The following is a 115,343-nucleotide window of genomic DNA, read 5'->3' as shown; positions in this document are numbered from 1 at the left end:
AAGTCGGGTAAGGCTGCTTAGAAGAACGGCGGCAGTGTTGCGATGAATAGCGGCGGATGCAATCTGCGCGCCAATCGAGACGAGCGCAAACGGAAGCATGCCGTCGGCAATTTGTTCAAGCGGGACCATAACGGGCTCTGGCATCGGAAGGCGCAGCATATGCAAAGCTGTGCCAGCGATGATCGCGTACAATACGGGCATTTTGGCAAATTGGAGCAATGATTTCTTTAACCCTGCCGCCGCCTTGCTTGCATTGATTAACCCGAAAGTAAATGTCGCAAACAGTTCAAAAACGACGACCATCATCTGTATGCTCATGGCAAACGCATCATGCTTGAAAGCGAGCGCGTTGACGGGAATGCCGATATTGCCGTTGTTCGTCAGCGTTACGCTGTTCGCAAAGCTTGCCGCAAGCGGCTTGGAGTAACCCATGACTCGGCTGATCGCTTTGCCGATCAGCGCCATCGCAATAAATTGTACGATAAGGAAGCCGAATATCATGACAACGAGCTTAGCCGAAAGCTGCGCTTCCAATACTTTGACAAAGGCAAGCGCCGGAACATAGTAATAGAGGATGAGTTTGGAGAAGCTCCCTAAATCGAACTTGAATTTACGGTGCAGCAGCGCCCCGATGCCGATCGGAATCAGAATTGGAATAATAATATGATAGAACGTATAAATCATCGAAGCTCACCTCTCGCATCAGAATCTTTGCGTGGAATTCAAAATCATACTTTGCTCACGGCGGCAGACAGAGATCGTCTCGCCAGGCTCCATCGCTTTTCCGCGTATTCCCCGTTCCGCCAGCGACTCGACAAACTTATAGTTATCCTGTTTGATCACCGGGAACGTGTTGCTGTGAATCGGAATGACGAGCCGAGCTTGCAGCCATTCCGCCGCAATAAGCGCATCTTCAGGACCCATCGTGAACCGGCCTCCGATCGGCAGAAACGCTGCATCAATCCGATAGCGCTCGCCCAGCCACTTCATATCCTGAAACAACCCGGTATCGCCGGCATGATAGATCGTAACCCCATCGATTTCCAACAAAATGCCTGCGGCAGTACCCGCATAATGCAGCTGACCGCGCTCGTCGCGATAGGACGAAGCGTGCGTCGCCGGCGTGAACCGGACGCGGCCGAAACCGAAATCCCACTCCCCGCCGCAATGCATAGGCTCCGTTTGGACGCCCTGCTGAGCCAGATGATACGCTAATTCCTCAATCGCAATAATCGGAGCGTCATTAAGTTTTGCCAGATTGACCGCATCGGTGATATGATCGGAATGACCATGTGTTGCCAGAACATGACTTACTCGAATCTGGTTCGCAGTGACAACCGCAGACGGATTCTCCGTGATATAAGGATCGATGATGACCGAGTGGCCGTTAGCTGTCACTTGAATGCAGGAATGACCATGATACTGAATATGCATTACGCTTCGCCTCACTTTTATAATATAATTTATAACGATCGTTATATTTTGTATTATATTTAGAGCGGAGCTATTCTGTCAATCCTATCCATAAAAATTAAGGGAGGAGGGGTTTGTTTGCTGTCGATGGAGAAGCAAATCCTCTACTTGATCGCAAGCGCTCAAACGGTTGAAGCGAAAGAGCTGATTGCCATATACGAAACGCGCGGCGTGTCTGCTCAGGTTATTCGAAACAGCCTCGCTCGCTTGAAGAAGGCAGGCTACATCGAAGCTGCGGCGCGCTCTCTCTATGCGATTACACCGCTTGGCTCCGAATTTATTCGATACATCAACAGCAAAGCCGGCATTGCCGAGCAGCAATGGGACGGCAGCTGGCAGGTCGTTATGTTCGAAGTTCCCGAAACGGAACGCAGCAAGCGCGACGGCTTCCGCAGCGGGCTTCTGCAGCTAGGTTTTGTCTCTATTTATAAAGGCGTTTACATCTCGCCTTGGGAATATACGGGCCAGGTTGTCGCACTTGGCGAGCAGTACGAGCTGGGGGAGCGGCTCATGATTAGCAGCTCCCGCTTCACTGTGAACGAAATATCAGCCGCAAAGGCGGCAGACCTCTGGTCTCTTGCCGAGCTGCAGGAACTCTACAACGAGAAGCAGCAATGGCTCACGGCTTCATTTCAGCCGCATTTAGCTTCGCTGCTGACGAGTGAACGCCATGACGATAATGGCCTCGCCCTCATCATCAAGTTTTTGGAGCTTGGCGATGTCATCGCCGAGCTAAGCTTGCGCGATCCGATGCTGCCTGCGCAGCTATTGCCGCATGATTGGCCCGGCACGGCATGCTATGCCGAGCTGCAGCGGACGCTCCGCGCTATTGCGCTTGCCATTCCGGCTAACTCGCCGTACCGGAAATTTGTCACCCGTATTTTGAAGGTCTGACGCAAAACATAAAGAAGCCTGTCGGGACTTTATCCAGTCTCGGCAGGCTTTTTTCATTTTTAATTTCGTTATGCTTATCCTATCAAAACAAATCCAGCTGCTCGACCTCCGGCGGCTTTTCATCCTCTCGCGGCTCCAGCGGATCGCGTCCATCCGGTCTTCGCTGTTCCAGCATCGCCATCAATTGTTTCGCATTATCGGCTGCGTCGCCGCCGGAATTGTTGTTGAAAATGACGCATAGATGCTCGCTTTCCAATTGAAGCTGCCTCAGCATCTCCGCCCATTCCCGCAGCTCCGTCTCGTTGTACCGGTACAGGTATCGCACATCCCGCCAATTTGGCGCACCGCCTTGATTCCAACCCGCAGCATTGCGGCCGTGGAAACGGACCATCGTGACGCTTCGATCCGTCGCCTTCAGCACGGTCGGCACCGATCCGAGTCCCGCCTGCGGCTCATCGCAGACGCTATGGATCCATTGCTCCGCTTGCATAAAGGCCAGCGTCTTGTCGCGGTATTCCGGCGCAAACCAGCTCTGGTGCCGAAATTCAAGCGCGCACGGAATACCGTTCATGCGCAGCTTCGCTTCCCTGAGAATACGTACATTTTCACGCGTACAATCGAACCAAGGCGGGTATTGGAACAACGCCGCCTTTAGTCTGCCGGCTTCGACGGCAGGCTGCAGCGATTCCCGGAAGGCGGCGAACATCGCTTCCGGGTCATTGTCCCTGGCAGCCGGGCCGCGTTGATGGCCGGTCATGCCCTGGTACGCTTTTACGATAAAATGAAGCGTATCCGGCGTCTCCTCAACCCATTTCGCGAAACGCTCCTTCGGCTGGATCGCGTAAAAGCTGCTGTCCACCTCCACCAGCGGAAAATGTTTCGCGTATTCGTTCAATCTGTCCTTCGCCCTAATGCCCGGACCGTAAAGCCGGTCCTGATCGCCCCAACCGGCAAGCCCGATCTGAATCGGCATCGGCAGGCACCCCCGTTCCATCGCTCCATACTGTTATTCTTGTTATACTAAATTTGGCCTTGCGTCTCAAGAGATAGCCCAGATACTCTGCGTTCCGAACGCCCCACACATATATCCTGCATATTGCCCTAACCAACGCCCCACACTCGTAAAACTGCCTACTTTTACCTCTAAAACACCAGCTTATGACCTCCACATTGCCATTACCGATGCCCACACTCGCCATCACTGCATTTTGCAGAGCGAACCTGATTCGCTTTATAGCGAATGTAATTTCGCTATTTGGATATGCGTAATACGGTTTGCGGGGAACAGCGAAAGGAATTTCGCTATTGGAGCATACAAGTTCGCTATTAGCGAAGCTGCATTCGCAATTGGTTGAAACGTCTTACAGCAACCGTCCTATAGCGAATTTGCCTTCGCTAATTAGCGAGGCAGGTTCGCTAAAAGTACGGGGCAGAGGTGCATGCCTTGCAGCAGAGAACCGAACCAATCAACGCTAAGCCTCCTTCACTTCACGCAAAAAAAACGCCCCGCTCTGCGAATCCATTCGCAGAGCCGAGCGCGAGCGCTTCCTTATCCAAATCTTTATTTCATAACTGCCACAGCACCAGCCGCAGCAGGCTCGAGCGTCCTCAGCCAGCGCTCGATCCGCTCCAGCGCGCCTCGCAAATTCGCTTCGGAAGCGGCGTACGAGCAGCGCAGGAAGCCTTCGCCGCCCGGGCCGAACACGTCGCCCGGCACAGCGGCTACTCTCGCTTCTCGCAGCATGCGTTCAGCGAACTGCTGCGAGCTTAGTCCCGTCGAAGCGATCGACGGGAATGCGTAGAACGCGCCCTCGGGCTCGCGGCAGGCTAAGCCGATGCTGCGCAAGCCTTCTACAAACATTTTTCGCCGGTGGTTGTAGGACTTAACCATTTCGTCCTTATAGGCAAGACAATTGCGCAGCGACTCGAGCCCGGCAATCTGTCCCATCGTCGGCGCGGACAGCACCGTATACTGATGCACCTTGCGCATCGCTCCGATCAGCTCCGGATGTCCGCAAGCATAGCCTAGACGCCAGCCCGTCATCGCAAACGCCTTGGAAAAGCCGCTGATCAGTATCGTGCGGTCTCTCATTCCCGGCAGAGAGGCAAAGCTGACATGCGTACGGCCATAGGTCAGTTCTGCGTAAATTTCATCGGACAATACGATCAGGTCATTGTCCTCTACAAACTTAGCAATCGGCAGCCAATCCTCGTAAGTCATGACAGCGCCTGTCGGATTGCTCGGATAGCTAATTAGAAGCAGCTTCGACCTTGGCGTAATGGAAGCCTGCAGAGATTCGACCTTTAGCTTAAAGCCGTCCGCAGCATACGTCTGCACTTCAACCGCTTTGCCGCCGTTAAGGTTCGTAATCGGACCGTAAGCGATATAGTTTGGAACCGGAACGAGCACTTCATCCCCGGGTGAAAGAAGCACACGCAGCGCAAGGTCGATCGCCTCGCTGCCGCCTACCGTCACGAGCACCTCGTTCTGAGGCTCGTAGCCAATGCCAAAGCTGCGATACAAATAAGAAGCGATCTCCTCGCGAAGCTCCAGCATCCCTGCATTGTTCGTATATTTTGTCATTCCGCGGTCAAGCGCAACCGCGCAAGCGTCGCGAGCAGGCTTAGGGGTAACGAAATCGGGTTCGCCCACGCCAAGCGAAATAATATCCTTTCCGGCTTCCGCCGCATTGAAAAACTTTCTAATGCCCGATGGCGGAATCTCCCTTACCACCGGCGATACGTATTCGCTCATCGATTTCATACCGCTCTCCCCTTCGCTTTTGCTTATTTGGCCCGCCTTGCGCGTCGTCTTACTTGCTCTCCAGCTTCCGCTCTGCCAATGAATACTCAATAATCGAATCCAGCAGGCCGCCAAAAGAAATGCCCGCCGCCGCCGCCGCTTTCGGCAGCAAGCTGTTTTTCGTCAGTCCTGGCAGCGTGTTCGCTTCCAGCACATACGGAATACCGTCATTAATAATCATATCAATACGCGCATAAACGCTGCATTTCAATGCTTTATAGCATCCAAGCGCCGCCGCTTCGACACGCGCATGCACGTCCGCCGGCAGGTCGATAATTTGCTCGTCGGCGCCGCCGTCCTCGTATTTCGACGTATAATCGAAAAACTCGGCGTTCGCTTTGATCGACACGATCGGAAGCAGCTTGCCGTTCAGGACGGCGCAAGTAATTTCCTGTCCGCCGATAAACTGCTCGATCATAACCGAACGATCCCACTCCAGCGCGTCACGCACCGCTTCTTCAAGCAAATCTTTCGTTTTCACCAGCTTGGTCGCGATGCTGGAACCGCCGGAATTCGGCTTAACGACAACCGGGAAGCCAAGCGCTCCTTCGATGTCGGCCGCCTTCAGCTGCTCCATGCTCTCAACCTGAATCCAGTTGCCGGTCGAAATGCCCTCGAAACGGATTAGCTTTTTAGCCAAATCTTTATCCATGCTCACGCTGCTCGACAACACGCCGCAGCCTGTGTAAGGAATGCCAAGCGATTCCAGCGTCCCTTGCACCGTGCCGTCTTCGCCATATTTGCCATGAAGCGCGAGCAGCGCGATGTCAATCCCTTGCGCTTTGTCGATCAAGTCGCGTTTGCTGTTAATTTCAATCGGCACAACCTCGTACTTGCTGCGGTCCAGGTTGTTGATCATGCCTTGACCCGTTAACAACGAAATTTCTCTTTCGGAAGATACTCCGCCCATGATGACTCCGACTTTCATATGTGCACGCTCCTGTATGTTTATGTGTTATTCAGTACGGTTCAAAAAGTCCAGTTTTCAGCACACTAGCCACGCTTCCGAAGCTGCGTTTTTCCAAAACGCTGTAGAAGATTGGATAAAGCTAGGGAATGAGGATCCAGACCGTAGTGGGTTACTGCGTGAGAACAACCTCTTAGAGTAAAGCTTTGGCTATTTCGCCTATTATACGAATACCCTCGACGATTTGCTCATCGGCCACCCGCGAGAAGCCAAGCCGCATCGTATGCCGTCCTTGCCCTTCCCCAGTGTAAAAAATATCGCCCGGCGTAAACACGACTCCTCGGTCCGTACTCGCCGCAAGCAGCTCTCGCGCCGTAAGCGAATGCTCCAGCTCGAGGAACAAATGCAGGCCGCCGTCGCCCGAAAGACTGCGAAGCGGCATGTACTCCCGGCAGCACTTGATGGCAAGCTCGTATTTTCGCTTGTATTCCGTGCGGGCGCGCTTCATATATTTTTCAAAATTGCCGTTGTGCAAGTACTGGTACAGCAGCGATTGGTCCAGCGTTGACGTATGAATGGCGCGCGATCGTTTCACGCTTTCCAGATAGCCGATCAACTCTTTGTCGGCAAGCACCCATCCGACGCGCAGGCCGGGAAACAATATTTTTGAAAAGCTGCCGATGTAGATGACGTTATTGCTCTGTCCGGCCGTAGCGATCAGTGGCGCCACATGCGAGCCGGAATAGCGCAGCTCCTCGTTGAACCCGTCTTCGATAACGGGAACGCCGCTGCCGCACAGCAGCCTAAGCGCTTCGGCCCGCTTCTCCGGCGACATAACGATTCCAGTCGGATTGTGATAGGACGGTATGAGGTAGGCAAAATCGTAGGATTGCTCCTCCGACAGCCTTTGCTCCAGCTGCTTCACGCTTAATCCGTCCGCTTCCATATCAACGCCGGTTATGTCATAGCCGTGAAGCTTCATATTTTTGATCGCGGTGTTGTGGGTCGGATTTTCGCATAAGGCGCGGCCGTAACGACGTTCAAGCGCGGATAGAACAATATCGAAGCCTTCCGTAAAGCCGCTTGTAATAAGCATATCCTTGCCGGCCAAATCGACCCCTTTATTCTCCATATAGCGAAGCAGAAAATCGATCAGCGGCTTGTAGCCTTTTGCATAACCGTAGTTAAGCAGCACTTCGCCTTCGAGCGACATCCGATCCATAAAAGCGCGTTTGACGTTATGCAGGTCGAACAGCTTTTCATCGGGCGCGATGCTTGTAAAAGAAATCGAGCCTTTCACCGCGCGAATGCCGTGCTTCATCAAATCGAATTGTTCCGCTTGCTCGGCGTATGCGCTAATACGCTTGCCCCAATTCATCTTTTCGCCGCTTATTATCGGCTGAGAAGCTCCGCTTGCGCCTTCGCCGCCGGATACCGCCGCCGCTGTGTGGGCGACAAAGTTTCCTTTTCCTTGCACGGCGTATATATAACCTTCTTCGACCAACTCGCCGTATGCGGTAACGACCGTATTGCGGCTAATGCCCATGAGTTCGCTTAATTCCCGAGTGGATGGGAGCTTCTGATCAGCTTGCAGCGCGCCCTTCCGAATCAGCCTTTTCATGTAATCCTTCACCTGAATATAGACCGGTCGGTCGTCTGCAAGCTTAATATCCGAATACAACTCATTCACCTACTTAAATTCTCTGAAGAGATACTCCTCTTACATAATGGCATAATTACGGCAGTAAAAAAAGAACCACGATAGACGTTTTTAAAGCGTCCCGTGGTTCATACCTGTCTAGCTCAGCTCGCAAACTTCAAATTATAGAACCGTTCCGCATTGCGCAAACTAGCCCATATATCTTCGCTTTCACCGCCAATGTACCAATAGGCTGTTCCAGCGAGACTATTATCGGCTGCCGCCTTGTATTTCGCAGCAAGCGACCTGCCGTCTTCCAGCCATATTCGATGGATGGCGCCGTTTTCCTTGTAGCTTGCCGTATATTGACTGACCGAGCTGTCCCAAAGCGGTTTCATCGCATGCTCACTGACCAGCTCGTTTTGTGCGGGAACCGTAAGCACTTCCGAGTACGCCGCAGAGCCGTTCGCGTTCAGCGTCCAGTCGCGGTTGTAATAAGGCAGCGCGAGTATCGTTTTTTCGGCGGGAACCACTTTTAACAGCGTCGTCACCGCATTGCGGACAAAAGGGAGAGAGGCGACCGATCCGGCTTTTGGCGATCCGCCCCAATGCTCATCGTAACCCATCATAATGATGAAGTCGGCTTGCGCACCGAGCGCTTTGTAGTCAAAAGCCTCTGTCCAGTCCGTCCCGAGATCCGGCGACACGTTGACGGAAAGAATCGCGTTCAGCGAATCGAGTTTCGCATTTAATTCAGTAATGAAAGCGGTCATGTGGGACCGGTCTTGAGGCGCGACATTTTCAAAATCGATGTTAAGTCCGGCCAGCTTATATTTTTGCACCGCATTCGCCAAATTGGTCACCAGGTTCGTTCTAGCTGCAGCGCTGGACAACAGCTGGTGCGTCGTCTCCTGATCCGACCGGTTGCCGACCATCGCCCATATTGCCTTCTTGTTGGCGGCAGCCCATGTAATAAGAGACTGGTTCGTATTATCCGTTATATTGCCCGACTTATCTGCAAAATACCATCGCGGCGAAAGCGTATTGACCATTTTCGAAGCGGTAACCGACTGTTCAAATTGCGACGCCGTTTGCCCATACTGCCAGCCAAGCTGAATTTTTTGCTTCCCCGTTTGTTCGAGCGCCGACGCCCAGTTATCGTTTTGCAACGCGCGGTCAAGGATCGCCGCCGTCTCTTGCCGAGTCAGCGGGTCTGCTGGGCGAAAACGATCGTCCGTGTCGCCTTGCATCAGGCTGAGTTTGTTCACGCTAGCGATCGAATCCGCCGCCCAGTCGGCAATTTGTGCGCTATCTTTGAAAGCTGCTTTTTGCGCCGCCGTCGTGTTCGATAGCTTGAACGCGCGAACGAGAAGCACCGCAGCCTCTTGCCGCGTTACGGCTTTAGCCGGAGCGAAGGCGGTTGCGCTTGTCCCGTCCGCGAGCCCGAGCTGCACCGCCGCTTGAACCCAGCCGTAGTACCATGCGTTAGCCGCAACGTCGGAGAACGGCGATATCGGACTAATCGCTTGCTCCAGCCCCAGCGTCCGGCCGAGTATCGCGACAAACTCTGCGCGCGTGACCGGATTTTTGGGTGCAAACGTCGTCGCGGACGTTCCTGTTAAAATCTTTTTATTATATAAATTTATGATAGAGTCCATAGCAAAACTAGTCGCAATATCGTCAAAAGGAAGCTTGCTCTGTGCCGCTTCGGCCTTCGGCATGCCAGCCAGCTGTACGGTTAAGGCGATAAGTATAAGTAAATTAAACGCAGCCCCTGCGCCCAAACGTCGCTTCATAAAAAGATCCTCCTAAAAGTTTTGCGGAGCAAAACTTGCTTCGAAAGCTGTTGCTTAGTTTTGCGGAGCAAAACTTGCTTCGAAAGCTGTTGCTTAGTTTTGCGGCGCAAAACGCGCTCCGAGAGCATTGGCTTAGTTTTGCGCAGCAAAACTTGCTTCGAAAGCTGTTGCTTAGTTTTGCGGAGCAAAACTTGCTTCGAAAGCTGTTGCTTAGTTTTGCGGAGCAAAACTGCTTCGAAAGCTGTTAATTAGTTTTGCGGCGCAAAACGCGCTCCGAGAGCATTGGCTTAGTTTTGCGCAGCAAAACGCGCTCTGAAACTCTATTAGCTAGTTTACAGAGCGGCAATCTCTTTATCCTATCAAACGACTTTAGGCGCGGCACCGTTAAGTTATTGGCAGCGTTGTAAGACCGTTTCCTATAAAGGGGTAAATTGCTGGCCGAAGTGTAAAAAGCGATGTAAGGCTGTTTTCGGCCTTACATCGCACTGGCTCGCCCCATCCGCGCAATCTAAGGCCGTTTTCGGCCTTAGATCAGGCACTCCACGCTCGCCGACCCGCGCGGCCGCCCTTGTAAGGCCGTTTTCGGCCTTACATCGCACTGGCTCGCCCCGCTCGCGCAATCTAAGGCCATTTTCGGCCTTACATCAGGCACTCCACGCTCGCCGACCCGCGCGGCCGCCCTTGTAAGGCCGTTTCTGGCCTTACATCGCACTGGCTCGCACCGCTCGCGCAATCTAAGGCCGTTTTCGGCCTTAGATCAGGCATACCACGCTCGCCCCGCTTGCATCGCTTGCGGGCGTCACTTCGCCCCGCCGCCGCGCTTATTGCCGCGTATCCAGCGGCTTCAGTCGCGCCTCAATCTCATCGCGCCGCGGCTCGAGAAACGGCGGCAGCGCCAGCGACTCGCCCAGGCTGTCGATGTGCTCGTCGGTCGCAAAGCCCGGACCGTCCGTCGCCAGCTCGAACAAAATGCCGTTGGGCTCGCGGAAATAAAGCGAGTGGAAATAAAACCGGTCGACGTAACCGGAGCTGGCGATACGAGCGTCACGCAGCCGTTCGACCCAAGCGTGAAGCTCTTCGTCGTTGTCGACCCGAAACGCCACATGGTGCACACCGCCGCGCCCAAGCCGTTCATGCGGCAGATCATGGCGCAGCTCAATGTGAATTTCGGCGCCGCTGCCGCCTTCACCCGTTTCAAACACGATAATGTCCGGCTGTCCTGCTACGGTCGACGGATATTCGCCTTTTCGACGGAAGCCCATCAGCTCCGCCAGCACCTGCTCTGTCGGTTCAACATCGCTGACCGTCAACTGCACCGGACCAAGTCCGATTATGGCATACTCCGGCGGCACCGGGCTTTTCGCCCACGGTTTTCCTCCGGCGACGCCTTCGTTGTCTTCATCCGAAACGAGAATGAACCGCTGCCCCTCGAAATCCCGAAACGCTAGCGTTAGCCGACCTGCCCGCAAGGCGATCCCATCATGGGCAACTCCATGCTCGGAAAGCCGGGCCTCCCAATAGTCCAGAGCGTCATTATTCAACACGCGGAGCGAAAGTGCCGATATGCCGCTTACTCCTTCCAGCGTTCTTCCGGCCATCGGTATATCGAAAAAAGTCAGTTCCGTTCCGGGACTGCCCGACTCATCACCATAAAACAAATGGTAGGATGACGTATCGTCCTGATTCACCGTTTTTTTAATTAATCGAAGCCCCAGCACCTTCGTGTAAAAATCAAAGTTTTGCTTGGCGTTTGCCGTAATCGCGGATACATGGTGAATGCCTTTGAGCACCAATTTCATCCGAACCAACCTCCTTACATCAATGAATTCACAACCCCATCATAGCACAACGCATAAAACAAAATTAGGCTTAGGTCGGGGGTAAGCGTAAACCTTCTATGCTACACTGGTATGATAGAAGCTAGTTTAGGAGATTACTAGAAATATGAACTCACAAAATGATTGGCCTCAATTGGAGCGCAGTATCGGACAACGTCTAGCAAGACCGAAAGCGAAACGCAATCCGCTCATGACAACGGTCGTCCTTGCCATGATTGCCGCCCTGGTCTGGAGCGGTATCAGCGGGCTCGGCGCGCTGGAGGAACGGCTCTCCACGCCATCGGCTGACAAGACCGCTCCGAAAGCGCCGGCGGCGGAAAAGCCGCAGCTGCATCCCATCGTCGCAGCCAAAACAGATAAGCTCATCGCGCAAACGGCTAGCATCGGCATTACGATTCTCATTACGGATGACGCTCGATCGAACGAGGAGCAGGATGCCCTCTACGAGCAAGGCCGCACGACGGACGGACCAATCGTGACGAACGTTCGCGGCGGCGACTCTTATCACAACTATGGTCTGGCAGTCGATTTCGCGTTGCTTACAGTCGAAGACAACACGGTCGTATGGGATATGGAATACGACGGCAACGGCAACGGCAACGCGGATTGGATGGAGGTCGTCGCAATCGCCAAGAAGCTTGGCTTCACTTGGGGAGGAGACTGGAAAAGCTTCCGCGATTACCCTCATCTGCAAATGGATTTCGGCTATTCCATCAAACAATTGAAACGCGGAAAAAGGCCTCCGGCGGAATAATTCTCCGACCGAAAGGCCTTTTTTCATCCCCGCCGCCCCCAGCTTATTATTTGAGCCCGGTCGTTGCGACGCCGCGAATGATCTGTTTTTGAAAAATAATAAAAACGATAATAAGCGGAATGACTGAAATCGTCGCGCCTGCCATAATCTGAATCCAATTGCTGCTGTCCTTCGCTTCGCTGGAGAAAAACGCCATCCCGACCGGAATCGTGAACCGTCCCTCCGTCTGCGTAACGATCAACGGCCAAATAAAGGAGTTCCAGCTGCCTAAAAAGGACAGTATGCAAAGCGTCGCAATAGCCAAACGGACGAGCGGAAAGGCGATTTTGAACATAATGCCCAGCTCGCTCATCCCGTCGATTCTAGCAGCGTCCAACAGGTCGGAAGGCACCGATTCCATGAACTGCTTCACGAGGAAAATGCCAAACGCCGTGATGAGCCCCGGAAACAGAATGCCCCAGTACGTATCTACCCAGCCGAGCTTCGAGGAATAAAGAAACCAAGGAATAATGAGCATTTCCGTGGGCACCATTAAAGTGCTTAGAATCAGTAGATAGATCGTTTTTTTGCCGTGAAAATGAAACTTCGCCAAAATGTAGCCGATCACCGTATCGAATAAACAAACGCTCGCCGTCGCAATTGCCGCAACGATAAAGCTATTGACGATCCACGCGTCAAAGGACGTCTCGCTGAACAGCGCGGAATAGTTGCCCCAAGCCGGAGCATCTGGAATAAGGCTAAGCGAATACATCTCGCTTGGAGCCTTCAGCGAGGTCGCGATCATCCATAGGAAAGGGAATACCATGACCGAAACGCCCGCAGTCAAGAGCAAGTAGCCGATAGCCAAACCTGCTCGCTGCCTAGCGATTGCCCGCGCGCTTCCGCCTTCCGCCATCCTCGAGCTTGCGCCGCTTATTTTGCCCATGCCTCCATACTCCCCCTTCCCTAATACTCGACCTTCCGGTTCAACACTTTCAGCTGCAGCACGGTAAAGGCCAAAATAATGGCGAACAGCACGACGGTTGCCGCAGACGCCTTGCCCATCTCGAAGCTTTTAAAAGCGGTATTGTAAATGTACAGCACGATCGTATTCGTCGAATTCAGCGGTCCGCCTCCAGTCATGTTCAACGCCTGCGTAAACGACTGGAGAAAGCTGATGCTCGCGATGACGGCCGAGAAAAGCAGCACCGGATTGAGCAGCGGTATCGTTACATGCCGGAATCGGCTCCAGCCTCCCGCGCCGTCGATTGCGGCCGCTTCGTAATAGATTCGCGGAATGTTTTCCAGTCCGGCTAGAAAGACGAGCATTTGAAATCCGATGCTCTGCCAGATCATCGCAGCGATAATCCACAATATCGACTGGGTCGGCGAATAGAGGAACGGCTGCGCATCAAGCCCAAGCTCAAGCAGCAGCGCGTTGGCAACGCCGTTCTTCATAAGAATCCAGCGAAAAACCCAGCTTACGGCAACGACGCTCGTAATGTACGGGATGAAATAAGCTGTCCGGTAAAACGTCCGCAGGCGGACGACCCGCTGCAGAAGCAGCGCGACGCCCAGCCCCGCGGCCAGCTGGCCCGGCACGCCGACGACGACGTAAACGGCCGTGTTGCGGATCGTTTGGAGAAACACTTCGTCCTTGAACAACGAGATGTAGTTGGCCAAGCCGACAAACGGCTTTTCCGGCGACAGCATATCCCATTCGCTGAACCCGACGTTAAAGGAATAAACGATCGGCAGCAGCCTCACCGCTGCGAAAAACAGCAGCGGCAGCAGCAGGCAGCTGTAAATGAACAAATATCTTTTGCCTCTGAGCCCTAGACCGGCGCCCCGTAATCGCGACAGCAGACTATGCCGCTGCCGTTGCAGCTCGCCGCTGCCTGCGGCGGCAGGCGCAGCCGAATCGATTGCCCTTCCCATGCGGTGGCCTCCTTGACATCAGGATCTTTGAGCTGAGCTCAAATTCACTCCACGTTCAAAGTCACTTCATGATCACGTTATTTTTTCGCCCAGTAATCGTCATACAGCTTTTGCGTCTTGGCAACGAGCTCCTCAAAAGCTTTCTCGGCCGGCACATCGTTCAGCAGCACCTGATCGACAGCTTCGACGAACAGCGTCCGCTCCTGCACTTCGTCAATAAAGAAATGCGCTCTGCCGTCCGGAAGCTGCGAAATAAACGGGCCAAGCTTCTCGTCATTAACGTATTTGTCCTGAAGTGCCACTTCCTTCTGCGCAGGCAGCTCGCCGATCTTTTCCACCCATTGCTCCTGCACGCCTTTGCTTGTTAAAAACTTCAAGAACTCAACGGCTGCGGCAAGCTTGTCGCCCTTCACCGTCGAAGGAATAGCGTTAGCCCAGAACGACGCTTGCGTCGATTTGTTTTTGTACGCCGGCAACGGCGCGATGGCGTAGTTCAAATCCGGCACGTCTTTCTTGAGCGATCCGAGGCGGTACGAGCCGTCCACATTGATCGCTGCATGGCCTGTCTTGAACGCGTTCGCGTCATCGTTGTAGAAACCGTTGATGCCGACCTTATGTTTCTTCGCGAAGTCGATCAAATAGTTGAAGGCTTCAAGCCCAGCCGGCGTTTCGTTCCACAAAATTTTCTTGCGGTCGTCGCTCGTATCCTTCGCTCCCACTTGATAGAGCAGGCCGTCGCGGAACCAGTGATGCAGCTGCGAGCCCGGCTCCCAGCCAAACCCTTCGACAACAAACTGCCCTTTGTCGTCCGTCTCCGTCAGTTGCTTCGCGTAGGTCACAAGCTCCTCCCAAGTTGTTGGCGGCTTGTTCGGATCGAGGCCTGCTTTCGTAAACAAATCTTTGTTATAAAAGAGTCCGAGCGTACGCACGCCAGTTGGAAGCGCGTAGTAGCTGCCGTTCAGCTTGGCTGTCTCAACGAACGGGAAAAAGTTCTTTTCAATCTCAGCAGACGGGAAATCAGCTTCCGGCAACGGCTGCAAATAACCGGAGGATACGTATTTAGGCAGCCATCCGTAATAAAGATTGATGACATCCGGCCCTTTGCCCGCAGGCACGAGAGCCGCTACCTTTTGATTGTATTGGTCGTACGGGAAATTCGTTTGTTTGACCGTAATATTCGGATGCTCCTGCTGGAACTCTTCAATAAGCGATTGGATCAGTTCGACTTTAGCTGGAAATTCATACTGCCAATATTCAATCGTTACTTTTTTGTCAGGATCCAGCGCAGGCGCCGCCGATGCTTGCTCTGCGGCCTTGTCCGGCTCGGCGGTTGCCGCCTGGTTTTCTTTTCCCGCATTTCCGTTGTCATTGCCGTTGCCGCATCCTGCGAGCACAACAGCTAATGCCAGCAATGCGGAGCTAATCGTAAGTATCGGTTTCTTCTTCATCCTAAACCCTCCCAAAATTTATATCGTATGTTTAGTCGCCGTGCCGGCTGCGGAGGACGAACCCGCGATTTCAAGCCTCAGCAGCCTTCTGGCGTTGTTGCCAAAAATGTTCTCGATCTCGGTTTCGCTGAATCGGAGATCACGCGCCACCCGTACTTGGTCCTGCAAGTACCGATAAGGATAGCCGCGCGGGAAGCCGATGGCGTCCGTGCCAAAAATAATTCTCTCCGGCCCGATCAGCTCATACGTTTTGCGGAACAGCGATTCCAGCGTCAATTCGTAGGGCATCCAGCGAATCCACTGATTCGAACCGGACGTGTCAATCGACACGTTCGGGCAGCTCCAGCACAAGTGGAGCAGCTCCTGGAAGTAGCCTGCGCCGAAATGCGGAATGATGAACGGAATATCCGGATACTCGCGCGCCGTATTGAAAATAGCCAGCGGATTAATATTCGGATGATGGACGATGCCTCCGGCATGGCCCAGCAGTCCGAAATGAATGAGCACGGGCAGCTTTTTTTCCGCCAGAAAAGTCCACACCGGGGCAAGCGACGGATCGTCGAACGGAACTTGCGTCAACGGGCCGAAGAGCTTATAGCCCTTCAAGCCCAGCTCGTTGACCGCCCGTTTCAGCTCCTCCGCCGCGTCCGGCGCTTCAATCGGATGGAACGCGAAGCCGGTGAACCGATCCGGATACCGCGCCAGCTGATCCGCCATGTTGTCGTTATCGAGGGCGGTTAGAAAGTTAAGTCCGCCAATGCCGTATTTGTCCAGCTCCTGCGCCCAGCGGTCAATTAGCGGAGTCGTATCATGCTCCGGATTATGCGGTTGAATCTCCGGAAAATCCCATGTGAGACGCATCCGTTCGGCACGCTCCGCCCCGTAACGGGAGATCAACTCGTGCTTTTTCTGCTGAATGCCGCCTCCTTGAATCCGATACGGCAAATGTCCGTGTATGTCATATACCTTAAATGAATGGTTGCGGAACATATGCGTTCACCTCTGATATCAGTATCTTTGAGCGGGGCCCAAAGTCACACCTTTTCATCTCAATCATTTTTTTCGCTCTTTGCTCGCTTCTCTGCTGTCCATTCCGTTAAAATGTCATCCAGCGCCTTCATCGCCGCTTCTTGCTTTTGCGCCTCTTCCTCCAGCCACGCGCGATGCTCCGCCTGCCTTTTGGCCTGCTCGCCCAATGCTCGCCGCAGCTCTTCTGGCGCGGGTCCGCCTCGGAGAGTACGGATGCGCACGAAGCGCTCCGGATCAAGCGCGAGATGGAATGCTTCAGCCGATAGCTTGAGCGGCTGCTTAAGACCAGCGGCTGCAGCCGCTTCTTTCAAAGAAGACAGGCTTAGACCGCGAACGCGTTCTCCCCGCTCAGCCGCCTTGGCGACAAACTTGCTCACAATGGAGTGGGCAAGCCGGAAGCTTAGCCCTTCCTCCCGAACGAGCGTATCCGCGAGCTCCGTTACCGTCGCAAAGCTGTCGTAGGCGCGTTTGCGCAAAACGTCCTTATCGATCTCGAGCGTATCGATCACTTTCGCTAACAAACCGTACACGGCTTCAAGCGTGCTTAAGCTGCGCCAAGCGTAAGGCTGCAAATCATCTTCGGTATCGACAATGTCGCCGAACGGCGTATTGTGAATCATCGCGAGTACCGTCTGCGCATCGCCTGCGGCGCTTGATAGCAGCGACCGGACATGCTCGACCGATACCGGATTGCGTTTTTGCGGCATGATGGAGCTGATTTGCACATAAGGCGCGGCCACCTTAGCCACGGCAAATTCCTGCATGCACCATAGCAGCAGCTCCTGCGCGAATCTGCCCAAGCCGATCGCAGCCAGCTGCACAGCCGAAGCCGTTTCGCCGACATAGTCAGCGCCGCTTACCGCATCGTAGCTGTTCTCAATAACGCTGTTGAATCCAAGCAGCTCCGCCACCCGTTCGCGGCTAATCGCAAAGCCGGACGTTGTCAATGCTGCAGCTCCCATGCTGCTCGCATTGCAACCCTCATACGCTGATTTCAACCGGCGAATATCACGGGCCAGCGAATCTGTCACAGCCGCTGCATAGTGTCCGATCGTTGTCGGCTGCGCCTGCTGCGTATGCGTGTGGGCGATCATTATCGTCTCCGCATGCTTATCCGCGAAACGGCGAAGCGCATCATGCAGCTCAAGCGCCGCATCCATCGTGGCGGCAAGCTTCTCTCGCAGCACGATGCGATAGATGGCGATACCCATATCGTTGCGGCTTCGCGCCAGATGCAAATTGCCCGAAGCTTCCGCCGAGAGCTCGAGCAGCTGCTGCTCAACCTCGAAAAACAAATCCTCAAACTTGCCGGTATACGTTCCGCTGCGAAGTTTATGAATATCGAGGCCGAGCAGCGCCTTTGCCGTCAGCTGCGCATTCTCATTGCGCATAAGTCCGCGCTCCCGAAGCATAATGAGATGCGCTTTATGAATCGCAATCATCGGCTCGAGAAGCTGGCGCTTGGCATTGCCGTAGGCAGGCGCCAGTACCGTTCTCGCATAAGATAATCCGGGGAAAACCTTGCCCTCATCTTCCGTTGCGCGCCATTGCCGTTTTATTGCCATCTATGAATAACCCCCTGACATCAACTGTTGTATAGACTATGTAACAACCCTTTTACAGGCTTTTATTTCTATAAAAGAAGACAGCCGGAGTCGCCGCAACAGCGATCTCTCCGGCTGTCCGGTCAAGATCATATTTCATAGCGTTAACGTTAAACAAAAAAAGGCTCCGAGCTGGCAGTCCAGCATCGAAGCCTCCGGTTATCCGGTAGCGCTTTTTAATAACTTATTATTCCCAGTGGAATTGTATGTTTAGTATCGTACCACCATTTTCCACATGAAGCAACCCTTTTTTGAACAAATGCTTTATAGGTCAGATAGCTGGCCATCTCAGAACGAAGGTTACTTCTCTATCGTCCATTTTACCGAAACAGAGCCCTTTAGCTTGTTTCCGGATATAGCAATCCAGTACGTATCGGAGCGGTCAGCAGTAAACGAGAATGCATGTCCTCCAGAATCCGTAAGCGGGACAGTCTCACCGCGATCATCCAGCACACGCATGCCGTAGCCTCCGTCGTTCTCGGGATTCCAACTGATATCGCAACGGAGCGTCTCTCCATGCTTAAGCGAAATGGCAATCGCCTTTTCCCCACGGAAATACGCAAAGCTCGCCTCATATCCGTTATCCGTTCGCAGCTCCTCCCATTGCCTTGTGATCGTTAAATCAGCTTTTGCCAATACAATGAGCAGAATGAGCAGCGTCGCCGCAATTACACCCGAGAAAGGCCATTTGTAGCGCATAAAATGATAAATGCCAAAGAAAATGAGCGAGCAAGCAACACCTAGCAATCCTATAAAGACATAAAACCAATTCGCCCCGTTGTGGCTTAATAGTAGAAAAGGCAAATAACCGCCCGAAGCATATAAAAGAACTTCCAGCAGCATCCGTTTTTCTCGCCGGACTCTTGCAAGCAGCATAATGCCGTCTGCCGCCAGCGAAAACAGAATCGAATAGCCGAATAATAAGCACCAAATTATCGGCTCACTCGCAATCTCTCCCCAGCCATACAAATCCAAGCCGGCAGCCACCAGCAAAAACAGCAGAAACAAGCCGCCTGCGGCAGACAGCTTGGCGGAAAAATATGCGAAAGCTTTCGCCCACGTCGGTGTTTCCAGCATGGAACCAGCACTCCTTGTAACGATCGTATTGGATTACTGCTCCAGCTTACCAGCAAGCGTCCGAGCGAGGCAGTACTATTTTTCTTAGAACCCTCCTGCTTCCGCTATAAATAACGGTATTCCGAAAAAGCCGCTGCCTGTCCTCGAAACACGCCCTCTTCGTCAACCAAATTCCATACCAGCGTATCGATGATTGCAAAGCGCCTTCCCGTGCTTGAAATTCGGATGCCGGTATAGCCGTCGACAAAGCCATTCTCGGTTACCCGTTCGAAAAACCGGTCCCGCTCCTCGCGCGCCATCGGCTCGGCCGTTAAGCGGGAAGGCGTTGATGTCAGCTCGTCCCAGCTCATCTCCCACAGCTCCAACGCTTTTTCATTGCCGTAGTTCAACACAGGCTCCGCTTCCGTTCCATGCGACAGAATGACGAACGGCGCCTGAAAAAGCGCTTCGCTGATTCCGTTCTCTTGTGTCTTCGCGACGAGCAGATCACGTCCTGTCCACCGTTTATAACTATCCATCAGCAATCGGGCGTGCGCTTCGGTTGCACCTATGCCGTTTCTCTTTTCCATCAATTCCTTATGCCCCTTTCATTCGTAGACGACCTTCCAGCTATGGCTGCATTCTGCTCGAACCGACCTGTAACGGCGGAAATAATCAGCAAACAGCTCCGCCTGCTCAATCATCATTTCACGTACGACCGGCCGCCCGCGAAACATCTCGTAATCACCGCCTCCGCTTGCGCGATAGTTGTTCATAACGACTTCAAAGCTGTCGTCATCTGTGACGGGCTTCCCGTTTCGCGTTACCGTTGCAACCCGATATCCGACAGGCTGCCGGATATCCAGAACATACTCAATGCCCGCCCACATGTCATAATTGTAATGCTGAGGCTTGGGTTCCAAGTAAGCCGGATTAACCTGCGGCTCCCCGCTTTCATCCAGCCGAAAGTAATCGGCCGTACGCTCCAGCGCGTCGCGAATATCGCGGCCGGACAAGCGGAGCACCGTCAACGTATTCGGGAAGCGGAAATTAGCAAGCACGTCGCGCATCGTCACCTGTGCGCCAAAGCCAAGCGGCTGCTCGGCAAGATGCGCTGCAACGGACAATTCAGCACCGGAAGCCTCCATTTGCGCGCGATGGACAAACGAGATGAACGGATGATCCGCCATACGGCTCGCGATCGTCCCTTCCCTCACGCTCATATCGCCCTCTACCGTGCCAATCGGCTCGTCCAGCCATACCTGCGTTTGCCGCTCCGCTTCGTCCACAACAGCCGTCACCTGTTCGTCCGTCTCCCATTCATTTGGCGTCAGGAGCTCCGCTTTTTTCTCCCTAATTGTCCACCTGCCGTTTTCGTGCTCAAAGTCAACCGTTACTTTGCCAATCGTTTCTCCGCCAAAGCCGGGCTGAAGGACGGTGACGCCGAGCACCTCGTCCGCGATCAGCCGATGTTGATGTCCCGTTATGATTACATCGATGCCAGCTTCTTTAGCTGCCTCGCACATCGCATAGGCCTGGTTCTCCCCCGTCAGCCGCTCCGCCGCAGTACCGTCCGCCAAGCTCCGCTCAAAGCCGCCATGATAAGCGACGACGAGCAAATCAGGCTTCTCCTCTTCCCGGATATGAGCCGCCCAATGCTTCACAGTCTCTAATGCGTCTTGAAAGCGAAGCCCCTCGATATGCTCGGGGTTTTCCCAATTGGGAATGTAATGGGTCGTCACCCCAAGCACCGCTATTTTGATCGTTCCATTGTTAATCCTCTTTATGATGTAAGGCTTGCCGAAAGCAGGCTCGTCCGTGGCACGATCGACAATTCCGGCAGACAGCCACGGAAATTCCGACTCGCGAACCGCTTTCTCCAGCAGCTCCCTGCCGTAATTGAATTCATGATTTCCGAACACGGCGGCGTCATAACCGAGCTCATTCATCGCTGCAATAATCGGATGCGTTCCCCCGCAGCTCCTGCGGGCGGCGAAATGCGCTAGGGGCGTTCCTTGCAGCGCATCGCCGTTGTCGAGCAGCAATAGCTCCGGCGACGCCTCTCTTTCTCTGCGGATCATCGGAGCAAGCGCCGCAAGCGAGTCGCGGCGCCTTTCCTTCGTCGCATAATCATAAGGCACGATCTGTCCGTGCACATCGCTCGTTGCTAATAGTTGAAAACGATAGGTTGTTTGAATAGAATCGGCAGTCATCGAAATCGATTCTCCTTTTAATGCTAGATTGCCGCAGCTGACGGCAAAGCTATTTTAGCAGTGCAACCTCCTTATAATCAGCACTTTTACCTGAATTTACAAATACTTATCCTCGCGATTACGAACCGATAACAAAAATTGCCTATAGTAAACAAGCAATCAAATACAAGAAATCATTTGGAGGGTTTGAGATTGAAAAAAGTAACGGCCATACTGTTATCCCTGTTCGTATCTGTATCTCTGCTTGCCGGATGCGGCGCCAAAACCGAGAATAACGCGAATAGCAACGCAGCAAATGATGCGTCGAACGCGCCGGCTACCGCAGAAGCTACTGAAGCGCCAAAAGCGGAAGGCTATGTGCCTGAAACGCTGACGGTTCAATTCGTTCCTTCCCAAAACGCCGACACGCTCGAAGCAAAAGCGAAGCCGCTCGAGAAGCTGCTTAGCGACAAGCTCGGCATCGAGGTTAAAGTGAGCATCTCCACTGACTTTAACACGATTATTGAAGCGATGGCTTCGAAAAAAGTCGATGTCGGCTTCCTGCCTCCGACTGGCTACGTGCTTGCCAAAGAAAAAGGCGCGGCTGAAGTTATTCTTCAAGCTCAACGCTTTGGCGTAGAAGACGAGACTGGCGCTCCGACAGATAAGTTGGTCGATTTCTATAAGTCGATGATTATCGTTAAGAAAGACTCCCCGATCCAATCGATCGCTGACCTGAAAGGCAAAAAAATCGCTTATCAGAACGTTACCTCTTCAGCTGGTTTCGTATGGCCGGCAGGCAAGCTGATGGAAAGCCAGCTTGATCCGCTTAAAGACGTTGTACCGGTTACGGTAAAAGGCCATGACCAAGGCGTTATCGCCGTATTGAACGGCGACGTCGATGCCGCTGCTATTTTCCAAGATGCTCGTAACATTGTAAGCAAAGATTACCCGACTGTATTTGAAGATACACGCGTGCTGACCTTTACGGAGGCAATTCCTAACGATACGATTTCCGTTCGTTCCGACATGAACGCCGAGTGGATGGCAAAAATCCAGCAAGCATTCATCGACATCGCCGCTGACGCGGAAGGCCATGCCATTATTAAAGAAATCTACTCGCACGAAGGCTATGTAAAATCGGACGACAGCGTATTTGCCATCGTTCGCGAATACGGCGAGAAAGTAAAAACCGAGTAGCTTATCATTGCGCTGCTGCGCGCGTCAAACGAATAGCTAGCATCGCAAGAAGCCAGTACGGGCGCCGCCCGTACTGGCTGTACTTGTATTTATTATGGATGAACCTACAACCAAAGGATGGTAACGCAAAGATGAGCACAATCGAGCTGCAACATGTCACTAAGGTATACCCCAACGCGACCAAAGGGCTAAACGGCATTAGCCTGTCCATTGAAAAGGGGGAGTTTGTCGCCGTCGTCGGATTGTCCGGCGCAGGCAAATCGACGCTGCTGCGCGCGATCAATCGCCTTCACGACATTTCCGAAGGCGAAATTATGATCAGCGGCTCCTCGATTACGAAAGCCGGCGGCAAGCGGCTGCGGATGATCCGGCGGGATATCGGCATGATTTTTCAAAGCTTTAATTTGGTCAAACGCTCCTCCGTGCTGCGCAACGTGCTGGCGGGACGAGTCGGTTACCATTCCACCTGGCGAACGATTCTTGGCCTCTTCCCGAAACGCGATATCGAACTCGCTTTCAGAGCGCTGGAGCGCGTCAACATTGCCGAAAAAGCTTATGCGCGCGCCGACGAGCTGTCCGGCGGACAGCAGCAGCGTGTGGCGATTGCCCGCGTGCTGGCGCAAGAGGCGAAAATTATTTTGGCCGACGAGCCTGTCGCATCGCTTGACCCGCTTACGACAAAGCAAGTTATGGATGATTTGAAAAAGATTAATCAAGAGCTCGGCATTACGACGATCGTCAACCTGCACTTTATCGACTTGGCAAGGCAGTACGCGACGCGCATTATCGGCCTGCGCGGAGGCGAGGTCGTCTTTGACGGACCGGTGCACGAGGCGACCGACGAGCGGTTCGCCGAAATTTACGGCCGTCCGATCCAGCGGGGCGAGCTGCTTGGGGAGCTTGAGTCATGAGCGCGAACATCAAATTCAATCGGCCGAAGCCGCCAAGCCGGCTCAAGCATTATTTTACGGCAGGCCTGCTGCTGTTGTTGCTGTGGGGGAGCGCGTATAAAACCGAAGCCGACTTTGGCGAGCTGGTCGACGGGCTGGGCAATATGTTTGAGCTGCTGCGCGAAATGTTTCCTCCGAAATGGACCTATTTCGATAACATTCTGGAGGCAATGCTGGAGACGATCCGCATGGCGATTGTCGGAACGACCATCGGCGCAATGCTTGCGATTCCCGTTGCGCTGCTCTGCGCAAGCAACATCGCCGGAAGCAGCTGGATCTTCTATCCGATTCGTTTTCTGCTGAACCTGGTGCGGACGATTCCCGACCTGCTGCTGGCCGCGCTGTTCGTTGCGATTTTTGGCCTTGGCTCGCTGCCCGGCATTTTCGCTTTGACCGTCTTCTCCGTCGGTCTTATTGCCAAGCTGACCTATGAAGCGCTGGAGGCGATCGACCGCGGTCCGTTGGAAGCGATGGCTTCCGTCGGTGCCAATAAGCTCCAGATCATCGCTTACGCCGTTGTCCCTCAAATTCAGGCGCATTTCATGTCCTTTACGCTGTACACGTTCGAAATCAACGTTCGGGCAGCTGCTGTGCTCGGCCTCGTAGGGGCGGGCGGCATCGGCCATTACTACGAAGTAACGCTTGGTTTTCTGGAATATGACAAGACGAGCGTCATTATTATTTTTACATTAGCTATCGTGCTATTGATCGATTACGCGAGCGCAAAACTGCGGGAGAGACTGCTATGACGACAAAAACAGCAACAACAGTTACGAATGCTAGCAAGCCGGCTGCTGCTGCAGACTGGAATGCCCGAGTGCCGAAGCCGCGAAAAAACCGCTATCGCTGGCTTATTATCTTGGCGCTGGTCGCCGTATACGGCTGGGCGTTCGCCGGCGTGCCGTTCACCGGCTTGAAAGAGACGGCAGGACAGATTACGAAATCTATTCTTGCCGGTGTCTTTGCGCCGGATTGGGACTACGTTTATTTGCCCGACGGCGAAGATTTGCTGCGCGGGCTTCTCGATACGCTGGCCATTTCCATTGGCGGCACCTTCCTCTCTACCCTGATTTGCATCCCGTTCGCCTTCTGGTCGGCAACGAATATGAGCAGCTCGCGGGCAGTGTCCAGCTTGGGCAAAATCGCGCTCAGCTTCATTCGCACCTTCCCGGAAATCGTCATGGCCATCCTGTTTATTAAAGCGGTCGGCCCCGGCTCCTTCGCCGGCATGCTGGCGCTTGGCCTGCATTCCGTCGGCATGCTCGGCAAGCTGTTCGCCGACGAGATCGAGAACATCGACCGCGGTCCGCTCGAAGCTTTGACCGCGTCAGGCGCGAATCGGCTGCAGCTGCTCTGGTACGCCGTCATTCCGCAGGTACTGCCAGGCTTCTTGTCCTATACGCTTTACCGGTTCGAGATCAACGTGCGTTCCGCCGCAATTCTCGGCGTAATCGGGGCGGGCGGCATCGGCACACCGCTGATCTTCGCGCTCAGCACCCGCAACTGGGACCGCGTCGGCATCATTCTGCTCGGCATCGTCGTCATGATTACGGCGATCGACGCCATCTCCGGCTTCTTCCGGAAGCGGCTTATATAAAGCCCTTCGTTTCGCTTGTCTCCCGTTTGCACGGGGGTGATAAGACCTCACTCCCGCACACTTGAGATACTCTAACGGAACGAAAATCCGTTAGGGCGCGGTTTCGCGTCGATGTGGAAGGTGCGCGCCTTACGTTACGACCTCCCGTTCCGTTAGGGAGTAACTATAGAGTTACCTCGGACACTCTAACGGAATAAGAATCCGTTAGAGTGCCAACTTACGTCGAGGTGGAAGGTATGCGGCTTACGTTACGACCTCCCGTTCCGTTAGGGAGTAACTATAGAGTTACCTCGGACACTCTAACGGAATAAGAATCCGTTAGAGTACCAACTTGCGTCGAGGTGGAAGGTGTGCGGCTTACGTTACGACCTCCCGTTCCGTTAGGGAGTAACTATAGAGTTACCTCGGACGCTCTAACGGAATAAGAATCCGTTAGAGCAAGGTAAAGCGCGCCGTACGCGCGAAAAAAAAGGGTTTGAGCGAAGCCATCATGAATGACTCCGCTCAAACCCTTTTGCTTATCTATTCCATAAACTTCTCATACAACCGCAGCATCGTTACAATCGTTTGTTCTTGCGAGTATTTGCCTTGCGGATCGAACTTATTGCCCGAAACGCCGCCAAGCAGCGACAGTTGAACAGCTCGCTGTACGGCTGATTCGGCCCATGCCGATACTTTGCCTTGATCCGCGAACGACACTTTTGCCCCGCCGCTGTCTTTTCCGCCAAGGTAATCGTAAACGTTCAGCAGCAGCACTGCAGCTTGCTCCCTCGTCATTGTCGCATATGGAGAAAACTTGCCCTTGCCGGTGCCGCTAATAATCCCCTTCTCATAGGCCCAAATAATAGCCGAATCGCCGTTATTAACATCCGTGAACGGCGATTTTTTGCTGTAATAGTCACTCAGGTCCAAGGATGGGTCTAACGCGCTGAGCATCCCGACGACATAATTAACAAATTCCTCTCTCGTCACAGCAAGCGTAAGATCATTGTAATAGGGATAATTATTTACGAGTCCGTATTCGATCGCCTTCGCTATGCCTGTCTTCGCCCAAGCGCTAACTGGCTGTACGTACTCCGGCTTCATCACATATACCTGAATCGTATTATTGCCATAGCCTAAGTAACCGTCTACTGTAATGTTGACATTGCCATCCCGATGGGCGGTTACTACTCCTTTGCTGTCAACGCTTGCAATGCTGCTATCCGAAGATACGTATCTGCTCGCGCTTCCTGTGATCGGAAATTGCATCTTTTGGCCGACGAGCATCGAACGGACCGCATTCGTATTTTTGAAGCTTGCCTGCATCGTGAAGAACGATGTCGTATACGAAATCGACGTTTTTTCGCCATTCGTCATATACAGGTTGTCTATCGTCACCTGATACACATCATCTGTTTTATATGAATCTATATCGCCGGCCCGAAAAATAATAGCAAAGTCTACGCCATAATAGCTGGTGTTAATGTTAAAAAAGTTTCCTGCATAATCTCTGTCCCCGGCGTCCAGAGACCAAGATTTGTTATCCCTTTCGCGCGTAACGGTCACTTTAATCTCGCTCGTCTTTTGCTTGTCATATAGATCGGTATTCAACGATACGGACCAAGGGTCGCTCGGCGTCAGAACGTCTGCAGGAAAATTGCCTGCCGACGGCCATGCGATATAGTCATATTCGACTTCATCTTCGGCGCGCTCTCTATTAAATGCGTACATCGTAGAATAATAGCCGTACATCGAATCTGGACTGTGGGCAAGGCCAAACATCGTTTTCTTCATTTGCGGATTGATGATCCAGCGGCGATGGCCGACAGTATCCAGATTATTCGTTCCGTTGTCCGCCATATAACCGAAGAAAACCGTATCATAAAGCGAGTCCCGCCCTGCCGAGAGATTGCTGGAGGATGTCGCGTCATAGCCCAATTGGTAAAAGTCATCGGCCATGTCACTTGGCTGGCTAGGAAAATGATTAAGCTTGCCGTGGCGAGCCGTAAGCACCGCTCCTGCTTGCTGCTGCGTCTCCAGGCTCATATCAAGCGTGACGTCATCGGGAAGTCCTGCCAAATAGCGGGCAAAATTGGTTGCATTCAATGCATCCTGAAGCACATAACTGTTCAATCGGCCTGCGCTGTAAGGCGAGGTTATGTTCGGCTTTACCGCAAACAGCTTGTCCAAAGCAAATTTCTGGGGCAAATATTGCTTCCATTTGGCTTCAATATCCTGCTCGCTTCTCGATTGGACACTATTTTGTACATTGCTGCTTGCATCGGCTTGACTGGAAAAAGGCGCAGCAGCAGCTGTAACGGCAAGTACTGTGCTGAAAACCGCCGTTTTCTTCAATATGGATACAAAATTCAATTGGTTCAGTCCTCATTTCATTCCGCGCTGCAAAGATGCTAGAGCGTTTAGTTGGTATAGGGTGAAACGGCTATCGATAGATTCTTAGAATTTAAAAAAACAAAACTATTATACCATGATAATAGTTTTGTAAGGGAAAAATTGTATTTATGTTTGAAAATTATAGATTACATTCATTACCGCTTAGCACGAATTTCTTCACTAACATCCGCGATAATCTCCTGAATGCTTGATGCGCCAACATACAGCCCGGAAATGCCATGGACTTGACCATAACGGTTTACTATCGAGGTAGCAGGATCATTTCCCATGCGGCAAGTTCCCGATTCATGGTTGTCGTATCCGGGACACCAAATGCATTTTGCTGGGGGAATGGTTGCCTTTAAGACGCCAACAATGTTTCTTAAACCTTCTTCCAATCTGCTGCATCACTTCTTGATCGGAAGCACTGCAGGAGATTTATCAGGCGCCATCACCTGCACGCCGAAAACACGATCCTGCTCGAACCTGATTTGAACGGCTCTGGCATTGACGGCTAAATCAAATGCTCCAAGCCGCAGCGCTTCCCCTATGAATACGATCCAACTGAAGTAGCTGTTGTTGCAGCGATAAGTCGCATCCGGCACGCACGAGCGCAGCTTCGAAATAACCGCCCTCCCATAATTGCCGCAAAAGCATTTGATTAAAGGAATGTATCTTTTTCACCAGCGACATAGATCCTCATGTTTCACCGCTTCCTTCAATAAACTTGGGCTAACTGCTAACCTACAATCATATTCGCGAACAAAAATTTTAATGCACCCTTTGCTACCTTGGACGCTCGAATCGGAGGTTTGTCGAGATTACCTTGACGAGATAAGGTACATTTGTACCTTAGAGCTGAGGATTGCTGCTGCTTCTACACTTCTAAGGTCCATTTGTACCTTAGATGCCCAATTTGGAGGTGAGATCGAGGTTACTTTGACGAGGTAAGGTACATTTGTACCTTAGAGCTGAGGATTGCTGCTGCTTCTACACTTCTAAGGTACATTTGTGCCTTAGACGCCCAATTTGGAGGTGAAATCGAGATTACCTTGACGAGATAAGGTACATTTGTACCTTAGAACTGAGAATTGCTGCTGCTTCTACACTTCTAAGGTACATTTGCACCTTAGAAGCCCAGCGCCAAAGCAGGCCGACACTAAAGAACAAAGCCCTGACTGCGGATAGTCAGGGCTTTGTTCTTTAGTGCAGCGCGCCAAACTCGCGAAGCAGTTCCGCAACGTTAACGTTGCCTTGCCCGATCGCGAGCGCCAATGCCGTTTCTCCGCCTTCGATTCTGGCATTCACTTCAGCGCCATGCTCGATCAACAGGCGGATCAGTTCGATGTTGTCGTCATGGAATGCAGCAGAATGCAGGCAGGTATGGCCGTTGCTGTCAAAAATGTTCGTCTGCGCACCATGCTCCAATAGCAGCTTAATAACGTCCGCGTTGCGCTCTCCCGCAATTGCCGCATGCAATGCTGTATTCGATGGAATATACGAAACGCTGGAATGCGATACCGCATTAACATCTGCTCCATAATTCAACAAGACTTGAACGGCATCTTTGTTCCCGAAATGCGCCGCATAGCCAAGCGGCGTAAGGCCCTGCCCATTTTCCGTATTGGCAAGCTGCGGGTGAGACTCCAAAATGCCCTGCAGACGCGCAGCATCACCTGACTGTGCCGCTTTAAATAAATCGTTAATGAAAGGTGTCAACTCCATTATTCAGCCTCCATTTCAATGTGGAACAATTTAAATCATACCGATCCAAACCGACCGACAAGCAAGTATCGGCGATAGGATCGAATATTAAGTTCTCGCTGGAGGAGCTAGTATCCTGCAATTAAGGAATCGCAATGCTGCTGTGGCACAATAGCGTGTACTTAATCCCGTTGCGCCTCCTGCGAGCAGAATAATTTCCGGTAAGGTAAGTATCGACAATCAAGTCCCAGAACGGAATATTTTTGCTTAGCCTGCTAAGGCATTTGCGGATGGCATCCGGCTTAATGATTTTCTCCAGATCCTTTAGCGCTTCCCCGATTTTTTGCGTTTCGAGATAAGTGGCGGACATCAAGACGGTATGCGCAACATAGAACTCCGTTTGCGTAAGTTTCTCAGGCTTTCTGTTTTGGAACTGCATCACTCTGTAGTCCGGCGTGACGCAAATTTTGATCTCATTGTCCCCAATTGTCTCCTTCTCGGACAAGTAACGCTCCTGAGAAATGTACTCGTCTCTCGAAGGCGTTACCTTCAAGTACATATGGCGTTCCAGCATTTCTTGGCTATTGACTATCATACGGCTTAAGAAGTCTTCTCGTTTTGCTGCATCCGTCAAATCGTCCTCATAAAGCTCTTCCAACTCATCGACTTCTTGAATAGCCAGCTTTGCCATAAGCAGGCCGCAATTAACGGTAATAATATTCGCTATTAAACTCTGTGTAACGCTAAGGCATTTCTCGGGGCTTCCGTCCACAGCTTTTTTAAAATAATAGGCGGCTAATGCGTACTCTTTATCGGCGTACATTAAATGGCCGTACCGATAATTAGCGACAGGATGATCCTTCTGGAGCTCCAAAGCTTTTTTCAGACACCATTTCGCCGATTGCGGGTCTGGCGCCTCTGAATTTTTATACGTTTCCCCGTAGAAAACATAGAATGTAACGAGCTCGGCCCGAATCGCCTTTATCTCGATTGCGTCTCTTCGTTCCCTCGCCTCTTTTAACTTCCGCTGAAGCTCTCTTTCCTCTTCGTATGGAACCAATTGCCGCTCTTCGTCTCTCATTCTCTTACTCCTCGCTTTAGTGTGACCGCGGGTCACAGCAGCCCCTTACACTAAAACTACTAAATCAAAGGGGATGATTCAAGGGTGAACGCAACTCAACTACTTATTCGTTATGGTTTCAAAGCCTCAGATGTAAACGGAAAATTTAACGGCCAACCGAGCCATGCCGGCAAACTGCTTAACCAAACCTTGGTCAATATCGGCGCAACGATAGATGAGCTGGGTTTCGTTTCGGAACAAAGCTGGGCGGCAGCGCTCAAGACCGCTTCTAGCCAAGTTGACCGCTGCGGCGGCGAATGCCTTGTTAATCCGGTTGAGCATGAACTGCCGCTGGCGGATATCGATCTCTCTATGCGCGGCATTTGCCAATGGATGAATGCTCTTGGCATGTACACTATCCATAGCTGTGACGGACACGGCCGCCGTACTCCAACAGTAGGTACGCTGACTCGTCTCACCCGCAAGCAAATCGAGCTGTTGCGAATGATTGCTCCTGAAGGGATGGCTATACGTCCGCGAGAAAAAGCGATTGAGTTTGATTGCGGCGATCGCAAAGAGCTTCTGCTGCAGCTCGCCGAACGTCTCTATGAGATTCACTTGAATCCCTGCTCTCTCTCGCGTTACGAGGCCGAGCAGTTCAAGCATCGCTTAATCGAATGGCTGTCCGTCCCAGGCGAAAGCGGCAAAGAGGCGCAAATCAGGCAGCTTCTTCGGGGCAGGCTGCGTTCCATTGCAGACGATCTATTCGTCGACCGGGCAGGCAATTTATGTGCGGCAATCTATTGCGGCGAAGGGCCAACTGTATTGCTGTCCGCTCACATGGACATCTATCAGGAGCTGGAAAATGATCGCTGTATTATTCAAGAAGGTACAATTTTACGATCAAGCAATGGAATATTGGGCGCAGATGACCGGGCGGGCATTGCCGTTATTATGGAAGTGGCGGACAACATTCATCAACTCCAATTTAACGGCACTCTAAAGATCGCCTTTACCGTCGAGGAAGAAATCGGACTCGTCGGTTCGCAGAAGCTGGACCGCTATTTTCTGGCTGATGTCGATGCCGCCATCGTTGTTGACCGTCGCGGAACTCGTGACATCGTCACATCTTGCAGGGGTGTCATTCCTTTCTGCTCCGAAGAATACGGCATGCTGTTCGAGAAAGCTGGCCGCCTGGCCGACATGAATGATTGGAAAGTGACCGCTGGCGGCTCCAGCGACGCCAAAATTTTGGCGCAATCATTTGGCATCCCTAGCGTCAATTTGTCTGCCGGTTATATGAATGAACATACGGAATGGGAAACAGTAGATTATGTTGCCGCTTATGAGACGTCTAGATTAATTAAAAGCTTTTTGAACCAACAGCTTTCCACAGCAATAAAAACAGGAGGGCGCGATAATCTCTTACCTGACTGACGCAGTCAGGGATTTGATCGTATGGATGCCAATTGGGAAATAGCGCTGTCACGCAACGTTATTTCTTTGGGTATGACCGTTAGGGCTTTTTCAAAAACGCTATGGATAAGTAGGAATTATATGGTAAGCTTATATTTGATTCTATTATAAGGAGCGCTATAGAAACATGGATTTTTTTATTTCAACCGAAATTAAAGATACGGATAAAAGCTATGTACGAAACAAAATGATCGAGTTTAATCTTATGCATTTTCCTGATCATTTAAAGGGAAGATACGAAGAAATCAATCTTCATTTAACCGATGCGGACGGCCGCATTCTGGGCGGCATTGTCGGAGAGATATGCTGGAACTGGATGGAAATTCAATATCTATTCGTGGATGAAAGCGTACGGAAGTTCGGCTATGGAAAGAAACTGTTGGAAGCTGTTGAGAAAATCGCGAAAGAAAAAGCATGCGACTTCATCAAGCTCGATACACTGAGCTTTCAAGCATTAGATTTTTATAAAAAGCAAGGGTTCGAGGTTTATGGAGAAATCCAGAATGCCGGCGGCTATACGCATTACTATTTGAAAAAAAATTTATAGCAGGAGGACTACGGCGTGAAACGCAATCGCACGAGTGAATTGTTGAATGATGCGCGGGCTAAGGAAATTGATCTTCATCCTTTGAATGAACATCGTTACTCGGCAGCAGACAATGTTATCCTGCATGGCGATTACTGTTTTGCGATGGAGGGGTAGGCGGCAGGCACTACGATCTCTATTGGGGCATATGGACGAAGCTGGTTGAACTGACGAGTTAAACGAAGTCCTTTACCGCTGACGGATCGTGGCTGTACTGCCGAAACAAGGCTGTTTTCAGCCTTGTTTCGCTCTGCTGCTGCCGCCTCTACGCAAACAAAGCCGTTCTCGGCCTTGTTCACCTGCTCTCGGGCTAATCCTTCTCCTCGCCCTTTGTCCAGTTCAAACAAATCGTAAATATCGGAGCTTCATACTCCGCATGCACGCGATAACCCATTTGCTCCATCAGCCCTTTCACAACGGCCAGCCCTAAGCCGCTATGGTTCCCCGTCCGCGCCGGGTCTGAGGTGTAGCTCCGTTCGAACAAATGCGGGAGCGCCTCTTCCCGAAACGATGCCGCCACGTTTGAAATGACGGTTACGATGCTGCCGTCCTTTTCCCCTTGAAACAAATGCAAGGAGCGACATCCATGCTTGAGTACATTTTGCAGCACGTTCATATAAATCCGCATGACGATTTCCTCATCCGCAATTACAGGTACAGCCCCTTCTGAAAGATTAAGGACAACATCAAAAGCAGCATCCTTCATTTCCGGGTAAAAATCGGCCATAGCCCGCTTCAACAGCAGCTGTAAATCAACTTGCTTGAGCTGAATCGGATAATCTCTCGCTTCAATACGGGATAGATCATATAGTCCGTTAATGAGAGACCGCAAAGCGTTGGAACGGCGTTCTACGATGTCTAAGTATCGCTTCGTTTCCTCAGCCGTAACCTGCTCCTCCTTGATCAGCTCAATATAGCCCAGTATAGAAGTAAGCGGGGTACGCAAATCATGCGTCATGCTGGATATTTCTCTGCGCAGCTCCTGCTCCTTCCGCCCGTAAGCGATGCGGTCCTCCTGCCTTGCCGCAATAATGCGATTGACTTCAATCAGCAGCGCTTCCAGTTGTTTATCCGGAGTTTGAAAGTGAATGCGCCTGTTCGTATGGGGTTCGGACAAAAGACCGCTAATATGCCGCGCAGCCAATCGCATCGATCTGCGGAGATGTAAATAAAGCGCGGCAAAGAGGATAGCCGCTGCGCCGGTAAACACGACATACCACATCTTTTGTCACGCTCCGTTTATTTATTTGAATTCTTTCCTCATAACCGGCTTTGCGCTTGCCAGAAAAGCAACGGCTACATAGCAAATTCCGACCGCCCAGCATAGCAGCATACCGTTTGATCCCGTCCATGCATAGTCGCTGGCAGCGGCATAGGGAAAGAGCGGCACGCTGTTTACAATCTCCTGCAGCGTCGGCACTGCTCTAGCCAACAAGTAATACAGCTCGGGCAAAACGATGATCATTAAAATATAGACGACCAAGTGGCTTAGCATATTCTCGATCAGAAAACAAAGCGTGTGGGAAACAGCTAGCGCCGCAAGCGCCAAAGGCAGCATGCCTAGAATAGAAGTATTAAACCCCGTAAAATTGGTTGTTCCGTTGTTTGTCAGCATCAAAAACGCACTTGCTGTAAGCGATGCATAAGTGACAATCCAAGCGATGGCGAGAACGGCAAGCTCCAAAATCCATTTTCCGTAAAAAACAGTGCTGCGCGGTATTCCGTATGCGGCGGTATTTTTCAAAGTGCCGTCTGAGAAGTCATCCATCAGCAGCTGACTGACGATAAACGGCACAACGAAAAAGATGAGCGTCCAGCTGCCGATCGTTACCTTAAACACAAATTCCGTATTGGCATAGAGTTCTCCGCCAACTGCAGCTGTAAACATCGTCAGGAGGACCGGAGCAAAAATGCCGATCGCAAAAAAAACATACAATGCTTTTTTTCGCGCGAGCCGATATAGCTCGCTTTTTAAATAATTAGCCATTAGCGGCAGGCCTCCCAACTAGAGAAACAAAATAATTCTCTAAATTCATTCCTTTCGCTTCCACCGAAAACAGCCGGACATTGTTGCTTACCAATACCCGGTTTATTTCGTCCGCTTTGTCCAGCAGGTTGAAAACATGAATGGATTTATCCGCTTGTACGCTGTACCGAATATCGGGAAAATGATCTTCGAGCAGGGCAACCGCTCTCGCCTCTCCCCCGACAACCAGCCTAATATACCGGCTGCAGTTCTCCTCCAGCTGCTGCGCCGTCATTGCTTTGACTATTTTTCCTTGATCAATGAAAACGTAGGCGGTCGCCAAATTTTGCATCTCCGCCAGCACATGGCAGGAAATCAGCATCGTGATCTGTTTTTCCCGGTTTAATTTCAATAACAGCTCTCGAATTTCGATAATGCCCATCGGGTCAAGGCCATTGATCGGTTCGTCGAGCACAAGCAAGTCCGGATGGTTCATAAGCGCGAGAGCAATGCCAAGGCGCTGCTTCATGCCGAGCGAAAAATGCTTGAACTTTTTGCGTCCGGTCTGAGTCAGGCCGACCTCTTGAAGGGCAGCATCGACCGACACTTTGCCTGGAATCCCCCTCTGAATCCGGTAATACTCCAAATTTTGCCGAGCCGTCATGTCGCTGTAAAAGCTTGGTTTCTCTACAATAGCGCCAATTCGCCGTCTCGCTTGCATCAGTCCTTCCGGTGTCGACTGCGAGAAAAGCTCGAGCTCCCCGCTTGTAGGCATCGTCTGTCCCGCAATCATCTTTAGCAGAGACGTTTTTCCGGCGCCATTCTTGCCTACCAGCCCTACAATCTCACCCTTCGTTATGGATAGACTGACGGGATGCAGTGCGGTAAATGCCCCGTATTGCTTTGATAATTGATTGGCCATCAATATGGTATTCGCTTGCATCAATTCATCACCTCGTCATCCACTTTACCTGAAAGGCGGCAAACAAGTACTTAACAAAGCGTAAAGGAATCTATAAAGAAAGTATAAAGCTAGACCATTTTAAAGCCGATTCCCCATACCGTTTCGATGTAGCTGCCGTCGGGATTGCTTCTGGAAAGCTTGCTGCGCAGGTTGCTGACATGGACGTTAATCGTGTTGTCCTCCACCGCATACTTTTCCTTCCATACCATTTGAAAAAGCTCTTCCCGCGTGAACACTTTGCCGGGGGAACGGACGAGAATAGCCAAGATGTCGAACTCTTTGGAGGTTAGGGTTAATGGCTTGCCTGCCGCCGCTGCTGACCGTGAAGACAAATCCAGAACAAGGTCTTGATAGGCAAGTAAACCTGGAGCAGCTTGAGCTGCCTGTTCAGCTGAACTAAAATCGTTGCAGCGCCGCAAGCATGCCTCAATCCGGGCCAGCACTTCTTCTTTAATGAAAGGCTTTGTAATATAATCATCCGCGCCGCTTTTAAGCGCTTCAACCTTCGCTTGCGTTTCCGTTTTTGCCGAAATGACGATGACGGGCATAACCGAGCTGCTGCGAATGTCGCGAATAAGCGCTTCGCCGGACAACCCGGGCAGCATCAGATCCAACAGCGCAAGGTCGTAACGCTTCATCGACAACAGCAGCTTCGCTTCACTTCCAGAAAACGCCTGCTCCGTCTTGTAGCCATTCTTAGCTAACAGGATACACAATAGCTGATTAATATCCGCATCGTCTTCCACAACCAATATATGAAAAGGCATAGACTCCCCTATCCTGCTCATATTTTATCGTTCGCATTGCCCAAATTGAAATTTTGGAAAATCGTTTGCAACGCCTGATTAACCTCGTGATATTTAAACTCATGCTCGACTAATTTCTTCATCCGTTCAACAACGTGATCGCTGTCCGACCAATCGCTTATTTCAATGCTTTTCGTTCGTATTTTGTTGAAGCTGCCGTCCACTTTTTTGAGCGCGTTTGCCTTTATGGAGAACAAATTTTCATGATCATGATCTACGATATGGTTCAATACTTGTAAACGTAAATGGCCATCGCTAATTGGGCCTACCTCTAGGATCAATCTCAGCCTATTCTCTTCAGCAGCAAAAAAGTAGGTAATCGGCCTTGGAGATCTCCAATTTTGAGTAAGCCGCGGAAGCCACTGATCAAATGTGTCCGGGATGAACCAATATTGCGTATCGCTCAAGAAAAATTCAGCATCCTCGCCGTGTCCGATACATTTAAGATCATCTTTAAGCACTTCAACAGCTTGGTTCAGCGTCGAAATCGAGGTTACGCCGTACTTGATGATCGTCTCGATTGCATCTTTGTGATGCTTGTAGATTTCTTTGCAAAGCTTTATTAGCTGCTCGTCCTGCATTGTAAGTACCTCCAATGTTTGCGTGTAATAGTGGATAAAATCAAATATTTTGGCGTTCATATTATTGTTATGCAGATCCAGAATCGACTTTAAAATGTTCAAAATATCGCAGTGTCCTAAACTGTAATACTCAGGATTAGGCGCTTCGTCTCCGTGCAAAGTTAAATATACAGGAATAATGTGTTTAACATTCGGATACGTTTCTTTGACAATCTGCAAATACTTCTGCAACTGGTGCTCGGCTAATCCCGCATGGACTTTGTTTTCTATAAAGAAAACAAAATCATTTTTCTTCGAAACGACGAGAATATCGATATTTCTCCACTCGCGCAATATTTCTGCATCATGCAAGCTGCCTAGTAAAATATCCGAAACCTGCAGGTTGTGATTGGCAATCTGTACTGCACCGCAAAGAACCTCTGCTGTTATTTTTTTTAGCACCAAGTCCCCTAAGAAATGATTGTCCTTCGGATTCAATAACCACGCCAATATGTTGGAGTGTCTAATTTCGAAATGATCCACTTTCAGCACACTAAACGGATTGAATTCATTAATTTTAGATTCCAATTGCTCTAGCATCTGATTATTCACTACAAATCTATTAATTTGTTGAAATATATCCTGATCATTATTCATTAACCAAACTCCAATCTTCGGTCTATTCGATTCCAGAATAAGAAGCGCCCCAGAGGAAGCCTCTGAAGCGTAATTTACTTGCAATCAATAAATGCCTTTGGCATCAACAGGCAATTCCTTAACATGTTTAAGATAATTGGATGCGGATACTTCGTCCAGAGCGATTTGCAGTTTCTCAATCGAGATGAATGATTGAAAATCCACATAGGAGATGAGTCCGTTATAAATGTCCGATTCTTGGGGTGAGTTTATCCAAAGCTCTGCCAGTTGATTTGAAAATTGTCGTATCCCCTCATGTTCAGTTTTAACATAACAAACCATTCCTTGGAAATCGTCGTCACTGCCTAACCACATGTACGGAATATTTAACTGGCTTAACGCAACGCTCTCCAACAGGCCAAACAGTTCTCGATTGAACTTCTCCAAGGCTGGCGTTTCCACGTTAATATGCATTGCAGCCGCCGCATCGTACGATACCTTGTCAGCGTCTACGATCCCGCCAAAGCTCTTCTCTATTCGCGTTTTCAGCTTGCGGCCGTTCTTCTCGCGGGATTGGTTCAACGAGCTTCTTAAGTCTTCTGCCAATTGGGATAAAGACGCGAAGCATTCATCCGGGACCGTTTCAATTTCATCATTGGCACCGTGCAATACATGGGCGCTAGACTGTGAAATTGCGATAGGCCGCCACTCGTACGAAGCAGACTTCCGATTGGAGAAGCCATTCTGGCACTGCACGAGGACGAACGGATGGGGCAGATGCGTAAACTTCAATAATAATGCGCCTGTATACCTGATTTCTTTCTGAATAACAGCTTCAATGCGTTCTGCGTTTGTATGAAAAATAGCTTGCTCCGTATATTTATATTTCGAGATGACTTGATTGATTTGGTGCAAGCTTTCACTGGACAAATACGCAAGGGGAGCAATATGCGGAATTTTCTCATTCGTTTCATCCGGAGCATACATCCGTTGAACGCGCTGAACCATCTCTTTTTTGAGCAATTGTCCCGTCAACGTATCTGCCTGCACCTTTTGGCGGACATGCATTTTCGTATATTTCACTTTTTCTACGACGGATTTAACGCCAAGCTCGGTAATGCTCATTTCCGCAACGTGGCCGTAGCCTCGTAAAATATTAATCATTTGCGCAGTGTAATTCAACGGCAAACCAAGCACATCGCAAATTTGCTCCGGCTCATTAAGTCCCGCATAAATCAAAGAAAGCACAGCATGTTCAATCGTATCGAATTCTTCCCCTGCGCTCTCCAGCACCTCCAGCTCCAATAACGCGATCGGATAGAAAAGCTTGGAGCAAAGCTCCACTTTTCCTGCCTGGAAAAACTGCGGATAATGCCGATAAAAGTTTTTCATGATCATTTCGACATGAAGAGGAGCTTTATTGACAAATGATAAACTCGTGCCCGTCTTACTCATTTCACACCCCTCGACGCATTTTCCGGCAATCCTTGCAGTTGCTGCGAAAGGACAAGCTCTGCGTTTCCTTGTTGCGCGGCTTCAAGCATCAGCTTCATGAAATCGGCAAATTCTTTTTCGCTTGTGCCGGGCAGAGGGTTGCCCTCTTCATCCGTAAGCGAATGCCCTCTTTCATCCTTCGCCTGATATTCGCATGTCAGCAGAAAATCAACGTCGCCGACAAAAACAAGCTGCTGCTGGCATCTTGAAAGAGCCACATTCAATCTTCGAAGCTCTTTTAAGAAACCGAGCCTTTCGGCTGTTGGCGGCTTGTCATTGCTTCGGGTGCAGCTATAAATAATAATCGGACGCTCCTGTCCCTGAAAGCTGTCTAATGATGCAACAAGCTCATTGACGTCATGAACCGAAAGCTCTGGCATTCGCTCCAACACCTTTTTCCGCACATAATTCACTTGATATTTATATGGAGTAATCACTCCGATCTCAGATGGCAAGAAGCATCTTCCGCCAATCGTAAAGTCGGAGCTTTTAGGATTCAACGTTTCCGGATTTATCGTCTGGAGCGCTTCTCTCAACAAATGAATGACTTGCTCCGCTTCATAGACGTTATAGTAGCCTCCGCCAGGCACCTTTACCTCATGTCTCCGAGCGTAATCAGAAGTGGAAACGATGGCAAACGCGCTCTTAAAAAGCGAAGGCAACGCAGAGTTCATACTTCTTTTGCCCTCAAACGATTTATACTTCCCCTCGTAAAACCATTCGGACAAAATATCAGCGATTTCCCCTGGCATTCGGTATTGGGTATCGAGCAATATTTTGTTAGACTCCGGGAATCGGTTGTATAAGTATTCAAACAGGCTGGTGTTAAGCAGCTCGGTGCTGGTGCCCGTCTCTACACAGCGGGCCTCAACTCCGGCATCCTTCATCGGAGGAATCTGCAGATGATCGCCAAGCATAATCACTTTCGGCGAACGGCTCATCGGCACAATGGCATTGTGAATTTGAATTTGTCCCGCTTCGTCAATAATCGTAACGTCGAATTCAATATCCATAAACCGCGGCTGGCTGTTAATTCCGATACAAGTAGCGCCTACGAGATTAACGGAATCAAGCAATACTTGGGCCAGTGCGTTATTTTGCTTTTGCGCGAGATATCCGTTCCAGCTGCTGACCGCTTCCCGGGTCCATTCGATCTTATCGTTTAGATCTGCGCATTGCTGGCGTATGTACCCAATCGAGGCTGGCCTTAACAAGTCCGTCGCAGCTTCCTTAAATTCCGGAAGGCTAAGCGCTGGCAGAAAACTGTTGAACTGAGGAACCTCGAGCAGCAATTGCGCATACGCCTCGCATTGGTTCTTCAGCTCCATCCAGCTCTCCTTGGCCGAAAGAAAGGCCGGTTCAGCCAGCTGCTCCTTCATTTTTTTGTACAATCTATTATACTCATCTGCTAATCTCGCTTCTTCAGCAATAAGAGAATGGTATTGTTCATGTCCCTTCTGTATCCTTCGTTTGTTTAACTGATGGATCGGATACCGAAGCACCTTCATTAGCTTGCCTGACTCTTGATAGCTGCGATAATCCCGCAAGAAGCTCTGGATCGTTTGCAGCAGGCTTTCAGCTTGAGCAGCAGTATCTTGATACTGCCCGTGTACGCTGCGCAACGGCTGTATTGTGCTCTCCGTGATCGAGCTGTAAACTTCCAGGACTTGCCTGTCAACAGCATCGTACTGCTGCCAACTGCGCTCTCCGCGTTCCGCGTGCTCTTCATATTGCTTAATTTTCAACTCATCATCGTGCAAAAAGCGTAGATGCTTTTCACAGGATCTCGTAATGTTTTGCTGCAATTCAATCGCTTTGCGCTCGAACATGAATGGATGAATATTGCTCTGAACCTTCTCTTCACTGCCGATGCGGATCGTCTCGATGTCTTTCTCTTTAGCCAGCCTCTCCAGCACGTTATCGACCGCTTTATTGTTCTGAGACGAAATGAGCACACGCTTGCCTTCCTTGACAAAATGCTTGACCCACTCGAGTATAACCGTCGTCTTGCCCGTTCCTGGAGGACCTAGTACCAATAACGCTTCTCTAGCTTGAATTCCTTTTACGATGGCGTCAATCTGGCTTGCATTTGGCGGATATTTTCGCTCCTGCAACTGTTGAAGAAGTTTGGATACATCCTGCTCTTCAAAAGACAGTATCGAATGATCGCGCAGCAAATAGTCGAAGTACTCGGCGCGGCTTGTCCCGTTCTTTATACTGTCAATGACCGTTTGTCTGACTTGCTTTTGCACAGGGTTGTATTCGAGCCATATGTCCCCTGCAGGAGGAACCTCGCGTATATCAAACTTATCGTCAAATAAGATGGTCATTTGGGCAGGCGCGTTCTCCGCTTGAATATCGACAACGCCTCCCGCGAAGCCTTCGCCTAGAAGCGAGTTCACTTTAACCCGGCTTCCTTTTTTATATTTATTTTTATCAAAACCGGTTACATCGAATGTGTAGGCAAGCTTCTCCACGCGCGTATGGTCGGAGTTAGCCGTCATTCGGAAATAGCCTAGTTGAGCGCTTGACAGCGCTTCTGCCTGCTGGATTTCATCCTCGGCCTCATTATAAAACTGCGCAATATCGAGCAATTGTTCTAGCTTCTCGATACCATCGTCGTCGTGCATGACAGAGTCCGTGGCTTCGCTGCCTTCGCCGTCTCCCCGCTCGTCACCCGATAGAAATTGAATCAGCTTCGGCCTTATGTGCGCGAAGGAAGCTCGCGCAAAGTCACGCTCCAAAGGCGAGTTACTTGTATAGATTTGATGATCCTTCCATAGGATCGCCCCGTGTTCCGTTTTTAACTTCATAGCGCTTCTTATGAATTGATTTTGAATGCGGACAGTCTTGGGCGAAATATGTTTGATCGTAAAACAATCCGCGTTGATCGCACAATTTAAGACAGCCTTGTCGAGCAAGATTTGAATGTTTCCGTGTTTATCTTTCATCACAAGAAACAAACGGTTGTTTTGCAAATTATAAATAAAGTCATTCCACAATAGGCCGCTTGCCGAGAAGCTGTTAATGAAGTTCGATGTGCACACAAACGGAACGCAGCGATCGAAATTTAACGTTTCATCTTCTTGATACAGGTAAATTTGCTTGTCCAGCATTCGACAGCACCTCCTCAATGGAAGCTAACGGTTGATGCGCGGCTTGGAGCGTTTCGGGCAAAGCCTTTCCGTGTTTATCAAGGAGATGCTGCCCCAAATGAAAGGTATCAATAGCTATGATTTCGTTGTTGCGCGCCACCACTTGCTCTCATCCCCCTTTTCGTTTGAAGCAACGCTTGCTTCAGCTGCCACATATCCTTGAAACGATGCAACGGATTCAGCTTCAGGCAAGTCATAATGACATCATTCAATTCCGGCGAGAGCTCCGGCCGCTTGTCTATTGCGGAGACGAAAAACTTCCATTCATCCGCGCCTCTCCGATAGGAGTAATCCTCTCCTCTGACCGGGGGCTTGCCTGTGACAAACTCATACAGGATCACGCCTAATGAAAACATATCAATAGCGTTCAAGCCGATTTGACGCATTCCTTCCGTCTGCTCGGGGGCACGGTAGAGGTCTGTTCCCTCTCCTTTGAACGGCACAGAAGTAGAAATGTTGAAATCGATAATAAAAACCTGATTATCCTTGACCATTATATTTTCCGGCTTTAAATCTCTGTGCTGAAACCTCTTCTTATGAAGCTGAAGCAGGACGTCGCATATTTTGATCATCGTATCAATAGCGGCATCGACTGGAAGCGAAGATTCCATATACTTTCTAAGCGTCACGCCGCCGTCTATATATTGCATGATCAAATAATACATTTCGTTTGCCCGGTCATAGTGGGTGTTATATAGCGCGGGAATTTGCGTCGTCACATTCGACAGCGTATGAATGACATTCGCTTCCGCCTGCGCGCGGGCCAGATCCTTGTACTGGACGTGAACCTTTTTGACGCCAACGGTTCGCTTATCTGTATCATCAAACGCTTCGTAAAACCAGCTTTGTGTATTTTCGTTGCTATAGACCGTTCTTTTGAACATATAATTGTAGCTTTTGCTAAACGCCAAATCATGCATGCCGTGCGGCCTCCTGCTGAATGAATGGTTTGACCTCATGTATAGCCGGCCTTTCGGCGGCAACGTCGGACAGCATATCATGAATCGATTCGATGAAAGGCTTGCTTATTCCAGATTTAATCAATTTGTCGGGATTGAGTTCCCCTTGGACGGGAAGTCCAAACATATAAAGGATAATGACGCCCAATGAATAAATGTCTGCGCTTGGCCAATTCTTATCCATATTTTCATTCGATAATATCGGAGCGGTATACGGACTCTTTCTTCCAATGACCTTGTCTTGAACCGTGCCATGCAGAGAGTTTTCCAGCTTCGAGTATTCGAAGTTGCATATTTGAGGCTTTCTATTGGCTCCGATATAAATACTGGACGGACACAAGAAGCGATGGATAATTGGCGTACTGTTCGTATGAAGCTCCTCGATCCCGTTTGCTATACCTTCAATGATTTGAAGACGCTCTTTGACAGACAGCTGGCCTAGCGGATAATGGTCCAGGCTTACCGCATCGCGGTTAATTTCAAAGCAAGTAAATAACAGCTCGTTTTGCTTCTGTACGTTCACCCGAATGTACTTCACTACATTTTGCGAAGCCAAGCTGCCTTGAGAAAGCTTCTCCAGTGTATACATATCTCTTAATATGAACGTTTTATCCTGCTCCAGTTGCGCCCTTGTATATTGACGAACCATATAGTACATTTCATTGCTCGTTTCTTCGTTCACGATTTTGCAACGGAGCTTTAATTGGCACGCTTCATCTTGCTCAGCCGGAATGACCGTTTCAGGAATCATGCTGTCGATCGGAATGAGATTCTCATCGAATGGCGGCATCTCCTTATATTTGGCTGCAAAAAATTGCCGGAGAAGCTCATGCATCGCTTTTATTTGCGCGATAGCTTGGCCAGTTGACACAGGTCCGTCTAATTCGACGTCACGGTCTTCGCCCTTATATTCGACATGAGCGGAATCGTTGCCCAGACGTCTAATTTTGTTCATTGCCTTTTTCTGCACAGGGGTGAAAATCTGTAATTCGTCGGCGGTTTTTTTGATCATTTGATAGATACTCGGATACGCCGATTTATAAGGATTTTCTTCGAGCGTAAATTGGATGTTCCTCAGCCTGCATTCCCGCTGCAAAAAAAACTCCAACGCTCTTCGCGTCTCCAGCATCGAGTTGTTTGGAAACGTTTTGGAGAACTGTTCGGCATAACTGCATTTATTGTACAGTTCCTCATTCTCGGTCAATAGAAATTGGAAGTTAATCGACATGTGAAGCCTCCCGAAAATTCGCTCTATAAAAGGTAAAGAGACCAAAAATTCGGTCTCTCCATCTATCAATCAAATTTTAGCGTAATAGTCCGCGCCAAGATCCTGCAGCCGGCCAATGCGGTCATGGGTCTGGGGATGGGAGGAATGAAGCGCTCTCCACAGTCCGACTTGAGAAGGCTGATAGCCTGTCAGCTTGTCCAGCGCCGACGCCAACTGCTTGCCGTAACCAATTTCTAAAGCAAATTTATCCGCTTCGAATTCATTGTTGCGGCTGGAGGTCAATACTAGAAGTATTCCGATTTTGGTCCACACCCACATCAAGCCCGCTAGCATGCCATCGAACAGAAGAGCAATCCATGCCCTTCTGCTTGCCATAGCGACTACAATCATGGATACAAAACGGATAAAAACAAAGATGCAAGTAATAATCAAATTGCCGACCGAAATGATGAGCAGCATATCGGTATCCTTGTGCGACAAATGGGCAAATTCATGCGCCAGAATAGCTTCAATTTCTTCATCGGGCAGAGCAAGAAGTCCTAGCGTCACACATACCGTTCTTCTGCCGGTAGCAAATGCATTAGGCGACTCGTCATAATTAATAAACAAACGAATATTGGCTGGAAGAGATGGGTCTTTGGCCTTAGCCTTCTCGTACACTTTATTGAACAAAGGATCAATGCGATCGCGAAATTCTTTGCGGGTAATTGGCTTTGAGCCTGTCTGCACGCGAAGAATGTACTCTCCCAAAGGAGACAATGCTACTGCCAGTGAACCGACATAAATGGCAAGCACGATAACGAAGCCTTTGACGTCAGACGCGCCGAACAACAAGAACAAAAGCAATAGATTCAAAATCAAATATACGACTACGCCCCAATTATTTTTTCGAAATAATCTTTTGAAAAAATCGACTACGTACAATACCATCATCCTCCTGGTGTCATTTTCCTACTCTGAATTCGACACTATATCCCATTATCCTCCAAAAGTCTTAATAATTTTGGGATATTTTCGGTAGTCAGGACCTACAGTAATAGATGATATAGAAGATGCAATCCCTTTAAAACAAAACTGCCGCATCAATAACCGGCTCCATAAGTCATGACCCGACATTCTGCTGCCAAACCACGCGATATCGTAATCCAAAATCACTTCATCCAGCCAACGCTCATACCAGTCCAGCATATTGTCTTCATAAACAAAGAAAAAGGGATGATCCGGATAAAAACCCGATGAGTATACAATTCTCCCTTTGCGCTCCCCTTCAATTACAAGATACATATCATACTCGCAGCCTTGCCTGCCAATGCACAGCATGCCGCCCAGCACCTTATTATGGACTTCGTCGTATTCCGCGTCGGAAATGTCCTCATCACTGATATATTCCGTAATACGGCCCCGCGCCGCCATTTCCGACTTTCGTTAAAAACTGCGTATAAGGCTCAGGGAGTGTAACCTGAATTTTTGCTTGCCAGTCCGCAAGCTCTTTGGCTGTAAGCTAATCCTTGACCTTATATTTGTGTGAGGACGAACCAAACACCAAAAAATCCGCATCTTTGCGCATAGCCATTTTGAGTTTGTTTTTTATTCGATCTAGCTGCGTTTCTTTCTTCCAAAACAATCGATCCCCTCCTTGTTGATCAAAGCCTGGCTATTGACGAAGGATATCCGCTCCGCCGTAAAATCGTCGCCGCCAATCAATGCCGTATATGAATTAAAGGTGTTGTACAATTCACCGTTCGAATAAGCCTTTAGCGCATAATCGTCGTATGTAACGATCGTCTCATCAGCGCTCTCGCCAACCAATCGAATCGACGGCTTCTCGATATGCAGATGGTTGTCGCCTTCGCGCGGCCCTCAGGCACAGCGTCCACAGCTTCTCGAATTGTCGCATAGTCGCCGCTGCCATCTGCGGCTACTACGATTCTCTCTCTCATTTCATCTAGCCGAATGTCTCCTGCATCTATCTTCTTCGTTCTATCATCGTCGCTCTAGAATTGAAAGAGGCTAGTCTCATTGCTCTCCTTCGCTGTCCTCGAAATCGGACTCCGAATCCGCTTCCGTATCTTCCTCTCCGGCAGCCAGCGGCCTTTTCTGCGACGGCGTGCGCAGCTCCTTGCCGGCCCGTCTGCATGCAAAGAAAATAGCTAGCATGGCTATCAATGACAGCAGCGTCACAAATACCAGCCAGAGCCTAAGTGTTGGCGAGAAATTCAACAGAAACGGCATCATCACAAGCAATGCTCCCGAGGTGAGGTTGAAAAAAAGTCTGCGTCCTGCTATAGCCGCCGCAAAGCTATGTTTTCTACATTCTTTGGCATGCCGCTCCATTGCCGTCAAGAAGAAATGGAACAGCAATAACAGCAGCAGCATCACCGCTCCGCCATATACGAATGACGGAATCGAGACGTTCGTTGTATTGGAGGTCAGGCTGATCGTTCCTTGCCACAATGGCAGCAATTCGCTGGCTGATGCAATCGTAAGCAGAATAGCGAAAGGCTTCGCTCTGCCATATTCTTTTCGCCGCGCTTCAAGCACGTGAATAGCGCTCCACAGCAAGGCGTAGCCGATCACGTCAGGCAGCAGATCAAAGTAACCAAAGCGAAAATCCAGCATCGTGAAAATAATGCCCCAGCCCATTCGGTAAAATGCTGCCGTCATGGCAAATCACCGCCTTTCCTCAGCTTCACATAACGACGCAAATCCTTATCATAAAGCTCCGGCTGCAGTATAAAATGGTTAATGCCGCTTCCCTCTTTCCCGCTCTCTTGATAGGAAAATCTAATCGTATAAGCGTCAAAGCGGCGAACATCTTTATCAGGAAAACGAAGGCTGTAATTCAACATTAGGCCTTCTCCTTTTTTCACTAACAACGGAAACACACCGGATTCGCCGGCATTTTTGCCATTAACATTTAGGTTCATCACATCAGAAAGACGGTCGCTATTGCTGTAATAGGCGTCTTGAATCGTAATATCCCGGTCAGCGGTATAACTTGCTGATCCGTCTCCGTTCGACGAACCACTCCCGAAATTCTGTTTAAATGTACGATTTTCAACATCGTCAGGATAAACGACGATCTTCCCGACTGAAATCGTATCAGACTCTCCGTTCGAATAATATACCTTCACTTCATCAATGGAGAGCGGCTCTTCCATCTTCTGTAGCTCCTCGAGCATATTCGGCGCGATCATCGCCGATTTTAATACCAGCCGGCCGTATTCCGATTTCACCATATTATTTTGAACGTATAACGGTTGGCCGTTCGGCAGCTCGAATTGATAAACATCACGGTTATTGTCTTTATTTACGATGTAATAGATTTCGGAATTAACGAGCAAGGAAACAGGCATCTCATAATAATGGCGCAGAAAAAGCGGTTTTTCGATTTTTTGCGTACCATAAAACAATAGATTCCCTGCCCATGATATTGCAATTACGAGCAGGAATAGCGGCAAGCCGTATTTTTGCAAAGGCATTCTCCCCCTCAGGCGGTGTTTCGTCATTGAGGCCAACATGCGATGTTCATTCTTATTTAGACGAATGATACCCGGGTTGGTTGCGAAAAACGAACAATAAATTCCGAAAAGTGGAAATTTTATTTATAGACCCTTTACTTTCGAGGAAAGCTGTGCTACCTTATTTCTACCGATATAGAAATACGATGAACTGCAGCAAAGGTGATGAATATGGCAGAAGAAAACGCGGAATTGCGGCAAGCCGTCAAAGTGTATAAAGCGCTTGGGGAACCGACCCGGATTAAGATCGCCCTCCTGCTGACAGAGGAGCAGAATTTATGCTGCTCGGACATTAGCGGCAAGCTGGAATCGGTGGCGGGATCGACGCTTTCCCATCATTTGAAGCAGCTGACGGAATGCGGGCTGCTCAATATGCGCAAGGACGGCACTTATATCTACTATAGCGTCAATCGTGAGCTTGCAGAAAAATATGCTCCATATTTATTGGAGTAATTTTTTTCGGTTGTTATTTCTATATATTTAGAAATATAAAAATATTATGGAGTGGAGAGGAGCTGTACCCTCATGTCTCATGCTTGGAAAATTTATACGCTGGCGATTATCAGCTTTCTTGTCGGTACGTCAGAGTTTATTATCGCGGGGATTTTGGATCGGGTGGCGGAGGATCTCGGCGTATCGGTATCAGCAGCAGGCCAGCTGATTACCGTGTTCTCGATTGCCTATGCGTTCGGAACGCCGCTTCTTATTGCGTTAACCGCACGCATGGAGCGCAGGAAGCTGCTGCAATATTCGCTTGCCGTCTTTGCCATTGCCAATATCATTGCAGCCTTACTGCCAGGATATGAATTTCTCGTCATCTCCAGAATCATTTTGGCGTTAAGCGCCGGCGTATTTGTCGTCACTTCGCTGACTGTCGTCTCCGCGCTTGCTCCGGCGGAAAAGCAAGGCAGCGCCATCGCTACCGTCGTCATGGGCTTCAGCGCCGCCTTAATCGTCGGCGTACCGCTCGGCAGGGTCATCGCCTCGGTCTACGACTGGAAAATGATTTTCGGCGGGATCGGCGCACTCTCCATTCTTGCCATTGTCGCCATCGCCTTCCTCATTCCGGTATTAAAAGGCGAAGATCCGATTCCGATGCGGGCGCAGCTTCGGCTGTTTAAGGAGCCGCGCATAGCAACCGCTCTCGCGGTCACTTTTTTCTGGATCGGCGGCTATTCCATCACCTACACGTACATTTCGCCATTCCTTCTCGAAGTGACGGGCATGAGCGAGCAAGCCGTCAGCACGGGGCTATTCGCCTTCGGTATCGCCAGCCTTGTCGGCTCGAAGCTCGGCGGATTCAGCACGGACAAAATCGGCGCGCCGCGCACGCTGCTCGCCGGAATGGCGCTGCAAATCGCGACGCTGCTGCTGATGGCTTTCGCCGGCCACTCTGTTGCCGCCATGTTCCCGCTGCTCATTCTTTGGGCATTCGCCGCTTGGTCATCCGGCCCTACGCAGCAATATTATTTGATCAGCCTGGCCCCGGGCGCTTCCAGCATCATGCTTAGCTTGAACAGCTCCGTGCTGCAGCTCGGCATGGCAGCCGGCGCCGGACTCGGAGGATTGGCTGTCGAAGGCGGTTCGCTTCATGCCGTCAGCTGGATCGGTGCGCTTGGCGTAGCCGTTGCCGTGAGCACCGCGGTCTATGCGTTCCGGCTCTCCAGCTCCCACGCCAAACGCAATGAGACCGCGGCTAAGGAGAGCGCTCGTTTAGCTAAAACAAGCGCTTAACGCGTGATACCCAAGCTACAGCTAAACAACCGTACCCGTCGGAACAGCACGCTTCACTTCATCCCATACGGAGCTCGGAAATTCACGACGCAGCACGGGAGCAACTTCCGTTGCGAACCGCTCCACCTGCTCGCGCTGCTCGCTTTCCGTGAGTCCGTCCACGCTGATGCTCAGCACTTGATTACCGAACGCCTCGTGGTAGTTTACTATTTTTTCGATTACACTATCGGGACTCCCTACGAGCGCGGGGCCGTTCGCAATCGTATCTTCAAGCGTTTTGAAAGGCGAGTTGTTATGCTGCGCGGCATCGGTCGCATGGAAAGCATCGTAATATGGACGGAACCGTCGAATCGCTTCCTCTTTTGTATTCGCCAAATAGAGGCTGCCCGCGCCGGAGCCGACTAACGCTTTGTTCGGATCGTGCCCGTAGTGCTCGAGCCGTTCGCGGTAATGGTCAATGAGCGCTTTATATTTGGCCTGCGGATGGAACGTATTGGAGGAAAAAATAGGTTCGCCGTACTTTGCCGCAAGCTCGGTCGACAGCGTGCTCGACGCGCTGCCGTGCCAGATCGGAATCGAGGACTGGAACGGGCGCGGATAAGTCGTGACGCCTTCCAGTGCCGGACGGTACTTGCCCTGCCAGGTAACGTTCTCTTCCTCCCATAGCTGCTTCAGAAGATGGTACCGTTCGGCCAGCGACTCCCACTGTTCATCCTCGCTAATGCCGAACAGCGGATAATGGCGCGGGTCGTTGCCTTTACCGATAATAAGCTCAAGCCTTCCGCCTGAGAGATGGTCCAGCGTCGCATAATCCTCTGCGACGCGGACCGGATCGAGCACACTCAGCACCGTTACGGTCGTCAGCAGTCGAATGCGCGAGGTGCGGGCAGCAATAGCCGTCAGCATGACCGGCGGTGATGAAGAAAGGAATGGCGCTCCGTGCCTCTCGCCGACACCGTAAGCTTCGAAGCCAAGCTTCTCGGCGAGCACGGCCTGATTTAATACATTTTGGATTTTTTGCTGCGGCGTCAGCGTCTCCCCCGTCACAGCATTCGGTACATTCATAATCAAGCTGAACAATGCAAATTTCATGCAGCTTCGTCTCCTCGCAGCACAGTTTCCATTAATTTGAACTATTCTAGCACGGCCTTCGTGCTGGCGGCAATGCAATTCACACAATTCCTACTATAATAGTATTCTATATGGCGATCGAAAAATTGAATATGCGCTAAAAAGCCGCAGCTGCTGGAGCTGGAACCTTCGTTCCGATACGTATCTGCGGCTTTTTGATTGTTGTGCAGTTTGTAGCTTGGCACGTGGCTTAAGATGTCGCTTGGGATGTCACTTGCGTTACCGAGGCTGCTCGCCTACTCGACGTCACACTCCCGGTATTAGGTACATTTGCACCTAAAATCATCCGTACACTGCTGCTTCGACGCTTTTTAGGCACATTTGTGCCTAAAATCACCCGCACACTGAGAATGGCGAGCGGTTCATAAGCAAGAAGAGCTTCAGCTGAAATCAGCTGAAGCTCTTCTTTTGCGTTATTTAGCGGCAGCGGCCAAGCCCAGCGCGATCGCGCCGCTCAGTCCGGCGTTGTCGCCGAGTCCCGGAGGCACGATGTAGCTGTCGAGTCCGTTTACGATCGGATCGGCGCTGACATAGCCATTGAGCTGCTTGCGCACTTCATCGCGAATCATCGGGAACAGCTGCCGCTGATGCATAACGCCGCCGCCGAGAATAATCTTTTTCGGCGACAGCATTAGAATCGCGCTGCTCACAGCTTGTCCGATATAAAAGGCTTCCATAGCCCAAGCCGGATGGTCGGCCGGGAGCTCGCTCCCCTTCATGCTCCAGCGCTTCTCAATTGCCGGTCCTGCCGCCATGCCTTCCAGACAGTCGCCATGATACGGGCAGAAGCCTTCGTACGTGTCGTCCTTATGGCGTCTAGTCAGCACATGTCCGCCTTCCGGGTGAACGAGTCCGTGCACCAGCTTGCCCTCGCTGTATATGCCAACGCCGACTCCCGTGCCGATTGTATAATAAACGCAGCTGTCGAGCCCTTTCGCCGCGCCCCATTTTGCCTCGCCAAACGCCGCCGCGTTCACATCGGTATCCCAGCCGAACGGGACATCGAACTTGCGCTTTAACGTCCCCAGAAAATCAAAGCCCGACCAGTGCGGCTTCGGAGTTGTCGTCACATGCCCGTAAGTCGGGCTTGAAGGATCAATATCGATCGGGCCAAATGTGCCGATGCCGATTGCCTCAACCCCCTTACCCTCGAAATAAGCAATCACATTGGCCATCGTCGCCTCCGGATGCTCGGTCGGAAAGCTTACGCGTTCCTCGATTTCTCCATTTTCATTGCCTATGCCGCAGACAAATTTCGTTCCGCCCGCTTCAATGGCTCCAATACGCATCTTCAGTCAACTCCTTACGTCAGCATCTTTGAATGGAGTTCTAAGCCACTCCTTGTTACATCAGAATTACCATTCTATTTACTATCAGCTACAGCCCGTAAAAAAGCAACCGCTAGTATACGCCGAGCCATGTCTGTCTAAAGCCGGTAAACATAAGGGTCTTTCGGCGCTTCGATCCGCGTCCACGAGGTCACCTGCAGCACCGGAATCGTCTGCTTAAACGGCTGGTAAAACTCCCACGTCAGCTTGCCGGTCACATTCACCCAATCGTTATCCTGCAGCTCCGTATTTTTCGGGAAATCGACCAGCATCCCGAACACGCCGGAATCGGCGACGCAATGAATAAAGCCGAAGCGAAAAACGAAGAAATGGTCGCCGTCGACTTGTTCTCCTTTATAGGCGAACCCGTCAAAGCTGATCGTCGAGCCTATAAATTCGCCTGGATTGTTATATAACGCCTCCATTCCCTTCAAGTAATTGTCGTCCGTCAGCTTAATATTGCCCATGCCGGCAAACTCCGCAAGCTCTTTCTCCTTCTGCTTCTCGTATCCGGCTTTTCCGTAAAAAATGCTCGTATCCGGTTTCAGAAACTGGTGCTGGCCGGGATTTTTTTCCGCATCCTCGAAGGTTGGAAACGAGAAGCCCTTGGCTTTAACAAAGCTTGAATCGAGCGTTTGAACGGGCAGAAAAATGCCTGTCGCGATCGGCACGATTAGAATCAGGTAGCCGATCGCTCTCTTCCAGCGCGAAACCGGTTCATGGCTATGGCCGAAGCCGCCATCATCATGGCCATGATGATGGTGATGATGGCGGTCATGTTTGTCGCGGTGACCATGATGATCATGCACAGTGTCATGGCAGCAGCTCTGTATATGTCCGCCGCCCCTGCGCGCATCGGCATCGGCATTGTCAGCAAGCTGAACAGCACCCGCGAGCGCTCCCGCTTCCTTCTCCACTTTCCGTTTCAGCTCGGCGCTTTCCTGCCGGTAAATCCGCACGAACTCGACAACCGCCAGTACGGAAAGCAGCACGATGGCGCCAATTGATAGATATGCGTATTTCATATTGATATATTTGTTCAGATCGCCGCTGCGATGCATGAGGGCGAACATGAGAATAAAGCCGATTAGAATAAATAAACGGATCATGTTAACCGAACAACCTCCCAACGAGCAGCGAGCCTAACAGCGTGAACACCGTCACCAGGGCAATGAGCGTCGCCACAAATTTGCCGCGAAACGTACCTAGCAGCATCAGCGTGTTTTTAATGTCGATCATCGGACCAAAGACGAGAAAAGCGGAAAGCGAGCCGACCGAAAACGTGCTGCGGAATGAAGCTGCGATAAACGCATCCGCTTCCGAGCAGAGCGACATCGTGAACGCCAGAGCGATCATGATTAATGAAGCGGTGAGCGGATTGCTGCCATAATGAAGCAGCGTCGACGTCGGGATAAACGTCTGCATGCAAGAAGCGATAAATGCGCCAAGCACCAAATATTTGCCGACCGAGAAAAACTCCTCTACCGCATGATGCAGCACATCCATCATTTGATGTTTGAGCGGCACCCGAGGCTTTTCAGCATAGGCAAGGGACGGGGCTGATTCTGCGGCAGCCGCTGCCTGCTGTCCAACTGCCGTCTGGCGGAATGGCAGCACCGGGAACAGGATGCCGACGATGATCGATACGGCAAGCGCGACGGCGATTGCCATCCCGGCCCGAATGCCGACCATCTGCCAGTCGTTGCCGAAAGCGATATACGTCGAGAACAGCACGATCGGATTAATAATCGGGCCGGTCAGCATAAACGCGATGCCGGCGTTAAGCGGCACGCCTTTTTTCAACAGCCGCCTCGTAATCGGCACAATGCCGCATTCGCAGGACGGGAACAGAATGCCGATGCCGCATCCGAACAACGACGCGAGAACGCGGTTTTTCGGCATCATGCGGGCGATCCATTTTTCCGTCACAAAAATTTGAATAAACCCCGAGATGAGAACGCCAAGCAGCACAAACGGAATAGCTTCCATAATCATGCTCAAAAAAATCGTATTTAATTGCAGTATCGTTTTCATCAACAGCCTCCGTCGCTTGCCTCGCCCAATCTAAATCTATCGCTTATTATAGCAAAAAAAATGACAAGCCAATTAAAATATCATTGGCTTGCCATCTTCATTACTTTCCAATATTAAAGTCATTCGTGAAAGCGCCCCATCATAATTGACGGATCAATTAATGCCTCGCCCTTTTCTCTGTCCAAATTTTCAGTCTCACCGTCAATTTGCAGTCGAATTGCAGACAATTCTTCCGCATCCTTGTTCGTTGCAGATCTAATCGTATAGCTCATTCCATTAACATGATACTCTTTCCCTATTTTTTTCATTGTCTGCTCCAAACCTGTCGATTTAGTTTGTTGCTTTCAAATACTGCGGAGGCGACGCCTTTCTAATGAAAAACAATCCATCTAGCTGCTGATTCGGCACGATCAGCCGCTCAAAGCTCCCCGCTTCCAAAATAATCGTTTCCCTGCTGATCCATTTATTATCCGGCCCGATTTGCGCCTGACGCAGATCAAGAAAGCCGACTTCAGCCTCCTGCCGGTTCAACAGCTCTTCGAGGCTTCTCTTGCGCGGCTTCTGGATCGGATAAGGCTCGCCGCTGTTCGTAGCGGCTGTTCCTTCGTACATGAACAGTCCGATAAAATAAGATTGATCCACAATCTCTTTGGAAACGAGCGAGCCCATCGGCTTGAAGCCGATGAACGGTTTGAAGCTTTTGAACATATGGCCGTTATGCGCCCATACAATCACTTTTTCATTCGGGTAAATGGACGTTAGGAGCCATTCCAGATTTTCCGCCATCATTTGATCTCTGCGTTTGGCATAGGCTCTAAAGCTAAGCGTAAAACAATTCAGAAAGGCATCTAGATTGAGGAGAAAACGATCCAGCATCAGCATGGTTTGGCTGCTCGGCAAAGACTTTAGCTTTTCTCTTAACCGCGTTGCGGTTTCGATTGCCTGAGCTTTGCTCTTTTCAAATTGCTGCAGCAGCGCATCTGGCACTTGTTGGCGCTTGGCTCGATATTCCCCAATTCGGTAATACCACTCTATCGAGCGTTCCGTCAGCTCATGCAGCTCATCAACTGTGCCCTGATCAAGCCCGCCCTGCGATTGCAGCCACTGTCTCATAGGATGAGCTTTCGTGGACGGCTGAAAATCAAATCCCGCAAGCTCTAAATCCGATGATTTCAAATGCTCGAATAGCGGAAGATTCTCTTCCGTTCTCCACAGCGAGAAGATCGATTGATGCAGCATCTCTTCGGCAGTTAGCCGGCTTTTCAAGCCGTTGGCGCAAAAGCACTCACTAAGGCCGCTCTCAAAAGCTATAACTTTAAAATCCATTTCGGTATGTAGAAAGGAAACGAGCTTCGTTTTTAGCGTATTGTACTGAGATACGCCATGGCTGCTTTCGCCGATCCAAACGATACGCTTATCTCCGATATAGGAACGAAGCTGCTCAAAATCGACGTTGCCGCATGCCGAAGGCTCCGGAAACGGAATCGTATGATTTTGGATCCACTCCGTCTCTGTCGCATCGTCCCTGCGGAAGCTTTTGAATAGATTCATCGTTTATCCAACCTCCTTAGTCGTACTAGCCAATACGAAGGAAGTATGATAATGTTCCAAAATTTTCTAGAGACATATTCACCTACTGTGCTGTGCATATACAACTTGCGGCTGCGTGAACAGACCCGTGCACTCGAGCACTAGATACATATTTACGGCCCACTGCATCCGCATCCAAGCGCTTCGAACAGCCCTTGCCACTGAGCATGCGCTCCGAGCAACTCTTCCGCCATACACTCGATCCGAGAAACCTCAGCCACTATACATGCGCAGCGAAGCAGCTTCGCTGTTTTACGAAGCTAAATTCGTTATTTCATCCTCCCAACACACCTTAGCCCCCTGCAGCGAACCAAATTTCGCTAATAGCGAAATTGTGTTTTCGAGTAACGAAGCTAGGTTCGCTGTCTACTATTTTCTCACGTTTCCTCGCCTCTCGAGCGAAATTAGTTGCGCTATTTTGCGAATGAGGTTCGCAACCTTTTTACAGAGTTGCCCGTCTGAGTTCGTACAATCGACATACCATCTTGCCATCACCAAAGAAGGAGTCAACTTTATGCTAAAACGTACGATTGTTGGCCTGACACTTAGCGCTGCAATTCTGATAGGAGGCTCGAGCTTCTCGCTTCCCAATGCGAACGCAGAAGTGAATGAAGCCAAGCAGCCATTTGATCAAATTACAGCGTTTCAGAGTGAAGTCATTCCAATTATTGAAGAAGCGCTCATTAGACAATTTCCAGCCGAGTCGCGCATTTCCGATACAGAGACTGTCTCCGTCGTTTCCGAAGACTTCAGCAAACAAGCAACCTATTATTACGACAATGACAACATTAACGATTTGAAGGTCGTCTTTCTCATCGCGCAAGAGAACACGCCGCAAATGAAAGCGATCCGCGCGGAGCTTGAAGGGAAGCTTGGCGACAAGGTGCTGTTCAAGCAAGCGAGCCAAAACCCGTACGAGATGAGGCAGTTCTCCAAAAAAGTGGCCGATTGCGTCAGCATGTTTGAAATCGACTCGTATTCGGTCGGCTACGATGAGAAAAACGAAGAAGTGGTAGCAAAGGGAGATTTTACGGACGAGCAAGTTCGCCAATTGCGAGATAAATTCGGTTCGGATGCGCTGCGCATTGAAGTACAAGAGCTCCGTCATATACTTACACTTGAAGCCGGCGCTCCCCCGCCTTTCCAATAAGCGATCCACCCTAAAAACAAACAAAAAGACCCGTTGAGGGTCTTTTCTTGCTCCATCTATCCGATTTCCGCTTTCACGATTTTCGCCGGATTGTTGATCTTGTAAGGCACCGGATGCTTGGTCAGCTTCTTCGCCACAATTTTCGCCTCAAATTGAATCGTATCTCCGACCTGAAGCTCAAGCTTTTTGATCGTGGCGCTGTGACTGGACCAGGCCGTGCCGATCTCGGTCATCGGCTCAGTTATAGCAACCGCCTCATAGATGATCACTTCATCGTCCGTATCGGAAAAATGGTTCGGAACCGTCGTAAACTCCTGCACGGTCGCTACCATTTTCACCTTCTCCTCCGGCAGCTCAAGCTTCGGCGCTTTTTCCTTTTTAGGCTTCGCCGCCGGTTTCGCTTTAGGCCCCTGCTCCTGCTCTTGCTCTTGCGCCTCCGATACGGCTGCCGCCGCATCTGTTGCAGGCTTGTCCGCTTCAACCACCGCTGCTCCTGCATCCGCATTCGCGCCCGCGACAGCAACAACGTCAGCCGCCGTTACGGCATCCGCTTCAACAGCAGACTCCGCATCCGAATCAGCTGCTGCATCACCCGATACAGCTGCCGCCGCTTTCACGCCATAGTTCGATGCTTGCATTTCCTTCAAATAGGAAGGGTGAATGCAATGCAGCCCGGCATTGGCGCCAAGCGAAATAACGGCTGTCATGCTGTCGGCGTAGCCAACAATCGTGCACGCTTCGTTCAAGCCGTTCCCTTTATAGTAGAAGGGCTTGGTCTTCGTCGCTTTTTCGGACAGCAAGCCCCACTCTTTGCATTTTTCGATTTGCGCCGCTTCGTCCTCGAAGGACGTGTACGCATTAGGTTCGATCACGAACGCATAGGCCATGCTCAATCCCGCCTCTCTACAATAACCATATCCCTCATTGTAGCATGATTACTCGGAAAATAAACGGGTGTAAGCAGGCCAGGCATCGACAAAATTCCGCTTCGTCCAAGCGATATGGTCTTGATTCTCATAGCCGCGGTAATCGCATTCGATAATGAGCAGCAAATCCAAATACAAATCGTATAATGCCCTTCTTTTCTTCTCTGACGACGTTAACGGCGCGTGACCGTAGCCCTCGAAAAACGCCGGATGACCGGTGAATCTGCCAAAATAAAACTCGATGAGCGGATCGCCCCAGAACGCCCGCTCGAAATCGATCAAGCCGGTAACGCGGCCTTCGTCGACAAGCACATTGCCGTCCCATAAGTCCCAATGAACCAGCGCCGGCTCGGTTACGTCATCCATCACATCCATATGCGCGGCAACCAGCTGCTCTATCTCTTCATATGGCACCGGGAGCTCCGTCCCGATTTCCTTGCCGTCCGTCAGGACGTCATCCATCATTTGCTGAAAAAACGACTTCCAGCTGTCATGTCTCCCGAGATCATAGAAATAGCCGAATCGTTCGCCTTTCATGCTGTTAATCGCCCGGTTCAGCTTGCCAAGCTGACGATCGACGTCTGTTTGATCATCCTCCGACAGTTCTCCGCGAAGCTTCGCCAGCGAGGTGCCTTTCATTAAATCCATAATAAAATATTCCCCAGCAACGTCATTACAGCTCGGATCGTACGCAAGCACGCGAGGTACCGGAATATCCGAATGGCCTGCAGCAAGCCGCAGCGCTTCTACTTCCGTCCGCATCGTGTGCATCTCCGTTTTCATCACCTTTTTCCCCGAAGCCGGCGCAGCTTTCAGCACAACCTTCTGTCCGTCTGCAAGCTCGATGAGATACGCCATGTTCGCCCAACCGTCTCCAAGCTCGGTGATGGAGCTTATCGACTGACCAAGCTTGTCCTTAACAATCGACGCGAGCTGCTCTTCCGACAGCTTGCTTTTATTAGAGCTTTCCATAATGATCCCCCTTAAACGTTCTTCATCTTTTCTCCCCTATTTTACCATATGACCAAGAAATGGTTACCGCAAAGAAAAGAACATAAAACGGGGCCAACTTTAAAAAAATGAAAGCTGTTCGATACAGATGATTTCGTTCAAATGAATGTACAGCTTCCCGTCGATCTCCTCGACCCGAGGCGTCTCTCCTTGAGGCGTCCCCGCTGGATCGCCATATACGCCGGTAGCCAGCCAATGAATGCCGGGCTCCAGCTTGGCGACAACTGTCGGAATTACAGTTCTGGCATGCAGCACATTCGTATTGGCATTCGGATGAACGAGTTCCGCAGCGCCGCCGCCATACAGCAGCTTGATGCCGCTCATTCCCCAAGCGGACGCGGCCCATGCCTCGCCTTCACTTTGCTCAAGCTTCAAGCTTCGTTTGCCGCCATCGTCTTCAACGCCTAGCGCAAAGCCGCCGTCGGCAACTTCTAAATATCTGGGCGTTGTGATGCAATGGACGCGCACATGCCAAGGCGTTCCCGCGATGATCCAGGTCTGCACCTCTACATCGCGCCAAGGCTTCCACTTCATATAAAGCGTTCGCCCGTCAATCTTAGATTGCTCCGCCATTCGCTTGACGCGATAGATCCGGTCGCCTTCGGATAGCGCGAGCATCGAATCGTACGCGCCTTGCCCCAGGCCGTATTCCGCTCTCGGCACGCTGAAGCCGAACCGGTTGGAATAGGCGAATTTTTCGTATTTGGCGGCTGTATGCGTGTGGTCATTCGTCGCATGGTGACCGGAGTTAAAGGCGACGACATGATCGCCCGCCTTCTGTCTGCAAATAACGAGATGAGGCGGCGCCTGAACGGTCCATTCATTTAATTTCGGCAGAGGCAGCTCCTCCGCTTGCCAGAACGGATGCTCTACCGGCAGCGCTAAGGGCAGGAAGGCTTTCATTGCCCAGTATGGCGAACCCGGCGCATTATAGTTTTCGGCCATAATGAGGTTCGGGTAACGGTAGCCGATCGTCAGCGTGCCGTCCGATTGAAAGATCGGCTGCCGAAACCACCATCGCAGGTGGCGGAGAATGATCCCTTTCATTACGCCGTAAGGAACCGCCTCCGTTTCGGCATAGGCCAAAGCGCTCCAAAAGGCAGCCTGAGAAAACCGATAGGCCAAGCTTCGGCCGTAAGGAAGCGCCGAGCCATCCTCGGCAAACCAATAGATAAACGTTTGGGCGAAATTGGCCGCTCGTTTCTTATACAAAGCCGCCCTCTCGGGATCTTCCTCCCCCATCCAAGCGGCATAAAGCAAGCCGTAATAATGAATGCCGAACGGTCCGTAGTAATCGCAATGGCCGCCAATCCCGTCCGCATACCAGCCTTCCGCCAAGTAAAAATCGTCAATGCGTTCCAAGTTTTTCGTCATTTGCAGCTGATCGTACGGCAAGCCCGCTTTCTTAAAGCCCAAGTTGACAACGACCAGAAAGAAGAGCCAGTTGCAGTCGTAGAGCGGACGAACGTTCATCTGATTAAGCCATGCGATAAAACGTTGCTGCTCCTCTGCCGTCAACGGCATCCATATTTGTTCGGGAGCGATCGCTATTGCGAATCCGATTGCCGCCATTTCGACCAGCTTCTGATCGTAATCGTTAACGACGCCCCAATACTCTTCATGCGCCGGATTTGTTCCGTTTCGAATGCCTTCGCGGTAAATTTCCCACAGGGCAGAATCCCCTCCGCCTGCCGCAAGCGAGGCAAGTCCCCACAGCACGCGGGAGAAGCCTTCCATCTCCGCCGTCTCGTTTGTGCAGCCAGAACCAGCAGCGCCCAGCTTCAAATGCGCTTTCCCCGCGCTGTAATAAGGAATTAGCGGATCGCATAGCTGATGAACGGCATCTTGCATATGTTTTCTCGTAATCAAAGGATTGCTCTCAATCGATAACGCTGTTGAACGCATGCACACATCTCCTTATCGAGTAGCGGCTCTTTGTCTCGCAATCTCGCAATCTCGCAATCTCGTATATCAGGCTCAAATCATCGTATAAAGCGAGTATAAAATACGTTCGGCAGCTTGGCGATATTTTCTGGCTTACGCAGCGAAAAAAAACGCATGACCCCTTTCAGTTCATGCGCCGTGCCTATAAAATAACGGAAGTTTCTTCCGTTATTTCTCCTCTTTTCGCCGCGCGCCCAGAGCAACACAAAGAGAGGCCGTCCCCATTAGGAGACAGCCTCAATCAACTTGCTATTCCGCGGAACAGTCAACCGCGGAAATCGTAAATTCAAAGCTCATATCCTCATCCGAGCGGATGAGATATTCCGGATGAACCGGCGCGCCCCAGCTATCGTCGCCGCCGACGCCCATTTGCCGTCCGGCAACGGTGATGACGGTGTAGTGCACAGGCGGAAGCTCGTACGGATGAGCAGCATTTTCCAGCTCGAAAGCGGTGTACGGCGAAACATTGCATTCAACCGGCGCCGATGGCGATGCCGTCAGCTGCAAGCCGGCACCCAAGCTGTCCGTGATGCGCAATCGGCGAACGCCGGTGCGGTTGCCGGATTCCTGAGGCACGAGATACGGTTCGGCGAGTTCGCTAACCTTGCGGCTGAAATTGCCGAGGCGAGCGCCAAAAGCGCGGTCGATGTAGTTCTCTTCCGGCCCCATCGCATACCACTGCGTCTCGTCGTAATCGGCGGACATTTTGAACGATAATGCGACAATCGGCACCTTCGGCAAGTCCGCCGAACCTTTATAGTCGGTGCGGACGCGAATGCTTCCGTCGGCATGTACCGTATACGCGACGCGGACGCGCAGCTCCGCGCTAATGCTGAACGCATAGTCGAACGTTACCGTTGCGCTAGCGCCGACAGCCGTATTCGAGCCAATGCTTGAGCCGTCTACGCGCAATTCAACGCCAACGCATTTGCGAGCCAAGCTCGCCGCATACCATGCGCCGGCCTCGAAGCCAAGCGCCGTCCCTTTATCATTGTCCGTCGTCGCCCGCCAGAACAGCGGAGCCGGCGGCGCGGCGATCAGCTCGCGGCTGCCGTAGCGCACCGATACAAGCGAAGCCGCTTGCTTCGAGAACAGGATTGAGAAGCCGTCGCCGGCTACGCCGATGTTCACATCGCCCTCAACGACGCGAACCTCTCCGGCAGGAACAGGCAGAGGCCCACCGGCATCGCCTGCCTGGCCGACAACCTCAAACACCGCCTCGCCAAACGCCACTTCATGGCCTTCATCCGCCCAAAGCTCGGCTTCCTTCAACGTCATTGCGGCATGGATCGCATATTCGCCCGGCTGCGTAAACGCGTCGCCCGGCAGCTCCAGCGGGAATACCGCTTCGCTTCCTGCCTCAACAGCCGCTGAACCATTCCACACATGCGCCTGCTTGCCGTCTCGATACAACCGTACCGTTAAAGCATAGCCTTCCGTCGATTCGAACAGGTTCTCGTTAATGACTCGAACGCCAAAACGCGAAGGCTGCAGCTTAATGTTCTGATACAGGAATTTTACTTCCTGCATCTTCGCCGTTACGCGACGATCCGCGAACACGATGCCGTTGCCGCAGAAGCTGTAATCGGTCGGACGGTCTTCGAAGTCGCCGCCGTAAGCCATGAACTCGCGGCCATAGCGGTCACGCTTCACTAGCGATTGATCCATATAGTCCCAAATGAAGCCGCCCTGATACATCGGATATTGCTGTTCCAGCTCCGTATATTTGTGCATGCCGCCAACCGAGTTTCCCATTGCATGCATATATTCGCAGCTAATGTACGGCTTCTCCGGATTGCTCTCCAAGTACTCGATAATATCAGCAGGCTTGGCGTACATCCGGCTTTCCATGTCGCTAGTCGCATCGAACTTGCGGTTATGGAACACGCCTTCGTAATGAACGAGCCGTCCCGGATCGCGCTCGCGGAAATAGTTCGCCGCATCCAGAATGACTTCGCCCGCGTACGATTCGTTGCCGCACGACCAGATTAGAATCGACGGATGGTTTTTGTCGCGCTCGAGCATTGATGCGGCCCGATCCAGCACGGAGCCCCGCCATTCCGGCTTGTCGCCCGGCACGTTCCACGAAGGCTCGACTGCCCCCATCTTCTGCCACGAACCGTGCGACTCCAGATTCATTTCGTCAATCAGATAAATGCCGTACTCGTCGCAAAGCTCGTACCATAGCGTCTGGTTTGGATAATGCGAGGTGCGGACGGCGTTCATGTTGTTTTGCTTGATCGTTTTAATGTCCCAAAGCATGTCCTCGGCCGTAACCGCACGGCCGCGGCGAGCGTTGAATTCATGGCGGTTTACACCTTTAAAAACAATTCGTTTGCCGTTCAACGTCATGATCCGATCGATCATCTCGAATCGGCGGAAACCGGCCTTCTGCACGATCGCTTCCACCAGATCGCCTTCGCTGTTCAGAATCGACAGGCAGACGCTGTACAAATAAGGACGCTCCGCGCTCCAAGTACGAACAGTTCCGGCATCGACTTCAAAAGAAAGCCTGCCGTCCGCATTGAAGTCGTCATGCACGGCTAACACGACCGTGCCATCAGCTGCTTTCAGCTCAAGCAGCGCGCCCGCTTTCGCTCCGTAGCTTCTGTCCTGCTTCAGCAGCTCGAGGTCGACATGCAGCTTGCCTTCCGTATAGCTGTCGTCCAGATCAGCGCGGATGTGCAGATCGCGGACATGCAGCTCAGGAACGGTATACAGGTATACGTCGCGGAAAATGCCCGAGAATCGCCAGAAATCCTGATCCTCCAGCCAGCTTCCCGTGCTGCGCTGGTACACTTCAACAGCGAGCTTGTTGTCGCCATCCTTAAGAAACGGCGTCAGCTCAAATTCCGAAGGCGTAAAGCTGTCTTCTCCGTAGCCGACAAACTCGCCGTTGAGCCATACGTAGAACGCCGACTCGACGCCCTGAAAAGAAATATAAACCGGCCGGTCTCCGCCGCGCATCGATTCCGGCAGACGGAAATGCTTCACATAGCTGCCGACCGGATTATGCTCCTGCGGAATGGCTGGCGGCCTTACGCCGTCCAAGCCGTCCCAAGGGTACATCGTATTGACGTATTGCGGATTTCCGAAGCCCTGCAGCTGAATATGTCCCGGCACTTGAATGTCATCCCAGCCTGCGCAGCTGAAGTCTGATTTGTAAAAATCCTTAACTCTGCTGGCCGCATTAACTGCATAGCTGAATTTCCAATTGCCGTTCAGGCCCTGGCGCATCGCCATCGGCGCTTTGCCCTCAGCCGCCTCCATCGTGTCGTAATAACGATGGTCGGAATGGGCATCAAGCCGGTTCACCCGGTACACCGTCGGATCATTAAGCCATTCGAAGCTGGCTGTCGTTGCTTTCATGCAGTCCCCTCCTTATCCTGCCATCAGGCTTTTAAGTTCTATCTAATTTATTTAACCGAACCCGTCATACCCGCAACAAAATGCTTCTGCATCAAGAAGAATACAATTGCAGTCGGCAGCGTCGCGATCAGAATAACGAGCATGATGACACCGTAATCCGGCGAGTAGCTCGAACCGAGATTCGAGATCAAGAGCGGAATTGTCCGTTTTTCCGGCGATTGCAGGACAACGAGCGGCCACAAGTAGTTGTTCCAGCTCGACATGAACGTAATGATTGCCGCAGCGGCATACGTCGTTTTCATCGTTGGCACATAAATCCGGAAGAACACGCCAAGCTCAGTTAAACCGTCAATGCGTCCCGCTTCGAGCATATCCTTCGGAAACATTTTCGTGCTTTGGCGGAAAAAGAAAATAAGAAACGCTGTCGTCACGGTCGGCAGCACGACAGCTGTCATCGTGTCGATGCCGATTCCCGGCATCCATTGCGAAATCGTGCCGAACATGCGGTATAGCGGCACCATGATCGCAGCAAACGGAATCATCATCGACAGCAGCAAAATGCTGAACACAACGTCCTTCGCCTTGCTGCGGAAAATTTCGAAGCCATAGCCCGCAAGCGATGCAATAAGCATCGCAATAAGTGTTGTCGAAATCGAGATTTTCGCCGAGTTAAGCAGCGCAGGCACGAGATCGACGGCGTCCATCATGCTTTTAAAATTGTCGACGAGAGCCGATCCGGGAAGCAGCCTTCCTTTCGTAACGTCAACCGATTTATTCGTCGCGCTCACAATCATCCATAGAAACGGAAAGATGGAAACGATGGCCGCGATGCTTAGAAAAATATACGTAAACACTCTTTTAGCCATTTTTATCACCTGCCAGTTTGAACTGAAGAATGGAGAAGATGACGATTAGAATAACGACGCCGTACGATACAGTAGCGGCATAGCCAAAGTCCGGCGTATATTTGAACGACAGGTTGTAAATGTATTGCGACAGCGTCATCGTGGAGTTGCCCGGGCCGCCCTTCGTTATGTTCATAACCTCATCGAACAGCTGCAGCGTACCAATTGTTGATGTAATGGACGTAAACAAAATGATCGGTTTCAGCAGCGGAACTGTAATTTGGCTGAACTGGCGGAACGGCGATGCGCCGTCAATGCGCGCCGCTTCATAGATCGAGCCGTCAATATTCTGCAAAGCAGACAAATAGAAAATCATGTTATATCCAGTCCAACGCCAGGTAATGGCGATAATAATCGTAATTTTAGCCCAGAGGGGGTCGGTAATCCATTCAATCGGAGCGGCGATCAGATGCACCTTCATCAACATCGTGTTAATAAGGCCGTCCGCGCCAAACAAATATTTAAAAATAACGGAGTAAGCGACGAGCGACGTTACCGCCGGCAAGAAAATCGCTGTCCGGAAAAAGCCTTTCAGCTTCAAGTCTTTATCGTTGAGCAAAACCGAAATAAACAAGGCAAGCACAATCATGATCGGCACTTGTACGATCAAGTAAATAAATGTATTTTTGAGCGTAATGATAAACGTCTGGTCTTTAAAAAGCCTTGCATAGTTGTCGCCGCCAACGAACTGAAGGTTAGCGCCTTTACCCGATTGAAACGACAAAATAAGCGCCTGAATCATCGGATAGAAATAAAAAGCGCAAATCATTATGACCGCCAGCGCGATAAACGCCCAACCGATCTTATTGGCATTCGATTTCATCTTCATGCTTGCTCTCGCTTCACTCACAATCTGTCTGCTCCTTCCTGCCACCATAATAAGGATGACCTTGGGATTTGCCGCCCGCCTCCCGTCATCGCTGCCGGCGGCGGGCCCGGACAGTTGTCCCAAGGTCGCTGTAATGGTGTATCTCTTTAATTATCCTTTTGCTTATTTAATTTGCGCGTCAGCTTGGCTTTGCGCATCTTTCAATACTTGGTCAATCGCTTTGCCGTTCAGGAAGTTTTGCATTTCGACGATGAGAATATCCTCGATTGCATATACGTTCATGCCGTAGTTGACGCTAGGGATTTCAGCAGTCCAAGCAGCAAAATCGGATACGATTTTTTGTCCGCCAAAGAAATCGTTGCCGGCTTTATAAGCATCGCCATCAGCAGCTGGCTTATAAGTGCCGATTGCGCCCACATCGGTAATCAGCTTTTGATACAGATCCACATTGGAGCCAAGCGTAGCGCCGAGGAACTCAGCTGCTTTTTCTTTGCCTGGAATGTTCAGCACGTACCACGAGCTGCCGCCAAGGTTGGATGCATGAACCGATCCCGCTGTTTTAGACAGCTTAGGAATTGGCGCAATTGCCCATTTGCCGGATTGCGAAGCCTCTTGCGTAATCGATGGCGTAAACCAGTTGCCTGTTGGTACGGAAGCCGCAACGCCTTTGTTATAGTTCGCGATGAATTGGCTCCAGTCGGAGTGAATTTTCACGATGTTCTCGTCCATCATTTTTTTATAAATTTCAAATGCTTCTTTCATTGCCGCATTTTCTGCGATATCAGCCGTCTTGCCGTCTTCCTTCACATACCACGAGCCAGCGGATTGAATCATTATGCGGATTATGCCGAGATCGTTAGGATCCAGGGAAATCCAGTCTATGCCCGTTTTTTCTTTTACTTTTTTACCGATTTCGATGTATTCATCCCAAGTAATGTCTTGGAGATCGGCCATCGTGTAGCCTGCTTGCTCGAGCAGATCGGTACGAACGTACAAGCCTGTAACGCCGGAGTCGAACGGAAGACCGTAATGCTTGCCGTCTACGCTTGTTGGTCCAAGCTTATATTCGGCAAAGTCTTCCGCTTTGAACGAGCCGCTCAGATCATAGAACATATCCGGGTAAGCTTGCAGGAAGCTTTGTGCGCGGTAGTCTTCGATCAGCACGATGTTCGGCAAGCCTTTCGTCGTACCGGAGCTCAACGCCGTGTTCAGCTTTTGAACGATATCGTTTTGCGCGCTTTCCATCACATCAAGCGAAAAGTCAGGATTGGAAGCCTTAAACGCATCTTGCGCAAGGTTAATTGCTTTAATATTAAAGTTTTTATCCCATGCCCAAACGGTAAGCTTATTGGTTTCTGCCGCTGCTTCCCCGCCGTTGTTCGCCTCATTGTCCGTCTTAGCTCCGCAAGCCGACAACAGCAGTGCGCTCATGAGAAGTAAAGCCATCAATTTTTTCAAATTCAAGACCTCCATATCTGTATTGGGCTATCTCTGTAAGCGTTTCCGTGCTTACTGCAACATCATAGCATTCCGAAATAAAGCCTCGTTAGAACGATCTTTACAACGAATTGTCATTTTATTATGAGTTGCTTTTGAGAGTCCCATTCCATTTGGACGATTTTTAGGAATTTGAATCATTTTTAGGCGAGAGCAACGGAATTCTAATTTTTACCTTTGTCCCTTCTCCCCGCTCGCTTGCAATTGTAACCCCGTATTCTTCGCCAAACAGCAGCTTGATCCGGTCGTTAACGTTTCGAACGCCAATTCCGCTGAACAGCTGACGCTTGCTCGCTTGCTTGGGCAGACCGCTGACGCCGTCCGTCTTCATGCCGTCCCCGTTATCAACGACCTCGCACCTAAGAGCCGCCCCCTCCTGCGCTACCATAATATAAATATGGCCCCCTTGCTTTTCGTTAAACGCATGGAAAAACGCGTTTTCGATAAACGGCTGTATCATCAGCTTCGGAATCTGGTAATCGAGGCAATCCGGCGCGATAAAATAGCTGACGCGGATGCGTTCGCCATACCGGATATGGTTGATGTACACGTAGTTTTTCATATTGTCCAGCTCCTGCCTGACCGTGATCATCTCGCCGACCGTGCCGATCGCATTATGAAGCAGTGAAATAAGCGCGTTGATCGTCTCCGCCGCCTTTTCTTTGCTTCCCTGCTGCACCATAAATTTGACCGAGGCAAGCGTATTGTACAGAAAATGCGGATTGATCTGCTGCTGAAGCGCCTCCAGCTCCGCATTGCGCCGCTGCCTTTCCGTATCGACCAGCCTGCCGACGTAGTCGTTGAGCTCGTCGATCATCTCGTTGAAAGCAAGTCCCAGCTGCCGCGTCTCATAGCTGCCTCCAACCGTTACATATCGGTCAAACTCATATTTGGAAATCGTCGATATTTGCTTCACGAGCCGGCTCAGCGACTTCGTCATCCTTCTGGAAATAATAAAGACAATAAGCACGGCGGCAGCGACGATCCCCATGACGATAATCGCGATCCGCTTCGTGTCGATAAATTGGCTCGTGACCGTCTGCTTATCAATCAGATTAACCATATAAAGATTTAGCGAGCCTAAATATTCAGACAGTATAATTTGATCCTTGCCCATAATGTCGGCATTTTTGTAGGCCAGATCCTGCTCTTCGATCGCTTGCGCATAGTGAAGAAGATCGGACGATTGCTGTCCGATCCAATCCTCGCGGTTCGAAGAAATAATCGTGCCTTGCGAATCCATAATCGCGATATCGTTGCCGGGGCTCGTATTGCTGTCATAAAACTTGGCGAAATACGTCTCGCGCAGCGCAAAATAGACCATGCCGTACACCGTGCCGCTGCGATCGGTCAACGCTTTCGTCGCGATGATCGTCGGACTGACGGTGGACAAGCCTGATCGTTCGGCATCGTCATATTGATACATAAGCTTTCGCGGCTCGGCAAGCGAGCGCTTCGTAATCGGATGCTGCTTGAGAACGGCATCGGTCACCGGCCAGTTCGAACGGTCTGTCGAATAGCTTCGGCCATTCGTTCCCGTTACGGTAATGCCGAGCTCATAGGCGTCTACGCTTAACCGGATCCGGTTCATTTGCTGGCTCATCGCATAATAAGACTTGTACAATTCATTCGAACTGCCCTCGCCCTGCGAAAGAAACAGTTTAATGGTGCCGCTTTGAGCAATTTTGTTCGTCGTCGTCACAATCGAGTAATTGAATAAGTCCATTCGGGTTTGAATTTGCTGGATGACTTTGGAGTTCGTAATGCTGAACGTCTCCATAAAGACGCGTCCTGACAGGTTGATTGTCGTCCATGTCGTCAGAATGGATACGGCAACGATGCTGACGACCATAATGACGAACATTTTGACAAACAGTCCGTTATTTTTAAAACGATTTTTAGTAAATTTCATCGCTGCATCTCTCTCTTATTTCATCGTTTGCTGCCGATAACGGCTCGGCGACAGGCCGGTGTGCTTCTTAAACACTTTGCAAAAATAACTGTGATCCGAATAGCCGACCATTCCGCTAATCTCCGAGATGGAAGCTTCACCCGCCCGAAGCAGCTCCGACGCCTTATCCGTTCTGACGCGATGCAAATAGTCGACGAACCCTTCGTTATGATGGGTCGAGAAGTAGCTCGACAAATAAGACGGATTAAAATGAAAGTGCTTGGCCATCTCGGTCAAATTAAGCGGCTCGGCATAATGCTCATCAATGTAATCGAGCAGACGCTTCATATTGGCATTTCCCGATTGCTCCGACTTCTCCTCGATGCACTGCTTCGCCTCCTTGATAAATTCATCGAGCAAGCTTTGGGCCTCATCGGCATGGAGCGATTCCTCGATCGCTTTGAAATAATAATACTTTTTGCTCTCCAGCTGCTGCGTGCCGTATTTCATATTGCCGAGCAGCACGGTCATATTGAAAATCAGATTGCCCAGAAAGGATTTAAATTCGAACACATCGGTCTTATAGTTCACTGTCAGCTCTTGCACATGCTCTTCCAAATAGCGAAAGACAGCTTCAAAGCGCTCGCGCTTAAATTCTTCCGTGAAATAATTCAGGTTGAATGGCGCCGCATCCTGCTCGGCAAGCGGCAGTTCGTTATATATGAGCAGACGTTTGCCCGGGAAAAAGAACGCGTAATCCATTAGCTTCAGCAGGCTTTCCTTATAGTTGACGGCGAGCTCGTTAAGCTCGGTAAACGGTTCGCCCACGCTGACAGCCGCGTTCACTTCATGCTCGGCCAGCACGCCGGTCATCGCTCTTGCCCAGCCGGGCAGCGAAGACAGGCCGTTGTGATCCATATTAAACAGCATCGCAAGTACATTGGATTCTGTTCTTAAGAAGCGGAAAACAACATTTGCAGCCGACGATGTCCGGTTTTGAATTTCGTCTTGCATGCTTTGTTGCAGGCCGCTTGCTTGCTGCTTGCTCACCGCTCTTCCGCGCAGGTCAATACCGACCAGGCAAAAGCAGCGATGCGGAAATTCATCAGCCAGCTCGGAGCGCTGCTCGTCGTCGATTTCGAATCCCGAAAGCAGCTTCTCCAGCAGCGCTTCAATCGGCTGCCCTTGCTCTGCCTCTCCCTGCTGCGCCCGAAGCGACGGAATTTTGTCCGCCGTTTCCTTAAGCACCGTCAGCAGATGGCCGATGTCCAGCTTCGGCTTCAATATATAGTCGCGCACCCCGCTCTGGAACGTCGAGCGCACGTAGTCGAACTCGCCAAAGCTGCTCAGCACAATGACTTCGATATCGGGATACTCCAGCTTGATTCGCCTCGTCAATTCTTCCCCATCCATAATTGGCATCACGATATCGGTCAACACAATATGCGGCCGCAGCTCCGCAATCAGCTCCAGCGCTTCCTTGCCGTTCGCGGCTTCCCCGACGATCTGAAAGCCTTCCTGCTCCCAATTTATAAAATGCTTAATCCCTTGCCGGATTAATGCCTCATCGTCAACAATAAGCACCTTGCCATATTCAAACGCCATTCCGGCACCTCCATCTCACCAAAGCTTATCGTACATTATAACCGAAATGCGGTTGCGAAAATAAAGCGGCAGGTGAACCTTTCTTTATTTGGGTTAAACAGCAACATGCGCATTTAAATGTTCTCCCGATATCAGTAACGATCAGATATGTGTTTTGGTTGCCCGTGACCGTCAAAAGCTGACATTCTTAGGCGTACTTGGATTGACCGCTTTGATGGCGTTGCAACCAAGTATTTGCAACATTATTTGGCTTGGTTCCGATATATAGACAACAAGGAATATGAGAATACAGCATCGAATAAAAAGAATATGCCGAAATTAAGTAATTCTTTTAGTGGGACATTGAGGACATTCTCATACTGGATAGCAAATGGTACTGTTGGACTGCCTATACTTGAGGGGATTGACTATTCTTGCATTTTTGAAGAACCGAGCGCGTTAGAACAAGCATATGCCATTTTTGCAAATGTCATCGAGATGGATGATCAAGGAATCGTTTGTAATGCAAAATACGCTGAAAAGAGAGCGGCACAGTTCATTCGGAGTTATGTTGATAATAGTTATAAGGTTGAGCCAGAATTTGAAGATTGGGAAGTAGCTCTTTATTAGATGGAGCTAACGTCCTCGTTAGCTCCACATTGCCGTTTTCTTAGGAAGGCGGTTTTCTTCTGATACAAAATCAACATTAAGATTTAACAGAGCCAAAATAAAAACAAAGCCAACCGTAATTTTCAAATGGATCGGGAGCGCTCTATTGCTCATCCTGCGCCTCGCTCTTGCCCCTTTGCCCGTTCCCGCTCCAAAGACCTGATAACCCTCGCCTTTAAGCGCATAGGTTAATACCTCCCGGATTGCTTCGTCATCTTCGAGGATCAGCAGCTTCTTCTGTCTCTGCTCCTGCACCGCGTTCCCTCTCTTTCAAACGATAGTCTTGCATCTATCTTATCGCATAAATGTTGCTATTCTATTGCCAATTATAAAAAAAGTGATCGCACTGTCATAAAGACAATGCGATCACTTGGATTCTCATAAAATATTAAACTCGCTTAGCTTACGCGCGCTTCACCCAAGATGAAGTTATCGGAATCGTACTTATCCGCGTAGAACGTGTAATAGATATATACGGAGCTGAAAGCGTCGAAGCCTTCAGGCCGGAAGCTGTAGCTGAAGCCTTGCGAAAATTCCGATTTCGTGCCGACATAGCTTGTCTCAACTTCGTCGAGCGTAGCTGCTTTCAGTCCGTCAGCATAAGCATCAACCGTTTCATCATCATTTGCTTCCAATACGCCTTCAAAGTATTCTTCGAATTTATCCTTGTAGTATTCCTTGCCGTTGCTCAAAGGACCGCCGTCAAGCGCTTTCGATACTCTCTTGTCGATATAATTCAATACACGCTCAGGATCGCGGTCTTCAAGCGCATATCCGTAAAGATGAATGAGGACCAGTGCTTCTTCACGCATTTTTTCTTCCATAGAAGAAGTAGAGCCGGACAGTTTGATAACACCGCTGGAATTGCTGCTGCTGCTGCTCGAGCTTGAGGAGCCTGACGAAGAGCTGCCGGAAGAAGAGCTGCTGCCGTCTCCGTCGTTGTACGGGTGTCCGTCTACTCCAGTATCAATGCTAATCGTGTTGCCAGACAAGCCGATCGTCGCTCCAAGAGCTTCGCTAACTGCACGAGCCGGCAGGTATGTTGAACCTTTATATACAATCGGAGCCATTTTATTTCCATTAGAATCTTTCGGTGTCCAGCTCTCTCCGTCGATCTTAAAATTCAAATTGTAATTAAGCGCTGCTTTAATTTGCTGAATACCTGTAGCCGCACCCGCGCCGACTGCGCCGCAAACCAATCCGAATGCTAGAACGGATGCTACGATTGCTGATTTTTTAAACTTCATCTTTCTATTGCCCTCCCAGTTATTGATATTTCAATAGGCTATTAACGAATAACACCAAACTATTACTTGTGAGAATCGTTTAGAGCTTCCGTAATTTACCTATTCGATTGTTGCTAGAATACCACAGAATATGTCGAATTTCAATAATTTGGCTTTACATCTAGGAATCATTTCCCTCTAAACGGTGCTCAACTAGGCATAACGGGCAACATGAAGAGAGACTTTCGGTTCTCCCGAAGGTCTCTCACTCCCATACACTATGGCTCCGATTAAGATGCTTGAACCGCCGAAAGAAAGAAGTCTGTTAATTTAAAAAGCGAACTCCTTCCCCATCTGGAGGTGAAGGAACATCGTTTAGAAAACGATACAAAAACGACTAGTATTACTGCTGCTATTTTCTTAATCTGTATCACTTCCTCACCCTAGAATAAACTCCTATTCGTTGTAATTCTGGAAATCCTCATTTGAAAGCGATTTTCCATTAAATAGATTTCCTTTATTTTATTAGTTATAAATATCCCTTTCAAACAAAAAAAGCTCAGCCTGGAGAAAATTGTTCTCCAAGGCTAAGCTCTTTCGATTCTAACGGACTAGCTGCTTAGTTATGGTACCTCTACCACAAACGGAACGGTAAACACTTTGCCGTCACGCTGGAACTGTCCCCAAATTTTATAGATGCCGCTATGCGGGAAGGTCGTCATAAACTTCGCTTCCGGTCCGGATCCCTTCTCCTCCATCGGGTGCACATGCAAGTAATTTTCCGCGTCCTCGCTCAAAATAACGACATGTCCTATCGCCCCTAAATAAGGCTGCAGATCGGTAATCGGCTGCTTCGTCTCCGCATCGGAGATGTTGAAATTAAGCATAAGCTCCTTATTCGCCGTCAGTTGATCGAACGACAGCTCAACCTGTTTGCCGTCAACCGTCTGCGTCAGCTCGGCTTCTGGATACGGCACAATTGGCACAGCTGCTGCTTCTTCGCCTTTTACGGTAAGCCACGAGCTGCGATTCGTCGCCTCGCTTCCCGTCAGCGTGAAGTCGGCGATCAGCTTATAATCGCCCGCTGCCGGAAATGCCGTCTCAATCGTAAACTTCCCGTTTCCTTCATACTCGGGATGAATATGGTTGAAATACGACAAATCTTTGCTTACAACGATCAAATGCAGCTTTTTCTCGTGCACCGTTTCGAATTGCTCATACGGCTTGCCGTCCGCAGCCTGAATTTGAATCGTTACCGTCGTCTCCTTATTCGCTTGGACGTTATCTGTGTCCGAATAGGAGAACGATGCTTCTACATCTTCATTTGCCCCAGCCGCCGGCGCCTCATGGCCTGCTTCCGAGCCTTCTTTCTCCTTATGTCCGCCGTGACCGCCGTGCTCCTCGGTCGCCGACTCTTTCGTTCCATTTCCGCCCTGGCCGCATGCCGTCAACAGCGCTGCAGCCAGCAACAATATCGTTATCGTCTTTTTCATATAATCCTCCTATTGCATTCCAATTATCAGCTTTCCCTTACAGCTTTACCCGCTGCAGTCTCAGCGCGTTCAACACGACCGATACCGAGCTAAGCGCCATTGCCGCGCCTGCAACCCATGGCGCAAGCAGCCCGATAGCAGCGATTGGAATACCGAGCGTATTGTAGCCAAGCGCCCAGAACAGATTTTGTTTAATGTTGGCCATCGTTTTGCGGCTCATAAAGATCGCATCCGCAATGCTCGTAAGCTCTCCGCGCATCAGCGTAATATCCGCCGCTTCCATCGCAATATCGGTACCGGTGCCGATTGCGATGCCGACATCGGCTGTCGCCAGCGCTGGAGCGTCGTTAATGCCGTCACCGACCATCGCCACTTTTTTGCCTTTCGCTTGCAGCTTTTTCACTTCATCCGCTTTGCCCTCCGGCAATACTTCCGCCAGCGTCTGCTCAATGCCTACCTGGCGCGCAATTGCTTCCGCAGTCCGTTTGTTGTCGCCTGTAATCATAATAACTTCGATGCCCAGCTGCTTCAGTCTGACAATCGCATCTCTCGACGATTCTTTCACCGTGTCAGCAACAGCAACGATACCGGCATATTTGCCGTCGATTGCTGCAAGCATTGCGGTCTTGCCTTCCGACTCCAGCCGTTCCATAGCAGCTTCGGCATGGCTAAAGTTGATTTGTTCTCTAAACATCAGCTTGCGCGTACCGACAAGCACTTCTTTTCCGTCGGCTACTGCCCGGATACCGTAACCCGGAATCGCTTCAAACTGCTGGACGGAAGCCAGCGCGATGCCTCTTTCCGCAATGCCGGCTACGATCGCCTCGGCAAGCGGATGCTCCGATTGTTTCTCCGCAGCGCCGATCAGGCTTAATGCGGTTTGCTCCTCAAGTCCCTCAATCAGAACGTCGGTGAGCTCCGGTTTGCCTTTCGTAACCGTGCCCGTTTTATCCAGAACGATTGTCTGTACTTTCTCCATCATTTCCAGATGCTCGCCGCCTTTAAACAGGATGCCCAGCTCGGCAGCGCGTCCCGAACCTGCCATAATCGACGTCGGCGTAGCGAGACCCAGTGCGCATGGGCATGCGATAACAAGAACGGCGATCGCTTTCTCAAGCGCCTCGGCAAACTCGCCCGGAGATACCGCGAAAAACCATACAAAGAAAGTGACTAATGCAATCCCAACAACGATTGGGACAAATATGCCCGATATTTTGTCAGCGACACGCTGAATTTCAGCTTTCGAGCCTTGCGCTTCTTCCACGACTTTAATAATTTGCGCCAGCGCGGTTTCCTTGCCAACGCGCGTCGCTTTAATCGTCAGACTGCCGTTTTTGTTCAGCGTAGCGCCGATGACAGCGTCGCCTGCTCTCTTCTCAACCGGGATGCTTTCGCCCGTCAGCATCGATTCGTCTACTGCCGAGACGCCCTCAAGCACCTCGCCGTCAACCGGAATTTTATCGCCCGGTTTAACCAGAACAGCGTCGCCGACAATGACTTCCTCTACCGGAATGATTATTTCCTGGCCGTCGCGCACGACTAGCGCTGTTTTTGCCTGCAGTCCCATCAGCTTCTTAATCGCTTCAGAAGTGCGGCCTTTCGCCAATACTTCGAACAATTTGCCAAGGACGATCAGCGTAATTAGAACGGCGCTTGTCTCGTAGTATAGTTCAGGAGCATGATGGCTGTGCGGGTTGCTCGCCCATTGGAACGTCATGTATAAGCTGTAGAAATAAGCAGCAGATGTGCCAAGCGCCACGAGAACATCCATATTAGCGCTTTTGTTGCGAAGCGCTTTGTACGCTCCGGTATAGAAATGTCCGCCTATAATAAACTGCACCGGCGTCGCAAGCGCCAGCTGCACCCACGGATTCATTAGGAATTCAGGCAAGTAGATCCAAGAGGTAAACGAGAAGTGACTGACCATTGCCCAGAGGAGCGGAAAGGATAAAACGGCGGAGGCTAGCAGCTGCAGTTTTTTGCGGGTAATTTCTTTTTGCTTTTGATCGCCATTGTCTTTGCCTTCTTCTTTGACAACTGCTTGATACCCCAATTGTACGACCTTATCAATCATCGCCGTCTTCGATACAGCGGATGCGTCAAACTCGACATGCGCCGTTTCCAGTGCAAAATTGACCGTTGCCTTCGTAACGCCCGGCAATTTATTTAATCCTTTTTCAATCCGATTGGCACATGCCGCGCATGTCATCCCGCCAATCTCCAGCGTCGTTTGCTCCTGTTCGAACGGTTGCTCCATCTGAATTCACCTCGTCATTGTGTACCGCCTCCAATATACTCACCAGGGGTATATTGGAGGCAAAAAATATATGGTCCTACATGTTGGAGCCTCAGCTTCTATTTCGGCAGCTTCGGCTGCTGTCATACTTTAGCCGACTACGTCGTAGCCTTGATCCTCAATCGCTTCTTTGATTGCGGCAAGAGATACTTTCGATTCCTCAAAATTTACCGTTACTGAACCGGCTCCCAAATCAACTTTGCCTGAAGCGCCAATTTGTTTGAGCGCGCCTTCCACCGAATTTACGCAATGTCCGCAAGACATACCTTGAACTTTCAATGTTGTTGTTGTCATTTTCATTACCTCCCGAGTAATTGTCATTTCATTAATTTGTTAATCGTAACCATTAGTTCTTTGACGACATCCGTGTCTCCTTCTTGAATGCGCTCGACGACACAGCTGTTCATGTGATTCTCCAGCAGAAGTTTTCCTACGCTGTTTAACGCCGATTGGACGGCTGCTAACTGGTTCAAAACATCATCGCAATACGTATCCTTCTCGATCATCCCCTTAACGCCGCGAATTTGTCCTTCGATGCGATTCAGTCTCGATACGATATTGCTTTTTAATTTATCCGAGTGGTGGCTTTTTCTATTGTTGCAGGAATGGCATTCCGTCTCGGTGTTGAGCTGAGCCTCTTCAAGTTCGTGCTGTTTCATTTAGCATCCCTCCCTCGGAAATAAATATACCATACCCCCTGTAGGTATACAAGAGCTATGGCGAACTTTTTTTCTATTTTTTTGCAAAAATGTTTTTGCTGCTATTGCTGCTTTAATGCTTCAACCGACAGCTCTCTCACGCTCTTCACAATGAGATCCGCCTGGGACAAATCTTGATTGCCCGAGTTTTCGTTAATGATGCCGATACATTTCATTCCTGCTGCCTTGGCTGCTTTTACGCCGTTTCTGGAATCCTCCAGCACAACGCAATCGCCAGGCTGTACGCCTAATTGCGCTGCGGCTTCCAAGTATACATCCGGCTCCGGCTTGCCCTTCGCCACTTCCTCGCCGCTGACGATGCAATCGAAGTGCGCTTTCAGCTGAAACTTTTCCAATACGCCATTTATAAAAATAACCGGCGAAGAAGATGCGATAGCTATCGGCACATTCAACCGTTTGAGCTCGGCGATCCACTCTCGGATGCCGTCGATCGGCTCGATATCAAGCGCGTTCAGATGGGCGATTTTGGAGGACAATTGAAACGCAATAATTTCAGCTATCGTTTGCGGCAGTTGATGCCTTTGCTTTAGTATTTCCCACATTTCGGGATTGGTCATGCCGACGAACTCTTCAAGCTCATGCGGCGAGACGTCAAGACCAAGATGTTTCAAGGTTTGCACATCGATTTCAAAATGAATCGGTTCGCTGTCGATAATGACGCCGTCCATATCAAAAATAAATGCTTTCATCGTATTCCCTGCCCCCTAAATGATTTGCAACAAATCCGCTATGCCGGAAATCGTATACTTCGGTTTAATATCATTCGGGATCGCGACGTTCCCTCGGTTGTAGAAGCAAAAGTCGATTCCTGCATTAATGGACCCGTAATAATCGTCTGTCAGCGAATCGCCGATGAACATGACCTCGTTTCGATCCAATTGCAGCTCGTGAAGCGAAATATCGAATATTTCTTTGCGAGGCTTTCGGACACCCGCTTCGTCAGACACGACAATGGAATGAAACCGGTCGCTAATATTGCCGGTATCCAGTCTTTTTCGTTGGGCAAAGCCGATTCCGTTCGAGATGATGCCAAGCTTATAGCTGAAATCGGATTGAAGCGTATCGAGCAGACTGTCCGCGCCTTCCTCAAAATCGCAGCTGTTGCAAAAATAATGCCAATACGTCTCTGCAAGCGAAGTATGTAATGCGTCATGCATTTGAAGCGTTTCGCGGAAAGAGCTTCTCAGCACCTCTTCGATCGATTTATGCGGACCGAGATGATTGACGAAGTCGATCCAATAGCGAAAATTATGCTGCGAGTATGAATCCCAGAACGCATCCCAGCCAGCTTCATCATGAACAAACAGATCATGCTCATTAAGCGTTCTGCGCAACGCAGCATTCTCACTAAAGTTGTAATTCAGCAGCGTATTGTCCAAATCGAAAATGATTGCCTTGTACATTCTAATCTTCACTCCTGTCATGTTGCTTCTCTAAGTATCGTCATTGTCATTGGCTCGTTTCTCTTCCGCAAGCTTCTTCAGCTGCCAATTGCGGTCTTCGAGAAACTTCCTCATATATCGCTTCAATATGAATACTTCCGCTACTCGACCGAGCAGACCGAGGGGCGCTTCGATGTATAGCGTGTCGGACATTCGAGTTCCTTTCCCTCCGTCTAACGCTTCAAAACGATGGATATGTCTCAAGCTCTTGAATGTCCCTTTTTGCATTTCGTCCACAAAATAGCTCGGTTCAACAAGCTCCGTTATTTTCGAAGTCAATTTCTGCCGAATTAGAAAATGGGTCGCTTGAAACGTTACGCTTTCTCCCGCTCCTATCTGACCCGATGTAACACCGCCTACCGCTTTTTCATTCGTATGCCTCCACACGGTCCTCGTATGGACATCGATGTCTCTCGCCAGCCTAAAGCAGACCTCGATTGGAGCGGCAATGTCGATTTCCGTCCGTACAGTAATCAAGAATGCACCTGCCTTATTGATTCAAATGCTCGTTTAAAAAATCAACGATTCGCCTGTACGCATTCTGTACAGCGGAGGTGCGGAAATGCTGGTCAAAAACATGGTCCGCGCCTTCAATCGCAATCAATTCCGTCTGAACACCTAGCGTCTTGAGCTTTTCAAACACGAGAACGGATTGTTCATAAGGCACATCTGTATCTTGATCCCCATGCAACAGCAAAGCAGGCGGAAAACCGGCTGTCATACGGTCAATCGGATTGTAGCAGCTAAGCTTTGTACGTGCTACAGCAAGGTCCATTCCGCTGACTTCCTCTAGCCACTTCCCATGTTGGCGGCAATACAAATAGTAATTGAACCGGCTCCAGTCGCCGTTCGTCAGCGCTTGTTCGCCTACACAGCGATAAGCAGCCTCTTTGCCGACAATAGCGCTTTTGCAATAGTGATCGCTCGGTTCCGTATACCATTCGCCAAACAAATCGCCATAGCCGTACAAGGAAATGATGGCATTCGGCATTATGTCGTCCATCGTACCGGCGAGCAAGCTCAAATAGCCGCCTGCAGACGCGCCCATAAGAGCTATTCTGCTCGTATCGAAACCGTACCATTGCGACGCTTCTGTCCGTACCCAGCGTATCGCATCCTTCATATCTTCAATGATGTCCTCGAACTTCGTTTCCGGCGCGAGACGGTAATCGATATTGACGATGCTGAATCCGGCATCAGTAAGATAGGTTATTTGTTCGCCGCTCAGCCAGTTTCGTGTGCCGAAAATCAGCGCTCCGCTGTGCATGTATATGATGACAGGAGTACCTTCACCCCTATCGTAAATGTCTGCTTCGATCGGGCAGTTATTTGCCGTTTTATATACTCTCGTTGTTTTCTTCATCGTTAATGTTCCTTTAAGACCGATTGCTCTACCCGATCCTGCAAAAAGCCTTCAAGCCTTTCCTTAACGGAAGGCCAATCACTGTCGATGAAGCCGTAGATGTAATAATCCAATCCGTAATATTTCTTTCTTAGCAAGCCTTCGCGAACGGCGCCGAGCCGTTCGATCGCCCTTTGCGAACGCTCATTGGTCGTTGTCGTCACGATTTCAACACGCACGGCCTGCAATTGTTCGAACGCATATTTCAGCAGCAAATACTTTGCTTCCGTATTGACTCGCGTTCTCCACACCGCTTTCGAATACCATGTAGAGCCGATATTCAAATTGTTGTTATCCTCGGAAATGCGAAGAAATCGAGTCGTGCCGACAAATTCGTTGCGCACTTTATCATAAACGGCGAACGGAAATTGCTCGTTGCGGTCCCGCAAGTCTAGCGCTTTCTGAACAAATTTGCGCATCTCTTCGAGCGTGTCGATTCGAAACGGATAGCTCTCCCAAATTTCCGGGTATCTTGAGCATTCAAAAAGCGGCTCAGCATGCTCAAGCTGAAGCGGTACAAGCTTTACTCTCTCGCCTTCCAAACCTTTAAATTCGAACATGGACCGATATCCCCCTTCTCACTATTTTAATCTTCTCTTAGTCTTCTTCCCGAAGTATCCGTATGAGAAAGCCGCCCAGCAGCAGCAACGTTCTCACCGTGAAATCCCATAACCGCTAACGATACGCCATAGACCGCGAGCAGAATGAGCAGCGTATCACACAGAGACGCTGTTACGGCTACTGGGAACGCATCAAGCATACGCTTGCGAATCGCTCCCTGTGAAAAAACAAAAAAGTCAATCCGATTGCTAATAGGAGTCCGTGAACAAATGCCGCTGTCATCGGATTAATTCCTTATCGCGAGCTTGCCCAGTTTATGGCCGAACAACACGATTGGGAGCAACAGCAGGCCAAACGGCGCAAAAATAAATATTTCGTTCAGCGACACCAGTCCCTCAGCAATCATTCGATTGAACAAATAGAGAGAATACGGCAAAGTTATCAGCAGTGCGGTGACGACTCCCGGCGTGTAGGATCGGATCAACAGCGACTGTCCTACATGCGTAAACACATGTACGAGCAAAACAGCATTAAATCCGATAAACAGCGCATAGTTGCCGTGCTCAACCGCCAAATAAGTAACCGGTACGAATATAATAAATTCTAAAAAAACGGCGACCGCAAATTGCGACGATTTCACGTTGGACATCGTTTGAAGCCGATTGCCGACGAACTTTGGAGCCCGTTTATATACCTTTGCAAAATTGTTGTTCATCCATGATTCAACCGCAATGATTTCTTCAAAATCATGAATCATAAACGCAGCTAAAAATAGCCACATTAAAGAATTGATGCTAATGAACGCGTCATCCATCCCGATATACCGCTCCTATCTGCCCATTATTCGATCCGGCGCGCGCTTACAATGCCAAATAATAATGGAAGAAATCCTCATCTTTTTTTATAGCCGAGCTTCTCATATAATCGCTTACGATCCCCCGCCTCACCCATTTTTCTCTTAATACCCACTCAGTTTACCATTTTCTCAATTACTGGAAAACAAAAAATCGAAAAATGTCAGATCAATTAAGATCGGCATTTTCCGATGATCAAGCTCTCCTTTATCCCTTTAAACGCATTGCAATATTCCTTTCGTTCAAGGGTTTCCGCCGATTCGGTATAAACCAGCTTCCAGCTCCCCCGATCGTTAGGATCAAACCCCCAAGCTGGTTTATTGCCGATCGGGAGATCCGGCCTGCCGCCCATTTTGGAGCGTCCTGTGGGGATGAGCGTCTCAGAATTGCAGCAATTTGCATTTGCAGGGTATTCTCTTTAGCGCATAAATTCCGTTGGCAGCAAGCGTTCCAGTGCTTTCGCTACGCCATCCGCATCGTTCGTATCCGTAACCTCTTGCGAGAGCTTCTTCAAATGCTCAACGGCATTACCCATCGCAACGGGCCAGCCGCACCGTTCGAACAAGCCGACGTCGTTATAATCATCGCCAAAGACGATAACCTCGCCAAGCGGTACATTCAAGCGTTGGCACAGCATCGCGACCGCATTTTCTTTCGACGCGTTAATCGCTGAAATTTGGACGAGTTCTCCGTTGTCTGTCACGACTATGTTTAGCCGCGCTGCAAACCTCTCTTTCAGCGCTTCCATATCCATCTTGCCAGTGAACAGAATTTTTGTCGCATCTATGCTCTTTAGCTCTTCTAACGTTTTGACACTCGGCCCTCCTTTTATTCGTGTAAGAGTCGAATAGTCATATGCTTTGAGGCTTAGCCACTCATCCTTTACTTCCAAGCTGATATCGAGATCCGCATGGCTGCTTAAGCAATAGTCCAGAACCTCCGACGTTAGCGCGGAATCTATCGGCTCATGGTGTTCAATGCCTGTATGCTTGCAGTCGATATATGCGCCGTTGTAGTAAACGAACGAACCAATCCGCAAAAGCTCCTCCCGTAAAAATGATTTAACCGTCCTTGGAGGACGCGCAGTTGCAAATACAATGTTCATTCCCTGCCCATGGCATGCGAGAATGGCATTGTAATTGCGTTCAGACACCTGCTTGTCCGAATTCAATAACGTTCCGTCCAGATCGATCACTACGGTTGAGAATTTCATCGCAGCCTCCTCAGATTAAGCAATTTGCACGATCCCCGCATTCTGGCACATTGGCCAACATGTTTTCATCATAAATTCATTACAAACCCTTTTTTCTTCCCTTTCAAATATCCTGCGTTCTCATAAAATTGATATACCGATTCCTCCGGAGAGCTTGTGAGCAGCATTAGCTTGTAGCAGTTTTGCTGCGACGCTATCTCTTTCGCATAGTCCAATGCCATTCGTCCGAAGCCATGTCTGCGATAATCGCCATGCGTTACAACATTCTCGATCAGTCCATACGGCCGTGCGCTTCTTGTGAGATTTTTTACAATGACTAGCACACAAGTGGCAACCAGCACACCCTCATGCTCGACCACGACAATGCTCATATTGCGCTCGTTCAACATATCCTTCCAATGCGCATTCAACTGGTCATCTCTCACCAATTCAGGATCATACGGCTGCAAAAATTTATAGAGCAATAATAACTGTTCCAATTCCTCTTCACGTACTAATCTGCAAATAGCCATTCGCAAAGCACTCCCTCTCGGTTTTATGGTTAAGATTAGCGGCTACAGCACAAGTTCAACGGATTTGCTGCAGCCGGACATGCAAAGCTCTAAAAAATAAATTGATTCTAACGTCGGATTGATAACCAAATTGTGTATGTAAAAGCCCAAACAAAATGAGCGAATTAACGACGCTATTCCACTCAAAATAGCGCTGACAGCATTCTAACGGACATGAGAGCCGTTCATTGCCGCATTTTCACACCAATCGAGCTGTTTTGCCCGAAATAAGGTCTCTCATGTCCGTTGCAATCAAAACTGAGCTACATAAGCACAAATAACGGCTCCTGTGTCCGTTAGAATGCGGGCGCCGGACGACCGCAGCTCAAGTAGGCAAAATCGTCGCCGACATCACGCTTCCACTAGATTCCCGTCCGCATCATAGTAACGGTAGTGGCTAAACGTATAGCTTTTCTCCGAAGTCTCCGGCAAATCCATCCAGACGGCGGCAGCTTTAATGGGCTCTATCTTCTGTTCAACCAGCTCGCCATTAACCTCTACCTGCATTTTTGCAATATCATTGTCTCGGCTGGTCACGATTAGAAATTTCGGCTTATCATCGAATGGCGCTGACGGCGAGAATATCGCTAACGATGTATCTTGCGTCTCGATATGAATCCACTCGTAATTGCCGGCTTTATTTTTCGAGAACTGGATATACGCCGGTTTGCTGTCCGACAAGAACGCCGCCACCCTATACTCATCATTCAAGTCGGTAATGCCCAAAATTTCAATCGTCTTACCTTTATAGCCGTCTATGGACATGATGACTTCGGCAATGGATGCCTCATCGTTTCCGTACAGCTTATTTATTGTAGCCGAATACCCCCGCACGCCGATTAAAACACCAACCGCCACACAGATCAAAACAATGCCGATCCCTATCGTTCGCTTGCTCAGTTGCATGATGCTATCCTTCCTTTCCATCATGGCTCATTCAACGGGAATCTCTTCTATGCTCTCGATTCTCTCAACAGCTTTAATCCAAGCAAAATAAAAATGCCGCCCATTATTTTATTCAAGTAGCCGGACAGCCTGCTCTTTCTGACTGTCTTCGCCATCATCTCGGATGCCAGAACGAGAATGACGCACCATACGGTTCCGTTAATGATAAACGTCAATCCAAGGATCAGAAACGGAATGGCTCCATAGTGATGGTCCGGTGCAATAAACTGCGGCAGAAAAGCCAAGTAAAATAACGCCACCTTCGGATTCAGCACATTGGTCAACATTCCTTGCCAATAAATATTCCGCAGCAGCATCGCATCCTTCCGCTCGACCGTCATTCCCCCCGATTCTTTCGACATGATCGCTCGGATGCCTAAGTAGATGAGGTAAGCAGCCCCCAGCCATTTTACAATTGTAAACGCGATTGCAGATTGGACTAATAGAATAGATAGCCCGAGCGCCGCCATCAGCGTGTGCAGCAAGGCCCCGGTTACAATCCCCATAACGGAAACCAGCCCGGCTCTTCGGCCCTGCGATATCGTTCTGCCCAAGATGTACAGCGTATCGCTTCCCGGCGTAATATTCAGCATAATGCCCGATAAAATAAAGATTGAATAATGCTCGATTCCAAACATCGCCCTTACTCCTCCAATCGCATATAAACGCTTCGTTCCGCGAAGCCAAGCGACTTCCAGAATGCGCAGCCGCGCTCATTTCCGCTCAGCACCTCGATATCAGCCTTGCTTGTTCCAAGCCTCTCCATCAATCGGCTAAAAGCGAGCTTGCCATAGCCTTGTCCTCTGCTGTCTCTGCAAATAAAAAACTGTCTAATATAAAGCGGATCGCGAGAATGGTTAACTAGCGCATATCCCTTAATCTCGCTTGACTCCTTAAATAAATACGCTTTATATTCGCTCTCCAGAAATGCTTCCATTCTAAGCTTCAATTGCCCGATATTCATCGAATTGTCATGCTGTTCATCTTCGATAAGCTGCTTGTTCAAGCCGGCCAGCAATTCCGCATCGCCCTTTGAACATACCTCAATCTGAATCAAAAGCGTCACCTCTTTTCTTTCAGGAACCATGTATGCATTTTCTCTTTCATGTTAATCGCTATTTCCTTATCTCTTACCTCCAGCCATTGATATAGTGGTTTTTCAATAAAACCAAGTATATCTCTCCTTGTCCTATCAAGACTTTCCTTCATCTCTGGATAAGTGAAACGAATATTTAACACTTCATTGTTCTCTATTTGAGAATCATCTGACCAAACCGTTAAATAATCATCATGATATGCAATACCCGGTGATGGGTCGTGTCCGAGCCATGGACTTTGTCTTCTCTCTATTGATTCGTTTATAGTTTCCCAATCCTCAAGTCCGCAACAACAACTGGGAAGAATAACTGTGTCTTCATCTTTTAAGAAAGCTACCCCGCCCAAAATAGCAACTTCCTCCAAAGCAAACAATTCCTCGAATGATCTCTCGATTGTATGACTGACATCAATGCTGTTATACCCAAACAAGTGCAGTAAAAAGAGCTCCACATCATGAACGCTGCTCTCAGAGGACAAAAAAGTAACTTCATTTCGAGTTACATCACTTTCAATCCACACTGGACAATCATAGTATGGTTCTCGTATTACAGGTTTTGTATATGGCATCTGGAATGCTCCTTTATGATTTGACCCTCTCCTTCATTTCCCATTATTATAGCGCATTCCGCGCTTTATCTGTATAGTTTTTCCACCCCTTACAATCATGGCTTGCTGCGACAATTCCGCTTGTAAAAGATGGCCCGAATTTATTAACCCCATTAACAGCACCGCCGATAAACACAATGAATAATACGCTTAGGAGTGAAAACATCATGAAGTACATTAAAAATTGGTTGAATCTCGCCCGCAGCTTGTCTTTGAAAATTAAACTTCCTTTGCTCATCTGTTTGCTGATTGCGGTCGTCCTTCTAGGCACTAGCATCTCCTTGTATGTTTCAGGATCAAATCTGATTACCGGAAAAGCGAAAGATGAAATGGCCGCCAACGGCAACCGCATCGGCGAAGGGTTATGGACCGCTTCCCAGCTGCAGGCGCAATCGGTCTATTTGGCTTCTGCACACAATACTTACATCGATTTACTGAACGCCCGCACGCAAACGCCGACGGATTTATTTTTCTCCTCCAGCAATGTATTGCTTACAAAAGCGAACAATACGCTCAAAAAGAGTCTGGAGGGCGTTAAAAACAACGAACTGTTCGCCATCATTGATCCAAAAGGCATCATCGTCGCCAGTACCGATACGAAGATGCTGAAAACGGATCTGTCCGACCGCGAATATTTCAAAGAAGCAATGAAGGGGAACAGCTTCATCAGCGATGCGATTGTTTCGAGAAGTTCTAACAATCTGGTCATATCCTTCGCTCAGCCCATTAAAGATCAATCGGGCAAAACGTTAGGGGTGTTTGTCGCTACGGTAAACACTGCATTTTTTACAGACAAGCTTCAAGGCATCCACATCAATAAACAAGGCTACATCCTGATCATGAGCCGCTCCGGCATCGCTTTATACAATTCGGCGGACCCGAGCCAGGCCGGCAAGAAAGTGGAAACTGACGGCATTGACGCTTTTATTGCTCAGCGCGCAACCGATCACATCCTTCAAGGCGATGTCGAACTGAAGGATTCTTATATCCGCTATACCAAAATTCCGAATACGGACTGGGTCGTGCTCGTGAGCGATACATATGCCGATATCAATAAGCCGCTCGAGAGCATGTTCACCGCTGTCATTATCATTACAATAATAGCCATGCTTGTAGCAGTCGTTGTCGGATTGCTGCTGTCCCGCTCCATTGTTACACCGATTTCGCGTCTCACGAAAGCGTTCGGGCAGCTTTCCAAGGGCGACCTGACGGCTTCATTCGACGGAAAATATACGGGCGAATTCAAGCAATTGTCCGAAGGCTTCCATTCGATGATCGCCCAGCAAAAGGCACTTATCTCCAGCATGAATCATTCCATCAGCGTGCTTGATCATAGCACCCATGAGCTCGATCAATCGGCCAAGAAAACCGCCGTATCCATTGCCGAAACATCGACGACAAGCGGAGAAATATCCAACGCGATTGAATCGCAAGCGAATGACACGGAGCAAATTGTCGAGAAGTTTTACAGCTTCGGAGAGAAATTTACGTTATTGAACGAGCAGTCCGTATCCATTGAAGAACGGGCCGAGGAAATCATTAATGTTTTCCATTCCAGCGGACAAGTCATCGAGCAGCTCATCGTGACGAAAAACAGCAATGAAGAAGAGGTCCGCTCCATTTCGCAAATTACGCTCAGTCTGCAGGACAGCTCCAATCAAATCGGCAACATTGTAGGAACGATAGCTGAAATCGCCGATCAGACGAACCTGCTTGCGCTGAATGCGTCCATCGAGGCGGCAAGAGCCGGCGAGCATGGCCGCGGCTTTGCGGTAGTTGCTGCTGAAATCCGCAGACTCGCGGAGCAAAGCGCGCAGCAGTCGAGCGACATTAGCGCCATTATCAAGAACAATCTCTCCTTCGTTGCAGAGAATAACGCCAGCGTAGAAGAAATTCGCAAGCTGTCCGCGTTGCAAGGGCAATATGTCGAGCGAACAAATGAGGCGTTCACTGCTATTTTCCGCAACGTATCGGAAATAAAGGACCAGATCAAACAAATGGCCGACGATGTGGCGGTAATGGCGAAGGATAAAGACGAAGTGCTGGAGTCGGCGCAAAGCTTGTCCGCTACGGGCGAAGAAGTGTCCGCTTCCGTCGAGCAAGTAACGGCAACGATGCAAGAGCAATCGGCGATGGTGCAGCAGCTTGCCGGCATGGTAGAAACGATTGACTCGCTAACGAAGGGACTTTCGGAAGCAGCCGCCAAATTCAAAACCGAGTAGCTTGCCAATGCGCCTTCCTACAGGATTTCCTTGAGGCGGCTGAGCATCCGGCAGCAGAGCGAAGCTGATTCGCATTTTAGCGAAGGCAGTTTCGCTCTGATGGCGGTTTAAGCTGCTATTTGGCTAAATAACGAAACGAATTGCGCTATTTGCGAATACAGGCTCGCGAACAGCGCAATTCGTTTCGCTCTATGATGCGGACAGCTCCAAACTGCCTGGAATAGCGAAATTCACTTCGCTGATTAGCGAAACGGGTTCGCAGCGCATCACAGCGCAGCGCAGCGCATCATAGCGCAGAACAACGCAGAGCAGCGCAACGCAGAGCAGCGCAACGCAGTACAGCGTACAGCGCATTGCAGAGCAACGCAGCACAGCATAAACGCAGCGAGCCCCCTAGCTAACACAATAAAAGGCCGATCGGGAGTCTGAATTCACAGCCTCCTGATCGGCCTTTTCACGATTTTAATGATAAGTGCAATATTTGTTTTTCCCTTCGAACTTCGCCTGATAGAGGGCGGTGTCCGCTTTCTTCAACAGCTCCTGCGCCGCATCCCCTTGTTCGAAATGGGCAATGCCGATGCTCGAGGTTGTGACCAATTGAATCTCTGCGAGCTGCCACGGCTGCTGGAGCGCATAAAGAATCTGCTTCGCCGTTGCCGTCGCTTCTTCCGGATTATACAAGCCAGTAAGCATTAACGCAAATTCATCTCCGCCCATCCGCGCGAATAGATCGCCTTCCTCGACGATGCTTTCCACCCGTTTGGCAAACTGCTGCAGCAGCTCGTCACCCGCGTCATGCCCGTACTGGTCGTTAATTTGCTTGAAGCCGTCCAAATCCATATACATGACAGCCAGCATGCCGCCGCTCTCTGCCGCAGCCTTGACCGCTTGCTCCAGCTTGGCTTGAAACAGTCTGCGATTTGCGCTTCCCGTCAATGCGTCGCGATAGCTTAAAAATTTCAGACGCTCCTCGTACCGTTTCCGCTCCGTCACTTCCCGACCGACGAGCATCATATTTTTGAAATCGCCGCCCTCATCGAATACAGGCTTTCCGATCAATTCCACCCATACCTCATGTCCGGCCGTATGCTTCCGCTGGATCGTATGAACAAACGGCTTTTGCGTAATGACCATGTTCATAAAAATATCGCGGAATACAGGATCGATGCCTTCATCCGGCTGGTAGAATACCCACTTCCCGATATACTCCTCGGGATCGTAGCCAATTACTGCTTTGTGGGATGGCGAAGCATAGGTAACGATGCCGTCCAGATTAACTAACTGGATCAGATCAAGCGAGTTATCCGCCAGCAAACGGTATCGTTTCTCGCTTTCCTTCCATTCTGCTTCCGCAATTCGCTTCTCGGTCACGTCCCGAAACATCGTCAGAATAGCGGCATGCGTTTCATGCGTAATCGGAATGCTGTTCGTGTCGATATAAATTTTCGTACCGTCGCATCGGTTAACTTCAATTTCGATCAGCGTCTGCTTTTCCCGATTTTCGAGACCCTCGATCCGTTTCTTTGTCGACTCATGGTACTCTGCCGGGATGTAGGTATATAACGACTGGCCGATAGGCGCATCTACTTTTGCGATAGTCATCGCAGAAGGGTTAGCGTAAAGGATCGTACCCTCCTTATGGACGATAATGCCCTCAGGCGAGGCTTCCACCAAACTGCGATAACGCTCTTCGCTTTCCTGTAGCGTGCGTGCCAATTTTTTGCGCTCGGTAATATCCTGCGTATGTCCGACAATGCCGATGATCTCTTTGCGATTATTGCGTATCGGCGTAAAAGCCGAGCTGATCTCGATGCTGGCGCCGTCCTTTTTTACCCCGACCGCATCAAAGCTGTTCCATATCGTTCCTGATCTGCATTGCTCCATTATTTCCTGATGCCTGCCATAGCAGCTTTCGGGAATGATAGGCAGCATGAATCCGACGATTTCCTCCTGCTTCCAGCCGAAGGCCGCTTCAAACTGATCGTTGACTTCCACCACTCGGCCATCCAGATCGAGAATAAACAATGGCAGCACAGCGGAACGAAAAAGCGCTTCGAATTTACCCTCCCGGTCGGCATTGCGCGTCGCTGCATAGATGCCGCTTTCCGGTACAGCCTTCATCGTACAGAAAATGGCCGTAATCGCTCCCTTCTCTTGAAGCGGTATACTGCTAATCTGCACCATGACCTTCTCCCCGCCGAAGCAGACAGCCTGAGCCTCATATTCCGCAGCGTTACCGGCTTTCGCTACTGCCGTAAAACCGTCGATCCTGCTCTTATCTTCAGGCGCAAAAATTTCCGTGTATGCCTGCCCCTGAACCTGCTCCGGCGTATAACCGAGCAACGTGCAGGCAGCGCCATTCATCTTTAAAACGAGACCGTCGGCCGACAAGATGAAGACGGCTTGCGGATTATGCTCTACGATCGATTGATACATCTCTAAAGACGGCTCATAGATCAACTCATTCATTGGAATGCTTCCGTTCCTCCTCCGCCCTAACCATGTTAGGAAAGCGGCATTATAATGTTATTATTTTACCGTGCTTCACAAGCCGCTCAAAGTAAAATTGCTAGAATTCTACAGTTTTGCTGTGAAAATTTATATAAAAAATCGGAGGTGCCGGCATTTTCCCGACGAGCCTCCGATTCGCATAGTTACACGCAGCCAAGCATCTCTAGCAGCCGGTTTAGCATAACAGCCATTTCAGCGCGGACAGCTGTTACCTGCGGCTTGAAACGACCGTCGGCATCGCCTCTGACAATGCCTGCCGCCGCCATTTGCCGGACGGCTTCAGCAGCCCATCCCGCCACGCTTTCGGCATCGCTTAGCTGCGTCTCTGCGCTATTGCCGGCGAGAGCGGTGCCGCTGCTGTATGCTGCAGCTCTCGCAAGAATGACCGCAAGCTCCTCTCGCGTTACTAGGCCGTCCGGACAGAAAGTTCCGTCTTCGCAGCCCGTTACGAGCCCCGCTGTATAAGCGGAGGACACGGCCGCTTCGTACCATTTGCCCGATATGTTGGATAAACCGGCTTTGGCCTCCGAAGCGCCAATTCCAATCGCTCTGACGAGCAGCGCGGCTGTCTCCGCTCTCGTCAAGCCTGCCCCCGGATCGAATGAACCGTCGCTTCTGCCCTCGATGATCAGCTTTGCAGCCAGTGTTTCAGCTGACGTTCTAGCCCAGTGGCCTTGAATATCAGCATTCGTAATGTCAGCCGCCTTAATCGTTAAATCGTACACTTTCTCATAGGTCGTCCCATTTGCATCCACTTCTGCATTTAGTGTGACTTGCGCGTCCCCGTCCGTATAAGACGGACGGCTGATCGCTCCCGTCTCTTCGTTCAGCAAACCGTTGTCCGAAGAGGTCCAGCGGATCGCTCGTCCCCCTCCGTCCAATGCCGACAATCCGACGTTCGATGTAACCGACAGCGCCGTATCCCACATTTCGGCGCTCTATATTGGATATATCCACTAACTTTCGCTCATCCGCCCTACTTCGGCGCTCTATATTGGATATATCCACTAACTTTCGCTCATCCCCCACATTTCGGCGCTCTATATTGGATAAATCCACTAACTTTCGCTCATCCCCCACACTCAGGCGCTCTATACTGGATATATCCACTAACTTTCGCTCATCCCCCACACTCAGGCGCTCTATACTGGATATATCCACTAACTTTCGCTCATCCCCCACATTTCGGCGCTCTATATTGGATATATCCACTAACTTTCGCTCATCCCCCACACTCAGGCGCTCTATATTGGATATATCCACTAACTTTCGCTCATCCGCCCTACTTCGGCGCTACTAACAATCCTTTTGAAATCGATTTCAATATTGAAAATCAAACAAAGATTATGCTTCAGGAACAAAGTCTTGTCGGTTTTTCCTGCAAATAGGCTATATACAAATAATAATGACGCAGAATCTGTCCCCCCTGATAAGCTTGGGAATTAATGCTATAATAAAAGCATTTAAAAGAACAGAAAGCGAGGCAGTCTATGCAAAAAAAATGGCGTTTTCTAATCGAGGCCGCTGTGGCGGCTATTGTTGTTTTTCTGGCGGTGCAAGCCTATCTTATGGCGCAAGGCATGCTTCTTACCCGATCCTATGCGCCCGATCTTATCGAACAGTATGCGCAAGCCGAAGCCCTTTCGAATACGGTGCAAATCGCCTCCTGGGCTAGCCCTTCCAGTTGGTTTTTCTATGCGATAGGTCCGGTCATCGGCGGTGTCATGTATTACGGAATTCGCTATACCATCTGGCAAGCATACGGGAAAAAGTAGTTTGCCTATCATGTTCCGCATTGTCTAAACTGCCGCTTTCTCGGAAAACATGGAAAACGGTTTGTACAAGGAGAGAAGATTCCCATGAGAGTTTCGAAGACGAAACGCAGCCAAATCAGTGGCTCCTCCACTAACGCGAAGAAGGGTGCGGACATTGCCAACCCTTCCTGGATGGCAATGCAGCAGCATATCGGCAACCGGGGCGTTCTACAGCTGATGTCTGGGGTCAAGCGAAAAAGAAATGACGATGAAATAGAGATTGAGGAGGAAGAAGAAGAACAAGTCTCTCGTCCGACGAAAAAAAAGAAAATGGCCGAAACGGAATCGGAATCCGAGGAAACAGAAATGGAAGAAGAGGAAGAGAAGGAAAAGCGTCCGGGCTTTACCGCCGGCTCCAAACGGGCCGCATTCATTTCTCATAACCTCAAGGAAGATGCAAATGCTCTAATAAAAAACTACAAATCCCCCGGTCTTACCGAGGTGAACGGCGCGATGCCGCACCGGATGTCGTACAAAGACATTCGCGACAACACGCATAAATTTACGAATGGCCAGGAAACGGCCGCTGACTTCACAAGGTGGACGGATCGTTTCGTTCAGGCGGGAAATGAAAAAATCGCCCTGCGCAAGGGGCAGCTTAATTCCGATCCGGGAAGCGCCGATCTGAAACAATTGATCAAGGACATGGAGAAATCGCAAAAGGCTTTTGAAGCCGCCCGGGACAAACTGGCTGGCAGTCCAGGCGATAAATCCGCCTTAAAATCGTTTATTAAGCAAGCAAACAGCTTCCATGCCAACGTTCCTGACGTCGGCCCCCATTTCGGCGTTAACAATCCTGTTCAGGACAACGCTCACATGCATGTGGAGACTGTGGAGTCCAAAGAGGAACCGATGAACATGGAAAGCCCCTCCTCCGAAATGGAAATCGAGGAAAACTCGGATGAAAAACAGCCTCCTAAGCTAAAGCGCCGGCTTTCCATAATGAGCCGCCAAGTCAGGAGGATGTCGGTCGGACGAATCAGCGCGTTCCCATACGATTCCACCGGAAAGCTGATTACGACCGACGGCTCCACCGTCGACTTGGACGAGCTTCCGGAAGAGGACAGCGAAGCCATCGAAAAGCATCCGAAAAGGACCGTTAAGGGCTATGATCCTGATTTTGACTTTGGATTGTAATTCGCGCTTATACCCGAAAAAAGCCGCTTAAAGCCTCTGTTAAGGCTTTAAGCGGCTTTTTGATATGGCTTAATTCCGAATGAGGTAATCAAATGCGCCCAATGCTGCAGTCGCGCCCGATCCCATGGAAATAATAATTTGCTTGAACGGGCTGTTCGTACAGTCGCCTGCGGCAAATACGCCAGGCAGACTGGTAGCGCCGCGATTGTCAACAATAATTTCTCCCGAGCCTGTACGTTCGACTTCTGTACCTTGCAGCCATTCCGTGTTAGGCACAAGACCGATCTGAACAAACACGCCTTGCAGCTCGATATGTTGAACCTCTTCCGAGCCGCGCTCGATATAGGAAATGCCGTTCACTTTATCGGTGCCGGTAATTTCCTTCGTCACCGCGTTTTTCAGCACCGTAACGTTTGGCAAGCTGTAAAGACGTTTTTGCAGAACCGCATCGGCCTTCAATTCCGGATTGCGTTCAATAACCGTTACATGCCTTACAATACCTGCGAGATCGATCGCTGCTTCAACGCCGGAGTTGCCGCCGCCGATAACCGCTACATCTTTTCCTGCAAATAATGGACCGTCACAATGAGGGCAGTAAGCTACGCCTTTATTTTTAAACTCTTCTTCGCCGGGAACGCCAATGTTGCGCCAACGGGCGCCTGTGGACAGGATGACCGTTTTGCTTCTCAAAATAGCGCCGTTTTCAAGCTCGACTTCGATCAGTTCTTTTTTCTCCAAACGTGTCGCGCGCTGCAGCTTCATCACGTCAACATTATACTCTTTAACATGCTCTTCCAAGCTCGCTGCCAGCTTTGGACCTTCGGTATATTTCACGCTAATAAAGTTCTCAATACCTACCGTATCCATCACTTGACCGCCAAAGCGTTCTGCAATAATGCCTGTGCGAATGCCTTTGCGCGCCGTATAGATCGCTGCGCTGGCGCCGGACGGGCCGCCGCCGACAACAAGCACATCAAACGGTTCTTTATCATTAAAAATGGAAGCATCAGGAGCTTCGACGAGCTTCGCCACAATCTCTTCAAGCGTCATGCGGCCGCTGCCGAAAAACTCTCCGTTCAAATAAACGGACGGTACTGCCATAATGTCTTTGCTTTCAACTTCGGCCTTGAACGCGGCGCCGTCAATCATCGTATGCGTTACGCTTGGATTGAGCACGCTCATCAGATTCAAAGCTTGAACCACATCCGGACAATTGTGGCAAGTTAAGCTTACATACGTCTCAAACTCGTAATTGCCGCGAATGCTCTTAATTTGATCGATAACCTCTTGTTCTACCTTCGGAGCTCGTCCGCTAACCTGCAGCAGAGCCAACACTAATGAAGTAAATTCATGTCCCAAAGGGATACCGGCAAATGTAACGCCTGTATCGCCGCCTGCGCGATTAATGCTAAAGCTTGGCGTTCTTGGCAGTTGTGTTTTTTCTACTGTAATTCTGGAAGACATGCTAGCCAGTTCTTCTACAAAGGCAAGCATATCTGCGGATACGGAATCGGACTCTACGCTAATTTTAATTAGCACATCGCCTTCCATGAGCTGAAGGTATTGGTTTAACTGTTGTTTGATATCTGCATCCAACACCGAGATCAGCCTCCTTGATTGCTTTTATTTTTAAATGAAGCTCAAAATCCATTAAGGATTTTGAGCTTCACATCAGGATCTTTACACTTAGATTTTGCCGACAAGGTCAAGGCTTGGTTTCAATGTTTGAGCGCCTTCTTGCCATTTAGCAGGGCAAACTTCGCCAGGGTTGTTGCGAACGTATTGAGCAGCTTTTACTTTGCCAATGAGCGCGCTTGCGTCACGGCCGATGCCGCCGGCGTTGATTTCAACGGTTTGAATAACGCCGTCTGGATCGATGATGAACGTGCCGCGGTCAGCCAGACCGTCAGCTTCGATCAACACGTCAAAGTTGCGGGAGATCGTGTGCGTAGGGTCGCCGATCATCAGGTAAGTGATTTTGCCGATTGTTTCCGAGCTGTCATGCCATGCTTTATGAGTAAAGTGAGTGTCCGTGGAAACGGAGTACACTTCAACGCCAAGCGATTTCAGCGTTTCATATTGATCTTGCAGGTCGCCAAGCTCAGTCGGGCAAACGAATGTGAAGTCTGCAGGGTAGAAGCAAACGACGCTCCATTGGCCTTTGAAGTTTTGTTCAGTAAGCTCGACGAATTTACCGTTTTGGTAAGCTGTTGCTTTAAATGGTTTTACTTCTGTTCCGATAAGTGACATGTTGTATTTCCTCCTAATAGTGGGTGTAGTTTTTTAGAATGAAGTAGAGAGCTTCAAGCTTATTATATAAGCATGTCCAATCTATAATCATTCTTATTTGCTATTTGTAATAACATAATAACATTGACATTCGTTTAATGCATGAAGAAAGCATGAAGACAAAATGAAACTTTTGTGAAATCGCCTCATTTTTTTGCAATCACCATACAGTTTGGCCAATATGTTTGGATATTATGAGCATGCAAGCTTCAATTTGGCTTCAACTCATTCACGTCTTTAATGAAGCAAATGACTCGATTCGCTTCCTTAAAACCCGAACCAATATGGAAGTGATAGCTCTCCATGTTGCTGATCTCGATATCGGAAGCGATTTGCGAACAGCCCATCGTTTTGGCCCATTGTTCTCCTTGCGTAATCAGCTGCTTGGAATAGCCCTTCCGCCTATGCTCGGACTTTATGTAAATCCCTTCAACATAGCCAACTGGACCTCCGTTCGAGCCTTCTACATAATCCGTCCGAATCGAAAAGTGGACAAAGCCAACCGGCACTTCGTCTACACAAAAGAGAAACACTTTATTCCGCTCGTCTTGAAGCAGCTGGCGAAAATCTTCCCGAAGCTCGTTAAACTCGTTATCCGGCCACAAATCCAGCGCCATCTCCGTTAACGGATCCAGCGTTTGCTCGCTTGCTTCATTAATAGTCTCCAACTTCAGCCCCCCTCTCGATTCGCACCGTTAACCTTTTACGGTTTCGCCGTGCCCTGCGCCAAACAAGTTCAGCACGACAACTCCAATTACAATTAAACCGATGCCGATCACGCTTCCCGTATTAATCTTTTCTTTCCAGATAAGGACAGAGATGATCGTCGTCGCTACCGCGCCTATCCCTGACCAGATCGCATAGGTCATATTTAATGGGAGAGACTTGAGCGTTAAAGAAAGAAAATAGAAAGAAATGCCGAACGCAACGACGGTAAAAATGCTAGGATACAATTTCGTAAAGCCTTGCGAGGCTTTCAGCATTGAAGTTCCAAACAATTCGCCTGCTATAGATATCGCCAAAAACAGATAGCCCATTAATCTTCCTCCTGCCTACTTCTCATTCTTCGCCATTTGAATCAAATATTCAATTACCTTATGTCTAAGATCGCCGTCGAGCTCTCCTACCCCGACCATTTCTGAAAACCATAGTCCGTCGGCGGCTAGCCGAATAATTGTCGCAAGAACCGGGTCTATTCCGTCATTTTCAATATGCTTCTGTAATTCGGCATACTCGGATTGAAGCTTTCCAAGCACATCAGGGCTTGAAAACAACGAGGAAATAATCGCTGCATTGATTTCTTTGCCGCAGTCGTTTGCGGCGTCTGCGAATGTTGCCTCGATATAGGCAAGCGTCCACTTCCCCTCGCCCGTTGCATAAGAGACTTTGTCTGTAACGTTGGAAATAAAGCTGACCGTCGAATGTTCCATCATCGCATGGACTAAGGCTTGCTTATTCGGAAAGTGGTGGAGCAGCCCTCCTTTGCTCATCCCCGCTTGCTTCGCTACCGCCTCAAGCGTAAGTTTCTCCGCACCTAGTGTGTTCACGATCGAGGATGCAGCCGACAAAATATCATTCCGTTTCGAATTGCGATTCACCCCGCTCACCTCACTTTTACTATACCGTCTGGACGGTTTTTAAGTCAAATTTATAATAAGTGTCAGAAATTGTCGTATAAATGGTTTTATTATCCGTGGATAATATTGACACCATTAATTAATCCCCTTACAGTTATGTAATCATACTATTAATAGAGGAGATATTATCCGATGCAAAAAATGACTGTACGTATTTCCGGTATGTTAGTACTTATGCTGATCGTATCCGTTTTCTCAACGCTAACGGCTACTGCGGCGACAAGCACAAAGCGGTTTGATTTCAAAAATGGCAATTATGTTACGATTTCTAATGTAGTAAAAGCGAAAAAAACGGAAGATGTAGGCTATGGTGATACGACGTATGTCGTGCAGACGCCTGTGACGATCACTTTCCATGGTAAACTGTCAGATGAGACACAAATTGCTCAATGGGTTGATCTTGAAGGTTTGAATCTCATCGAGATTAAAGATAATAAAGCCGTACTTACCGAAACGGCCGAATACGGCTATGGCGTTTTCCCTGTATTCCAAGGTGAAGAAAGAGGCGACAATCAGCCAATTCTGCTAGATGTCATTAAGGGCAGCGACAGTAATAGCGCTTCAAATGTAAAAACGGTTTCTGCTGTTCCAACAGACTCCAAGGTGCTCGTAAATGGCAAAAGCGTTTCTTTTGAAGCTTATCAGATCAACAATAGCAACTACTTCAAATTGCGGGACTTGGCACAAGCTGTTAACGGAACCGACAAAAGCTTTGATGTGAGCTGGGATGCCGTCAACAAAGCGATCGCCCTAACATCCAATAAAGCTTACTCATCGGCAGGCAGTGATCAGGCCTCTTCTGGAAGCCAAACGAACAAGAAAGCAAAAGAAACGACAGCGAAAGTGATGCTCAATGGTAAAGAAGTAAGCGTAATTGCTTATGAAATTGATGGCAGCAACTACTTCAAATTGAGAGATGTCGCTGAAATGATGAACATCGGCGTATCATGGGATTCGAAATCCGGCACCATCAGCATCGACACCAAAAAAGCTTACGCAAAATAAATCTTCTCACATACATGCAAAAAGATGACTCCCGATTGGAGTCATCTTTTTTTCGTTTATTTCATTATAAATTTCATTATAAAACAAATTATTGAATATAATTTTATACCATGATAGCATTCTAAATGTACCAAAAATGACATTAAAAGGAGATTATAAAGTGAAAATGACGATCGCAACCATTCCGAACCATCGCATCGCCTATGTACGGCACATTGGACCTTACGGTCTGGAAAGCCAGGCTGCCATGCAGCAATTAAAGCAATGGGCCGAAAACAACCAATTGCTCGTTGAATCGGCGATCCTGTTCGGCATTCCGCAAGACAACCCGCAGACGACTCTGCCGGAAAACTGCCGCTACGATGCTTGTATCGTCATTCCAGACGACTTTCAAGTCGATTCCCCGGTCAGCGAAGGCGTTATATCCGGCGGAAAATATGCCGTTTACACGATCGAGCATACGGCGGAAGCAATTCAGCGCGCATGGGATGAAATTTTCACGGATTTGCACAAACATGGGTATCAAATGGATCACAAACCGATTTTTGAACGTTACAAAGGCCAGTTGGTTCTGAACGATTATTGCGAAATAGGTGTGCCGATTAAATAGTTATGATATTGTTCTTATAAAGTAATTTCTTAAGGTAGGTGCCACACCATGACTGCTGAGAATACGGCATACAACATTAATAAAGCGGAAGCCTATGAGAAAAACACGCGAATTTCCGTCCCCTCCTATGACTCGCTGTTTGCGATGGTTCAATCGTACTTTCGCATGCAATTCGACGCTAAAGCGGCTTCGCTGCTCGTGGTCGGCGCAGGCGGCGGCAATGAGCTTTCCGCATGGGGACCGACCAACCCGGACTGGAGCTTTACGGGAGTCGATCCTTCGGAAGAAATGCTGAGCTTCGCTAAGCATAAAGCAGCAGAATTAGAGATGGAGAATCGCGTTCAGCTGATCCATGGGACCGTTGAGGATCTGCCTCAAACAAGCTCGAAATTTGATGCCGCGAGCTGCATCCTGGTGCTTCATTTCATTGATGATAGGGAAGAAAAGCTGAAGCTGCTGCGAACGATCAAAAATCAGCTGAAATCGGGAGCCCCTTTCGTTCTCGTAAGCGCATATGGCGATCGGAACGACCCCGAGTTTCAAGCGAGAATGAACGTTTGGAAAAGCTTCTGGATCGAGGCCGGCCGCGAGCGTTCTGACGTCGATGAAAGGGCAAAAACGTTTGATCGCCTATCCTTACTGCCTGAAAAACAAATCGAGGAGCTGCTCGCGCAGGCCGGATTTACAGGAATTACACGTTTTTATTCTACTGTGCTGATGGCGGGCTGGCTATGCCACGCCGAGTGAGTTGTGTTGCAGAGAGGCGCTGCACCTCCCTCTCTACTGCCATAGCCTAGGCAGGCCTATGGCACAGCGAATCTGCTGCCATCGCTCGGCATGGCCTATGGCACAGCGAATCTGCTACCATCGCTCGGCATGGCCTATGGCACAGCGAATCTGCTGCCATCGCTCGGCATAGCCTGGCACAGCGAATCTATCTGCTGCCATCGCTCGGCATGGCCTATGGCACAGCGAAGCAGATTCGCTGTTTAACGAAGTAATTTTCGCTAAACAGCCGAATTACGGCTACTGAAATCACGACAGCGAACCAAACTTCGCTATTTGCGAACTCAAATTCTCGAATAGCGTAAATCGGTTCGTTGTCCGTTGAGCACACCTCCAAACGAACTAAAACAGCGAACTTTGCTTCGCAAATTTGCGAAGCAGATTCACTGCTCAGATCAAATTGCAAGTTAGAGCTATCCAACAAAAAAGAGGCGTCACAGATTTGATCCTGTGACGCCTCTTTGGCTTTGCGCTAAATTAGTAGCCAAGAGCCTCTTTTGCTTTCTTCCATTTCGCGTTCAATGCGTCAAACTCTGCTTGAATGTTTTTGGAAGTCAGAATTTTTTGGATATATTTTCCTCCGTAAATGTCGATCTCAGCTTTGTTCGCGATTTCGTTCCATTTCGGATCAGCAGCAAGGCTTTCGATATACGCAGGTTTGAAGCTGTCGAACTCAGCCAATTGCGGGTTGTTCGATTTTTGCGATTTGTAAACCGGCAGATATCCGCCTGCATCTGTGTAACCGGATTCTTTCATAAAGAACTCGACCCATTTGAATGCAAGTTCTTTGTTTTTACTGTCTTTGCTCACGCCGATGAAGTAGTCCGGACCTTGAGGAGCATTGTATTTGCCGCTGTTGTCATAAGGAAGCGGGAAGAAACCGATATCCTCAGATTTAGCGCCAGCTGCAATCAGCTGTGGAATAACCCAGTTGCCAAGGAAGTACATGCCTGCTTTACCGGAAGCAACTTCGCCTTTCGACAGCTCCCAGTTGTTCGTTGCAAGGTCTTTCTCCGTGTAACCGCGCTGCACGAATTCACGGCCAATCGACAGCAAAGTACCCCAAGCATTGTCCATACGGTATGGTGCTTCGTCTTTAACAAATTGATCGAAGAAGTTGCCTTGGCCTGATACGTACCAAGCGCCGTTTTCGCCCCAGTTCGTGATTGGCCACAAGGCGCCAACGTTCATGTAGAGCGGCACAATGCCAGCTGTTTTCAGCTTTTCAGCTGCATCGTACAATTCGTCAAGCGTAGTTGGAATCTTCTCGATTCCCGCAGTTTTAAATGCTTGCTTATTGTATACGATACCTTGCGTGTTAACGCCTGTCGCAATACCGTAACGTTTGCCTTCCCAAGCTCTCAGATCAGCGAAGTACGCATCTTCGAACAGGCTGTCAGGCAATGGCTCGTAATAGTTTTGCAGCTCGCTGAGCGGAAGGCTTGGATCGAGGAAGCTAACATCGCCCGCTTCGCCAGTAGTCAAACGAACGCGAATGTCTTGAGCGTATTCCGTAATGGCTACCCATTCGAATTCAGCTTTCGGATATTTTTCCTTAAATTTTGCCGCATACTTGTCCAGCGTTCCGTCGTTCTTCATATCCGTACGAGTCGATACGAAAGTGATCTTTCCGCCCAGATCGGATACTTCTTCAGTTGCCGGTTTTTCAGTCGCATCTGCAGCAGCCGTCGACGGCTCAGTCGTTGGTTCTGCATTTCCTTCGTTGTTAGATCCGCAGCCTGCAAGCACACCTGCCAGCAATGCCAACGCTAAAGAACCAGTTAATGTCTTCTTCATTTCTGCAATTCCCCCCTAAAATTATAAATAGCGATTGCATGTTTGTAAGCGCGTTTTGACATCGCTTTCATTACCTAATTATAAAGTTTAATGCACTAATGAAAATGCTCTCATTTTGTTTTAATTGTCTCGAATTATGCTAACAAAAAGCTAACTTTTATCATCCCACTCTATTGTCCTTTGAGAAAAAAAACCGTTTTTCCGAAAAAGAAATTCCGGAAAAACGGCCAAATCAAACATTGCCATTACTTGACTGCCCCGCTTGTTACACCGGAGAAAATGTATTTCTGAAGCACGAGGAAGATAACGATTGTCGGTATAAAGATAAGCAATACAGCGGCGGAGATCAGATTCAGCTGCGCTGCGTTTGGTCCGACAAATGCAGCGATCGCCGTCGAAACAACCTGAAGCCTCTCGTCTTGCATGAACAAGAACGGAACTGTGAAATCGTTGTAAATGGAAATTGTTTTCAAAATGACCAGCGTCGCTGTCGCCGGGGCAAGCAAAGGAAAAATAATCGATCGGTAAATCCGGAACAGTGAAGCGCCTTCCATCATCGCGCTTTCGTCCAAATCTTTCGGAATGCTGCGAACAAATTGCAAATAAATAATGATCTGAAGCACGTCTGCGCCCATATATAATACCATAGCTACAGCCAGTTTGTTATACAGCATCAAGCTCTTAACGACACTGAAAAGCGCGACCTGCGTCGTAATCGTTGGAATAAGCTGCCCGAGCAAGAACAGGCCGATAATGCCGTTTTTCAACTTGAAATCAAATCGACCGATCGCAAATGCTACCATGGATCCAAACAATATATTACCGCAAAGCGCCACGGCCAATATCGTCAAAATATTCATAAAGCCAATGTCCAGACGGCCGATCTCGATGACGCGGACGAAGTTATCAAAGTTGAAGAAGTTATCCGGCAGGCTCAAACCGCTGCTGTAGAACTCCTCTCTCGTTTTGAAAGCGCCGACAAATACGGAATAGATGGGGAAAAGAACAACGATCGACGCTACGATGAGCGAGGCATACTTCAACACGGTAACGACAGGATTCTCGTAACGTTCCATACTTATTCATCACCTTTGAACAGAAATTTGCGTTGAATGAGAATGACTGCGGCAACAATGAGCAACAGTACGACCGACATCGCAGATGCAAGCCCGAATTTTTGATAAGCATACGCCGTATCAATCGTCTGAAGGACGAATGTGGTCGTTTCGTTTACGCCGTTAGTCATAATTTTCGGGATATCAAACACTTCGAGCGCCCCTGTCAACGTCAGCACCATCATAAGCTCCATTACTTTCCGAATGCTCGGCAGCGTTATGAAGCGGAAGCTTTGCCATTTGTTAGCGCCATCAATTTTCGCCGCTTCATACATGTCCTCGGAGATCGATTGAAGCGCTCCGATGAAAATAATACAGTTTAGCCCCATATACTTCCACATGGAAACAAATGCGAGAGCGACATTGTTAAAGCGCGTGTCAGCCAGCCATTGCTGCTGCCACGATTCCATGCCTAACGATCCTAACAATACGTTCAGAACGCCGTACTCCGCATGGTAAATGTTTTTGAACATAATCGCTGTAGCTACGCTATGAAGCACATAAGGCAAAAAGATGAGCGCCCGGAAAAAATTTCTTGCCCGTATTTTACTGTTGAGCAGTACCGCAAAATATAAAGCCAACGCTAACTGAACCAAACCGCCGATAAAATAAAACAAGTTGTTCTTGAACACGCCAAACAACTCGGGACGAACAAAAATTTCCTTGTAATTGGCTAGTCCGATCCATTTCATATCGTACCCGAGCCCGTCCCATTCCGTGAAGCTGAAATAAAGCAATGCAGCTGCCGGATAAAATGTGAATGTGAACAGAAAGGCAAGCGGCAGAGCCAGAAAACCGATAATAATCGCGATCTTCTGTTTGTTGTAATTCATTTTAAACAATTGTATTCCCCCTTAGTCATTCCACGATAGCCGTTCTGAATCCGTTTTCATTCGTCATAATTATACGTCAATGCGTGGACATTTTTAAGGTTCTACATTTGTTTTCATTGTCTTCATTTTTGATAACAATTACCTAACTCGCTCTCGGTATTCCTTCGGCGTGCAGCCGACCGTTTTCTTGAAAATCTTATTAAAGTAGGCGGGGTCTAAATAACCGACCCTCTCTCCTACCTCATATGTTTTGAGAGACAAGTCCTCTTTCAACAGCTGTTTAGCCCGCTCGATCCGTGCCGATATATGATAATCGGTCAAGGTTTCCCCTGTTTCGGTCTTGAATAGCTTGCTTAAGTAGCTTGGTGTCAAATACACTTCCTCAGCCAGCCGGGTCAGATCCATTTCCTCTGTAAAATGCTGGTTGATGTAAGCCTTCACTTTCTCTATAACACGATTTTCTTGGCGGCTCGCTTTCAACTCCGCCATTTGTTCGAGCATCCTCGTCAGAAAATCATCCTGAAATTGCCGCCAGTCGGCAAACGCATCGGGCGGCAGCAAGGCCGGACCAGAAGAATGTCCTGCTCCCGGAGCGTTATGCGCCGTGTCGATCAGGCTATACATAGCGGCGCAGGCATCCTGCAAATCGTTCCACGACGGGCATCGTTTCGCCACGTCAACCGCCCATTGGCGCAGCGCCTGCTCCGCCTTGTCGTATTGGGCTAACGCCAATGCATCTCTGAACGCCTTGTCCAGCTGGAGCAGTGTACCCGGGTAATCTTGCTTGCTCCCTATTGCGCCGTAGCTCTGGAAAGCCGCTTTCCCTTCCGAGTACCAGCTGCGTTCGATCGCTTGCTCCGCTTGCAAGTAAGCCAGACGCAGCGACCTGGCGCCCTCGAGCACATGGCTGCATCCGATGCGGCCTCGAAATGCGGCGGACATCTTCAGCAACAGCACCTGTCCCAGCTGCTTTAGCGAATCGGCATGCTCGCTGCCTCCGATCGCGAATAATACAATTATCGTTTTATCGTCTCTTTCGAGCACAATACACTCCCATGGCGAAGTCATCGCCATCTCTTTCATCTTGTCCATCATCGGCAGGGGCGCCCCCTTCGCTGCAAAAACAGCGAATTTGCCCAACAGCAGCGGCACATGCTCAAGCTCTTTCTCCGCTTCTTCCATCAAAGACGCGGGCAAGCGAGAGGCATCGTTAATCAAGAGCAATTTCAAGAAGTCTTCCGCTTTTGGACGGCCGGCGTTCCGTCTTTGCTCAAGGCTATGCTCAACCTTGTCGAGCAATCGTTTCAAATCGCTTTTATCTACCGGTTTGAGCAAGTAATCGACTGCCCCTTGCCTGATTGCTTCTCTTGCATAGGTGAAATCGTCAAATCCGCTTAAAATGGCATAAAAAATATCCGGCCGCGCTTCTTTCGCCTTGGCGATCAGCTCCAATCCGGTCAAGTTCGGCATTTTGATATCGGTAATGACTAAATCCACTTTAAGTCCGCTAAGATTCGCGAGCATTTCATAAGCGCTCGAATAGCTGGCAATCACTTTATATTTTTCGTCGATTTGCGAGATCAGTTTGGCCATGCCAAGCCGGATTCTCTCCTCATCGTCAACAATCGCAATATGAATCATGTTTAGCCCTCCTTGATATCGCTATCTTAACGGAATGCGGATCGTGACCTTCGTTCCGTTGCCTTGCCGGCTGTCGACCGAAATGCCATACGCTTCGCCGTATCGCAGCTTTAATCTTTCATTCACATTCCGCAAGCCGATTCCTCTCTCTTGCCCTGGCTGAGCCGGTCCGTCCAGTTGGCTCCTCAGCCGCTGCAATACATCCTCCGACATGCCTTTTCCGTTATCTTCGATTGTGAAAATATGATCCGGCCCTTTCATCTCGTACGCAATCCGGATGTCCATCCCCTGCTTGGACTCGTCCAATCCGTGATACACCGAATTTTCAACGATCGGCTGGAACAGCAGCTTCATCATCGGCATCTCTTCATCCAAGCTCTGCTCCGGGTAAATGAGCCGGAAAGGCTCCGCATAGCGAAAGTTGAGCAGCTGCACATACATATCCAGATGCTCAAGCTCCTTTTTTAAGGTTACCGTCTCCATGCCTGACCCGATGCTGTAACGAAGAAGCTTGCCCAGTATAAGCGCCATATCGCTCACTTCTGCATCGTCGTTCATAACCGCCGTCATCCGCATCGCTTCCAGCGTATTATAAATAAAATGCGGATTGATCTGCTGCTGGAGCGCTTCGATTTCTGCTACTCGCGTACGGTGGGCGGCAATCGCAACGTCTTCCATGGACGTTTTGACCCGCATAATCATCCGATTGAACGCATTGCCCACCATTCCGATTTCATCCTGTCCGCGAACCGGAAATACGACATCAAGGTTCCCGTTCTGCACCTGCTTCATCAAACGCACAAGACGGCGGAGCGGTCTGGTCAGCGTGAAAATAAGCACGAGGGAAATAATTAATGCAAATCCGATAATGAGAATCGCGGTCAGCTCCGTTATTTTTCGCGTCTTGAGCGCTTCTTTCGTCAATTCGTGCTCCGGTATTGTAATGAGGATCTTCCATCCGGTTACTGACGATTGCCTATAAATCGTTAATACCGGCTCTCCGTTCAGCTCGCCGTGAAAGCTGCCCTCCAAGCCTGTCGCTTTCTCCAGCAGCTCGTTTTCCTTGAGGACCTGTCCCAAATACTTCTTCTCGCTATCAAATACAACAGCCCCTGCGTCATCTACAATTAACGTCGTTCCCCGCGTATCCCTATCCAAATCCTCAACAAACTTCGCGATAACGCTTATATTGGCATCAACGGCAAACATCCCGATCTGCTCGTACGACGGACCAATTATCGCTCTCACTACAGTAAAAACGAATTGCTCGCTGCGATTCGGTCCGGCTACCTCCTGCGTGCTGACGAGCACCGGCCTTCCATGCGCTTTACTGGCCAGTTCTTTCCACTTCGGATAAGCGTCGTACAGATCGGATCGGACCCCGCCCCCGCGAACGACCGAATAGGGATGTCCATAATTATCAAACAAATAGATGGTGTTCGTCCCTTGTTTGATCGTATTCAAAAAATAGATGCTGTCTCTAATTTTCTCGCCGATCCCAACTAGCGCGTAGTCTTCTGCATTTCTGGAGAAGCTCGTCGGTTCGTTCACATCCGCCTCCGGATCGGCTGCCTTCTCGTAATAATCATTGGAAAGCTTCAAATTGTCTATAATATTATCCACGTACGACGGTATGATGGATATTTTTTTCATATCCTCCGTATAATCGTCCAATTTGCTAATCATCATGTCCGACACCTGCGATACATAGGTAACCGTATTGTTCTCGATTGAACGTTGATAGCGTTCCGAAGATAAATAGCTCAGCCCGCCCATCGGCAATAAAATCAGTACAAGGAATACGATGGACAGCTTGAATTCCATTCGTCCGAAAGGCCATTTGATCTGTTTTTGAAGTCTGTTCCCCCATAGAGCCACTCTTCCCCGGTCCCCTTTCTCTCGTCAAACATGAATGCATCCCTATTCTTGCATAATTGCATTCTTATTGCCAAGGGTGCCCGCCACAAAACCGTAACAACTTGCTCATTGTGCATTATTGCCCAATGGGCAATAATATATTTAGATCATTGCTCACACTTAAACAAGAAAAGAGGTGTACGCTGAGGCGTTCATGATGAACAAACATAGCCTTCGCGATATGAAAAGGGAAGCAACCGCGAGCGCGCTGGCCGATGCGTCGTTCTCCCTTGCTTTGGAAAAGGGATTGGACGGCTTCGTCGTAGAGGATGTCGTGCAGCGAGCCGGCTATTCCAGAAGAACGTTCGCCAATCACTACTCCTGCAAGGAAGAAGCGGTCGCGATGGCCGCGGTCATCTTCAAGGGTGCGGACGAGGTCGCGGAATGGATCGGCGATATCAACGAGTCGATGTCCCCGCTCGATATCCTGTATCATCTGATGAAGCTGCAGCTTACTGGCAACCATTTCGTCAAATTGCGCCAGCTCGTTTCGCTTTCGAAGCAGAGCCCTACCCTGGAGCCTTACATCCTTAGCGCGCTTCGCACCTTGCAAATCACCGCTCAAGAAACATTAAACGAGCTGTCACGCGGAAGGTATCCGGCAGGATATACTCACCTTCTCGTCGGAGCAGTCTATGGCGCTGTGCTGCCATTGCTGGACGGCGGTTTGAACGTGCTTCTGCCAGGCGAACGGGCTGCTGAAACCTCAGATGCCGTTACGTTTGACCACTATTTGGATACCATGTTCGGCTACTTGCGGAACGGATTTTAATCCATCTGATTTTCATTTTCACGTACAAAGGAGAAAATTAACGCATGTCAACTTTTCTGTACAAATTGGGCAAGTCAGCCTATACCAAGCCTTGGTATTTCATCGTTAGCTGGATCGCAATTCTCGGCATTGTGCTTGCCATACTTGGAATCAACGGCATTCATGTCAGCTCCGAGATGAAAATCGAGGGCACAGAATCGCAAAAAGTATTGGATCAATTGGCGCAGGAGCTGCCTGAAGCTTCGGGCGGTCAAGCCAGCATCGTGTTTACGGCGCCTAAAGGCGAACGCCTGGACACGGAGGAGCGTCTAGCCTCCATTAGCCAAGCTGTTAATGAGGTTTATAACCTTGACTATGTTATAAATCCGATCGAATTGGCGGCGAAAGCCGGCGCTTCGATGACCGATGCGTCTCAAGGCGCGCAGGCAGGACAAAGCGGCGATGCTTCCGCGCAAGCCGCACAAGCGGAACAATCCGACGCATCTGCGCAAGGATCTGCAGGAGAAGCTCCGCCTTACGGTCCACTTATCGTAAACGGCGCTCCGATGCCTGGCGTTATGCTCGCATCCGACGGCAGCGTCGCGTTATTCCAATTCCAATTTACCGTTCAGCAAATGTCGCTGCCTGAATCCGTTCCCGATACCGTCATCCAAACGGTCGAATCCGTTGAGAAAGCAGGCATTACGGCGCTGCCAGGCGACTCGCTTACGACCAAGCCTGCCATTGGGTCGACAGAGGCCATCGGACTTCTTGTCGCCGCAGTTGTATTATTTATGACGCTCGGTTCGGTCGTTGCTGCCGGCTTGCCGCTGGTAACCGCACTATTGGGAGTTGGCATTAGCGTTGGCGGCGCTTACGCCTTCTCGAAAATGTTCAATATGACCGATATCACGCCGGTTCTGGCGCTTATGGTCGGTCTGGCGGTCGGCATCGATTATGCGCTGTTTATCGTCAACCGCCAGCGCCGCATTATTCTCGAACAGGGAATAAGCGCAATGGAAGCTGCGAGCAGAGCGGTTGGCACCGCCGGAAGCGCCGTATTTTTCGCCGGCTTGACTGTAATCATCGCCTTATGCGGCATGCTTGTCATCGGTATCGGCTTCTTGTCCGCGATGGCGCTTGTCGCCGCTGTTGCCGTTCTCGTCAATGTTTTGGTTGCATTGACTCTGCTGCCGGCGATGCTCGGTTTAGTGGGCGAACGCATATGCTCGGCCAAAGCTCGCGCGAAGAGCAGCAGCAACGGCAACAACACGCCTCATGGATTCGCGCATCGCTATGTAACAGGCGTCGTTAAAGCTCGCTTTGCCATTGTTATTGGCGTTATCGTTATACTGGCGATTGGAGCAATCCCCGTTGCAAAAATGGAGATGGGTATTCCTTCGGGAGCGACGGCGAACTTGGATACAACGGCAAGACAAGGCTACGATGCGATTTCCTCCGGCTTCGGCGAGGGCTTCAACGGGCCGCTGCTTCTCGTTGCCGAGCCGCAAGGAACAGAGAAAGCGATCGCGATGGAGACGCTTGGACAACTGGTACAAGAGCTCCAGCAGCATGACAACGTTTCGCTTGTAACGCCAATGGGCGTAAACAAAACCGGCGATATGGCCATTATCAGTCTCATTCCAAAAACAGGTCCGACCGACTCGGAGACGCGGGAGTTAGTCAAAGAGCTGCGCGACGCCGATTCCAGTATGGCGCAGACGCATAATATAAAGATCGGCATTACCGGATTTACGGCGATCAACATTGACATGTCGTCGAAGCTTGCCGAAGTGTTCCCGCTTTACGTCGGCATTATCGTCATTCTTTCCATTATCATTTTGCTGCTCGTATTCCGTTCGATCATCGTGCCGGTCAAAGCGACGGTCGGCTTCCTGCTCAGCGTGCTCGCTACGTTCGGAATTACGACTGCCGTCTACCAATGGGGTTGGCTGCACGACCTCTTCGGCTTCGACACCGGCGGACCGCTGCTCAGCTTTATGCCGATTATGGTTACCGGCATTCTATACGGCCTTGCGATGGATTATCAAGTATTCCTTGTCAGCTCCATGCGAGAGGCATACGTTCACGGTCATCATGGCAAAGAAAGCGTCATTCATGGCTATGATCAAGCCAGCCGCGTCGTCGTAGCCGCAGCCGTCATCATGGTTTCCGTCTTTGCCGGCTTTATTTTCGCTCACGACATCATGATTAAGCAAATCGGCTTTGCGCTGGCGATCGGCATCCTTATTGATGCATTCTTCGTCCGGATGGCGCTCGTCCCTGCGGTTATGGCCATCTTCGGCGATAAAGCCTGGTGGCTGCCCAAGTGGCTGGACCGTATGCTTCCGAACCTCGACGTTGAAGGCGATAAGCTGCTTGCTGAGTTAAAGGCTGATGAGAAAGCTGCCGGCATCAAACCTAAGTCAAAGCCTCATCATGTGCACTAAAAAAGAAACATAAAACGACGGCGGAGAACGCCCCTGTTCGCAGAGGGTCTCCGCCGTCTTTTTCATTTTTAAAGGATTCCGCTCCCTTAGATAGAATTCGTTAAATAAAGTAAAAACTGGACAAATATCCGACTGCGAAGAAAGAGGAAACTCCGAATGTACACGATTTTGCTCGTTGAAGATGATTCGATGCTAAGCCATATGATAAAAAGGCTGTTAGAGCAGAACAGCTACAAAGTTACTGCTGCATATTCGGGAAGTGAAGCTCTTCTATTGCTGAAAGACCAAGCATTTGATTTACTGCTGCTCGACCTTATGCTTCCTGGTGTATCCGGCGAAAATGTGCTTGAGTATGCCAAAGCATCCTCTTCGCTTCCTGTCATTGGCCTTTCTGCGAAAACGGATATGGCAAGCAAAATAAATTTATTGCGGCAAGGCGCGGACGATTATATAACGAAACCGTTCGACAATCAGGAGTTGCTCGTACGAATCGAAGCCATTTTAAGGCGTTGCTCAAAAGAGAAGACAACAAAAGAACAAATACTCACATTTAAGGATTTGACGTTGAATACCGTTACTCTCGAAGTGAAGCTTATGGGAACCCCCCTTGCATTGACCCGTTACGAATATTCGATTTTGCATTTGCTAATGTCCGCTCCGAATAAAGTATTTACGAAGAACAATATTTTTGAACGCATTTGGAACGAGGATTTCAGCGGGAGCGACAATGCGATCAATGTTCATATAGGAAATCTGCGAAAAAAAATGGCGGCTATCAAGCCAGATGAATCCTTTATCCAAACAGTCTGGGGATTAGGCTTCAAAATGCAAAGCTAATCTTATAGAAAAGGAGCCGCACATGGAATCCGCAATAGAGCTAAGCAACCTAACTAAATCTTTTTCGAATGGAAATCATGGCGTCGTTGATTTATCGTTCCGATTGGAACAAGGTGAAGCCGGCGTCTTATTCGGTTGTCATGGCGCAGGAAAATCGACGCTGCTCCGCCTTCTCTCTGCCGCTATTGCCCCTACCTCCGGAACGATTCGCCTATTCGGCAATTCCAATTGGCAACAAGAACAGCGCCGGATCGGATATGTCCCCCATCAAGCTGTTTACCTCGGCAACTTGTCAATAGCTGAAACCCTCCGCTATTTCTCCCGTGCGTTCGGTTCCCTGCAAAGCTTGCACGAACTAGCGGCTTCGGTAAATCTTGATTTAACATTATCCAAATCGGTTCGGCGCCAATCGATTGGCAATCAGCGTAAACTCAATCTTGCTATCGCTTTATTAGGAAGTCCGGATTTGTTGCTGCTGGACGAGCCCTTTCTGGGACTGGATACGAATGAAAGCAATCAATTAACAGAAATTTTATCCATGCTTCATAAGAGCAGAGCGATCACTTTACTAATGACGAGCCAACATTACAGCCATGTTTCACACATCGCTACTCGATACGGCATTCTAAGGCAAGGGAAGCTTGTAGCCCAGTTTTCTCCTGAACAACTGCTCGAGGATTGTGAACGCTGTATTAAAATAAGAACGCCGCATGTTTCAAAGACCATTCCTATTTTACAACAGTCATTTCCGCAATATGAAGTGCTTGCGGATGACCTGCTGCGTGTTTTCGGTGCTCTCGACCGATCGGCAGAGTTAAATGCGCAGCTGGTGTCCGCTGGAATAGCCGTATCTGAAATATGGATCGCGGGGACACCTCCGGAGCAATATTTGTCGCAATGGATGGGAGGCGATCCTATTGATTGAGATCATTCAGAGTGAGTGGTATCGAATTAGGAAAAGCCGACTGCTGTATGTCAGCCTTTCGATTTCCGCATTTTTTATGTTTGCGCTCGTATTGACCTATCATCATGATAGCGTTCGCACGCCATCCTTAGACGGATTCACGCAATTTCTATTCTCAGATTATAGTCTTATCTATCCGTTGGTTCTGTTTCTGAGCGTTTACTTCACTGACGATTATAAACAGCAGCTGCACACTGTTCTATTCGCCAAAGGTGTTCGGCGCTCATCATTTTTCGGCGGAAAATTGCTTGCTGCCTGGATCATTTCGCTGTTATATGTAACCATCAATGTTATCCTCGCATTCGCGATGATTTTAACAGCTTGGGCAAAAATCCCGAATTTGGAGTACACGATTGGATCCATTCTCGGCTTTTTATCGTTGCAGATCTTATGTTTTATCGCATATGCCTCGTTTATATGGTTGACCAGCTGCCTGCTTCGCAGCCGTATCCTTGTTCTATGCGTCAACTATAGTTTGCTGGTCATTCTGTATCTGTATTTGACCCGAATGAGCGAAGCTCTCGATTTATCTTATTCGCTTTATCGTTATTGGATTGTTGGACTATCAACCGATATGCGCATCGCCGCTGTTGCCGAACAGTCCCTCCCTTTTCTGCTAACGATTGCGGCATACTTAATTTTAACAATCGGCATCTCATGGGCCATCTATCGCCGCACTGATTTCAAGAAACGGGAAAGGCGATGATCCTTTTGTGGATATTAACAGCAACACTTACGCTGCTCTGTGGTACGGCAATATGGAAAATAGTGATTCTAAGAAGACAACTCCATAACTTGCGGCAACAGATCGATTTTATGCATGAACGCGATACGCAAGCAGAGCTTAGGATAGCCCCTATTGATTCGAATCTTGCAGCGCTTTCCCATAGTATTAATCGGCTGCTCAAAAAGTATCGAACGACTGGGCGGGAAATCGAAACCAACGATGCTCTGCTTCGCGAAACGATAACCAGCTTGTCGCATGATTTAAGAACACCGCTGGCAACAGCGAACGGATACATTCAACTCTTGCTGGAAGAACAATTATCTGCCAGACAACGAGAATATGCAGAGATTTCCGGGGAACGGATTGCTGCGGTCAAAAACTTGCTCAATCAGCTGTTCGAATTCGCCCGTATCGAAGCAAACGAATTAACGCTGCACAAAGAGCAGGTTAATGTGAACAATGTATTGCGTGATGCGTTAGCGTCCTATTACAGTGATTTTGAGAATAGACATTGCACTCCTCAGATCGATATTGCTGATCAAGCTTCTATGATCTGGGGAGACAAGGACGCTCTTGCCCGCATTTTCTCCAATGTCATCTATAACGCATTGATCCATGGCGACGGGAACTATATGATTTCCTGCATAAATACAGAGCAACAATGCTGTGTAACGGTATCTAACCGTTCATCCACAATTGACGCGGCGGATATCCCCCGCTTATTTGACCGATTTTATACGACCGACCGCTCACGAACCAAAAAAACAACAGGGCTTGGCCTTGCAATCGTAAAAAAACTGGTGGAGAGTATGGAAGGCACGATTTCCGCTCATCTAAAGGAACAACAGTTTGAAATCCATATTTGCTTTCCACTTCTCCATAAGTAATTGATTGTCTATGAGAGCTGCGAGCCGCAGCTCTCTTTTTTTGCAAACCTTATACATTCTTTATCCTTTTCGATAAGAAATCCTTAAACTCGGTTGATACTATAAAAGCGCAAAGATGGTCAGCAATTCAACAAAAGGTGGAGATGATCTCATGCTTACGATTCAAGATGTTAACTTTTCGATTGGCTCTGCGTATGTGCTGCGCGACATCAATCTTAATCTGGAAAAAGGGAAAATTTACGGCCTTCTGGGACCAAACGGCGCTGGCAAAACGACCTTATTCAAATCAATGCTAGGGCTCACGAATTATAAAGGCAGCATTTCGTCCGACGGCCGGCCGGTTTCCACTCAGGAGTTCGGCAGTTTGATTGAATATCCGGCATTTTACAATCATTTAACCGCGTTTGAGAATCTATGGCTTCATGCGCAATATGCGAAGCTGAGCTCGCCTGATATTGATGCTGCATTGAAGCAGGTTGATTTATCGTTTGCCCGAGATAAAAAGTTTTCCCAGCTCTCTTTGGGCATGAAGCAGAGGCTTGGCATCGCCCGTGCTTTTCTTGGTCAGGCGAAATATCTTTTGTTGGACGAACCGACGAACGGGCTTGACCCCCTTGGTATAAAAGAAATTAGACTGCTGCTTAAAGAGCGCCTCAAAACCTCGGAGCGTTGCATTGTTGTGTCCAGCCACAGTCTTGCGGAAATTTCCAATATTACGGATGAGCTGATTTTTATTCGCGGGGGCCGTATTCTGAAAACGATGAAAAATGTGTATGAGGACGAAAAAGAACTGGAAGCTTTGTATGAAACCATTATGAACTCTATCGAAGCGGAGGGCGCCTAATGAGACAGCTTATTAAAAATGAGTTTTTTAAATTGAAAAGAGAGTGGTTTCTGCTTTTCCTGTTTTTGCTGTCCATACTGCCTGTACTGAGTGGCGGCGCGGCAGCATTCATGAATAACAGTACAAAATCGGTGCGCGACCTATTCTTTTTTATGAACAACCAGTTTGCGCTGTTTTTCCCTATGGTCATGTTCATATTAGTCGGTTCCATATTTTATCAGGAATACAAGAACAAAACGTACATCAACTGGATCACATACGGGTATTCGAAAACGAAGCTATTTTTCGCCAAAGCGGCCGTTTCCTGTATAGTTGGTCTTTTGTTCGCCGCCGTTCTGTTTTCATGCTTCAGCCTGCTTCTTTTTATTTTGCAGGGCATGGGACAAACAACTGTATCTCTTACCGGGCTTTTCTCGCTCGCTTTTGGTTTTGCTCTTGAGGCAGCCATTATTATATTCGTGACAACCTGTGCAGGCGCCATAGTGATCAATCTGGGCCGCAACATTATCGTAACGACAGTAATCGGCGTCATTTACGGGTTCGTATCTTGTTTCTTTATTGGCACTGAGAGCGGCTATATGGTTCCGGGCGGTTTTGCATATCGTGCAGCAATGTATTTCTCGGATAAATCCACTTACTACGAGGCTCCTGTGAAAGCTACGATTGGCGGCAGCGCAAGTGTTTTTCTCTCTTTAGCGGTTTTGCTGGCCATCGGACTTGTTTTGTTTTCGCGCAAACGAAAAATTGAGAATTAAGGCAGAACTTCACTTATTCGCAAAAAAAAAGGCCGTCTCAAAAGAGGTTCGCTCGCTAGAGAAACAGCTCGCATCAGTAAATTACAAAAGTGAATTTCATAAAAACCAGCTAATGTTTGTCAAGCTTTTAGTATTGGAGCGCGCCAAGTTAATTGGTATACTAATTTCTAGGCACGACAAATAACCTTCATTGGCGTGAAGGTTATGGGTAAATATGGTTTTAGATTT

At 49.5% G+C, this 115,343-nt stretch carries 109 protein-coding genes and 2 pseudogenes (1 of these 111 running past the window's edge); 29 read left to right on the top strand and 82 right to left on the bottom strand.

Features of this window, described 5'->3' with window-relative positions:
• Both GOM71_RS04875 and GOM71_RS04870 read right to left on the bottom strand, forming a co-directional pair.
• A protein-coding gene (locus tag GOM71_RS04875; protein ID WP_156278634.1) for an AEC family transporter crosses the window boundary here: on the bottom strand, nucleotides 1-684 show its 5' portion. It extends 231 nt beyond the left edge of the window; only the first 684 of its 915 coding nucleotides appear in the window; its start codon is at nucleotides 682-684; its stop codon lies beyond the left edge, outside the window.
• Nucleotides 685-702: 18 nt separating this feature from the next.
• The gene (locus GOM71_RS04870; protein WP_156278633.1) at nucleotides 703-1,434 is read right to left on the bottom strand and encodes a metal-dependent hydrolase; all 732 of its coding nucleotides are present in this window, start codon (nucleotides 1,432-1,434) and stop codon (nucleotides 703-705) included.
• Nucleotides 1,435-1,560: 126 nt separating this feature from the next.
• On the opposite strand from GOM71_RS04870, the gene GOM71_RS04865 reads away from it, so the two are divergent.
• Nucleotides 1,561-2,367, top strand: coding sequence for a PaaX family transcriptional regulator C-terminal domain-containing protein (locus tag GOM71_RS04865; protein WP_253944715.1), 807 nt, complete (start codon nucleotides 1,561-1,563; stop codon nucleotides 2,365-2,367).
• Nucleotides 2,368-2,449: 82 nt separating this feature from the next.
• Here the strand turns inward: GOM71_RS04865 and GOM71_RS04860 are convergent, their stop codons facing one another.
• The 5 genes from GOM71_RS04860 to GOM71_RS04840 all read right to left on the bottom strand — a co-directional run bounded on the left by GOM71_RS04860 (nucleotide 2,450) and on the right by GOM71_RS04840 (nucleotide 9,512).
• Nucleotides 2,450-3,340: a DUF72 domain-containing protein gene (locus GOM71_RS04860; protein ID WP_156278631.1), complete on the bottom strand. Its 891-nt coding sequence runs from the start codon at nucleotides 3,338-3,340 to the stop codon at nucleotides 2,450-2,452.
• Between the two features lie 588 nt (nucleotides 3,341-3,928).
• Nucleotides 3,929-5,131 (bottom strand): aminotransferase class I/II-fold pyridoxal phosphate-dependent enzyme, encoded by a 1,203-nt coding sequence (locus tag GOM71_RS04855; RefSeq protein WP_156278630.1) that lies wholly within the window; start codon nucleotides 5,129-5,131, stop codon nucleotides 3,929-3,931.
• Nucleotides 5,132-5,180: 49 nt separating this feature from the next.
• Nucleotides 5,181-6,098 (bottom strand): D-alanine--D-alanine ligase, encoded by a 918-nt coding sequence (locus GOM71_RS04850; RefSeq protein WP_156278629.1) that lies wholly within the window; start codon nucleotides 6,096-6,098, stop codon nucleotides 5,181-5,183.
• 172 nt (nucleotides 6,099-6,270) lie between these two features.
• Nucleotides 6,271-7,758 (bottom strand): MocR-like pyridoxine biosynthesis transcription factor PdxR, encoded by a 1,488-nt coding sequence (gene pdxR, locus GOM71_RS04845; RefSeq protein WP_156278730.1) that lies wholly within the window; start codon nucleotides 7,756-7,758, stop codon nucleotides 6,271-6,273.
• Nucleotides 7,759-7,880: 122 nt separating this feature from the next.
• Nucleotides 7,881-9,512, bottom strand: a complete 1,632-nt coding sequence (locus GOM71_RS04840) for an S-layer homology domain-containing protein (protein WP_253944706.1) — start codon at nucleotides 9,510-9,512, stop codon at nucleotides 7,881-7,883.
• Nucleotides 9,513-9,547: 35 nt separating this feature from the next.
• On the opposite strand from GOM71_RS04840, the gene GOM71_RS04835 reads away from it, so the two are divergent.
• Nucleotides 9,548-9,760, top strand: a complete 213-nt coding sequence (locus GOM71_RS04835; RefSeq protein WP_156278628.1) for a hypothetical protein — start codon at nucleotides 9,548-9,550, stop codon at nucleotides 9,758-9,760.
• A gap of 573 nt (nucleotides 9,761-10,333) precedes the next feature.
• Here GOM71_RS04835 and GOM71_RS04830 read toward each other — a convergent pair.
• A complete protein-coding gene (locus tag GOM71_RS04830; RefSeq protein WP_156278728.1) occupies nucleotides 10,334-11,305 on the bottom strand; it encodes a ring-cleaving dioxygenase in 972 nt (323 codons plus the stop codon).
• Nucleotides 11,306-11,456: 151 nt separating this feature from the next.
• On the opposite strand from GOM71_RS04830, the gene GOM71_RS04825 reads away from it, so the two are divergent.
• Complete coding sequence (locus GOM71_RS04825) at nucleotides 11,457-12,104, top strand: M15 family metallopeptidase (RefSeq protein WP_253944705.1); 648 nt, start codon at nucleotides 11,457-11,459, stop codon at nucleotides 12,102-12,104.
• A 46-nt stretch (nucleotides 12,105-12,150) separates the two neighbouring features.
• On the opposite strand, the gene GOM71_RS04820 is transcribed toward GOM71_RS04825, so the two are convergent.
• The 8 genes from GOM71_RS04820 to GOM71_RS04785 form a co-directional block, all read right to left on the bottom strand.
• Nucleotides 12,151-13,029 (bottom strand): carbohydrate ABC transporter permease, encoded by an 879-nt coding sequence (locus tag GOM71_RS04820; protein WP_253944704.1) that lies wholly within the window; start codon nucleotides 13,027-13,029, stop codon nucleotides 12,151-12,153.
• A gap of 20 nt (nucleotides 13,030-13,049) precedes the next feature.
• The gene (locus GOM71_RS04815) at nucleotides 13,050-14,021 is read right to left on the bottom strand and encodes a carbohydrate ABC transporter permease (protein ID WP_156278627.1); all 972 of its coding nucleotides are present in this window, start codon (nucleotides 14,019-14,021) and stop codon (nucleotides 13,050-13,052) included.
• A 77-nt stretch (nucleotides 14,022-14,098) separates the two neighbouring features.
• Nucleotides 14,099-15,469, bottom strand: coding sequence for a sugar ABC transporter substrate-binding protein (locus tag GOM71_RS04810; RefSeq protein ID WP_156278626.1), 1,371 nt, complete (start codon nucleotides 15,467-15,469; stop codon nucleotides 14,099-14,101).
• An 18-nt stretch (nucleotides 15,470-15,487) separates the two neighbouring features.
• Nucleotides 15,488-16,459: an amidohydrolase family protein gene (locus GOM71_RS04805; protein ID WP_156278625.1), complete on the bottom strand. Its 972-nt coding sequence runs from the start codon at nucleotides 16,457-16,459 to the stop codon at nucleotides 15,488-15,490.
• A 59-nt stretch (nucleotides 16,460-16,518) separates the two neighbouring features.
• Nucleotides 16,519-18,063, bottom strand: a complete 1,545-nt coding sequence (argH, locus tag GOM71_RS04800) for an argininosuccinate lyase (RefSeq protein WP_156278624.1) — start codon at nucleotides 18,061-18,063, stop codon at nucleotides 16,519-16,521.
• 339 nt (nucleotides 18,064-18,402) lie between these two features.
• Nucleotides 18,403-19,179, bottom strand: coding sequence for a hypothetical protein (locus GOM71_RS04795; protein WP_156278623.1), 777 nt, complete (start codon nucleotides 19,177-19,179; stop codon nucleotides 18,403-18,405).
• A gap of 104 nt (nucleotides 19,180-19,283) precedes the next feature.
• Nucleotides 19,284-19,748 carry an MEKHLA domain-containing protein gene (locus GOM71_RS04790; RefSeq protein ID WP_156278725.1) on the bottom strand — a complete coding sequence of 155 codons (465 nt, stop codon included), beginning with the start codon at nucleotides 19,746-19,748 and terminating at the stop codon, nucleotides 19,284-19,286.
• Nucleotides 19,749-19,766: 18 nt separating this feature from the next.
• Nucleotides 19,767-21,371, bottom strand: coding sequence for a bifunctional metallophosphatase/5'-nucleotidase (locus GOM71_RS04785; RefSeq protein ID WP_156278622.1), 1,605 nt, complete (start codon nucleotides 21,369-21,371; stop codon nucleotides 19,767-19,769).
• 192 nt (nucleotides 21,372-21,563) lie between these two features.
• On the opposite strand from GOM71_RS04785, the gene GOM71_RS04780 reads away from it, so the two are divergent.
• From GOM71_RS04780 to phnE (GOM71_RS04765), 4 genes are all read left to right on the top strand, one after another.
• Nucleotides 21,564-22,550: a phosphate/phosphite/phosphonate ABC transporter substrate-binding protein gene (locus tag GOM71_RS04780; protein WP_156278621.1), complete on the top strand. Its 987-nt coding sequence runs from the start codon at nucleotides 21,564-21,566 to the stop codon at nucleotides 22,548-22,550.
• A 131-nt stretch (nucleotides 22,551-22,681) separates the two neighbouring features.
• The gene (gene phnC, locus GOM71_RS04775) at nucleotides 22,682-23,461 is read left to right on the top strand and encodes a phosphonate ABC transporter ATP-binding protein (protein WP_156278620.1); all 780 of its coding nucleotides are present in this window, start codon (nucleotides 22,682-22,684) and stop codon (nucleotides 23,459-23,461) included.
• The gene (gene phnE / locus GOM71_RS04770; protein ID WP_156278619.1) at nucleotides 23,458-24,249 is read left to right on the top strand and encodes a phosphonate ABC transporter, permease protein PhnE; all 792 of its coding nucleotides are present in this window, start codon (nucleotides 23,458-23,460) and stop codon (nucleotides 24,247-24,249) included. Before phnC ends, phnE (GOM71_RS04770) begins: the two co-directional genes overlap by 4 nt.
• The gene (gene phnE, locus GOM71_RS04765) at nucleotides 24,246-25,097 is read left to right on the top strand and encodes a phosphonate ABC transporter, permease protein PhnE (protein WP_156278618.1); all 852 of its coding nucleotides are present in this window, start codon (nucleotides 24,246-24,248) and stop codon (nucleotides 25,095-25,097) included. Before phnE (GOM71_RS04770) ends, phnE (GOM71_RS04765) begins: the two co-directional genes overlap by 4 nt.
• Before the next feature lie 522 nt (nucleotides 25,098-25,619).
• Here the strand turns inward: phnE (GOM71_RS04765) and GOM71_RS04760 are convergent.
• From GOM71_RS04760 to GOM71_RS04740, 5 genes are all read right to left on the bottom strand, one after another.
• Entirely contained in the window at nucleotides 25,620-27,452 is a 1,833-nt protein-coding gene (locus tag GOM71_RS04760) for an S-layer homology domain-containing protein (protein ID WP_156278617.1), read from the bottom strand.
• Nucleotides 27,453-27,628: 176 nt separating this feature from the next.
• Nucleotides 27,629-27,871: a GMC oxidoreductase gene (locus tag GOM71_RS24840; RefSeq protein ID WP_156278616.1), complete on the bottom strand. Its 243-nt coding sequence runs from the start codon at nucleotides 27,869-27,871 to the stop codon at nucleotides 27,629-27,631.
• 9 nt (nucleotides 27,872-27,880) lie between these two features.
• Entirely contained in the window at nucleotides 27,881-28,078 is a 198-nt protein-coding gene (locus GOM71_RS04750; RefSeq protein WP_156278615.1) for a hypothetical protein, read from the bottom strand.
• Between the two features lie 598 nt (nucleotides 28,079-28,676).
• Nucleotides 28,677-29,198, bottom strand: coding sequence for an ankyrin repeat domain-containing protein (locus GOM71_RS04745; RefSeq protein WP_156278614.1), 522 nt, complete (start codon nucleotides 29,196-29,198; stop codon nucleotides 28,677-28,679).
• 121 nt (nucleotides 29,199-29,319) lie between these two features.
• Complete coding sequence (locus GOM71_RS04740) at nucleotides 29,320-30,258, bottom strand: tetratricopeptide repeat protein (RefSeq protein ID WP_156278613.1); 939 nt, start codon at nucleotides 30,256-30,258, stop codon at nucleotides 29,320-29,322.
• Between the two features lie 84 nt (nucleotides 30,259-30,342).
• Here GOM71_RS04740 and GOM71_RS24320 point away from each other — a divergent pair, with 84 nt between their 5' ends.
• The 3 genes from GOM71_RS24320 to GOM71_RS04725 all read left to right on the top strand — a co-directional run bounded on the left by GOM71_RS24320 (nucleotide 30,343) and on the right by GOM71_RS04725 (nucleotide 32,416).
• Complete coding sequence (locus GOM71_RS24320) at nucleotides 30,343-31,674, top strand: M28 family peptidase (RefSeq protein ID WP_156278612.1); 1,332 nt, start codon at nucleotides 30,343-30,345, stop codon at nucleotides 31,672-31,674.
• Between the two features lie 166 nt (nucleotides 31,675-31,840).
• Nucleotides 31,841-32,260, top strand: a complete 420-nt coding sequence (locus GOM71_RS04730) for a GNAT family N-acetyltransferase (RefSeq protein ID WP_156278611.1) — start codon at nucleotides 31,841-31,843, stop codon at nucleotides 32,258-32,260.
• Nucleotides 32,261-32,275: 15 nt separating this feature from the next.
• On the top strand, nucleotides 32,276-32,416 hold the full coding sequence (locus GOM71_RS04725) for a hypothetical protein (protein ID WP_156278610.1): 141 nt from the start codon (nucleotides 32,276-32,278) through the stop codon (nucleotides 32,414-32,416).
• Between the two features lie 193 nt (nucleotides 32,417-32,609).
• Here GOM71_RS04725 and GOM71_RS04720 read toward each other — a convergent pair whose 3' ends face one another.
• The 15 genes from GOM71_RS04720 to GOM71_RS04655 form a co-directional block, all read right to left on the bottom strand.
• The gene (locus GOM71_RS04720; protein ID WP_156278609.1) at nucleotides 32,610-33,521 is read right to left on the bottom strand and encodes a sensor histidine kinase; all 912 of its coding nucleotides are present in this window, start codon (nucleotides 33,519-33,521) and stop codon (nucleotides 32,610-32,612) included.
• Nucleotides 33,522-33,542: 21 nt separating this feature from the next.
• The gene (locus GOM71_RS04715; protein ID WP_156278608.1) at nucleotides 33,543-34,286 is read right to left on the bottom strand and encodes an ABC transporter permease; all 744 of its coding nucleotides are present in this window, start codon (nucleotides 34,284-34,286) and stop codon (nucleotides 33,543-33,545) included.
• Nucleotides 34,279-35,208 carry an ABC transporter ATP-binding protein gene (locus GOM71_RS04710; RefSeq protein ID WP_156278607.1) on the bottom strand — a complete coding sequence of 310 codons (930 nt, stop codon included), beginning with the start codon at nucleotides 35,206-35,208 and terminating at the stop codon, nucleotides 34,279-34,281. The genes GOM71_RS04715 and GOM71_RS04710 overlap by 8 nt, the downstream gene beginning before the upstream one ends.
• A gap of 89 nt (nucleotides 35,209-35,297) precedes the next feature.
• Nucleotides 35,298-35,996, bottom strand: coding sequence for a response regulator transcription factor (locus GOM71_RS04705; protein ID WP_156278606.1), 699 nt, complete (start codon nucleotides 35,994-35,996; stop codon nucleotides 35,298-35,300).
• Between the two features lie 17 nt (nucleotides 35,997-36,013).
• Nucleotides 36,014-37,252, bottom strand: a complete 1,239-nt coding sequence (locus GOM71_RS04700; protein ID WP_156278605.1) for a PDDEXK-like family protein — start codon at nucleotides 37,250-37,252, stop codon at nucleotides 36,014-36,016.
• Between the two features lie 84 nt (nucleotides 37,253-37,336).
• Nucleotides 37,337-38,686 carry a hypothetical protein gene (locus tag GOM71_RS04695; RefSeq protein WP_156278604.1) on the bottom strand — a complete coding sequence of 450 codons (1,350 nt, stop codon included), beginning with the start codon at nucleotides 38,684-38,686 and terminating at the stop codon, nucleotides 37,337-37,339.
• Nucleotides 38,683-41,841 carry a DEAD/DEAH box helicase gene (locus GOM71_RS04690; protein ID WP_156278603.1) on the bottom strand — a complete coding sequence of 1,053 codons (3,159 nt, stop codon included), beginning with the start codon at nucleotides 41,839-41,841 and terminating at the stop codon, nucleotides 38,683-38,685. The genes GOM71_RS04695 and GOM71_RS04690 overlap by 4 nt, the downstream gene beginning before the upstream one ends.
• Before the next feature lie 107 nt (nucleotides 41,842-41,948).
• Nucleotides 41,949-42,800 (bottom strand): serine/threonine-protein kinase, encoded by an 852-nt coding sequence (locus GOM71_RS04685; protein WP_173275210.1) that lies wholly within the window; start codon nucleotides 42,798-42,800, stop codon nucleotides 41,949-41,951.
• Nucleotides 42,793-44,067, bottom strand: a complete 1,275-nt coding sequence (locus tag GOM71_RS04680; RefSeq protein ID WP_156278601.1) for a protein kinase domain-containing protein — start codon at nucleotides 44,065-44,067, stop codon at nucleotides 42,793-42,795. Before GOM71_RS04680 ends, GOM71_RS04685 begins: the two co-directional genes overlap by 8 nt.
• Before the next feature lie 69 nt (nucleotides 44,068-44,136).
• On the bottom strand, nucleotides 44,137-44,991 hold the full coding sequence (locus GOM71_RS04675; protein ID WP_173275206.1) for a M48 family metalloprotease: 855 nt from the start codon (nucleotides 44,989-44,991) through the stop codon (nucleotides 44,137-44,139).
• A gap of 54 nt (nucleotides 44,992-45,045) precedes the next feature.
• Nucleotides 45,046-45,399: a hypothetical protein gene (locus tag GOM71_RS24315; protein WP_253944703.1), complete on the bottom strand. Its 354-nt coding sequence runs from the start codon at nucleotides 45,397-45,399 to the stop codon at nucleotides 45,046-45,048.
• Nucleotides 45,400-45,663: 264 nt separating this feature from the next.
• Nucleotides 45,664-45,876: a hypothetical protein gene (locus GOM71_RS24310; protein WP_253944702.1), complete on the bottom strand. Its 213-nt coding sequence runs from the start codon at nucleotides 45,874-45,876 to the stop codon at nucleotides 45,664-45,666.
• Nucleotides 45,822-46,007 carry a pectinesterase family protein gene (locus tag GOM71_RS24305; protein WP_253944701.1) on the bottom strand — a complete coding sequence of 62 codons (186 nt, stop codon included), beginning with the start codon at nucleotides 46,005-46,007 and terminating at the stop codon, nucleotides 45,822-45,824. Before GOM71_RS24305 ends, GOM71_RS24310 begins: the two co-directional genes overlap by 55 nt.
• A gap of 76 nt (nucleotides 46,008-46,083) precedes the next feature.
• On the bottom strand, nucleotides 46,084-46,731 hold the full coding sequence (locus tag GOM71_RS04660) for a hypothetical protein (RefSeq protein WP_156278599.1): 648 nt from the start codon (nucleotides 46,729-46,731) through the stop codon (nucleotides 46,084-46,086).
• Entirely contained in the window at nucleotides 46,728-47,549 is an 822-nt protein-coding gene (locus tag GOM71_RS04655) for a hypothetical protein (RefSeq protein ID WP_216651708.1), read from the bottom strand. Before GOM71_RS04655 ends, GOM71_RS04660 begins: the two co-directional genes overlap by 4 nt.
• Nucleotides 47,550-47,759: 210 nt before the next feature.
• On the opposite strand from GOM71_RS04655, the gene GOM71_RS04650 reads away from it, so the two are divergent.
• Together GOM71_RS04650 and GOM71_RS04645 are read left to right on the top strand one after the other, a co-directional pair.
• A complete protein-coding gene (locus GOM71_RS04650) occupies nucleotides 47,760-48,041 on the top strand; it encodes an ArsR/SmtB family transcription factor (protein WP_156278597.1) in 282 nt (93 codons plus the stop codon).
• A 72-nt stretch (nucleotides 48,042-48,113) separates the two neighbouring features.
• A complete protein-coding gene (locus GOM71_RS04645) occupies nucleotides 48,114-49,322 on the top strand; it encodes an MFS transporter (protein ID WP_156278596.1) in 1,209 nt (402 codons plus the stop codon).
• A gap of 21 nt (nucleotides 49,323-49,343) precedes the next feature.
• Here the strand turns inward: GOM71_RS04645 and GOM71_RS04640 are convergent, their stop codons facing one another.
• From GOM71_RS04640 to GOM71_RS04615, 6 genes and pseudogenes are all read right to left on the bottom strand, one after another.
• The gene (locus tag GOM71_RS04640; RefSeq protein ID WP_156278595.1) at nucleotides 49,344-50,414 is read right to left on the bottom strand and encodes an LLM class flavin-dependent oxidoreductase; all 1,071 of its coding nucleotides are present in this window, start codon (nucleotides 50,412-50,414) and stop codon (nucleotides 49,344-49,346) included.
• Between the two features lie 452 nt (nucleotides 50,415-50,866).
• Nucleotides 50,867-51,742 (bottom strand): ROK family protein, encoded by an 876-nt coding sequence (locus GOM71_RS04635; RefSeq protein ID WP_156278594.1) that lies wholly within the window; start codon nucleotides 51,740-51,742, stop codon nucleotides 50,867-50,869.
• Nucleotides 51,743-51,879: 137 nt separating this feature from the next.
• On the bottom strand, nucleotides 51,880-52,890 hold the full coding sequence (locus GOM71_RS04630) for a TIGR03943 family putative permease subunit (protein WP_156278593.1): 1,011 nt from the start codon (nucleotides 52,888-52,890) through the stop codon (nucleotides 51,880-51,882).
• 1 nt (nucleotide 52,891) lies between these two features.
• Nucleotides 52,892-53,815, bottom strand: a complete 924-nt coding sequence (locus GOM71_RS04625; protein ID WP_156278592.1) for a permease — start codon at nucleotides 53,813-53,815, stop codon at nucleotides 52,892-52,894.
• Between the two features lie 152 nt (nucleotides 53,816-53,967).
• A pseudogene (locus tag GOM71_RS04620) lies at nucleotides 53,968-54,123 on the bottom strand (GNAT family N-acetyltransferase); the annotation flags it as partial.
• A gap of 22 nt (nucleotides 54,124-54,145) precedes the next feature.
• Nucleotides 54,146-55,366 carry an erythromycin esterase family protein gene (locus tag GOM71_RS04615; RefSeq protein ID WP_156278591.1) on the bottom strand — a complete coding sequence of 407 codons (1,221 nt, stop codon included), beginning with the start codon at nucleotides 55,364-55,366 and terminating at the stop codon, nucleotides 54,146-54,148.
• A gap of 553 nt (nucleotides 55,367-55,919) precedes the next feature.
• On the opposite strand from GOM71_RS04615, the gene GOM71_RS04610 reads away from it, so the two are divergent.
• Nucleotides 55,920-56,555 carry a hypothetical protein gene (locus GOM71_RS04610; protein WP_156278590.1) on the top strand — a complete coding sequence of 212 codons (636 nt, stop codon included), beginning with the start codon at nucleotides 55,920-55,922 and terminating at the stop codon, nucleotides 56,553-56,555.
• A gap of 56 nt (nucleotides 56,556-56,611) precedes the next feature.
• Here GOM71_RS04610 and GOM71_RS04605 read toward each other — a convergent pair whose 3' ends face one another.
• The 9 genes from GOM71_RS04605 to GOM71_RS04565 all read right to left on the bottom strand — a co-directional run bounded on the left by GOM71_RS04605 (nucleotide 56,612) and on the right by GOM71_RS04565 (nucleotide 70,532).
• Nucleotides 56,612-57,442: a hypothetical protein gene (locus tag GOM71_RS04605; protein ID WP_156278589.1), complete on the bottom strand. Its 831-nt coding sequence runs from the start codon at nucleotides 57,440-57,442 to the stop codon at nucleotides 56,612-56,614.
• A gap of 48 nt (nucleotides 57,443-57,490) precedes the next feature.
• Nucleotides 57,491-58,453, bottom strand: coding sequence for a phosphotransferase family protein (locus tag GOM71_RS04600; protein ID WP_156278588.1), 963 nt, complete (start codon nucleotides 58,451-58,453; stop codon nucleotides 57,491-57,493).
• Nucleotides 58,454-58,552: 99 nt separating this feature from the next.
• Nucleotides 58,553-60,397 (bottom strand): DUF2264 domain-containing protein, encoded by a 1,845-nt coding sequence (locus GOM71_RS04595; protein ID WP_156278587.1) that lies wholly within the window; start codon nucleotides 60,395-60,397, stop codon nucleotides 58,553-58,555.
• Nucleotides 60,398-60,685: 288 nt separating this feature from the next.
• Complete coding sequence (lacZ, locus tag GOM71_RS04590) at nucleotides 60,686-63,805, bottom strand: beta-galactosidase, LacZ type (protein WP_156278586.1); 3,120 nt, start codon at nucleotides 63,803-63,805, stop codon at nucleotides 60,686-60,688.
• A gap of 47 nt (nucleotides 63,806-63,852) precedes the next feature.
• Nucleotides 63,853-64,671, bottom strand: a complete 819-nt coding sequence (locus GOM71_RS04585) for a carbohydrate ABC transporter permease (RefSeq protein ID WP_156278585.1) — start codon at nucleotides 64,669-64,671, stop codon at nucleotides 63,853-63,855.
• Nucleotides 64,664-65,539: a carbohydrate ABC transporter permease gene (locus GOM71_RS04580; RefSeq protein WP_156278724.1), complete on the bottom strand. Its 876-nt coding sequence runs from the start codon at nucleotides 65,537-65,539 to the stop codon at nucleotides 64,664-64,666. Before GOM71_RS04580 ends, GOM71_RS04585 begins: the two co-directional genes overlap by 8 nt.
• A 162-nt stretch (nucleotides 65,540-65,701) precedes the next feature.
• Nucleotides 65,702-66,997: an ABC transporter substrate-binding protein gene (locus GOM71_RS04575; protein ID WP_156278584.1), complete on the bottom strand. Its 1,296-nt coding sequence runs from the start codon at nucleotides 66,995-66,997 to the stop codon at nucleotides 65,702-65,704.
• 163 nt (nucleotides 66,998-67,160) lie between these two features.
• A complete protein-coding gene (locus tag GOM71_RS04570; protein WP_156278583.1) occupies nucleotides 67,161-68,948 on the bottom strand; it encodes a cache domain-containing sensor histidine kinase in 1,788 nt (595 codons plus the stop codon).
• Between the two features lie 15 nt (nucleotides 68,949-68,963).
• On the bottom strand, nucleotides 68,964-70,532 hold the full coding sequence (locus tag GOM71_RS04565) for a response regulator transcription factor (protein ID WP_156278582.1): 1,569 nt from the start codon (nucleotides 70,530-70,532) through the stop codon (nucleotides 68,964-68,966).
• A gap of 192 nt (nucleotides 70,533-70,724) precedes the next feature.
• Here GOM71_RS04565 and GOM71_RS24300 point away from each other — a divergent pair.
• Both GOM71_RS24300 and GOM71_RS25105 read left to right on the top strand, forming a co-directional pair.
• Nucleotides 70,725-70,845, top strand: a pseudogene (locus GOM71_RS24300) (IS1595 family transposase); the annotation flags it as partial.
• Nucleotides 70,842-71,141: a DUF7677 family protein gene (locus tag GOM71_RS25105; RefSeq protein WP_156278723.1), complete on the top strand. Its 300-nt coding sequence runs from the start codon at nucleotides 70,842-70,844 to the stop codon at nucleotides 71,139-71,141. The pseudogene GOM71_RS24300 and the gene GOM71_RS25105, both read left to right, overlap by 4 nt.
• A gap of 18 nt (nucleotides 71,142-71,159) precedes the next feature.
• Here the strand turns inward: GOM71_RS25105 and GOM71_RS04555 are convergent, their stop codons facing one another.
• From GOM71_RS04555 to GOM71_RS04465, 19 genes are all read right to left on the bottom strand, one after another.
• On the bottom strand, nucleotides 71,160-71,435 hold the full coding sequence (locus GOM71_RS04555) for a hypothetical protein (protein WP_156278581.1): 276 nt from the start codon (nucleotides 71,433-71,435) through the stop codon (nucleotides 71,160-71,162).
• A 143-nt stretch (nucleotides 71,436-71,578) separates the two neighbouring features.
• Complete coding sequence (locus GOM71_RS24045) at nucleotides 71,579-72,427, bottom strand: stalk domain-containing protein (RefSeq protein WP_156278580.1); 849 nt, start codon at nucleotides 72,425-72,427, stop codon at nucleotides 71,579-71,581.
• Nucleotides 72,428-73,029: 602 nt separating this feature from the next.
• Nucleotides 73,030-73,899: a hypothetical protein gene (locus GOM71_RS04545; RefSeq protein ID WP_156278579.1), complete on the bottom strand. Its 870-nt coding sequence runs from the start codon at nucleotides 73,897-73,899 to the stop codon at nucleotides 73,030-73,032.
• A gap of 37 nt (nucleotides 73,900-73,936) precedes the next feature.
• On the bottom strand, nucleotides 73,937-76,156 hold the full coding sequence (locus GOM71_RS04540) for a heavy metal translocating P-type ATPase (protein WP_156278578.1): 2,220 nt from the start codon (nucleotides 76,154-76,156) through the stop codon (nucleotides 73,937-73,939).
• A gap of 129 nt (nucleotides 76,157-76,285) precedes the next feature.
• Complete coding sequence (locus tag GOM71_RS04535; RefSeq protein ID WP_156278577.1) at nucleotides 76,286-76,489, bottom strand: copper ion binding protein; 204 nt, start codon at nucleotides 76,487-76,489, stop codon at nucleotides 76,286-76,288.
• Nucleotides 76,490-76,512: 23 nt separating this feature from the next.
• Nucleotides 76,513-76,854: a metal-sensitive transcriptional regulator gene (locus tag GOM71_RS04530; RefSeq protein WP_156278576.1), complete on the bottom strand. Its 342-nt coding sequence runs from the start codon at nucleotides 76,852-76,854 to the stop codon at nucleotides 76,513-76,515.
• A 101-nt stretch (nucleotides 76,855-76,955) separates the two neighbouring features.
• Nucleotides 76,956-77,603: an HAD family hydrolase gene (locus GOM71_RS04525; protein ID WP_156278575.1), complete on the bottom strand. Its 648-nt coding sequence runs from the start codon at nucleotides 77,601-77,603 to the stop codon at nucleotides 76,956-76,958.
• Between the two features lie 15 nt (nucleotides 77,604-77,618).
• Nucleotides 77,619-78,317: an HAD family hydrolase gene (locus tag GOM71_RS04520; protein WP_156278574.1), complete on the bottom strand. Its 699-nt coding sequence runs from the start codon at nucleotides 78,315-78,317 to the stop codon at nucleotides 77,619-77,621.
• A gap of 30 nt (nucleotides 78,318-78,347) precedes the next feature.
• Nucleotides 78,348-78,833 (bottom strand): SRPBCC family protein, encoded by a 486-nt coding sequence (locus GOM71_RS04515; RefSeq protein WP_156278573.1) that lies wholly within the window; start codon nucleotides 78,831-78,833, stop codon nucleotides 78,348-78,350.
• Between the two features lie 13 nt (nucleotides 78,834-78,846).
• Entirely contained in the window at nucleotides 78,847-79,719 is an 873-nt protein-coding gene (locus tag GOM71_RS04510; RefSeq protein WP_156278572.1) for an alpha/beta hydrolase, read from the bottom strand.
• Between the two features lie 2 nt (nucleotides 79,720-79,721).
• Nucleotides 79,722-80,318 carry a GNAT family N-acetyltransferase gene (locus tag GOM71_RS04505; RefSeq protein WP_156278571.1) on the bottom strand — a complete coding sequence of 199 codons (597 nt, stop codon included), beginning with the start codon at nucleotides 80,316-80,318 and terminating at the stop codon, nucleotides 79,722-79,724.
• 26 nt (nucleotides 80,319-80,344) lie between these two features.
• The gene (locus GOM71_RS24835; protein WP_156278570.1) at nucleotides 80,345-80,518 is read right to left on the bottom strand and encodes a hypothetical protein; all 174 of its coding nucleotides are present in this window, start codon (nucleotides 80,516-80,518) and stop codon (nucleotides 80,345-80,347) included.
• An 87-nt stretch (nucleotides 80,519-80,605) separates the two neighbouring features.
• Complete coding sequence (locus tag GOM71_RS04495) at nucleotides 80,606-81,100, bottom strand: HXXEE domain-containing protein (protein WP_253944700.1); 495 nt, start codon at nucleotides 81,098-81,100, stop codon at nucleotides 80,606-80,608.
• A 491-nt stretch (nucleotides 81,101-81,591) separates the two neighbouring features.
• The gene (locus GOM71_RS04490; protein WP_156278568.1) at nucleotides 81,592-82,386 is read right to left on the bottom strand and encodes a Cof-type HAD-IIB family hydrolase; all 795 of its coding nucleotides are present in this window, start codon (nucleotides 82,384-82,386) and stop codon (nucleotides 81,592-81,594) included.
• 68 nt (nucleotides 82,387-82,454) lie between these two features.
• Nucleotides 82,455-82,898, bottom strand: a complete 444-nt coding sequence (locus GOM71_RS04485) for a GNAT family N-acetyltransferase (protein ID WP_156278567.1) — start codon at nucleotides 82,896-82,898, stop codon at nucleotides 82,455-82,457.
• Between the two features lie 390 nt (nucleotides 82,899-83,288).
• Nucleotides 83,289-83,843, bottom strand: coding sequence for a hypothetical protein (locus GOM71_RS04480; protein ID WP_156278566.1), 555 nt, complete (start codon nucleotides 83,841-83,843; stop codon nucleotides 83,289-83,291).
• Between the two features lie 47 nt (nucleotides 83,844-83,890).
• Complete coding sequence (locus tag GOM71_RS04475) at nucleotides 83,891-84,520, bottom strand: LysE family translocator (protein ID WP_156278565.1); 630 nt, start codon at nucleotides 84,518-84,520, stop codon at nucleotides 83,891-83,893.
• Nucleotides 84,521-84,525: 5 nt separating this feature from the next.
• Entirely contained in the window at nucleotides 84,526-84,939 is a 414-nt protein-coding gene (locus GOM71_RS04470; protein ID WP_173275202.1) for a GNAT family N-acetyltransferase, read from the bottom strand.
• Between the two features lie 5 nt (nucleotides 84,940-84,944).
• A complete protein-coding gene (locus tag GOM71_RS04465) occupies nucleotides 84,945-85,547 on the bottom strand; it encodes a hypothetical protein (RefSeq protein WP_156278563.1) in 603 nt (200 codons plus the stop codon).
• Nucleotides 85,548-85,753: 206 nt separating this feature from the next.
• On the opposite strand from GOM71_RS04465, the gene GOM71_RS04460 reads away from it, so the two are divergent.
• Nucleotides 85,754-87,808 carry a methyl-accepting chemotaxis protein gene (locus tag GOM71_RS04460; protein WP_156278562.1) on the top strand — a complete coding sequence of 685 codons (2,055 nt, stop codon included), beginning with the start codon at nucleotides 85,754-85,756 and terminating at the stop codon, nucleotides 87,806-87,808.
• Between the two features lie 462 nt (nucleotides 87,809-88,270).
• Here the strand turns inward: GOM71_RS04460 and GOM71_RS04455 are convergent, their stop codons facing one another.
• Complete coding sequence (locus GOM71_RS04455) at nucleotides 88,271-90,277, bottom strand: sensor domain-containing diguanylate cyclase (protein WP_156278561.1); 2,007 nt, start codon at nucleotides 90,275-90,277, stop codon at nucleotides 88,271-88,273.
• Between the two features lie 185 nt (nucleotides 90,278-90,462).
• Nucleotides 90,463-91,248, bottom strand: a complete 786-nt coding sequence (locus GOM71_RS04450; protein ID WP_156278560.1) for an S-layer homology domain-containing protein — start codon at nucleotides 91,246-91,248, stop codon at nucleotides 90,463-90,465.
• A gap of 561 nt (nucleotides 91,249-91,809) precedes the next feature.
• Between GOM71_RS04450 and GOM71_RS04445 the strand changes: the two genes are divergently transcribed.
• The gene (locus tag GOM71_RS04445) at nucleotides 91,810-92,094 is read left to right on the top strand and encodes a hypothetical protein (protein WP_156278559.1); all 285 of its coding nucleotides are present in this window, start codon (nucleotides 91,810-91,812) and stop codon (nucleotides 92,092-92,094) included.
• 84 nt (nucleotides 92,095-92,178) lie between these two features.
• Nucleotides 92,179-93,270 (top strand): hypothetical protein, encoded by a 1,092-nt coding sequence (locus GOM71_RS04440; RefSeq protein ID WP_156278558.1) that lies wholly within the window; start codon nucleotides 92,179-92,181, stop codon nucleotides 93,268-93,270.
• Between the two features lie 69 nt (nucleotides 93,271-93,339).
• On the opposite strand, the gene ahpF is transcribed toward GOM71_RS04440, so the two are convergent.
• From ahpF to GOM71_RS04415, 5 genes are all read right to left on the bottom strand, one after another.
• Nucleotides 93,340-94,869 (bottom strand): alkyl hydroperoxide reductase subunit F, encoded by a 1,530-nt coding sequence (gene ahpF, locus GOM71_RS04435; RefSeq protein ID WP_367649470.1) that lies wholly within the window; start codon nucleotides 94,867-94,869, stop codon nucleotides 93,340-93,342.
• An 87-nt stretch (nucleotides 94,870-94,956) separates the two neighbouring features.
• The gene (gene ahpC / locus GOM71_RS04430) at nucleotides 94,957-95,520 is read right to left on the bottom strand and encodes an alkyl hydroperoxide reductase subunit C (RefSeq protein WP_156278556.1); all 564 of its coding nucleotides are present in this window, start codon (nucleotides 95,518-95,520) and stop codon (nucleotides 94,957-94,959) included.
• Nucleotides 95,521-95,768: 248 nt separating this feature from the next.
• Nucleotides 95,769-96,227: an aminoglycoside 6'-N-acetyltransferase gene (aac(6'), locus tag GOM71_RS04425; RefSeq protein WP_156278555.1), complete on the bottom strand. Its 459-nt coding sequence runs from the start codon at nucleotides 96,225-96,227 to the stop codon at nucleotides 95,769-95,771.
• A gap of 27 nt (nucleotides 96,228-96,254) precedes the next feature.
• Complete coding sequence (locus GOM71_RS04420) at nucleotides 96,255-96,596, bottom strand: DMT family transporter (RefSeq protein ID WP_156278554.1); 342 nt, start codon at nucleotides 96,594-96,596, stop codon at nucleotides 96,255-96,257.
• Nucleotides 96,597-96,611: 15 nt separating this feature from the next.
• The gene (locus tag GOM71_RS04415; RefSeq protein WP_367649469.1) at nucleotides 96,612-97,157 is read right to left on the bottom strand and encodes a TetR/AcrR family transcriptional regulator; all 546 of its coding nucleotides are present in this window, start codon (nucleotides 97,155-97,157) and stop codon (nucleotides 96,612-96,614) included.
• Nucleotides 97,158-97,328: 171 nt separating this feature from the next.
• On the opposite strand from GOM71_RS04415, the gene GOM71_RS04410 reads away from it, so the two are divergent.
• The 3 genes from GOM71_RS04410 to GOM71_RS04400 all read left to right on the top strand — a co-directional run bounded on the left by GOM71_RS04410 (nucleotide 97,329) and on the right by GOM71_RS04400 (nucleotide 99,558).
• A complete protein-coding gene (locus tag GOM71_RS04410) occupies nucleotides 97,329-98,201 on the top strand; it encodes a stalk domain-containing protein (protein WP_156278553.1) in 873 nt (290 codons plus the stop codon).
• Nucleotides 98,202-98,361: 160 nt separating this feature from the next.
• A complete protein-coding gene (locus GOM71_RS04405; protein WP_367649468.1) occupies nucleotides 98,362-98,811 on the top strand; it encodes an AraC family transcriptional regulator in 450 nt (149 codons plus the stop codon).
• A gap of 48 nt (nucleotides 98,812-98,859) precedes the next feature.
• A complete protein-coding gene (locus GOM71_RS04400; RefSeq protein ID WP_156278551.1) occupies nucleotides 98,860-99,558 on the top strand; it encodes a class I SAM-dependent methyltransferase in 699 nt (232 codons plus the stop codon).
• A gap of 516 nt (nucleotides 99,559-100,074) precedes the next feature.
• Here GOM71_RS04400 and GOM71_RS04395 read toward each other — a convergent pair.
• The 5 genes from GOM71_RS04395 to GOM71_RS04375 all read right to left on the bottom strand — a co-directional run bounded on the left by GOM71_RS04395 (nucleotide 100,075) and on the right by GOM71_RS04375 (nucleotide 106,861).
• Nucleotides 100,075-101,394 (bottom strand): ABC transporter substrate-binding protein, encoded by a 1,320-nt coding sequence (locus tag GOM71_RS04395; RefSeq protein ID WP_156278550.1) that lies wholly within the window; start codon nucleotides 101,392-101,394, stop codon nucleotides 100,075-100,077.
• A gap of 245 nt (nucleotides 101,395-101,639) precedes the next feature.
• Entirely contained in the window at nucleotides 101,640-102,470 is an 831-nt protein-coding gene (locus tag GOM71_RS04390; RefSeq protein ID WP_156278549.1) for a carbohydrate ABC transporter permease, read from the bottom strand.
• 2 nt (nucleotides 102,471-102,472) lie between these two features.
• On the bottom strand, nucleotides 102,473-103,342 hold the full coding sequence (locus GOM71_RS04385; RefSeq protein ID WP_483311022.1) for a carbohydrate ABC transporter permease: 870 nt from the start codon (nucleotides 103,340-103,342) through the stop codon (nucleotides 102,473-102,475).
• A gap of 138 nt (nucleotides 103,343-103,480) precedes the next feature.
• Nucleotides 103,481-104,983 carry a response regulator gene (locus GOM71_RS04380; RefSeq protein WP_156278547.1) on the bottom strand — a complete coding sequence of 501 codons (1,503 nt, stop codon included), beginning with the start codon at nucleotides 104,981-104,983 and terminating at the stop codon, nucleotides 103,481-103,483.
• Between the two features lie 21 nt (nucleotides 104,984-105,004).
• The gene (locus tag GOM71_RS04375; protein ID WP_367649467.1) at nucleotides 105,005-106,861 is read right to left on the bottom strand and encodes a sensor histidine kinase; all 1,857 of its coding nucleotides are present in this window, start codon (nucleotides 106,859-106,861) and stop codon (nucleotides 105,005-105,007) included.
• 196 nt (nucleotides 106,862-107,057) lie between these two features.
• On the opposite strand from GOM71_RS04375, the gene GOM71_RS04370 reads away from it, so the two are divergent.
• The 8 genes from GOM71_RS04370 to GOM71_RS04335 all read left to right on the top strand — a co-directional run bounded on the left by GOM71_RS04370 (nucleotide 107,058) and on the right by GOM71_RS04335 (nucleotide 115,115).
• A complete protein-coding gene (locus GOM71_RS04370) occupies nucleotides 107,058-107,672 on the top strand; it encodes a TetR/AcrR family transcriptional regulator (RefSeq protein ID WP_156278720.1) in 615 nt (204 codons plus the stop codon).
• Between the two features lie 44 nt (nucleotides 107,673-107,716).
• Nucleotides 107,717-110,101: an MMPL family transporter gene (locus GOM71_RS04365; protein ID WP_156278546.1), complete on the top strand. Its 2,385-nt coding sequence runs from the start codon at nucleotides 107,717-107,719 to the stop codon at nucleotides 110,099-110,101.
• Between the two features lie 156 nt (nucleotides 110,102-110,257).
• Nucleotides 110,258-110,938, top strand: a complete 681-nt coding sequence (locus GOM71_RS04360; RefSeq protein ID WP_156278545.1) for a response regulator transcription factor — start codon at nucleotides 110,258-110,260, stop codon at nucleotides 110,936-110,938.
• A gap of 22 nt (nucleotides 110,939-110,960) precedes the next feature.
• Complete coding sequence (locus GOM71_RS04355) at nucleotides 110,961-111,863, top strand: ATP-binding cassette domain-containing protein (RefSeq protein WP_156278544.1); 903 nt, start codon at nucleotides 110,961-110,963, stop codon at nucleotides 111,861-111,863.
• Nucleotides 111,856-112,608 (top strand): ABC transporter permease, encoded by a 753-nt coding sequence (locus GOM71_RS04350; RefSeq protein ID WP_173275198.1) that lies wholly within the window; start codon nucleotides 111,856-111,858, stop codon nucleotides 112,606-112,608. The genes GOM71_RS04355 and GOM71_RS04350 overlap by 8 nt, the downstream gene beginning before the upstream one ends.
• An 89-nt stretch (nucleotides 112,609-112,697) precedes the next feature.
• Complete coding sequence (locus tag GOM71_RS04345) at nucleotides 112,698-113,516, top strand: sensor histidine kinase (protein ID WP_216651706.1); 819 nt, start codon at nucleotides 112,698-112,700, stop codon at nucleotides 113,514-113,516.
• A gap of 151 nt (nucleotides 113,517-113,667) precedes the next feature.
• Nucleotides 113,668-114,360, top strand: a complete 693-nt coding sequence (locus GOM71_RS04340; RefSeq protein WP_156278541.1) for an ABC transporter ATP-binding protein — start codon at nucleotides 113,668-113,670, stop codon at nucleotides 114,358-114,360.
• Nucleotides 114,360-115,115: an ABC transporter permease gene (locus GOM71_RS04335; RefSeq protein WP_156278540.1), complete on the top strand. Its 756-nt coding sequence runs from the start codon at nucleotides 114,360-114,362 to the stop codon at nucleotides 115,113-115,115. The genes GOM71_RS04340 and GOM71_RS04335 overlap by 1 nt, the downstream gene beginning before the upstream one ends.
• The last annotated feature ends 228 nt before the right edge of the window (nucleotides 115,116-115,343 follow it).

The organism is Paenibacillus sp. NEAU-GSW1, from assembly GCF_009737085.1.
Lineage (GTDB): Bacteria > Bacillota > Bacilli > Paenibacillales > Paenibacillaceae > Pristimantibacillus.
The sequence above is the reverse complement of the archived record's forward strand: the minus strand, read 5'-3'. Positions and strand labels throughout refer to the sequence as shown.

Excerpts from the sequence above, each read along its gene's own strand:
- GOM71_RS04870 (WP_156278633.1), bottom strand. The coding sequence starts at position 1,434 with ATGCATATTCAGTATCATGGTCATTCCTGCATTCAAGTGACAGCTAAC.
- GOM71_RS04865 (WP_253944715.1), top strand. The coding sequence starts at position 1,561 with ATGGAGAAGCAAATCCTCTACTTGATCGCAAGCGCTCAAACGGTTGAA.
- GOM71_RS04860 (WP_156278631.1), bottom strand. The coding sequence starts at position 3,340 with ATGCCGATTCAGATCGGGCTTGCCGGTTGGGGCGATCAGGACCGGCTT.
- GOM71_RS04855 (WP_156278630.1), bottom strand. The coding sequence starts at position 5,131 with ATGAAATCGATGAGCGAATACGTATCGCCGGTGGTAAGGGAGATTCCG.
- GOM71_RS04850 (WP_156278629.1), bottom strand. The coding sequence starts at position 6,098 with ATGAAAGTCGGAGTCATCATGGGCGGAGTATCTTCCGAAAGAGAAATT.
- GOM71_RS04840 (WP_253944706.1), bottom strand. The coding sequence starts at position 9,512 with ATGAAGCGACGTTTGGGCGCAGGGGCTGCGTTTAATTTACTTATACTT.
- GOM71_RS04825 (WP_253944705.1), top strand. The coding sequence starts at position 11,457 with ATGAACTCACAAAATGATTGGCCTCAATTGGAGCGCAGTATCGGACAA.
- GOM71_RS04820 (WP_253944704.1), bottom strand. The coding sequence starts at position 13,029 with ATGGGCAAAATAAGCGGCGCAAGCTCGAGGATGGCGGAAGGCGGAAGC.
- GOM71_RS04815 (WP_156278627.1), bottom strand. The coding sequence starts at position 14,021 with ATGGGAAGGGCAATCGATTCGGCTGCGCCTGCCGCCGCAGGCAGCGGC.
- GOM71_RS04810 (WP_156278626.1), bottom strand. The coding sequence starts at position 15,469 with ATGAAGAAGAAACCGATACTTACGATTAGCTCCGCATTGCTGGCATTA.
- GOM71_RS04805 (WP_156278625.1), bottom strand. The coding sequence starts at position 16,459 with ATGTTCCGCAACCATTCATTTAAGGTATATGACATACACGGACATTTG.
- argH (WP_156278624.1), bottom strand. The coding sequence starts at position 18,063 with ATGGCAATAAAACGGCAATGGCGCGCAACGGAAGATGAGGGCAAGGTT.
- GOM71_RS04795 (WP_156278623.1), bottom strand. The coding sequence starts at position 19,179 with ATGCTGGAAACACCGACGTGGGCGAAAGCTTTCGCATATTTTTCCGCC.
- GOM71_RS04790 (WP_156278725.1), bottom strand. The coding sequence starts at position 19,748 with ATGGAAAAGAGAAACGGCATAGGTGCAACCGAAGCGCACGCCCGATTG.
- GOM71_RS04785 (WP_156278622.1), bottom strand. The coding sequence starts at position 21,371 with ATGACTGCCGATTCTATTCAAACAACCTATCGTTTTCAACTATTAGCA.
- phnC (WP_156278620.1), top strand. The coding sequence starts at position 22,682 with ATGAGCACAATCGAGCTGCAACATGTCACTAAGGTATACCCCAACGCG.
- phnE (WP_156278619.1), top strand. The coding sequence starts at position 23,458 with ATGAGCGCGAACATCAAATTCAATCGGCCGAAGCCGCCAAGCCGGCTC.
- phnE (WP_156278618.1), top strand. The coding sequence starts at position 24,246 with ATGACGACAAAAACAGCAACAACAGTTACGAATGCTAGCAAGCCGGCT.
- GOM71_RS04745 (WP_156278614.1), bottom strand. The coding sequence starts at position 29,198 with ATGGAGTTGACACCTTTCATTAACGATTTATTTAAAGCGGCACAGTCA.
- GOM71_RS04740 (WP_156278613.1), bottom strand. The coding sequence starts at position 30,258 with ATGAGAGACGAAGAGCGGCAATTGGTTCCATACGAAGAGGAAAGAGAG.
- GOM71_RS04730 (WP_156278611.1), top strand. The coding sequence starts at position 31,841 with ATGGATTTTTTTATTTCAACCGAAATTAAAGATACGGATAAAAGCTAT.
- GOM71_RS04720 (WP_156278609.1), bottom strand. The coding sequence starts at position 33,521 with ATGTGGTATGTCGTGTTTACCGGCGCAGCGGCTATCCTCTTTGCCGCG.
- GOM71_RS04715 (WP_156278608.1), bottom strand. The coding sequence starts at position 34,286 with ATGGCTAATTATTTAAAAAGCGAGCTATATCGGCTCGCGCGAAAAAAA.
- GOM71_RS04710 (WP_156278607.1), bottom strand. The coding sequence starts at position 35,208 with ATGCAAGCGAATACCATATTGATGGCCAATCAATTATCAAAGCAATAC.
- GOM71_RS04705 (WP_156278606.1), bottom strand. The coding sequence starts at position 35,996 with ATGCCTTTTCATATATTGGTTGTGGAAGACGATGCGGATATTAATCAG.
- GOM71_RS04700 (WP_156278605.1), bottom strand. The coding sequence starts at position 37,252 with ATGAATAATGATCAGGATATATTTCAACAAATTAATAGATTTGTAGTG.
- GOM71_RS04695 (WP_156278604.1), bottom strand. The coding sequence starts at position 38,686 with ATGAGTAAGACGGGCACGAGTTTATCATTTGTCAATAAAGCTCCTCTT.
- GOM71_RS04690 (WP_156278603.1), bottom strand. The coding sequence starts at position 41,841 with ATGCTGGACAAGCAAATTTACCTGTATCAAGAAGATGAAACGTTAAAT.
- GOM71_RS04685 (WP_173275210.1), bottom strand. The coding sequence starts at position 42,800 with ATGCATGATTTGGCGTTTAGCAAAAGCTACAATTATATGTTCAAAAGA.
- GOM71_RS04680 (WP_156278601.1), bottom strand. The coding sequence starts at position 44,067 with ATGTCGATTAACTTCCAATTTCTATTGACCGAGAATGAGGAACTGTAC.
- GOM71_RS24305 (WP_253944701.1), bottom strand. The coding sequence starts at position 46,007 with ATGAGAGAGAGAATCGTAGTAGCCGCAGATGGCAGCGGCGACTATGCG.
- GOM71_RS04660 (WP_156278599.1), bottom strand. The coding sequence starts at position 46,731 with ATGACGGCAGCATTTTACCGAATGGGCTGGGGCATTATTTTCACGATG.
- GOM71_RS04655 (WP_216651708.1), bottom strand. The coding sequence starts at position 47,549 with ATGCCTTTGCAAAAATACGGCTTGCCGCTATTCCTGCTCGTAATTGCA.
- GOM71_RS04650 (WP_156278597.1), top strand. The coding sequence starts at position 47,760 with ATGGCAGAAGAAAACGCGGAATTGCGGCAAGCCGTCAAAGTGTATAAA.
- GOM71_RS04645 (WP_156278596.1), top strand. The coding sequence starts at position 48,114 with ATGTCTCATGCTTGGAAAATTTATACGCTGGCGATTATCAGCTTTCTT.
- GOM71_RS04640 (WP_156278595.1), bottom strand. The coding sequence starts at position 50,414 with ATGAAATTTGCATTGTTCAGCTTGATTATGAATGTACCGAATGCTGTG.
- GOM71_RS04635 (WP_156278594.1), bottom strand. The coding sequence starts at position 51,742 with ATGCGTATTGGAGCCATTGAAGCGGGCGGAACGAAATTTGTCTGCGGC.
- GOM71_RS04630 (WP_156278593.1), bottom strand. The coding sequence starts at position 52,890 with ATGATCCGTTTATTTATTCTAATCGGCTTTATTCTCATGTTCGCCCTC.
- GOM71_RS04625 (WP_156278592.1), bottom strand. The coding sequence starts at position 53,815 with ATGAAAACGATACTGCAATTAAATACGATTTTTTTGAGCATGATTATG.
- GOM71_RS04615 (WP_156278591.1), bottom strand. The coding sequence starts at position 55,366 with ATGAATCTATTCAAAAGCTTCCGCAGGGACGATGCGACAGAGACGGAG.
- GOM71_RS04610 (WP_156278590.1), top strand. The coding sequence starts at position 55,920 with ATGCTAAAACGTACGATTGTTGGCCTGACACTTAGCGCTGCAATTCTG.
- GOM71_RS04605 (WP_156278589.1), bottom strand. The coding sequence starts at position 57,442 with ATGGCCTATGCGTTCGTGATCGAACCTAATGCGTACACGTCCTTCGAG.
- GOM71_RS04600 (WP_156278588.1), bottom strand. The coding sequence starts at position 58,453 with ATGGAAAGCTCTAATAAAAGCAAGCTGTCGGAAGAGCAGCTCGCGTCG.
- GOM71_RS04595 (WP_156278587.1), bottom strand. The coding sequence starts at position 60,397 with ATGCGTTCAACAGCGTTATCGATTGAGAGCAATCCTTTGATTACGAGA.
- lacZ (WP_156278586.1), bottom strand. The coding sequence starts at position 63,805 with ATGAAAGCAACGACAGCCAGCTTCGAATGGCTTAATGATCCGACGGTG.
- GOM71_RS04585 (WP_156278585.1), bottom strand. The coding sequence starts at position 64,671 with ATGGCTAAAAGAGTGTTTACGTATATTTTTCTAAGCATCGCGGCCATC.
- GOM71_RS04580 (WP_156278724.1), bottom strand. The coding sequence starts at position 65,539 with ATGAAGATGAAATCGAATGCCAATAAGATCGGTTGGGCGTTTATCGCG.
- GOM71_RS04570 (WP_156278583.1), bottom strand. The coding sequence starts at position 68,948 with ATGAAATTTACTAAAAATCGTTTTAAAAATAACGGACTGTTTGTCAAA.
- GOM71_RS04565 (WP_156278582.1), bottom strand. The coding sequence starts at position 70,532 with ATGGCGTTTGAATATGGCAAGGTGCTTATTGTTGACGATGAGGCATTA.
- GOM71_RS25105 (WP_156278723.1), top strand. The coding sequence starts at position 70,842 with ATGCCGAAATTAAGTAATTCTTTTAGTGGGACATTGAGGACATTCTCA.
- GOM71_RS24045 (WP_156278580.1), bottom strand. The coding sequence starts at position 72,427 with ATGAAGTTTAAAAAATCAGCAATCGTAGCATCCGTTCTAGCATTCGGA.
- GOM71_RS04545 (WP_156278579.1), bottom strand. The coding sequence starts at position 73,899 with ATGAAAAAGACGATAACGATATTGTTGCTGGCTGCAGCGCTGTTGACG.
- GOM71_RS04540 (WP_156278578.1), bottom strand. The coding sequence starts at position 76,156 with ATGGAGCAACCGTTCGAACAGGAGCAAACGACGCTGGAGATTGGCGGG.
- GOM71_RS04535 (WP_156278577.1), bottom strand. The coding sequence starts at position 76,489 with ATGACAACAACAACATTGAAAGTTCAAGGTATGTCTTGCGGACATTGC.
- GOM71_RS04530 (WP_156278576.1), bottom strand. The coding sequence starts at position 76,854 with ATGAAACAGCACGAACTTGAAGAGGCTCAGCTCAACACCGAGACGGAA.
- GOM71_RS04525 (WP_156278575.1), bottom strand. The coding sequence starts at position 77,603 with ATGAAAGCATTTATTTTTGATATGGACGGCGTCATTATCGACAGCGAA.
- GOM71_RS04520 (WP_156278574.1), bottom strand. The coding sequence starts at position 78,317 with ATGTACAAGGCAATCATTTTCGATTTGGACAATACGCTGCTGAATTAC.
- GOM71_RS04510 (WP_156278572.1), bottom strand. The coding sequence starts at position 79,719 with ATGAAGAAAACAACGAGAGTATATAAAACGGCAAATAACTGCCCGATC.
- GOM71_RS04505 (WP_156278571.1), bottom strand. The coding sequence starts at position 80,318 with ATGTTCGAATTTAAAGGTTTGGAAGGCGAGAGAGTAAAGCTTGTACCG.
- GOM71_RS24835 (WP_156278570.1), bottom strand. The coding sequence starts at position 80,518 with ATGCTTGATGCGTTCCCAGTAGCCGTAACAGCGTCTCTGTGTGATACG.
- GOM71_RS04495 (WP_253944700.1), bottom strand. The coding sequence starts at position 81,100 with ATGTGGCTATTTTTAGCTGCGTTTATGATTCATGATTTTGAAGAAATC.
- GOM71_RS04490 (WP_156278568.1), bottom strand. The coding sequence starts at position 82,386 with ATGAAATTCTCAACCGTAGTGATCGATCTGGACGGAACGTTATTGAAT.
- GOM71_RS04485 (WP_156278567.1), bottom strand. The coding sequence starts at position 82,898 with ATGGCTATTTGCAGATTAGTACGTGAAGAGGAATTGGAACAGTTATTA.
- GOM71_RS04480 (WP_156278566.1), bottom strand. The coding sequence starts at position 83,843 with ATGCAACTGAGCAAGCGAACGATAGGGATCGGCATTGTTTTGATCTGT.
- GOM71_RS04475 (WP_156278565.1), bottom strand. The coding sequence starts at position 84,520 with ATGTTTGGAATCGAGCATTATTCAATCTTTATTTTATCGGGCATTATG.
- GOM71_RS04465 (WP_156278563.1), bottom strand. The coding sequence starts at position 85,547 with ATGCCATATACAAAACCTGTAATACGAGAACCATACTATGATTGTCCA.
- GOM71_RS04460 (WP_156278562.1), top strand. The coding sequence starts at position 85,754 with ATGAAGTACATTAAAAATTGGTTGAATCTCGCCCGCAGCTTGTCTTTG.
- GOM71_RS04455 (WP_156278561.1), bottom strand. The coding sequence starts at position 90,277 with ATGAATGAGTTGATCTATGAGCCGTCTTTAGAGATGTATCAATCGATC.
- GOM71_RS04450 (WP_156278560.1), bottom strand. The coding sequence starts at position 91,248 with ATGTGGGATACGGCGCTGTCGGTTACATCGAACGTCGGATTGTCGGCA.
- GOM71_RS04445 (WP_156278559.1), top strand. The coding sequence starts at position 91,810 with ATGCAAAAAAAATGGCGTTTTCTAATCGAGGCCGCTGTGGCGGCTATT.
- GOM71_RS04440 (WP_156278558.1), top strand. The coding sequence starts at position 92,179 with ATGAGAGTTTCGAAGACGAAACGCAGCCAAATCAGTGGCTCCTCCACT.
- ahpC (WP_156278556.1), bottom strand. The coding sequence starts at position 95,520 with ATGTCACTTATCGGAACAGAAGTAAAACCATTTAAAGCAACAGCTTAC.
- GOM71_RS04420 (WP_156278554.1), bottom strand. The coding sequence starts at position 96,596 with ATGGGCTATCTGTTTTTGGCGATATCTATAGCAGGCGAATTGTTTGGA.
- GOM71_RS04410 (WP_156278553.1), top strand. The coding sequence starts at position 97,329 with ATGCAAAAAATGACTGTACGTATTTCCGGTATGTTAGTACTTATGCTG.
- GOM71_RS04400 (WP_156278551.1), top strand. The coding sequence starts at position 98,860 with ATGACTGCTGAGAATACGGCATACAACATTAATAAAGCGGAAGCCTAT.
- GOM71_RS04395 (WP_156278550.1), bottom strand. The coding sequence starts at position 101,394 with ATGAAGAAGACATTAACTGGTTCTTTAGCGTTGGCATTGCTGGCAGGT.
- GOM71_RS04390 (WP_156278549.1), bottom strand. The coding sequence starts at position 102,470 with ATGGAACGTTACGAGAATCCTGTCGTTACCGTGTTGAAGTATGCCTCG.
- GOM71_RS04385 (WP_483311022.1), bottom strand. The coding sequence starts at position 103,342 with ATGAATTACAACAAACAGAAGATCGCGATTATTATCGGTTTTCTGGCT.
- GOM71_RS04380 (WP_156278547.1), bottom strand. The coding sequence starts at position 104,983 with ATGATTCATATTGCGATTGTTGACGATGAGGAGAGAATCCGGCTTGGC.
- GOM71_RS04370 (WP_156278720.1), top strand. The coding sequence starts at position 107,058 with ATGAACAAACATAGCCTTCGCGATATGAAAAGGGAAGCAACCGCGAGC.
- GOM71_RS04365 (WP_156278546.1), top strand. The coding sequence starts at position 107,717 with ATGTCAACTTTTCTGTACAAATTGGGCAAGTCAGCCTATACCAAGCCT.
- GOM71_RS04360 (WP_156278545.1), top strand. The coding sequence starts at position 110,258 with ATGTACACGATTTTGCTCGTTGAAGATGATTCGATGCTAAGCCATATG.
- GOM71_RS04355 (WP_156278544.1), top strand. The coding sequence starts at position 110,961 with ATGGAATCCGCAATAGAGCTAAGCAACCTAACTAAATCTTTTTCGAAT.
- GOM71_RS04340 (WP_156278541.1), top strand. The coding sequence starts at position 113,668 with ATGCTTACGATTCAAGATGTTAACTTTTCGATTGGCTCTGCGTATGTG.
- GOM71_RS04335 (WP_156278540.1), top strand. The coding sequence starts at position 114,360 with ATGAGACAGCTTATTAAAAATGAGTTTTTTAAATTGAAAAGAGAGTGG.